This window comes from Rathayibacter sp. Leaf299, assembly GCF_001423055.1.
GTDB classification, from domain to species: Bacteria; Actinomycetota; Actinomycetes; order Actinomycetales; family Microbacteriaceae; genus Rathayibacter; species Rathayibacter caricis.
Genome location: NZ_LMNT01000002.1, coordinates 511,140 through 623,464, shown reverse-complemented (window position 1 = coordinate 623,464; position 112,325 = coordinate 511,140). Strand labels below are relative to the sequence as shown.

Genomic DNA, 112,325 nt, shown 5'->3' with positions numbered 1-112,325 from the left:
GCGCTGGTGCGCATCCTCATCGGCCCCTCGGTGCTCGACCGCGTGGTCGCGGCCGACGTGCTGGTCGCCACGATCATCTGCGGGATCGGAGCCGAGATGGCGGTCAACCGGCACGCCACCACCCTCCCCGTCGCCCTCGGCCTCGCGCTCTTCGCCGTCTTCGGCTCGATCAGCGTCGCCAAGTTCATGGCCAACCGCGAGGAGGACTGACATGGACCTCGTGCTCGACGTCCTCACCGCCGTGCTGCTCCTCGCCGGCGGGCTGCTCTCGCTGGTCGCGGCGATCGGATTGATGCGCTTCGACGACCTGCTCTCGCGGATGCACGCGGGGACCAAGCCGCAGGTGCTCGGCCTGATCTGCGTGATGCTGGCCGTAGCGATCCGGAACCCCGGCTTCGCCGCCGCCGGCACGATCATCCTGGTGATCGGGTTCCAGCTGCTGACCGTGCCGGTCTCGGCGCACATGGTCGGCCGCGCCGCCTACCGCGCCGAGGCGGTCTCGACCGGGTACCTCGTCGCCGACGAGCTCGCCGAGGCCGTGTCGCGGGCCGACGAGCAGGCGCGCACGACCACGGGGCCGGAGTCGGGTCACACGTCGGAGGAGGCGGCGCGGACCTCTCGGGCGCCGCAGCCGGAGGACGAGGACGGGCCCGCGGCGACGGCGTAGGCCGGGTCTTCGGCGGCTCGAGCCCGGAGCGGGGCCGCGAGCAGGCGCCGAGGCGTTCAGCGCAGGAGCACCGCTCCGGCGGTCGGTGCTCCCGCAGCGCCCGTCATCGAGCGTGCCGCGAAGCCGCCGATCGCGAGGGTCGCGGCGAGCAGGCCGCCGAGCAGGAGCACCAGCAGCGGCACCACCCAGAGCAGGGCGCGGCGGCGGCGGGCTCTGGCCTCGTCGGGAGTCTCGTCGGTCACCCGTCGACCCTACGACGTCGTGCACCCCCTGCCCGCGAGGGGTGCTCTATCCTGGCCGCATGCCCCTCGAATCCCCTGTTTCCGGCGCGCCCGCGAACGAGCCGGTCGTGTTCCCCGCCGACTCGCCGAGCACTCCGGGCTCCGAGTGGTGGCGCTCCGCCGTCATCTACCAGATCTACCCGCGGTCCTTCGCGGACGCGGACGGCGACGGCATCGGCGACCTCCCCGGCATCACCGGCCGCCTCGACAGCCTGGCCGAGCTGGGCGTCGACGCCATCTGGCTCTCGCCCTTCATGACCTCCCCGCAGAACGATGCGGGCTACGACGTCGCCGACTACTGCGACGTCGATCCGCTCTTCGGCACCCTCGCCGACTTCGACGCGATGCTCGCCCGCGCGCACGCGCTGGGCATCCGCATCATCGTCGACCTCGTGCCCAACCACTCGTCCAGCGCGCACCGCTGGTTCCAGGAGGCGCTGGCGGCGCCCGCGGGCAGCGCCGAGCGCGCGCGCTACCTGTTCCGCGACGGCCGGGGCGAGACCGGCGAACTGCCGCCGAACAACTGGGAGTCCGTCTTCGGCGGTCCGGCGTGGACGCGGATCACGGAGCCCGACGGCGCGGCCGGCCAGTGGTACCTGCACCTCTTCGACACGTCGCAGCCCGACTTCGACTGGACGAACGAGTGGGTGCGCGAGCGCTTCCGCGAGGTGCTGCGCTTCTGGCTCGACCGCGGAGTCGACGGCTTCAGGGTCGATGTGGCGCACGGCATGATCAAGGCCGACGGCCTGCCCGACTACACGCCGCCCGCCGACAGCGGCTCCATGGGCGGAGTGGCACCGGCCGACGACCCCGACCCCGAGACGGCCCCCTACTGGGCCCAGGACGGTGTGCACGAGATCTACCGCGACTGGCACGCGCTGCTCGCCGAGTACCCGGCCGACCGCGTGCTCTGCGCCGAGGCCTGGGTCCAGCCGCTGCCGAAGCTCGCCCGCTGGGTCCGGCCCGACGAGATGCACCAGGCGTTCAACTTCGCCTACCTCGAGACGCCGTGGGCCGGTCCCGCCCTGCGCGACATCATCGACTCCTCGCTCACGGCGTTCGCCGCGGTGGGCGCCCCGTCGACCTGGGTGCTCTCGAACCACGACGTCGTGCGCCACGCGAGCCGCCTCGCGCTCACGGCCGACAACCCGCAGGGCTACGGCATCGGCCCGAAGTCCGCCGGACTCCCCGACCCGGTGCTGGGTCTGCGCCGCGCCCGCGCCGCCACGGCGCTGATGCTCGCGCTGCCCGGCTCCGCCTACGTGTACCAGGGCGAGGAGCTCGGCCTGCCGGAGGCGATCGATCTGCCGGACGAGTCGCGGCAGGATCCGACCTGGTTCCGCACGAAGGGCGAGCGCTACGGCCGCGACGGCTGCCGCGTCCCCCTGCCCTGGGAGGCCCACGCTCCCGCCTACGGCTTCAGCGCGTCGGGCGACTCCTGGCTGCCGCAGCCCGGCGACTGGGCGCCCTTCGCCCGCGACGCGCAGCGCGGAGTCGAGGGGTCGACCCTCGAGCTCTACCGGGCGCTGCTCGCCGAGCGCCGCGCGTCGCGGCTGGGCGAGGGGTCGATCGAGTGGCTCGACGGGTACCCGGAGGAGGTCGTGGCGTTCCGGAACGGAGGCGTCACGGTCGTCGCGAACACCGGCTCCGAGCCGGTGGAGCTGCCGGTCGGCACGGTCGTGCTCTCCTCCGAGGAGCTGCACGAGCCGGCGCTGCCGGGCGACACGACGGTCTGGCTGCGCACGAGCTGACGGGTCGGGCAGGTCCGGCGCCTGCACGCTCTGCAGGCGTCCGTGCGATCTGCAGGCGTCCGTGCGATCTGCAGGCATCGGTGCGGTGTGCAGGGCTTCCGCGGTCGAGCGGAGGAGTCTTCGCGGCTGAGCGCGCTCTCACGCTGCGAAGGCCTGCAGATCGAACGAATACCTGCAGATCGCGCACGCGTCCGGTCACGGTACCGGCCCAGCAGCCGGGCCCGACTGCGCCGGCGGTCAGCGTCCGGCGTTGGCCTTCAGCCAGAGGTACGAGTCGACCTTCGTGACCCCGTCGATCCGGATCTCGAAGTGCAGGTGCGGTCCGGTCGACATGCCCGTGCTGCCGACGAGTCCGAGGAGCTGACCGACCTTCACCGGGTCGCCCTCCTTCACCGCGGCGGTGCCGTGCTGCATGTGGGCGTAGACGCTCGAGACCAGCTCGCCGTCGATCTCGTGGTCGACGATCACGTGCACGCCCAGGGAGCCCTCGCCATCGATCACGGTGTGCACGACTCCGTCGGCGATCGCCTGGATCGGCGAGCCGTTGCCGGGGTTGAAGTCCGTGCCGCCGTGGTTCACCGAGCAGCCCGCGCAGTTGCGGTAGCCGAAGCGGTCGCCCACCGGCACTCCGACGGCGAAGGGCCACTGGATCGACGCGTTCTGGTCGTTCGTGAAGCCGGCGTCCGAGGTGCGGACGATGGCCGCGACGTCGGTCTGCGTCTTGCGCTCCTGGACCCCGAAGCCGTCGCGCGCGACGGTCTCGGCGCCGACGGCCCCGGCGACGAAGGACTGCGAGCCCTCGCGCAGGTCGACCCCCGGAGCGAGCACACCGGTCAGGTTCTGCGCCTGGACGTCCTCGGCGGTGAGGAGGGAGGTCGCCGGCAGCGAGGTCGCGGCGACGATGGCGGCGACGAAGGACAGGGCGACGAGCCCGCCGACGCGGGTGCGCGGCGCGGGTCGGAGGGGGGTCACCCGGGGAGCCGGCACAGGAGCGGGGGCGCGGGTCGCAGCGGCACGCGCCCGGGCGACCCGGCGCTCGGCGTCGAGCAGGTCGGTGGCGACCGGAGCGGCGGTGTCGGTCTCGGCGGCCACCTCGGCCGCGAGGGCCTGAGCCCGCTCGCGCTCGCGCAGCGCGCGTCGGGAGACCGGTGGGGTCGATTCGCCGGGGGTCGATGCGGACGCAGCGGGGGAGGGCGAATCGGGGCTCACGAAATCGGGATCTTCCGTCGGGGACAGGCGGACGAGGCGCACTCCGTCAGGGGCCGGACGGCGTCTCGGGTCTTCGCGAGGGCATCCTGTGCGAATGTCACGAATTCATAAAGGATACCCACGGACTGCGGAATCCGACCAGAGCGGTCGATGCAGAGGCACGATCCGGGCGTCGGACGCCGCTTCGACCACTGCTCCGTTGCGTGCCCATTCGCACGCATGCATCGACTCCGCGCTCCGACCGGTCTCGGAGAGCGCTCACACCTCGTCGGCGCGCAAGCGGCGGAGCAGGGGCTCGAGCTCGCCGAACAACGGGTCCGGCGCCGCGATCAGCAGGTCGGAACTCGCCGGACGGCCCTCGAAGCCCTCCACGCGCACCCCCGCCTCCTGGGCGATCAGCACGCCCGCCGCCTGGTCCCACGGGTTCAGCCCCCGCTCGAAGTAGGCGTTCAGCTGACCCGACGCGACGGCGCACAGATCCAGCGCCGCCGAGCCGATCCGGCGGATGTCGCGCACCGAGCCCAGCAGCTCCTGCACCACCGCGCCCTGGCGCATCCTCCGCGCGGAGTCGTAGCCGAAGCCCGTGCCGACCAGCGCCAGCGAGAGCGAGGCCGGCGCGACGGCGCGCAGCACGGCTCCGTCCCGCGAGGCGCCGCCGCCCAGGGAGGCCGCGTACACCTCCCCGGTCGACCCGTTCACCACGGCGCCGGCGAGCGCCGTCCAGGTCCGCGGATCCGGCTCACCCTCGACGACCGCGATGCTGACCGCGTAGGACGGGATGCCGTAGAGGTAGTTGACGGTGCCGTCGATCGGATCGACGACCCAGGTCAGCCCGCTGGTCCCGCCTCCGCCGCCCGACTCCTCCCCCAGGAAGCCGTCGTCGGGACGCGCCTCCTCGAGACGTCGCCGGATCAGCTGCTCGACCTCGCGGTCGGCTGCCGTGACCACGTCCTCGGCCGACGACTTGGACGCCGCGATCTCGACGCCGTCCTCCCGCCGCTGTCGGGCGAGGTGCGCCGCCTCGACGGCGATCGAGCGGGCGATGGCGAGGAGGGAGGCGTGGGCACTCATGGTCCCAGCCTAGGGACCGCGCCATCATGGAGGCATGAGCATCCCGATCGCGATCACTGGAGCCACCGGAGCCGTGGGCGGGCGCGTCGCACGCGAGCTCGCCGCGGCCGGCCTCCCCCTCCGCCTGCTGGTCCGCGATCCCTCCCGCGCCCCCGAGCTGCCGGGCGCCGAGGTGGTGCGCGCGACCTTCACCGAGCCCGGCGCCTCGCTCGAGGGCGTGAGCCTGCTGCTGATGGTCTCGGCGTCCGAGAACGAGCACCGCCTGGCGGAGCACCGCTCGCTCGTCGCTGCGGCCGCGGAAGCGGGCGTCGAGCACGTGGTCTACACCTCGTTCGCCGGAGCGGCGCACGACGCCGCGTTCACCCTCGCGCGGGATCACGCCGCGACGGAGGACGCGCTCCGCGACTCCGGCACAGGCTGGACCTTCCTGCGCGACAACCTGTACCTCGACTTCCTGCCGGACATGCTCGGCGCGGACGGCGCGATCCGCGGGCCGGCCGGCACGGGACGTGCGGCGGTGGTCGCCCGCGAGGACGTGGCTCGCACGGCCGCGGCGATCCTCCGCTCCCCCGACGAGCACCGGGGTGCGGTCTACGAGCTCACGGGGCCCGAGGCGCTGACCCTCGACGAGGTGGCCTCGACGCTCAGCGCCGCCGGGCGTCCGGCCGTGTTCGTCGACGAGACGCTCGAGGAGGCCTACGCCTCCCGGCGGCGCTGGAACGCCCCCGACTGGCAGGTCGACGCCTGGGTGAGCACCTACACCGCGATCGCCGCGGGGCAGCTCGAGCACGTCTCGGACGATGTGGAGCGCCTCACCGGGCGCCCGCCGCTGTCGCTGGCCGGGTTCCTGGCCCGCGAGCAGCGATGAAGCGGGGCACCAACCTCCCGGCGCTCGGCGGCTACAACCAGGCGCTGGTGCTCGAGCTCATCCGCCGGGCGCCCGCCGGGATCAGCCGGATCGAGCTCGCCGCGCAGACCGGCCTCTCGGCGCAGACGCTCTCGAACGTCGCCCGCCGACTCCTCCAGGACGGGCTGGTGCGCGAGGCGGGCAAGTCCGGCTCCGGCCCCGGCAAGCCGCGCACGATCCTGCAGCTGGAGCCCGACGCGCGTTTCGCGATCGGGCTGCACATCGACCCCACCGTCACCACCTGCGTGGTGCTGGACCTCGAGGGCCGCACCGTCGCCCACGCCCGCACGCGCACGCCGCGCGGCATCCGCCCCGAGGAGACGATCGCTCGCCTCAGCGCCTCCGTCGCTGCGATCATCGAGACCTCGGGCGTCGATCGCGAGAGGGTCCTCGGAGTCGGCATCGCCTTCCCGGGACCGCTCGACGCCCAGCAGGGCCGCATCTTCGACCCGCCGCTGCTCGAGGAGTGGCACGACGTGCCGCTGGGCGACTCGCTGTCGGCCTCGACGGGCCTCACCGTGCACGTCGAGAAGGACGTGACGGCGGCCATGGTCGCCGAGACCTGGATCTCGACGCACGACGTGGGCGCGAACGGCCTGCTCTTCTACTACGGCACCGGAGTCGGTGCCGGCCTGGTCGTCGAGGGCGCCGTGGTCCGCGGGGCGAGCAGCAACGCGGGCGACATCGGGCACCTCATCGTCGATCCGGACGGGCCGCTCTGCCGCTGCGGGCGGCGCGGCTGCCTCGGCGACTCCATCGCCCCGAGCGCGCTCGTCGCCGAGGCGGTCGAGCGGGGGATCCTGCCTCCGCCGCGCGACGGCCTGGACCCGAGCTCGGTCGACGCGGGATTCAGCCGCCTGCTCGAGCAGGCGAACGCCGGCCACGAGGACGCCGCCGCGATCGTCCGTGTCGCGGCGCAGCGCATCGCGCGCGGGGTGCTGAACATCGCGGGCCTGCTCGACCTCGACCACGTGATCTTCGGCGGACCCTTCTGGGAGCGGGCGGCCGGCGCGGTCCTGCCCGTCGTCGCGACAGCCCTCGCCGAGGACCCGGCGTCGATGCTCACGCACCGGGTCCAGCTGCGCAGCTCGCGGCTGGGCGAGGACATCGCGGCGATCGGCGCCGCCTGCGTGGTGCTGGACCGCGCGATGACGCCCGCGACGGCGTCGCTCCTCATCGAGACCTGATCGTCATCATCGCCCGGCTCTCCACCCGGCCGTCGCTCTTGACAGAGTTATTCAAGACGTTTTATAAATAGCCCGGAGGCCGGTGGGACACCCCGACCGGTCCCCGGAGCAGACCCGCGTGCGCGGACGCTCCGACCCTCGCCCCTCCCCCGGGGGCGGGGGTCGTCCGGTCGCTGTCGCGACCCTGAAGCAAAGGAGCTTTCATGTCCCGTCGAGTCGCGGTCGCCGCCGCTGCACTCACCGTCGTGATGGGCCTCACGGCCTGCTCGGCGTCGTCCCCCTCCGCCGGAGGCGAGGAGCCGAAGTCGATCAAGGTGGCCTACCAGACCACCGCCACCTTCGCCCAGATGCAGACGCTGATGGAGGACGCGAAGGAGCAGTACGAAGCCGCCCACGAGGGCGTCACGATCGAGCTGGTCCCGATCCAGGGCGAGGGTCCCGACTACTACACGAAGCTCGCTCTGATGAACAAGTCGGCGGCCACCGCCCCCGACGTGCAGTACGAGGACACCTTCAAGATCCAGTCCGACGCCGCCGCCGGCTACCTCCTCCCGCTGGACGACCGCCTCGCCGAGTGGGAGGACTGGTCGCAGTTCGCCGACGGAGCTAAGCAGGCCGGCCTGGGCCCGGACGGCAAGACCTACGGCGTCTCGCTCGGCACCGACACCCGCGGCCTCTGGTACAACACCGAGCTCTTCGAGCAGGCCGGCATCGCGACCCCCTGGGCGCCCGCTACCTGGCAGGACGTGCTCGACGCGGCCGAGACCATCAAGAGCGAGCTGCCCGACGTGATCCCGCTGAACGTCTACTCCGGCAAGGCCGCCGGCGAGGCCGCCTCGATGCAGGGCCTCGAGATGCTGCTCTACGGCACCGAGGACACCCTCTACGACACCGACGCGAAGAAGTGGATCGTGGGCAGCCAGGGCTTCCGCGACTCCCTCTCCTTCATCGGCGACGTGTACCAGGACGGCCTCGGCCCGACCCCGCAGCAGGCGCTCGACCCCAACATCTTCACCAACGTGACGGCGGAGTGGCTGCCCTCCAGCACCCTCGCGATCGCGCTCGACGGCTCCTGGCAGTCCGGCGCCTGGATCGACGGCGGCTCGAGCCCCTGGCCCGAGTGGGACTCGACCCTCGCCCTCGCACCCATGCCGACGCAGTTCGGCGACGCCCCGGGATCCACCAGCATGTCCGGCGGCTGGACCCTGGCCATCGGAGCGAACACGAAGGCGCCCGACCTGGCCTTCGACTTCCTCACCACGGCCCTGAACAAGGACAACTCGCAGTCGTACGCGATCTCGAACTCGCAGATCGCGGTCCGCGCCGACGTCGCCGAGGACCCCGAGTACACCGCCGCGAACCCGTCGTTCGAGTTCTTCTCGAGCCTGGTGCCGAACACGCACTTCCGCCCGGCCACCGAGGACTACGGCCAGATCTCGAACGCGATCACCGTGGCGATGGAGTCCGTGATGACCGGGCAGCAGAGCGTCGAGGAGGCCGCGGCCGCCTACGACGAGGCCGTCGAGGGCATCGTCGGAGCCGACGGCGTGACGGAAGCCGAGTAGCGTGACCCCCTCCCTCCGCGCGCCCGTGCGGCCGGTCGACGGCCAGGAGCTCCCGGGCTCCCGGCCGCCGGCCGGCGAGGGAGCGAGGACGGCGGCGCTGCACCGCCGCCGCTCGCTCCTGCGCACCCTGCCCCTGGGTCCCGCCACGCTGATCCTCGCGATCTTCCTGCTCGGGCCGATCCTCGTCTCGTTCTGGGGATCCTTCACCGACTCCTCCCTCTCGGGCAGCACCGCCGCGGCGAACTCGTTCGTCGGCTTCGACAACTACGTCGCCCTCTTCCAGGACCCGGACTTCCCCAACGCCGTGATCCTCACGGTCGTGTTCGTGCTCGGCTCGGCCGTGATCGGGCAGAACGTGCTCGGCCTGGGTCTCGCCCTGCTGATGCGGGCCTCCGGGCCGATCGTCCGCAGCATCGTCGGCACGATCGTCGTGACCGCGTGGGTCCTGCCCGAGATCGTGGCGGCGTTCGCCTCCTACGCGTTCTTCCGCGACGAGGGCACCGCCAACTCGATCCTCGCCCTGCTCGGGATCAGCGGCCCGAGCTGGCTCTACGTGTTCCCGATGGTCACGGTGATCGTGGCGAACATCTGGCGCGGCACCGCGTTCTCGATGCTCGTCTACTCCGCCGCCCTGGCCGACGTGCCGCCGGAGATCACCGAGGCGGCCGAGATGGACGGAGCGAGCGGAGCGAAGCGCCTGTTCTTCGTCACGGTCCCGATGATCCGCCGCACCATCGCCACCAACGCCATGATCACGACGCTCCAGACCCTCTCGGTCTTCACGCTCGTCTACGTCATGACCGGCGGCGGACCCGGCACCTCGGCGACGACCCTGCCGCTGCTCGCCTACCAGGAGGCGTTCAAGTTCGGCCAGATCGGGTTCGGCACCGCGATCGCCACCATCATGCTGCTCGTCGGCGGCATCTTCTCCGTGTTCTACGTGCGCGCGCTGCGCTCGGAAGTGGACTGACCATGTCGATCTCGATGTCCGCCCCCTCGCACCGCGTGATGCGCACGCTCTCGAACAGCGTGCTGCTGGTCATCGGCGCATGCTTCGCCCTGCCGCTGCTGTGGCTGGTGCTCGCCTCCGTCGACGCGAATCCGACCCTCTCGGTCCGGCTGCCCACGGTCTTCACCCTCGAGAACTTCCGCAGCGTCCTCACCCCCGAGCTGACCTTCGGACCGCTGGGCAACAGCGTGCTGCTCTCGGGCGGCGCGGCGCTGCTCACCGTCGTGCTGGGCCTGCTCGCCGCCTACCCGCTCTCGCGGTACCGGATGCGGATCACGAAGCCGTTCCTCTACGGGATCCTCTTCGGCACCTGCCTCCCGATCACCGCGATGATGGTGCCCGTCTACAGCCTCTTCGTGCAGCTCAACCTGATCGACTCGCTGATGGGGACCGTGTTCTTCCTCACCGCCTCGTCGTTGCCGATCGCGATCTGGATGCTGAAGAACTTCATGGACTCGGTGCCGATCAGCCTCGAGGAGGCCGCCTGGATGGACGGGGCGTCGTCCATGACGACGCTCGTCCGCATCGTCATCCCGCTGATGCGCCCCGGGATCGCGGTGGTCTTCATCTTCACCTTCGTCCAGGCCTGGGGGAACTTCTTCGTCCCCTTCGTGCTGCTGCTCAGCCCCGGCAAGCAGCCCGCCGCGGTCAGCATCTTCAACTTCTTCGGCGCGAACGGAGCGGTCGCCTACGGCCAGCTCGCCGCCTACTCCCTCGTCTACTCGCTGCCGGTCCTGGCGCTCTACGTGCTCGTCCAGCGCGGTCTCGGCGGCGCCTCGGCGCTAGCCGGCGCCGTCAAGGGCTGAGTCCGCGCCCGACCGCTCCCTCCGGAAGGAATCCTCCTCATGCACGACCGCCGCCTGCTCGTCGAAGAGCGCGTCGACCGCTTCGTCCGCGAGCGCCTGTTGCCCGCCGTCCACCGCGCCACCGCTCCGCTGGACCTCCTCGCCTGGCAGGTGCCCGGCGAACCGGTGCCCTTCGCCGAGGCCGCCTCGGCCGAGTACGCTCCGTTCTCGGCCGGAACCGCCTGGGGCCGACCCTGGTCGACGCTCTGGCTCAAGGTATCGGGCTCCGTGCCCGCCGAGTGGCTCGTCGACGGAGCACTGCCCGAGGGCGTGCGACCCGAGCTGGTCGTGGACCTCGGCTTCGACGGCGGCCAGTCGGGCTTCCAATCCGAAGCGCTCGTCTGGCGCCCGGACGGCGTGATCGTGAAGGCGATCTCGCCCTACAACAGCGCCGCGGCCGGAGCGGTCGACGCGGACGGCCGCGTCGACGTGCTGATCGAGGCCGCGGCGAACCCGGACGTCGGCAGCGACTGGAGCTTCCGCCCCACTGCGGTGGGCGACCTCGCCACGGCCGGCGACGCTCCGCAGTACGTCCTGCGCCGCGTCGACATCGCCCTGCTCGACGTGACCGTCTGGGAGCTGCTGCAGGACGTGCGCGTGCTGCGCGGCCTCGTGGGCGAGCTGGCGGTCGGCTCGCCCCGCCGCGCCGAGGTGCTCGCCGCGCTCGAGCGGATGACCGACGCCGTCGACCCGTCGGACGTCGCCGGCAGCGCCGCAGCCGGCCGCCGCGCCCTCGAGGACGTGCTCGCGAGCCCCGCCGTCCCCAGCGCCCACCACCTGCACGCCGTCGGCCACGCGCACATCGACTCCGCCTGGCTCTGGCCCGTGCGCGAGACGATCCGCAAGTGCGCGCGCACCTTCTCGAACGTGATCGCCCTGATGGACGAGCACCCCGACTTCGTCTTCGCCTGCTCGTCGGCGCAGCAGTTCGCCTGGATGAAGCAGCACTACCCGGAGCTGTTCGCGCGGATCCGCGAGAAGGTCGCCGCCGGTCAGTTCGTGCCGGTGGGCGGGATGTGGGTCGAGTCCGACACGAACCTGCCGGGCGGCGAGGCGATGGCCCGGCAGTTCGTCGCGGGCAAGCAGTTCTTCCTCGAGGAGTTCGGCGTGGAGTGCGAGGAGGTCTGGCTGCCGGACTCGTTCGGCTACTCCGGCGCCCTCCCCCAGATCGCGCGCGCCGCAGGAGCCCGCTGGTTCCTCACGCAGAAGATCTCGTGGAACGAGACCAACACGATGCCGCACCACACCTTCGACTGGGAGGGCATCGACGGCACGCGGATCTTCACCCACTTCCCGCCGGTCGACAAGTACAACTCCGACCTCGTGGCGTCCGACCTCGCCCACGCCGAGCGGAACTTCGCCGACCACGGCCGCAGCACCGCCTCCCTCCTCCCCTACGGCTACGGCGACGGCGGGGGCGGGCCGACCCGCGAGATGGTCGCGACGGTCGCGCGCACGACCTCTCTCGAGGGCTCGCCGCGCGTCGAGCACTCCTCGCCCCGGGCCTTCTTCGAGGCCGCCGAGGCCGAGTACCCGCAGCCCGAGGTCTGGAGCGGCGAGCTCTACCTGGAGTCGCACCGCGGCGTCTACACGAGTCAGCTGCGCACCAAGCAGGGCAACCGCCGCAGCGAGCACCTCCTCCGCGAGGCCGAGCTGTGGGCGAGCACCGCGACTGTGCGCACGGGAGCCGAGTACCCCGCCGCCGAGCTGCGCGAGCTCTGGCAGCTCGTGCTGCTGCAGCAGTTCCACGACATCCTCCCGGGCTCGTCCATCGCGTGGGTGCACCAGGACGCCGAACGCAACTACGCGGCGATCGCGATGCGGCTGGAGGGCGTGATCGCCGAGGCGCTCCGGGCACTGGCGGGGACGGGTGAGCACCTGCTCCGCGTCAACGCCGCTCCGCATGCGCGTGCCGGCGTCGAGGCGCTCGGTGCGTCGTCCTCCGCCATGGCGCCCTCGTTCCTCCGGGTGCAGGAGCTGGACGGAGGGTTCGTGCTCGAGAACGAGCGGATCCGCGTCCGCGTCGACTCCGACGGCCTGCTGGCCGAGCTGGTCGACCTCGCGTCGGGCCGTGACGCGGTGCCCCCGGGCGAGCGCGCCGGCGTCTTCCAGCTGCACCGCGACACCCCGAACAAGTGGGACGCCTGGGACATCGACCACCACTACCGCCACCACGTCACCGACCTGATCGCCGCCGACAGCGTGCGCCTGGGCGACGACGGGGTCTCGGTGATCGTCGAGCGCTCCTTCTCGTCCTCCCGCCTTGTCGAGACGATCACCCTCGAGGCCGGCTCGGCCGAGCTCGGGCTCACGGTCGACATCGACTGGCAGGAGAGCCAGAAGCTCCTCAAGCTCGCGTTCCCGGTCGACGTGCACGCGGACCGGTTCGCCTCCGAGATCCAGTTCGGGCACATCGAGCGGCCGACGCACGCCAACACCTCGTGGGACGCGGCCCGCTACGAGACCAGCGCGCACCGCTGGATCCGCGTGGGCGAGGGCGCGTACGGCGTCGCGATCACGAACGACTCGACGTACGGCTACGACGTCACCCGGCAGCCCCGCCACGGTGGCGGCAGCACCACCGTCGCGCGGCTCTCGCTGCTGCGCTCGGCGGTGTTCCCGGACCCGCAGCAGGACCGCGGGCAGCACCGCCTCCGCGTCGGCGTCGTCGTCGGGGCCACGACCCAGGACGCGGTGACCGCCGGCTACCGGATCAACCTGCCCGAGCGCCGCGTCGAAGGCGCGGCGGAGTCGGAACTGGCGCCGCTCGTCGCGCTCTCGTCCCCTGCTGCGGTCGTCGAGGCGGTCAAACTCGCCGAGGACGGCAGCGGTGACGTGATCGTGCGGCTCTACGAGGCGCTGGGCCTGCGGTCGACGACCGAGCTGACCGCCGACTTCGCTGTGTCGGCGGTGGTGGCGACCGACCTGCTCGAGCGCCCGCTCGAGGACGACGCGACGATCTCCTCCGTCACCGAATCCGGCGCGACCCTGTCGCTCCGCCCGTTCCAGCTGGTGACGCTGCGCCTGCGGCGCTGAACGAGCGGGCTCCGGAGAAGGGGCCCGCGACGCGGGAACGCCCCGGTCACCTGCTGGTGACCGGGGCGTTCTGCGGAGTGCGTGGCGAGTGAGGGATTCGAACCCCCGAAGGCTACGCCGTCTGATTTACAGTCAGATCCCTTTGGCCGCTAGGGTAACTCGCCGTGGCGCACCCGACCGGGAATCGTGCTCTCGACCGAAGGCGCTGGACAAATATACCCGCGGGGCCCGACGATCGGAAATCGGCGCCTCACTCCGCCGCCGCGGCGTAGCGGGACGCCGCCTCGGCCACCTTGCCCGCGTAGCTCGTCGCCGGGTTGTAGGCCGCGATCGCCGCGCGCCAGCCCGACTCCGTCGACAGGTCCCCGCCGGCCTCGCAGAGGTAGCGGGCCGCGGTCACGGCCTGCTGGTCGACGTTCTGCGGATCCCAGCCGCTGGAGGCCCACCGCATCCACGTCGCCGGGATGATCTGGAGCGGACCCATCGCGCGGTCCACCTCCGGATCGCCGTCCAGCGCCCCTCCGTCGTTGTCCTCGACCCGGTCGAACTCGGTGCCGTCGAGGCGCGGGCCGTAGATCGGCTCCGCGGCACGGCCGTCCTCGCCGAGCGCGCTGCCGAAGATGGTGCCGTGCCGGCTCTCGACGTAGCCGATGCCGGCGAGCGTCGCCCAGTCGAGGCGGCAGTCCGGATCGACGGAGGAGGTGAGGAGCGCGGCTCCCGCATACGCGGTCAGCGCCCGCTCCGGGATCCCGCTCCCCTCGGCGGTGCCGGACAGCCACTCCGGGCTGGTCAGGAAGCGCACGGGAGTCGCGGCCGTCGCGTCCGAGTCCTCGAGCAGAGCGGGATCGAGTGCCGCGGGAGTCGGCGCGGTGGGCGGGACCGTCACCACTCCCCCCTCGTACTCGATCGTCGACGTGGTGGCGGCGCTGCATCCCGCGAGCAGCGCGCCGACGAGCGGCAGCAGGAGCAGGGCGGGGAGACGGCGCATCCTCCAGTGGTACCAGGACAGCCTCCGCGGACGCCCCGCACCGCCCGGGAGTCCGCGACGCCCGGAAGCTAAACTCGGAGCCATGGCAGATTCAACGTTCGACGTCGTCAGCAAGGTCGACAAGATGGAGGCGGACAACGCCCTGAACCAGGCCCACAAGGAGGTCGAGCAGCGCTACGACTTCAAGAACGTCGGCGCCTCGATCGCGTGGAGCGGCGAGAAGATCCTGATCAAGGCCAACACGGAGGAGCGCGCGAACGCGATCCTCGACGTCTTCCAGTCGAAGCTGATCAAGCGCGGCATCAGCCTCAAGAGCCTCGACGCCGGCGAGCCCTTCGCCTCGGGCAAGGAGTACCGGATCGAGGCCACCCTGAAGGACGGCATCGACCAGGAGCACGCGAAGAAGATCAACAAGCTGATCCGCGACGAGGCCCCCAAGTCGGTGAAGTCGCAGATCCAGGGCGACGAGCTGCGCGTCTCGTCCAAGAGCCGCGACGACCTCCAGGCGACGATGTCGCTGCTGCGGGGTGCCGACCTCGATCTCGATCTCCAGTTCGTCAACTTCCGCTGAGGCGTGCTGAGCACAGGAGCACGCGCATGAGTGTCGGCATCGACGAGCCCGACCGCCGGGGCCGCACCGGCCTCGACCAGGAGGGCTACGACCTCACCGGCAACCCGGACGTGGTGGTGAAGCGGGTCACCCTGCTCTCGAGCCACTGGTACGTGCTGCGCACGACCGAGTTCGAGTACCGCCACCGCGACGGCCGGGTGACCACCGAGCACCGCGAGACGTACGACCGCGGCAACGGGGCGGCCGTGCTGCTCTACGACCTCGAGGCGCGGTCGGTCGTCCTCGTGCGGCAGTTCCGCTACCCCACCTACGTCAACGGCAACCTCGACGGCATGCTGCTCGAGGTGCCCGCCGGGCTGCTCGACGAGGACGGACCCGAGGAGGGCGCGCGCCGCGAGGCCTCGGAGGAGACCGGACTCGAGGTCGGCCGCCTCGAGCACGTCTTCGACTCCTACATGAGCCCCGGCTCGATCACCGAGATGCTGCACTTCTACGCGGGGCGGTACCGCGCAGGCTCCCGCGAGGGCGCCTTCGCGGGCCTCGCCGACGAGGGCGAGGACACCGAGGTCGTCGAGCTGTCGTTCGACGAGGCCCTGACGCAGATCGGCGTGCAGATCGTCGACGCGAAGACGATCATGCTGCTCCAGTGGGCGGCGCTGCGCGGCCCGTTCGCCCGCTGATCGGGCGGTCGGCCGGGAGGTAGCCTCGCGCCCACCGCTCGATCTCGGCGTACGCCCGGGCTCGGATGCGCGGGGCCGACAGCACGACGTCGTGCACCGCGCCGTCGATCCGGGCGATCGTGATCGTCGTTCCGAGCGTGGCGGCCCGCTCGCCGATCGAGCGCACGTCGAGCGCCACGTCGGCCGAGCGCATCTCGTCGCTCCACCACGGCAGCAGCACGCTGCGGGAGGAGAGCAGGGTGAGCACCGGCATCCGCAGGTTCAGGCCCCGCTCGACGCGGCGGTGCCCCGCGAGCACGGCCGTCAACCAGGCCGGGCTGACGGGGAAGCCGCGCTCCGGACGCCAGGCCGGGTCGTACTCCCACTCGCCCTCGAGCGTCGCCGACACCGTGCGCGAGTAGAAGCCCTGGTCGATCACCGGCAGCGTGCCGTGCGGAGCGACGCGGGCGCGCAGCATCATCCACGGCGCGAGCATCTGCCTCCCGACCGCCCGCGCCTGGAACTCGAGCCAGGGGCTGTTGAGCACGAGTGCGGTGAGCTCCTCGGGGTGCCGCGCGGCCCAGAGGCTGAGGGTGAGGCCGCCGGTCGAGTGGCCCATCAGCACGAGTCGCCGGCCGCGGTGACCGTGCTCCCCCATCACCGACCGCGCTGCCGCGATGTCCTCGTCGTAGACCGCGAGATCGGAGGCGAACCCGGGGGTCTGGTGCGGGCGCAGGCTGCGGCCGTACTTGCGCAGATCGAGCGCGAAGAAGCGGGCCCCGAGCCCGTGCCAGAACTCGGCCAGCCCCGTCTGGAAGAAGTAGTCGCTCCAGCCGTGGACGTAGAGCACGTCGATGCCGGACGCCGGCCCCCGCCAGCGCGGCGCGACCGGACGATGGCGCACGAGCGTGGCGACGACCTCTCCCTCGTCGTCCTCGCCCAGCGGGAGCGTCCGCTGCTCGAAGCCGGCGCCGAGGACGTCCGGCCGCCACTCGCCGCTCAGGACGCGTACGCCTTCAGGGCGCGGGCGGTCAGGGTCGACCCGTCGGCGACGAGGGCGCTCGGTGGGCCCTCGAAGACGATCGATCCGCCCTCGTGGCCGGCTCCCGGGCCGACGTCGATGATCCAGTCGGCGTGGGCCATCACCGCCTGGTGGTGCTCGATCACGATCACCGAGCTCCCGGAGTCGACCAGCCGGTCGAGCAGGCCCAGCAGGTTGTCGACGTCGGCGAGGTGGAGCCCGGTGGTCGGCTCGTCGAGGAGGTAGACCGCGCCCTTCGAGGCCATGTTGATCGCGAGCTTCAGCCGCTGCCGCTCCCCGCCCGACAGGGTGTTGAGCGGCTGGCCGAGCGTGAGGTAGCCCAGGCCCACGTCGACCAGTCGGGCGAGGATCGTGTGGGCCGGACCGGAGCCGAAGAACTCCGCCGCCTCGACGATCGGCAGCGACAGCACCTCGTGGATGTTCAGGCCCCGGAGCCGGTACTCGAGCACCTCCGCGGTGAACCGCTTGCCCTCGCACTCCTCGCAGACCGACGAGACCGTGGCGGCCGGGCCCAGCTCGGTGAAGATCAGGCCGGCCCCCTTGCAGACGGGACAGGCTCCGGCGGAGTTGGCGCTGAACAGCGCGGGCTTCACGCCGTTCTCCTTCGCGAACGCGGTGCGGATGGCGTCGAGCACGCCGGTGTAGGTGGCCGGGTTGCTCCTGCGGGAGCCGCGGATCGGCGACTGGTCGGCCACGACCACTCCGGGGCGCTTCGCCAGACTGCCGTGCAGGAGGGACGATTTGCCCGAGCCCGCGACTCCGGTCACGACGGTGAGCACCCCGAGCGGCACGTCGACATCGACCCCGCGGAGGTTGTGGGTCGCGGCACCGCGGATCTCGGCGAACGCCGTCGGGCGGCGCACCGACTCCTTGAGCGGGACGCGGTGGTCGAGGTGCTCGCCGGTGAGGGTGTCGGAGGCGCGCAGACCTTCCACGGAGCCCTCGTAGCGGATCTCGCCGCCGTGCGCGCCGGCCCGCGGCCCGAGATCGACCACGTGGTCAGCGATCAGGATGATCTCGGGCTTGTGCTCGACGACCAGAACGGTGTTGCCCTTGTCGCGGAGGCGCCGGAGCAGCTCGATCATGCGCGAGACGTCGTGCGGGTGCAGGCCCGCGGTCGGCTCGTCGAAGACGTAGGTGATGTCGGTGAGGCTCGAGCCCAGGTGCCGGACCATCTTGACGCGCTGCGCCTCGCCGCCCGAGAGGGTGCCCGACTCGCGGTCGAGCGAGAGGTACCCGAGCCCGACCTGGACGAGCGAGTCGAGCGTGCCGAGCAGGGTCTCGACGATCGGAGCGACCGAGGGGTCGTCGACCCCGCGCAGCCACTCGGCCAGGTCGGTCGCCTGCATCGACGAGCACTCGGCGATGTTCCGGCCGCCGATGCGGGAGGAGAGGGCGGCTCCGGTGAGCCGCGCTCCCCCGCACTCGGGGCAGGCGGCGAAGGTGGCCACCCGCTCGGCGAACGCGCGGATGTGCGCCTGCGGCGACTCCTTCGCGAGGTAGAGCCGGGTGACCTTGACCACGAGGCCCTCGTAGGTCATGTTCATGCCCGCGATCGCCATCTTGGTGGCGGGGCGGTAGAGGAACGCGTCGAGCTGCTCCGGAGTGAACTCGGCGATCGGGACGTCGGCGGGGTACAGGCCCGACTCGGCGAGCCCCTTCCAGTACCAGCCGCCGACGACGAAATTGGGGATCGCATCGAGCGCGCCGCCCTCGAGGGACTTCGAGCGGTCGAAGAGGGCGTCGAGGTCGATGTCGGAGGCGCGGCCCGTGCCCTCGCAGCGCGGGCACATGCCCTCGGGCAGGTTGAAGGAGAACGCGCCGCTCGTGCCGACGTGCGGGTCGCCGATCCGGCTGAAGAGGATCCGCAGCATCGTGTAGGCGTCGGTCGCGGTGCCGACCGTGGAGCGGCCGTTGGCCCCCATCCGCTCCTGGTCGACCACGATCGTGGCCGAGAGCCCGTCGAGCGACTCGACGTCGGGCCGGGCGGGCGAGCCCATGAACTGCTGCAGGAAGGCGGAGTACGTCTCGTTGATCAGCCGCTGCGACTCCGCGGCGATCGTGCCGAAGACGAGCGAGGACTTGCCCGAGCCGGAGACGCCCGTGAAGACCGTGATGCGGCGTTTGGGGATGTCGACGTCGACGCCGCGCAGGTTGTTCTGCCGGGCGCCCCGCACCAGGATCACGTCGTGAGGCCCCGGCTGCGTCGTGCTCGTCATCGTGTCCCCGTCCGTCCCGCCCTCGTGGCTGCCCGCAGTGTACGGGAGCCCTCCGACATGCACGAGGACCCCCCGGCATGCACCGGAGGGTCCTCGTCGGAGCCGGCGGATCGGCCCCGCGACGGGCTCAGTCCGAGACGAGCTCTGCGCGCGAGATCGCGATCATGTCCTCGCGGGGGACGACCTTGACGCGGGCGCGTCCCTCCGGAGCCCCGAGCGCCTGCTCGTGCTCGTCGAGGCGGTGCCAGCCCTCGAGGTCCGTGTACGCGATGCCGCGCTCGTCGAGCAGCCCGACGATGGCCGACTCCTCGGGGTGCGCGGGGGTCCACCACGACGCCTGGTCGCGCAGCACGTGGCCCACGGTCTCCATCGCGTCGGACTTGGTGTGGCCGATCAGGCCGACCGGGCCGCGCTTGATCCAGCCGGTCGCGTAGACGCCGTGGACCTGCTGGTCCTCGTCGTCCAGGACCTGGCCCTCGCGGTTCGGGATCACTCCGCGCATCTCGTCGAACGGCAGGCCGTCGAGCGGGGAGCCGAAGTAGCCGACCGCGCGGTAGACGGCCTGCACCGCGACCTCGCGGATCTCGCCGGTGCCGCGCACGCCGCCCTCGCCGTCGGGCTCCGTGCGCTCGTAGCGGATCGCGGCGACGCGGCCCTGCCCGTCGTCGACGAACTCGAGCGGCTTCGCCCAGAAGTGCAGGTGGAGGCGACGGGAGGCGCTGCCGGTCTCGCGGGTGCGCCACTGGTTCAGGACACGGTTGATGACCATGACCTGCTTGTTGGTCTCGATCGCGGCCTGCGAGGCGGGGTCGAGCACGAAGTCCTCGTCGTGGACGATCATGTCGACGTCGCGCAGCTCGCCGAGCTCGCGCAGCTCGAGCGGAGTGAACTTGACCTGCGCGGGTCCGCGGCGGCCAAAGACGTGCACGTCGGTGACGGGAGAGGCCTTCAGACCCTCGTAGACGTTCGGCGGGACCTCGGTGGGCAGCAGGTCGTCGGCGTGCTTCGCGAGCATCCTCGAGACGTCGAGCGCCACGTTGCCGTTGCCGATCACCGCGACGGAGGAGGCCTCGAGCGGCCAGGTACGCGGCACGTCGGGGTGTCCGTCGAACCAGCTGACGAAGTCGGCCGCTCCGTACGAGCCCTCGAGGTCGACGCCGGGGACGTCGAGCGGGGCGTCGCGGATCGCTCCCGTCGAGAAGATCACGGCGTGGTAGTGACGCTTGAGGTCCTCGAGGGTGAGGTCGGTGCCGAAGTGCACGTTGCCGAAGATCCGGATGTCGCCGCGGTCGAGGACCTCGCGCAGGGCCGTGATGATGCCCTTGATGCGCGGGTGATCGGGCGCGACTCCGTAGCGGACGAGACCGTAGGGAGCCGGCAGCTGCTCGAACAGGTCGATCGAGACGTCGTACTTCTTCTCGGCCTTGATCATGAGGTCGGCGGCGTAGATGCCCGCGGGCCCCGCGCCGACGATGGCCAGCCTGAGCTTGGTCATTGCGTTCCTCCTGCCGGGGCGCCGTGGCGCACGTCCGGTCTCATTTCCTGCGGCGCAGGGCGCGCCGCGACGATCGGGGTCAGCCGTTGCGGTCGACGACCGTGTCCGCGAAGCGCGTGAGCGCCTTGCGGACCGAGCCGTCGGGCAGCGGGGCGAGAGCGGCGACGGCCTCGTCGGCCCAGCGGTGGGCCTCGGCGAGGGTCTGCGCCGTCACATCGTGGTCGCGCAGCTGCGCGATGGCGTCGGAGATGTCGGCGTGCTGCTCGTCGGTGTGCGCGATCTCGTCGTTCGAGCGGCTGACGTAGCTCTCGATCCGGGCGAGGAGCTCGGCGGCACCGCGGTCGGAGGCGGCGCGCTCGCGCAGGCGGAGGATCGGCAGGGTCGAGACGCCGGCGCGGATGTCGGTGCCCGGGTTCTTGCCGGTCTCCTCGGGCTGCGGGGAGAGGTCGATCACGTCGTCGACGATCTGGAACGCGACTCCGATCTTCTCGCCGAAGACGCGCATCGCCTCCTCGTACTCGGCGGGACCCTCGGCGAAGACGACTCCGGTGCGCCCGGCCGCGGCGATCAGCGAGCCGGTCTTGTCGGCGAGCACCGAGAGGTAGTGCTCGACCGGGTCCTCCCCCTCGGTCGGCCCGACGGTCTCGTGCAGCTGACCGAGGACGAGGCGCTCGAACGTGTCGGCCTGGAGGCGGATCGCGCGGTCGCCGAGCTCGATCATGAGCTGGTTGGCGCGGGCGAAGAGCAGATCGCCGGTGAGGATCGCGACGTTGTTGCCCCAGACGGTCTGAGCGGAGGGGACGCCGCGGCGCTTCTCCGCCTCGTCCATGACGTCGTCGTGGTACAGCGACGCGAGATGCGTGATCTCGATGGCCTGGGCGCCCAGCAGCACCTGCGGGGTGTTGCCGCGGCCCAGTTGCGCGGCGAGGAGCGTGAGCATGGGGCGCACGCGCTTGCCCCCGGCCTCGAGGAGGTAGCGCGTCGACACGTCGGCGACCTGGTCGGCGAAGGACAGCTGGTGGACCAGCCCCGTCTCGACCTGCTCGAGCCCCTCGTCGATCGCACGCGCGAGCGAGCGGTCGGATGCGGTCGAGAAGATGCGCTCGGAGAGGCCGAGCTGCGCCGTCAGGGACGGGCTGCGGCGGGCGACGGGCGCAGTGGCGTTCACACTGAAACCCTAACGTCTCGGCCTTCGAGGCCCCCGGGTGTCATGAGGTGGCGACGATCGGCTTGATCCCGCGGTGCAGCGCGACGATGCCGAAGGTGAGGTCCTTGTAGGCGACCCGCTCGAAGCCGGCGGCGCGGAGCCAGGACGCCACGACCTTCTGCTCGGGCCACGCACGGATGGAGTCGCCGAGGTAGTCGTAGGCCGGGTCGTTCGAGGACGCGAGTCCGACGATCGCGGGCATGACCTTCGCGAGGTAGAGGTCGTACGCCGCGGCGAGAGGCTTCAGCGGAGGAGTCGAGAACTCGCAGATCACGACGCGGCCGCCCGGCTTCACGACACGGAAGAACTCGGCGAGCGCGGTGCGCGGCTCGGCGACGTTGCGGAGGCCGAAGGAGATCGTGACGGCGTCGAACGACTCGTCCTCGAAGGGCAGGTCCATGGCGTCGGCCTGCACGAACTCGATCCGGTCGTCGCCCGCCTGACGGGTGCGGCCGACCGCGATCATCCCCGGCGAGAAGTCGGCGGCGACGACGTGCGCGCCCGAGCGGGCGAGCGAGGCGGAGGAGGTGCCGGTACCCGCCGCGACATCGAGGATCCGCTCGCCCGGCGCCGGATTCACGGCGCGGGTCGTGGCGATGCGCCACAGGTGGTCGTTGCCCGCCGAGAGGACCGTGTTGGTCAGGTCGTAGGCGGGTGCCACCGTGTCGAACATGGCGGCGACCTCGTCGGGGCGCTTGGTGAGGTCTGCCTTAGTCACGATCATCGAGTCTAGAGCGGGCGGCGGGGCGGCGGCTGTGCATCCGCCCCCGCCGGAGCGTTCCGGGAGGACGTGCGGGACACCGGAACCGCCCAGCTCCGCCTAGCGGGCGGCTCCGGCGCGGATCACAGTACCGGCGCGGATCCGGCGGGCGAGGGCGAGGCGTGGGACGTCCGCTCCTCTGGCGCTCCTCGCGCTGCCTGCACACCCTCCCGCTCCGAGCGGCCCCGTCCTGCCGCGGGCGTACCCTGGGGGCGTGACGCTCATCGGCGCCGGGGCTCCCCCTCTCCATGTGGAGACGACCCCGCTGGACTCCCCCGCAGCGCTCCCCTCTCTCGCGGACCCGCGGCGTCCCCTCCTCTGGCAGCGCAACGGTGCCGGGCTGGTGGGACTCGGTGAAGCGCTGCGCCTCGAGTTCTCCGGGCCGGACCGTCTGCGCGAGGCGGCCGACGCGTGGAGGGTGCTGTCCGCCTCCGCCGAGGTGGACGACCCGATCGGGCTGCCGGGGACGGGGCTCGTCGCCTTCGGGGCGTTCGCGTTCTCGGGGCGGTCGTCGGCCACCAGCGTGCTGATCGTGCCGCGGACGGTCGTCGGGTCGCGCGGGGGACGCTCCTGGGTCACGACGATCTCCTCGGAGGGCGCTATCGGCTCAGAGCCGACTGCCGCGCGGCCGTTCGGGGACGAGTACCGCGTCTCGCTCGTGCCGGGCGCGATGACACCCGACGGCTACCGCTCGGCGGTGGCATCGGCGGTCGGCAGCATCCGCGCGGGGGCGCTCGAGAAGGTCGTGCTCGCCCGGGACCTCCACGGGCGCCTGCCCCGCGGGGCCGACCTGCGACGGATCCTGGTGGACTTCGCGAGCACCTACCCCGACTGCTGGACCTTCGCCGTCGACGGCTTCGTCGGCGCGAGCCCGGAGACCCTCGTCGGGGTCGATCACGGAGCGATCACTGCGCGGGTCCTCGCCGGGACGAGTGCGCGCGGAACGGATGCGGCAACTGACGCGGCGATCGCGCAGGCGCTCCTGGAGAGCACGAAGGACCGCTCCGAGCACGCCTTCGCGATCGCGAGCTTGCTCAGGGAGCTGCGGCCGCACACGACGTCGCTCAGCACGAGTGGCGAGCCGTTCACGCTAGAACTGCCGAACCTGTGGCACCTGGCCACCGACGTGCGCGGCACGCTCGGCGACGCCTCCACCGCGCTCGACCTGGTCGACGCCCTGCACCCGACGGCCGCCGTCGCCGGCACCCCCACCGGCACCGCGCTCGAGCTGATCGACGCGCTCGAGCCGTTCGACCGTGGCCGCTACGCCGGCCCCGTGGGCTGGATCGACGGTCGCGGCGACGGGGAGTGGGCCGTGGGTCTCCGCAGCGCCCAGATCACCACGGACGGCGAGGTCACAGCGTGGGCCGGCGCCGGCATCGTCGCCGACAGCGACCCCGACGCCGAACTCGCGGAGACGCGGATCAAGTTCCGTCCGGTGCAGGACGCTCTGAGCTGAGCGTCACCGGGTCTCCTCGTCCCGGCACGCGCAGCGGTCACTACTCGCGGAGTGGTGACGGCGGATGGTCCGATCCGAGTCGTGGAACGAGTGCCGCAGCTGTCGCCGACGGCCGCGTCGTGATGCGACGGCCTGTCGGCGTCGTCCAGTCCGCGACCCCGTCGGGATGCAGGACGTACGTCCAGCGGTCCCCGTGTCGGACGTGGTGGTGCGCGACGCAGAGCGAGGCGAGGTTCGAGGGTGTCGTCTCGCCGCCGTTCCGCCACTCAATGGTGTGATCGGCTTCCGCGGCGGTCGCCGACCGGGTGCAGCCCGGGAATCGGCAGGTCCGGTCCCGCAGTCGGACGAGCAGGCGCATCGGCGGAGGCGGCGTGCGGTGCGCTCGCCCGACCGAGACGATCACGCCCGTCCTCGGGTCGGTCCGAACCGGCGTGAATGTCGCGTCCGCTCCGACGAGATCGCGCGCGGCGTCGGCGGGGACGAGCCCGTAGCCGTCCAGATCGACCGCGGCGTCGTCGGTTCCGGAAGCGGTGGCGTCCGACATCATCAGCCTCACCTCGGCGCGGATGCCGGGCGCGAAGGTCGTGGAGAGCTCGTCGGACGGAACCGTACCGGCCACCTCGCCGTGGCACAGCAGGTCGCCGAGAGCATCGGCTCGCAGCTGCGCGAGAGTGCGCAGGTCCTCGTCGCAGCGGAGCTCGCGGGCGATCCTGTCGAGGCGTGTCAGGGCGCCGACCGCGATCGGCGCCGGCAGGCGGGCGCAGACCGTCGCCATCCCGTCATCGTCGGTCGTGATCCACACCGACCTGTCCGCTCGAGCGCGTGCGTGCCGCTCGGCGAGAGGCTGTTCGTGCAGCTCCTCCCGCAGCAGCGCGAGCGCGCGCCTCAGCTGCGTCGGGGTCATCGCGACGGCGAGCTCGGCCGCCCGGACGTCGAACTCGGCCCGCGAGGAAACCGGGAGGGTCGCCGCGACGGAGCAGACGATCCCGCCCGCTTCCCATCGCATCCGCGCCTCGGCCAGAGCAGCACGGGTCCGCGGAAGCTCTTCGACCAGCAGCCGCGCGTGCTCGATCTCTCGAGCGGCGACCCTCTCGGACACCTGCAGCACCACGGCGAACTCGGCTCGGATGGATCGCTCCACCAGGCCGTGCGACTCGCTCCGCCCGCGTGCGAACCATTCCGGGCAGGCGAGAGCCGCCACGTAGCCGGCGTGCAGCGCTTCGGCGGCCGCGAGCAGGACCGGCGCGGCACTGAGCGCCAGCTCGGCCGCACGGTCGCCGTGCGCCCGAACCTCCCGCAGCGCCGCCTCCGCTGCTCCTGTTCCTGCCATGCGCCGAGTCAAGCCGGGTCCGCCGCGACCCGTTCCGCCCGGTCACGGATCAGTGGAAGCACGCCGTACCGTCCCCTTGGGGAGGAGCGACGCCATCGTCCCGATCGACCGCGCTCTCAGCGCCCCAGCGGGATCTCCACGATCCCCGGCCCGTCGCCCGGCGCCGTCAGCGCCTGCTCCAGCTCACCGCGGGTCGAGACCCGCGAGTACGCCCATCCGTACGCCCGCGCCAGCGCTTCGAGATCGACGGACTGCGGAGTGAACTGCACCCGGTCGAACGCGTCGGGCGCCGAGCTCGACGCGACCTCCAGGCCGTCGAAGATCGTGCCTCCCCCGTCGTTCACCACGACGAGCTGCACGCGCGGCCGCCGCTCGCCGGGGGCGAGCATCAGCCCGCCCGCCTCGTGCAGCAGCGTGAGATCGCCGAGGACGACTCGCGTCACTCCGGCGGCTCCCCGCTCGCCCGCCTGCGAGGCGACGGCGATGCCGAGTGCGGTCGAGACGGTCCCGTCGATCCCCGCGAGGCCGCGGTTGGAGTGCACGGTGATCTTCTTCCCCGGCAGCGACCCGTCGGCCACGCGGATGAGGCGCGAAGCCCCGAAGAGCAGGCGGTCGTGCGGCCAGGTCACGCGCCAGACCGCTGACACCACGAATTCGCGGGTCAGCGGCGCGCGCACGGCGGCGAGGGCGTTGCGGGCGAAGCCGCGGCGGTCCTCCAGCGACATCGTGCCACCGTCGGCGACCTCGGGCAGGGCGTCGGGGTCGACGACGAGCGCGCGGCTGCGGAACACCCACGACCCGGCCCAGGCCCGCTCGGCGCGATCGGGGCGCGGCGAGTCGGAGGGGCGCACCACCTCGATCCCGGCGACCCGGCGCGCACGGCGACCCGGGTTGTAGAACTGCGGGCGGCGGCGGTCGACGACGATCACCTCGACGTCGTCCCGGCGCAGGAGCTCCGGCATCTCGCGCGAGAGCGTCGGGTGGCCGAACACGATTGCGCGGCGCACGCGTCCGCCGAAGTCGGCCTCGCCCAGCAGCCGGCGCCAGGCGACGACGAGCTGCGGTCCGAAACGGGCGCCGGAGGAGACCTCGGCGAGCAGCGGCCAGTCGCCCGCGCGCGCGACGGCCTCCGCGACGTCGCCCGCCTTGTCCCCGGCGATGACGACGGTCAGCGGCTCGCCGGGTCCTGCGGCGACCCGCTCGACCTCCTCCGAGGGTCCGGCGGCGAGCGGCTCGGCGGCCTGCAGGATCTCGAACTCCGGAAGGCTCGAGGACAGCGGATCGCGGAACGCGAGGTTGAGGTGCACGGGCCCGCCCGGATGCAGCGCCGCCGAGAAGGCGCGGTCGGCGAGCGCCGCGGTCTCCTCCGGAGCCGAGTCGGGCCCGGGCGCGGCGACGTCCTCGAACAGCCGCACGGCGCGGCCGTACAGCTCGCGCTGCTCCGTCGTCTGATTCGAGCGGATGCCGCGCAGTTCGTCCGGCCGGTCGGCGGTGAGCACGATCAGCGGCACGTCCGAGGCGTCGGCCTCGAGCACGGCGGGGTGAAGGTTCGCGGTCGCGGTCCCGGAGGTGGTGATCACCACGGCGGGCAGCCCCGTCTCGAGCGCGAGCCCGAGGGCGAGGAATCCGGCCGAGCGCTCGTCGATGCGCACGTGCAGGCGGATCGCTCCGCGGGTCTCGAGCTCGGCCGCGACGAGTGCCAGGGCCTGCGACCGCGATCCGGGAGCGACGACGACGTCGCGGACGCCGAGCGCGACGAAGCGGGTGAGGAGGTCGACCGCGGAACGGGTGGAGGGCGCGACCGGAGAGTGCTCAGGCATCCCGTCGGCCGGGGCCGTCGGACTTGTCGGGGTCGTCGAGATCGGCCAGGTCTCGCTCGAGCTGGGCGATGCGCTCGGCCTGCTCGCGCTCCTTCTCGGGATCGCGCTCCTGGCGGATCGTGCCGAGGAAGTCGGGGTCATCGTCGGGAGCCGTGAAGCGCCGGCCCGCCGAGCGGTCCTTGCGCGGTCGGCCGATCCAGAACCACAGGCCCGCGCCGATCAGCGGCAGCAGGAGGACGACCAGGACCCAGGACCACTTCGGGATCGCGCGCACCGCGTGCCGGTTGCTCATCGCGACGTCGATCACGGTGTAGACCGTGAAGACGGCGAGGGCCACGAGCAGGCCGATGAAGAGGCGGATCACGGAATTCAGTCTACGTCCGCACGCTGTTCGCCGACCGGGCGCTCGGAGGCTGGACAGGAGCCTCCCGGGGTGCTCACGGACGGGTGTGCAGCGGTCCTCGCGCAGGGGCCCGACGTACACTGTCCCGGTGAAACTCAGCCGCGCCGTCGTCGTCTACTCGCTCCTGCGTCTGGCGATGTTCGCCGGTGTCTTCGTGCTGGTGTACCTGCCGGCGCGCACGTTCCTCGACTCCGATCTCACCGCCGCGGTGACGGCGGGAGTGATCGCCGCCGTCGCGAGCATGTCGCTGTCGTACATCGTGCTGCGCAAGCCCCGCGAGACCATCGCGCAGGCGATCTACGAGCGTCGCAAGGACGTGCCGCGCGCGCCGACCGACGACGACATCGAGGACGCCGCCGTCGACCGCTCGCGCGAGGAGCGCTAGAAGCGACGAACGCCGGCGCAGCGCCTCAGAACGCGAGCGCCGCCGCCAGGATCGCCGCGTACGCGAGCCCGCCCAGGCTCGTCAGCTGCAGCGCCAGGATCAGCTCCTTCGCCGTGCGCGCCGTCAGGGTGATGAGGATCGCCGGCAGGATCGCGAGCAGCACGAACAGCGTGAGCCACGCGAGCGGGTAGAACAGCGCCAGGATCACCGAGATGCCGAACGGCACCAGCACGAACGCGCTGTAGAGCGCGCGGGCCACGGTCGGTCCGACGATCACGGCGAGCGTGCGCTTGCCCGAGGCGCGGTCGGTGGGGATGTCGCGGATGTTGTTGACCATCAGGACCGCGCAGGCGAAGAGGCCGGCGGCGACCGCTCCGAGCCACGACTCCTGGTTGGTGCGGCCGATCTGCACGAAGGTGGTGCCGACGGTGGCCACCAGGCCGAAGAAGACGAAGACGAAGACGTCGCCGAGTCCGAGGTAGCCGTAGGGGCGGCGTCCGCCGGTGTAGAACCAGCCGGCGGCGATCGCGGCGGCGCCGACGAGCAGGAACCACCAGTGGCCCGAGAGCACGGTCAGCACGAGGCCCGCGAGGGCGGCGAGGCCGAAGAAGACGAGTGCGACCGTCAGCACGTGCTTCGGCTTCGCGGCTCCGGACCCGGTGAGGCGCGAGGGGCCGACGCGGTTCGCATCGGTGCCGCGCACGCCGTCGGAGTAGTCGTTCGCGTAGTTCACGCCGATCTGCAGGGCGAGCGAGACGGCGAGGCAGAGCAGGGCGCGCACCCAGTGCCAGCCCTCGTCGGTGACCTGCGTGGCTCCGGTGCCGATGAGCACGGGAGCGATCGCGAGCGGCAGGGTGCGCAGGCGCGCTCCGGAGATCCACTCGCGCGCGCCGGCCGGCGCCACCTGCACCTTCTGCGGGTTGCCGCCCGGACGGCCGCTCCGGGGCTTCGCCTGCGGCTTCTTCTTGCGACTCGTACTCGACACGGAGGGAATCCTACCGAGACGCCTCAGTCCGCGGTCGCGGCGAGGCCCTCCAGCGCACGGCGGTCCGGCTTGCCGGAGGCGAGCAGCGGCACGGCCTCCACGCGCACGATCGCGACGGGCCGAGCGACCCGGCCGAGAGCCTCCTGCACGACCGCCCTGACCTCGGCGAGCACGGGGACGGGAGCCGCGGCGGTCACGACGACCGGCACCTCGCCCCACTCGGCGTCGGCCCGACGCACGACGACCGCGTCGGGGACGGGGCCGTCGCGCAGCACCTTCTCGACCGCGTCGAGCGAGACCTTCTCGCCGCCCGAGACGATCACGCGGTCGAGACGGCCGGTGACGTGGAGTCGACCGTCGACCAGCTCGCCCGCGTCGCCCGTCCGGTACCAGCGCTCCCCCGCGACGCTGCTGAAGGCGGAGGTGGTGCGGTCGACGTCGAACCCGCCGTCGGCGTCGAGGTAGCCCTCGGCGAGGGTCGGGCCGCCGAGCAGCACCTGGCCGTCGTCGATCCGGACGCGCACGTCGCGCAGCGGTGCTCCGTCGTAGACGCAGCCGCCCGCGGTCTCGCTCGATCCGTAGGTCAGGCGGACCTGCACGCCCAGCGCGGCGGCACGCTCGCGCAGAGGTCGCGGCGCCGCCTGTCCGCCGATCAGCAGCGCGTCGAAGGAGCGGAGGGTCGCGGCCTCGGCCGGATCCGCCTCCGCTGCGTCGAGCAGCCGCGCGAGCTGCACGGGCACGAGGGAGGAGTACCGGCGCTCACCCGCCGGCATCGTCCGGGCGAGCGCCAGGAACGCGAGCGGATCGAAGTGCCCGTCCGGCAGCACGACGGGATCGGCGTCGGCGGTGATCGAGCGCACGAGCACCTGCACGCCGGCGATGTAGTGCGTGGGCAGGCACAGCAGCCAGCGGCCCGGGCCGCCGAACTCGGCGAGGGTGGCGGCGGCGCTGGTCAGCAGCGCCCCGGTCGCGAGGGCGACGCGCTTGGGCGGACCGGAGGAGCCGGAGGTCTCGACCACGACGGCCACGCGCTGCGGGACCACCGCGGCGACAGCTCCGGACGCTCCGGGCGCGGCGACGCGGATCGCCGGGCCGCTGCCGTCGAGGGCGGCGCGCAGGGCGATCAGCACCCGCTCCGGAGCGGAGTCGACCGCGATCAGCTCCCGGGTCATGCGCTCAGAACTGCCACGGGAACGGCGACCAGTCGGGATCGCGCTTCTCGAGGAAGGAGTCGCGGCCCTCGACGGCCTCATCGGTGCCGTAGGCGAGACGCGTGGTCTCGCCGGCGAACAGCTGCTGGCCGACGAGTCCGTCGTCGACCGCGTTGAAGGCGTACTTGAGCATGCGGATGGCGGTGGGCGACTTGGTCAGGATCGTCTCGGCCCACTCCAGCGCCGTCGTCTCGAGCTCGGCGTGCGGCACGACCGCGTTCACCGCGCCCATCTCGTAGGCGCGCTGCGCCGAGTACTCGCGGGCGAGGAAGAACACCTCTCGAGCGGCCTTCTGCCCGATCTGGCGGGCGAAGTACGCCGAGCCGTAGCCGGCGTCGAACGACCCGACGTCGGCGTCCGTCTGCTTGAAGCGGCCGTGCTCAGCCGACGCGATCGTGAGGTCGCAGACCACGTGCAAGGAGTGGCCGCCGCCCGCCGCCCAGCCGGGGACCGCCGCGAGGACGACTTTGGGCATGAAACGGATGAGGCGCTGCACCTCGAGGATGTGCAGGCGGCCCGAGCGCGCCGCGTCGATCCCCTCGGCCGTCTCGCCGTCGGAGTAGCGGTAGCCGTCGCGCCCCCGGATGCGCTGGTCGCCGCCGGAGCAGAACGCCCAGCCGCCGTCCTTCGGGCTCGGGCCGTTGCCGGTGAGGATCACGACGCCGATGCGCGGATTGATCCGCGCATCCTCGAGGGCGTTGTAGAGCTCGTCGACCGTGCGCGGCCGGAACGCGTTGCGCACCTCCGGGCGGTCGAAGGCGACGCGGGCGATGCGCCCGGTGCGGTCGTGGTGGTAGGTGACGTCCTCGAGAGCGTCGAAGCCGCGCACCGGCTCCCACCGGCTCGCGTCGAACAGCTCGGAAACCTGCGTGCTCATGCCCTCGACCCTACTGTCGCGGGCGGGGCGGACGCCCGGGGCCCGGAGGACGCGGATCCTGAGACGCGCGCTCCTCGATCAGCACCCTTGCTGGTCGAGTAGCCGCCGCAGGCGGCGTATCGAGACCCGCCAGCCCGGCCGCACGTGAAGAGGGACCCCGCGATGCGCGGGGTCCCTCTGTCGTCAGTGCTGCGGAGTGCTACTTCGCGGTGGAGGTGCGGCGGTTCTCGGCCGACACCATCCAGGCGAACTGCTCCAGGCTCTGGATGATCGCGTGCAGGAGGTCCGCGCTGGTCGGGTCCTCCTCGTCCACCTGGTCGTGCACCTCGCGCATGGTGGCGGCGGTGTTCTCGAGGCGGATGGTGACGAGGTCGACCGTCTCGGCGGTGTCGATCTCGCCGTGCGGGTACTCGGGCAGCGTGGTGGTCGCCGCGACGGTGTCGCTGCGGCCGTCCGGGATCCCGTGCAGCGCGCGCATGCGCTCGGCGATGTCGTCGCTGAACTCGCGCGCGGCCTCGATGATCTCGTCGAGCTGCAGGTGCAGGTCGCGGAAGTTCTTGCCGACGACGTTCCAGTGCGCCTGCTTGCCCTGCACGTGGAGCTCGATCAGGTCGACGAGGACGATCTGGAGGCTGTCGAGCAGCTCCTTCGAGGCCTTGAAGCCCTTCTCGGCGTTCTGACGACGGCTGGTCTTGGCTCCGGAGCCGGCGGGGGCTTCGACGTGGCGTTCGAGGGTGGTGGTCATGGACCATTCCTTTCTCTTGACGGTGTCGGGGTGATCCCCTCCATCGAGTGTGACTGCTGTGGCTGGACGGTGCCCGGACGGGGGCCGGGAGCGAAGGGGGGTTGACTCCGGGCGCGCAGGACGGCTCAGATCGTGGCGACGGATCCGGAGTCGACGCGGTAGTTCGACCCGTTCACGAACGAGGCGCGGTCGGAGCAGAGGAACGCGATCACGGAGGCGACCTCGTCGGTCTCGCCGCGGCGCTTGAGCTCCATGTACGGCCGCTCCTCCTCGAGGAACGACGAGATCGCCTCGTCGGTCGACGTGCCGCGCTGCTCCGCGCGCTTCTGCATCATGGCGTCGGTCATGGGGCTCCGGATGAACGCAGGCGAGACCGCGTTCACGAGCAGACCCTCGAGGGCGTACGAGCGCGAGAGGCCCTTGGCGAGGGCGAGCACGCCGGCCTTCGCGGCGCAGTACGGCAGCTCGTCGTCGTAGGGCTGCACCGCGTCCTCGGAGGCGACGAGCACGAGGCGCCCCCATCCTCCGTGACGCAGGTCGGGGAGGAACTCGCGCACCAGCCGGACCGGCCCGAGCAGGTCGGTCTCGAGCGTGCTGGTCCAGCCCTCGTCGTCGATCTCGTGGAAGAGACCCTGGGCGCCGGTCACTCCGGCGCTCTGCACGAGGATGTCGATCTCTCCGACGGCCTCGGCGACCTGCGCGTGGAGAGCGGCGAGCTCCTCGACGCTCGTGACGTCGGCGGCGAAGGCGTGCAGGCGTCCCTCCGGTGCGTCGAGCCCTGCGGCTGCGGCGTCGAGCTTCTCCTGGTCGCGGTCCGAGATCACGACGGTCGCCCCCTCCGCGAGGAGGAGCGTCGCGGTGGCGAGTCCGATGCCGGAGTCCGCTCCGGTGACGAGGGCGGTGCGTCCGGTGATTCCTAAGTCCATGCCTCCGGTCTACGCTCCCCCGCCCGAGCCGCTCAACGACTTGCGCCGAACACCTCCACGGGTCTACCGCGCGTGGGGGTGTCGATCGCGAAGACGCCGCCCGAGAGCGGGGAGTCGACGAGCTGCTGCTCCTCGAGCTTCTCGCGCGCGGTGCCGACGAACAGCGTCGAGAGGTCTGCGCCGCCGAAGCCCAGCCCGGTCACGTTCGGCGCGGGGATCGCGATCTCGTCGAGGAGCTCCCCCTCGGGGCTCCAGCGCAGCACGGCGCTCTCGCCGTTCGCGCCGGTCCAGAAGCAGCCGTCGACGTCGAGGGCGAGTCCGTCGAACGAGCGGCCGACGAGGAACGGCTCGGGTTCGCCGAGCTCGTCGCCGTAAGAGCAGCGGAAGACGGTCGAGACGCTCGTGTCGGTGAAGTAGAAGGTCGCGCCGTCGTCGGACCACTCGAACCCGTTCGCCACTCCGAAGCCGCCGAGCAGCGTCTCCAAGCGCCCGGAGGCGTCGATCCGGTAGAGCGCGCCGTCCTGCTCCTCGGTGGTGAGGTTCATCGATCCCGCGACGAAGCGCCCGGAGGGATCGCACTTGCCCTCGTTCATCCGGAGGCCGGCGTGCAGGTGCTCGATCGGAGCGAGCTCGCGCTCGATCGCGAAGGCGTCGTCGAGCAGCACGATCCGGTCGCCCAGGGCCGCGACGAAGCCGCCCCCGCGCGCCGGCTGGAAGGATCCCAGCGGTGCCTCCACGGCCACGACCAGGTCGTCGGAGCCGTCGACCGCCCCGTCGATCGCGCTCGCGTGGATCGTGCCGGTCGAGATGTCGCACCACAGCAGGCGGCCGTCGAGCCAGAACGGGCTCTCGACCAGGATCGCCCTCGTGTCGCGGAACAGACGCGCAGTCAGCTCGCTCATGAACTCCTCCTCTTGCCGCTCCCGGGCTTCCTGGCTCCGGGCTTCCTCGACCCGACCTTCTCGGGCGCGAGCTCCTCGATCGTGATCGCCGCGTTGACGAGCGCCAGGTGGCTGAGTCCCTGCGGGAGGTTGCCCCAGAAGGCCAGGTCGTCGGTCGCGACCATCTCGGACATGATGCCGACGTCGTTGGGCATGGTGGCGACCAGCTCGTCCATCAGCGCGATCGCCTCGTCGTGCCGCCCGACGCAGGCGAGCGCCGAGGCCAGCCAGAACGAGCAGGCGACGAACGGATGCTCCTCGCCCTCCATCCCGGAGTAGCGGAACATCAGCGCGCCGCGGCCGAGCTCGCCCACCAGGGCGTCGATCGTCGAGATCATCCGCTCGCCGCGCTCGTACCCGCTCGGAGCGTGCAGCAGCACCGAGGCGTCGAGCTCCGAGGAGCCCGGGTACATCACGTACGAACCGAGCTCGTCGGACCAGCAGCGCTCCTCGATCCACTCGCGCAGGCGGTCGCGCTCGAAGCGCCAGCGGTCGGGGCTGCCCGGGATCTGGCCGAGCTCGGCGAGGTGGACGGCGGCGTCGAGTGCCTGCCAGCAGCCCATCTTGGAGGACGTGTAGTGCTGCTCCTCCTTGAGCTCCCACATGCCCGCGTCGCGGTTGCGCCAGAGGTCGCAGGTGGTGTCGGCGACGCGCGAGAGCAGGCGGCCGGTCTGGATGTCGAGCACGTTGCCCGAGTCGACGTAGATGCGGCAGATGTCGAAGAGGTCGCCGAAGACGCCGAGCTGCAGCTGGTTCTGCGCGCCGTTGCCCGAGACGACCGGTCCGATGCCGGCCCAGCCGGGCACGTCGTACTCCGTCACTCCGGAGGGCAGGGACCCGTCGAGGCCGTAGAAGATGTGCAGGTCGGGGCCGTGCTCCTTGATCGTGCGCAGGAGCCACGACAGCGCCGCGTGCGTCTCCTCCCGCAGTCCGAAGCGGACGAGCGCGTGCGCGGTGTAGGCGGCGTCGCGCACCCAGGCGAAGCGGTAGTCCCAGTTCTTGCCGCCGTTCGGCGACTCGGGGAGCGAGGTCGTCGCCGCCGCGGCGATGGCACCGGTGGGCGAGTAGATCAGGAGCTTCAGCGCGAGGGCGCTGCGCTGCACGGCGTCGGCCCACGGGCCGTCGTAGGAGAACTCCTCCGACCAGGCGCGCCAGCTGCGGATCGTCCGGTCGATGCCCCGGTCGACGTTGTGCGCGTCGGGGAAGTGCAGCGGCTCGTCATGGGTGGCCGAGACCACGAGGACGTGGCGGCTGGGCTTCTTCCCGCCCGAGACGGTGAAGGACCCGGTGAGCTCGTCGCCCGCTCCGGAGGGGGCGTCGTCGCCGTCCGGTCCGTGCTCCTGACCGGTGACGCCGATCGTGACGTCGCCCGCGCGGATGAGGGAGCGGCCGTCGGCGTTCTGGATCCACGGCGAGACCGTGCCGAGGCCGGTGCCGGGACGGACGGCCCAGTGCATCCGCACCTCGCCCGTCACGCCGTCGACCCGGCGGGCGAGCTCGGCCCACGGGAGGCGGCCCGCGATGCCGGTCACGAGGGCGTCGGTGACCGTGACCGAGCCCTTCTCGGTCGTGAAGGTGGTCTCGAGGACGTTCGTGTCCTGCAGGTAGCGGCGGGTGACCTCCGCGGGATCCTCGGGCCGCAGCTCGACGCAGCCGCCGGACTCCGGGTCGATCAGCGCGGCGAACGCGGGGGTCGAGCCGAGGTCGGGCACCGGCAGCCAGTCGACGCTGCCGTCGCGCGCGATCAGGGCGACCGTCCTCCCGTCACCGATCGCCGCGTAGTCGCGCAGGGGTCTGGTCGCTCGGGGTTCCGCCATGCCCTCACGCTAGGCGGCACGCCTGCGGCGGACCTGGGCTTGCGGGGGCGGGCGGATGCGGATACCGACGCCTCCGATCAGGCCGTCGCGACGCCGCCGAACTCCTCCATGCGGGCGGTGAACTCGTCGCGGTCGCCCTCCTCGAGGAGGCTGTTCGCATAGCCGGCGAGGAACGCCCCCTGCGTCGGCGGCTCGAGGCCGACGTCGTCCAGCATCCGCTCCACGGCGCCGGAGGGGTCGGAGTCGAGGTCGACGAGGCCGAGTTCGACGGCAGGCACGGCCTGCTCGCTCGAGTACGCGGTGACGACCCAGAACGTCGCCCTCGCCTCCTCGGCGCCGAGGCCGTCGTCGATTCCGTAGCCGAGCTGGGCCCACTCCGACGGCGAGTCGGCGATGTCGACGGTGTCGAAGCCGAGCGGCGCGAGCGTCGCGGTGAAGCGGTCGACGACGGCCTGCTTGTCGGCGTCCGTCGAGAGGTCGGCGGCGGCGTAGCCGGTGGCCGAGATGTAGTCGTAGAGGAGGGAGGGACCGCCGTAGAGGTTCTCGGACCGCTCGTAGTACTCGTCGTCGGCCGAGTCCCACTCGCCGATCAGGGCGGCCTCGACCGCGGCGACGGCCTCCCCCGAGAGGGCGAGCGCCTCCTCGGCGGAGGGCTGGTCGAGCACGTCGGCGGCGTCGCCGTCCTCGTAGCCGGGGTAGCCGTAGAGCGGGTCGGACGCGTCGCCGGGGTCCTCGCCGAAGGGGTCCTCGAACGGGTCCTCGCCGAACGGGCCCTCGGAGCCGCCCGGGGCGGGAGCGCTCGTGGTCGCCGACTCCGCGGTGTCGAGCGCCGCGCCGATGCCGAGCGCGAGCAGCGTTCCGAGCACGCCGGTGTAGACCAGGCCGACCACCGCGCTGACCGCCAGCGCGGTCCAGGCGCCGGCGCCCAGCGGCGCGCGCTGGGGCGGTGCGGCGGGAGGGAACGGCGGCGGGTTCGTCGGGACCGGGCTCATCGGGACCTGGCTCATCGGGTTCCTCCGGGTGTCGAGCGGCAGACCCCGCCAGTTTTGCACGCCCTGAAGATCGCACGGGAGCCGCGCGGTCCGGGCGTCCGCGCGTCCGGCCCGGAGGATGATGGCGGCATGGACGACGTCGTGCCCCCCTCCGCTCACCCCTCCCTCGACGAGGTCGACGCGGGCCTGCGCGTCGTCGCGCTGCCCCTGCTGACGCGGTTCCGCGGAGTCGACCACCGCGAGATCGCGCTGGTGCGCGGCCCGGAGGGCTGGACGGAGTTCTCGCCGTTCCTCGAGTACGGACCGGAGGAGTCGGCCGCCTGGCTCCGCGCAGCACTCGACTACGGCTGGAACCCGCTGCCGACGCCGCTGCGCGACCGCATCCCGGTGAACGCGACCGTGCCCGCCGTCCGGGTGGACGAGGTCGCGGCGATCCTCGCGAGCTACCACGGCTGCCGGACGGCCAAGGTGAAGGTCGCCGAGCGCGGGCAGACGCTCGCCGACGACGTCGCGCGCGTCGCCGAGGTGCGCCGGGTCCTCGGGCCGGAGGGGCGGATCCGCGTGGACGCGAACGGCGGCTGGAACGTGGACGAGGCCGAGCACGCGGTGCACGCACTCGCCGAGTACGACCTCGAGTACGTCGAGCAGCCGTGCGCGAGCGTCGACGAGCTCGCGCAGCTGCGGAAGCGGGTGAAGTACATGGGCATCCCGATCGCGGCCGACGAGAGCGTGCGCAAGGCCGCCGATCCGCTCGCCGTCGCCCGGGCGGGAGCCGCGGACCTGCTCGTGGTGAAGGCGCAGCCGCTCGGCGGCGTGCACCGGGCCCTGGCGATCACGGCCGAGGCGGGGCTGCCGGCCGTCGTCTCGAGCGCCCTCGACAGCTCCGTCGGCCTCGCGATGGGCGCTGCCCTGGCCGCCGCGCTGCCCGAGCTGCCCTACGACTGCGGTCTCGGCACCGCCTCCCTCCTCGCCGCCGACGTCACCGAGCGGCCGCTACGACCGGTCGACGGCTGGATCCCGGTCGAGCGGGTCGAGGTGTCGGAAGCCCTGCTCGAGCGCCGTGCCGTCGCTCCCGAGCGCCTCGCCTGGTGGCGCGACCGCCTCCGCTCGGCGCACGCCCTGCTCTGAGACCTGGGCCGGGCGCCGGCCCGGCGCTACCCTCCCCGCATGGGCACGGACAGCGGGATCGAGCGCCGGCGGGCGCTCCTCGAGGACCTGATCGAGGCGAGCGGGATCGACGGCGTCGACATCGCGACCATGTTCGGCGCCCCCGCGATCCGCTTCCAGGGCACGATCGTGTGCTTCCTCGGCCACGACGAGCACCTGATCGTCAAGCTGACCCGGCAGGAGATGCTCGACCTGGTCGAGGCGGGCGCGGCCGAGCCGGTCGTGATGGGGCGGCGGACGCTGAAGGAGTGGGTCTCCGTCCCTCCGCTCGCCGAGGATCCCGCCTCGCTCCGGCGCTGGTCCGGGCACGTCGTCCGCGCGCTGGCCCTCGCGCGCGAGCGGATCGCGGCGCCCCCGGTATGAACCGAGTGGTGCACTGCGGCATGATGGACCCCGCCCGGTCGCCGATGCCCGCGGCGCACCCCTCCCCCTCGAGCATCGGAGTCCCGTGACCGCACCGACCGTTCCCGTCTTCCTCGACTGCGACACCGGCATCGACGACTCCCTCGCCCTCGCCTACCTGCTCCGCTCTCCGCGCGCCGACCTCGTCGGCGTCAGCACCGTCAGCGGCAACACGGATGCGCGCCAGGCCGCCGTGAACACGCTCGGACTGCTCGCCCTCGCCGGCCGCACCGGCGTCCCGGTCGCGGTCGGCGCGCACGACTTCCTCGAGGAGCCCTACGCCGGCGGCGCCCCGCACGTGCACGGGGACAACGGCATCGGAGGCGTGCGGCTGCCCGACGGCGGCAGCCCGGTCGACGAGGACCCGGCCGACCTTCTTCTCCGCCTCGCCCGGGAGCACGAGGGCGAACTGCGGCTGATCGCTGTCGGACCCCTCACCAACATCGCCCTCGCGCTGCGCAAGCACCCGGAGCTGCCGGGGCTGCTGAACTCCGTCACCGTCATGGGCGGAGCCGCACTCGTGCCCGGCAACATCAGCGCCGTCTCCGAGGCGAACATCTGGCACGACCCGGCCGCCGCGGCCGAGGTGGTCGCCGCCGACTGGGACCTCACCCTCGTGCCGCTCGACGTCACGATGAAGCACCTGATGAGCCAGGAGCACCGCGCGATCCTGCTCGACTCCGGCGACCCGCTCGCCGAGGCGATCGGCGAGGCCCTCGACTACTACTTCGACTTCTACGTGGGCCACTTCGGCGAGCGCACCGCCGCGATGCACGACCCGATGGCCGCCGCCATCGCCCTCGACGCGATCGGCATCGCCTCCGCCCCGACCGTGCCGGTCGAGGTCGACGCCACCTGGGGCCCGGGTCGCGGGCAGACCCTCCCGGACCTCCGCGGCATCTACCGCGACGTGCACCCCGAGGGCTCCCGCACCCGCTTCGTGCTCGCCCTCGACGAGCCGTTCGCTCCGCACCTGATCGACGTCATCGTCTCGAACGCCTGACGCCCGCACAGAGAAGGCCGAGAGCCCCGGGCAGCCGCACTTCGGCGGATCCGGGGCTCTCGGCCTTCGTTCTGCTGCCCGCTCGTCGGCGGGTGCCGGTGGGGTCGATCGCAAGGCGGAGGAGGGGCGCGTAGCGGCGCTACGAGCCCCGACGACAACGCCGCGAGCGGCCCCGCCGGCGCCCGCCGACTACATGCCGGTGTCGAGGCCGGAGTACGCGTGGAGCCCCTTGAAGAACACGTTCACCACGCCGAAGTTGAACATCACGGCCGCGAAGCCGATGATCGCGAGCCACGCCGAGGGAGTGCCGCGCCAGCCTCGCGTCGCGCGGGCGTGGATGTAGCCGGCGTAGATGGTCCAGATGATGAACGTCCAGACCTCCTTGGTGTCCCAGCCCCAGTAGCGGCCCCACGCCTTCTCGGCCCAGACGGCGCCGGCGATCAGCGTGAAGGTCCAGAGGATGAAGCCGATGATCGTGACGCGGTAGGCGAGGTTCTCGAGCGTGAGCGCGCTGGGCAGGGTCTTCAGGAACCGCAGGACGGAGCGCGGGTTCTCCTCCGCCCCCTCGCGGCGGGCCTGCAGCAGCTGGGTGACCGACAGCGCGAAGCCGAGCGCGAAGAACGCTGTGCCGAGGATCGCCACGAGCACGTGGATGACGAGCCAGTACGACTGCAGGGCCGGCGGGAGCGGCACGACGGCCACGTAGTAGTTGACCGTCGCGATGCCCAGCAGCACCAGCACGAGACCGGTGATGAACGCTCCGAGGAAGCGGAGATCCCAGCGCAGCTGCACAACGAGGAACACGCCGATGATGATGAGCGTGCCCGTGAGCGAGAACTCGTACATGTTGGCCCACGGCACCCGACCGGCGGCTACTCCGCGCAGGACCGCGGCGGCGGCGTGCAGCACGAAGGCCAGGAGCGTGAGCGAGAACCCGATGCGCATCGTCTTCGAGCGGGCGGGGGCGTTGTAGACCTCGTCCTCGACGCGGCTGCCGAGCCGCGAGAGCGTCGCGGTGGGGCGACCCGTGCCGGCGGCGACGGTGGCCTTGCCGCTGGCGGCCTTGTCGGCGGCGGCGACGGACGCGACCCGCTCGGCCTCCTGCACGACTCCGAGCGCCTCACCGTCGGCCAGCGAGGACCGGCGCGCCAGGTCGATCGCGAAGAAGATGAAGGCGAGGGCGTAGACGCCCATCGCGGAGGACAGGGTCAGCACCGAGTACTGGGAGAGGGTCTCGATCACCGGACAAGGATAGGCGACGCTGCTCGGAACCACCCCTGCACGGATGCACAGGTTCGGCGGATCCGCGGGGTTCAGTCCAGCGGTGCGTGCCGGTCGGCGACGGTGCGGACCGCCCGCACGAGCTGCGGATCCTCACCGCGCGCGAGCCCCGCGTACTCGAGGCGCAGCGAGCCGTCCTCGGCGGGCGTCGCCTTGATCCAGACCCGTCGTCGGGGCACGAACAGGGAGGTCAGCAGCCCGGCGAGCACGAGGATCGCGAACAGGAGGACCCAGCCCTGGGTCGCGTCGTGGTGGATGTCGAACGAGGCGAACCGGCGCACGCTGTCGGTGCCGACGACCTCCGGGTCGGCTCCGACGTTGTCGAAGGTCACCGAGCCCAGGCCGTTCGGCAGCTGCGCGGTCTCGCCCGGCTTGAGCGTCAGCGGGGCGACACCGGTGTCACCGCCGGTGAGGCGGGTGAGCGAGTCGGTGTTCAGCACGTAGACCGAGGTGGGCACCCCGGCGTCCAGGCCCAGGTCGCCCGAGAAGACGTTGAGCGAGAGCACGGGGTACTGCAGGTCCGGGAAGATCGACGTCGAGGCGCCGGTCTGGAGCTCGTCCTGCGTGGGGTAGAAGAAGCCGGTCATGCCGATCTGCTCGGCGAGGCCGTCCGGGACCTTGACGACGCCGACCGACGTCAGGTTCGCGTCCTGCGGCAGGAACGGCACCGAGTCGGTGAAGATCGCGGTGCCGGAGGGGTCGCGCACCGTGATCGTCGGCGCGTAGCCGTTGCCGAGCAGGTAGACGTTGGTGCCGCCGACCGCGAGCGGCTCGTTGACCTTCACGGTCCGCTCCTCGGTGCCGCCGCCGCGCTGCGTCGTCGTGACGTTCGCGGTGAAGTCGATCGGCTGACCGAACGCCTCGCCCCGCTCGGTCACGTACTCCACGTCGAGGCCGTCGAGCGTCAGCTGGTACGGGTCGAGCTGCGAGCTGTCGAAGAAGCGCCCCGGGTTGAACGAGTCGTAGGCCGCCAGGTTGTTCGCGAAGCCCTGACCGCCCTCGACGAGCACGCGCTGCCCGCTGTAGCCGAAGCCGCCGCCGATGCCGACGGCGACGAGGATCCCGACGAGCGCGGAGTGGAACACCAGGTTGCCGGTCTCGCGGAGGTAGCCGCGCTCGGCCGACACGCTGCTCCAGCGCCCGCGCGGGTCGTCGTAGCGCTCGACGCGGTAGCCCGCGCGGCGCAGCACGGCGTGCCCGGAGGCGATCGCCTCCTCCGTCGTCGCTCCCTCGACGTCGCGCACCGTGTAGCCCGCGAGGCGCTGCAGGCGCACCGGCGTCTTCGGCGGACGCGAGCGCATCGCCTCGAAGTGGTGCTTCGTGCGCGGGATGATGCAGCCGATGAGCGAGACGAACAGAAGCAGGTAGATGCTCGAGAACCAGGCCGACGTGTAGGTGTCGAAGGCCTGCACGCTGTCGAGCAGCGGCGCCAGATCGGGGTTGTCGATGAAGTACTGGGTGACGCCGTTGGGGTCGGACGAGCGCTGCGGCACGAGCGAGCCGGGCACCGCCGCGATGGCCAGCAGCAGGAGGAGGAACAGCGCGGTGCGCATGCTCGTCAGCTGACGCCACATCCAGCGCAGCCACCCGACCAAGCCGAGCTTGGGCTGAGTGATCGTGTCGGCGTCGGAGTCGAAGTGGTCGGAGGGGCGGAAGTTCGCGTCGGCGCGCTTCTGCGCGTCGACGTCGCTGCGATCAGATCGCGGGCTGGAAGCCATAGATCACCTCGCCGAGGGCTCCGTAGACGAGGGCGTTCCAGACGCCGGTGACCATCAGCAGGCCGATGACCACGAGGGCGACCCCGCCGATGATGTTGATCGCGCGGATGTGGCGCTTCACGAAGGCGAGGGTCGACGTGACCCAGCTGAAGCCGAACGCGACCAGGAGGAACGGGAGGCCGAGGCCCAGGCAGTACATCAGCGCGAGCAGCGCTCCCCGCCAGGGCGAGCCGGCGCCGAGTCCGAGCGCCAGGATCGAGCTCAGCGTCGGGCCCAGGCACGGCGTCCAGCCGATGCCGAACACGATGCCCAGCAGCGGCGCCCCGATCAGGCCCGTCGCGGGGCGGATGCTCGGGCGGAGGGTCCGCTGGAGGAACGAGAACTGGCCGACGAAGACGAGGCCCATCGCGATGACGACCACGCCGAGGACGCGGGTGATGACATCGCTGTAGCGGCTCATCCAGAACCCGATCGACCCGGCGGCCGCTCCGTAGAGCACGAACACGAGCGAGAAGCCCAGCACGAAGAGCAGCACGCCCAGCAGCACCCGGCTGCGTCCGCGAGCGCGGCGCTCGTCGGCGTCCGTGAAGCCGCCGACGTACGCGAGATAGCCCGGCACGAGCGGCAGCACGCACGGCGACGCGAACGACACCAGGCCGGCCAGCAGCGCGATCGGGACCGCGAGGAGCAGCTGACCGCTGATGACGATCTCGCCCACCGAGCTACTCCTCTTCCGCGAGCGTGTCGCCGACGAGGGTCGACAGGATCGACGCCTCCTGCAGCTGACCCAGGATCCGGGAGGCGACGCGGCCCTCGCGGTCGAGCACGAGGGTGGTGGGCACCGCGTTCGGCGGGACCTTGCCGCTGAAGGCGAGCTGCGCGGATCCGTCGACGTCGACGATGGAGGGGTAGGTGATGCCGTAGGTCTTCGCGAAGGCGGCGGCCTGGGGCGCCTGGTCGCGCACGTTCACGCCGACGAACGAGACGTCCTGGCCGTCGAACTCGGCGTTCACCGACTCGAGGTCGGCGGCCTCGGCACGGCACGGAGCGCAGCTGGCGTACCAGAAGTTGACGACGACGACGCGGCCCGCGAGGTCGTCGGAGTCGATCGCCTCGCCGTTCTCGTCGGTGCCTGAGAAGACGATCGGATCGCTTCGGTCGGCTGCCGCGATCTCGGTGACGGTCCCGTCGCCCGAGATGTAGCCCTTGTTGCTGCCGCTGCGGTACTGGTCGGCGAGCGGATCCTGGGTGCAGCCCGCGAGGACGGCTCCGGCCACGAGCGCGAGGGCCGTGGCGGCGACGACGCGACGCCGCATCAGACGGCGCCCACGTCGGTCGCGAGCCCCTGGAGGCCCGCGGCGGGGTCGGAGTAGCCGACCTCGACGAAGCCGTCGCCCCGACGCTCGATCGTGGTGATGCTCGAGAGCGCGCACCGGCGCTTGCGCGGATCGTGGAAGAGCCGCTCCCCCGCGAGGGCGCGGTGCACGGTCCAGATCGGCAGCTGGTGGCTGACGATGACCGCGTCGCCCTCGACGGTGCTCTGCCACGCCGCCTCGATCGCCGCGTACATCCGCGCCGAGATGGAGAGGTAGGGCTCGCCCCAGCTGGGCTCGAACGGATTGCGCAGCCACGGCCAGTGCTTCGGGTTCTTCAGCGCCGAGCTGCGGGCGGCGAGGGACTTGCCCTCGAAGCGGTTGCTCGGCTCGATCACGCGCGGATCGCTCGTGATCTCGAGCTCGAAGGCCTGCGAGATCGGCTGGGCCGACTCCTGCGTGCGCTGGAGCGGAGAGGCGACGAGCGTCGTCACGTGGCGGCGCCGCTCGAGCAGGTCGTCGGCCGCGGCGCGGGCCATGCGGTGGCCCAGCTCCGAGAGCCGGAAGTTCGCAAGTCGCCCGTAGAGGACCCGGTCGGGGTTGAACACCTCGCCGTGCCGCACGAGATGGATCTGATCGGCAACCACGAGCGTCAAGTGTACGGAACGCCGCGTGGGGGAACGCCGGGAACAGCGGGTCTGGGCGGGGGCTGAACGGGTGCTCAGCGCCGTGCTCTCACCGCCTGGCCAGCACTGCCGCCGAGATCCGTCGGACCAGCGCGTCCGGCAGGTGCTTCACCACGGCGACCGGCACTCCGAAGCGCCACGACGGCACCGAGACGACCTGCCCGCGCGCCACGTCGCGGAGGAACTCCTCGACCACCGCATCGGCGTCGAGCCAGAGGAACGAGGGGATGGAGGAGGTGTCCATCGCCGCCCGCTCGTGGAACTCGGTCCGCACCCAGCCGGGGCAGAGGGCCGCCGCCCGCACGCCCGTGCCGCGGAGCTCCACCGCGAGCGACTGCGTGAACGCGGTCGCCCACGCCTTGACCGCGGAGTAGGGGCCCAGGTGCACGAACCCCGCGACGCTCGCGACCGTCAGGATCGCTCCGCGGCCCCGGGCGCGCATGACCTCGGCGGCCGCCCCCGAGAGCACGGCCACCGAGCGGACCATCACCTCGAACGCCGCGTCCTGCGCGGCGACGTCCGGCTCCGAGAAGCCGCCGTCGATCCCGAATCCGGAGTTGTTGACCAGCACGCGCACGGGCCGCTCCGGATCGACGAGCCGGGCCCGCACCCGCTCCACCTGCTCCCGATCGGTCAGGTCGGCCGGCAGCACCTCGACGTGCGGGGCGCCGACCCCGCGGAACGCGGTCGCCGCCTCCTCGAGCCGCGCCTCGTCGCGCGAGACGAGCACGAGGCTCCAGCCGCGGCGCGCGAACGCCCGCGCGAAGGCGGCTCCGATGCCGGTGGACGCTCCGGTGATCAGTGCGGTGCTCATGCTCCGACGCTACCCGGCGCCCTCGGCCCCGCGCCGCCCCGCGGGTAGACTCCCCTACCGTGACCGACGAGACCCGCCTCCCCCGAACCACCGTCAAGAAGCTCGCCGCGCTCGAGGACGGACCCGTCCGCGTGTCCGGCTGGGTCGAGACCGTGCGCGACCAGAAGAAGGTGCAGTTCGTGGTCCTCCGCGACGAGTCCGGCGCCGTGCAGCTGGTGAACCCCGCCGTCCGCGAGGCGGAGGAGGGCGACGAGGTCGCCGCCGCGAAGCTCGCGATCACCGAGGAGATCTCGGGCCTCGCCCAGGGCTCCTTCGTCACGGTGACGGGTCAGCTCAAGCACGACGAGCGCGTGAAGCTCGGCGGCATCGAGGTGAAGCTCGAGTCGCTCGAGATCGTCGCCGCGTCGATCCCCGAGGCGCCCATCGCGCCCGACTCCGGCATCGACAAGCGCATGGACTGGCGCTTCCTCGACCTCCGCCGCCCGGAGCAGAACCTCATCGCCCGCGTGCAGACCACCTTCGAGCACGCGCTGCGCACCTACTGGATCGACAACGACTTCATCGAGATCCACACCCCGAAGCTCATGGCGAGCGCCTCGGAGTCTCGCGCCGAGTTGTTCGAGGTCGAGTACTTCGAGACCAAGGCGTACCTCGCGCAGAGCCCGCAGTTCTTCAAGCAGATGGCGCAGCCCGCGGGCTTCGGCAAGGTGTTCGAGGTCGGGCCGGCCTTCCGCGCCGACCCGAGCTTCACCTCCCGTCACGCGACCGAGTTCACGAGCGTCGACTCCGAGGTCTCGTGGATCGAGTCGCACGAGGACGTCATGGAGCTGCACGAGCAGCTGATGGTCGCCGGCCTCACCGCCGTCGTCGAGAAGCACGGCGCCGAGGTGAAGGCGCTCTTCGACATCGACCTCGAGGTGCCCACCACCCCGTTCCCGCGCATCCCGCTCGCCGAGGCCAAGCGCATCGTCGCCGAGCGCGGCTACGAGGTGCCCCGCGCCGACGACGACATGGACCCCGAGGGCGAGCGCCGCATCGCGGCCTACGTGAAGGAGGAGTTCGGGCACGACTTCGTGTTCCTGACCGACTACGCCTCGAGCATCCGGCCGTTCTACCACATGCGCCGCGAGGGCGACGGGGCCATCACCAACAGCTACGACCTCATCTACAACGGCGTCGAGATCTCGACCGGGGCGCAGCGCGAGCACCGCGTCGACGTGCTGGTCGAGCAGGCCCGCGAGAAGGGCCTCGACCCCGAGGAGCTCGGCTTCTACCTCGACTTCTTCCGCTACGGCGTCCCGCCGCACGGAGGATTCGGCATGGGCCTCTCGCGCGTGATCATGCTGATGCTGCACCAGGCGAACCTGCGCGAGGTCACCTACCTCTTCCGCGGCCCGTCGCGCCTGCTGCCGTAGGCCGGGCCACGCACGAGACGGCCCGGTACCGTCGAGACAGCCCGTTCCAGCGGGACGTCTCGACGGCACCGGGCCGTCTCGTCGTCGGGGCTCGAGTGCGGGAGCCGGGGTCAGCGCGGGAGGCGCTCGAACGGCACGCGCCGGCTGAGCCAGGCCAGCAGACCCGCGATCACCGCCGCGAGCGCCGCCGGGACGAGCAGGAGCCACAGGCTTGACGTCGCCGCCAGGATCAGCAGGGCGACGGCCGCGACCCCCGCTCCGATCGCGAAGTTCCAGCGGACGTCCGTGACCACTCCCGGCTCGGGCCTCGCCCAGATCACGACCAGCGCCAGCGCGAGCGGCCCGAGCAGCAGGCCCAGCACGAACCAGCGCCAGCGCGAGCGCCCCTTCTGCTCCGCGAGCCCCGCGGTCACGAGCGCGAAGCCGATCCAGATCCAGCCGGTGTCGTTCCAGGTCGTCCCCATGCCCGGAGCCTAGGGCCTGGTCACCGGGGCGGCAGGACCATCAGGTCGAGGTAGTCCGTCAGGCACGCGACCATGTCGACCGCGTCGCGCTCGAGGAGCCACTGCAGCTGGATGCCGTCCCACAGCGCGATGATCGACGCCGCGACCCGGTCGGGGTCGGCGCCCTCGCGCAGGCGCCCCTCGGCCTGCAGGGCGCGCAGGTCGTCGGCGTAGCCCTGGCGGAGCGACCGGAAGCGGCGGGCGAAGAACTCGCGGCCCGGATGATCGGCCGTCGTCGAGTCGCCGCACAGCACCGCGTAGAGCTCGATCACTCCGGGGGCCGTCTCGTTGTAGCGGGTCTGGCGCAGGATCCCCTCGACCATGCTCTCGTCGGGGTCCGGCGGAGCCGAGCCGTCGCCGGTGATGGCGTCGCGGTGCTCGAGCACCGCGAGCAGCAGGTCGGTCTTGGTCGGGAAGTAGTGCAGGAGGCTGGTCTGGCTGAGGCCCACCCGGTCGGCGACCTCCTGCAGCGAGCCGCGCGCGTAGCCGCGGGAGGCGAAGACCGCGTGGGCCGCCTCGATGATCGCGCGGCGCCGCTGAGCCGACTTCGCGTAGGGCCCACGGCGGGTGCGGACGGGCTCGGTGGTCTCGGACACGACGCCTTCCTCCGCTGGTCACGAGAGCGGGAACCGCTCTCAGGCGGCCAGCGTAGCGCGCGCTCCGGCCGCGTCCCCACCAATTTCGAGCGGCTACTCGAATTTGTGATAGCGTCCGATCCACCGGGCCGGGAGACCTCCACGGCACCCATCCACGACGAAGTGAGGGACAGTGAAGCCGTTCACACGGAGACAGCTCATGGCCGCCGGACTCGGCACGGCCGCACTCGGGACCCTGGCGGCCTGCGCCACCCCGGGGACCACCTCGGTCAACACCGCGCCGGCGATCCCGGCCGCGAGCGGACCGATCCGTCTGCAGTACTGGGCCTGGCTGAAGGACCTGCAGAAGGTCTGCGACGTCTGGAACGCCTCGCACCCGGACGTCCAGGTCGACGCGGTCTGGATCCCCGGCGGCAACGCGGGCGGCTACCAGAAGCTGTACTCGGCCCTCGCGGCCGGCGGCGGACCGGACCTGGGCCAGGTCGAGATGCGCTCGCTGCCCGAGTTCATGCTCGTGAACGGGCTGGTCGACCTCAACCGCTACGGCGCGGCCGACTACGCCGACCTCTACGACCCCACTCTCTGGGGGCAGGTGAGCTACACCGGCGGCGTCTACGGGATCCCCCAGGACAGCGGTCCGATGGCCTTCTTCTACCAGCCCGAGGTGCTCGGGCGCGTGGGAGCCGAGCCGCCGCGCACCTGGGACGACTGGGCGGCGGTCGCGACCGAGCTGCGCGGCGCCGACTCCTACATCGACTGCTTCCCGCTCGCCGACGCCTCCGTCTTCGCGGCCTTCGCCACGCAGGCCGGCGCGCAGTGGCTGACGGCGGAGGAGGACGGCTGGGTCATCGACATGACCGACGAGGCCACGACGCAGGTCGCCTCCTTCTTCGACACCGCGATCGATCAGGACCTCGTCGAGACCGGCTACGGCGCCTACTCCCCCGCGTGGTTCGCGGCGGCGGCGACGGGCGGCATCGCCTCCTGCACCACGGGCAGCTGGGGCGACGCGCTCATTCAGGGCGTGAGCGGCGGCTCAGGCAAGTGGCGGGTGGCGCCCATGCCGGTCTGGGGCGACACGGGCTTCGGCTCGAGCTTCCTCGGCGGATCCACGGCGGCCGTCTTCGCCAGCAGCGCGCACCCGAAGGAGGCGCTCGAGTTCGCGGTGTGGATGACGACCTCGCAGGAGGGCATCGACGCGATGATCGCGAACAGCGGCATCGGCTGGTCGCCCGCCGTCGGCGAGATCGGCACCGCGCGCAAGGGACCGAGCGAGTTCTTCTCGGGCCAGAACTACAACGAGGAGATCCTCGTGCCCGCGGCGAAGGAGCAGAACCCCGACTGGTCCTGGTGGCCGGTCACCCAGCAGTCCTTCAACATCCTCAGCGACGGCTTCCGAAGGAAGGCGTCGGGCACCACTCTCGTCGACGCGGTCGCCGAAGCGGAGCAGCAGATCATCACGGTCTTCCAGAACAAGGGCCTCAGCATCAGGAAGGCCTCGGCATGACCACGACGACCTCCCCCGCCGCCGCCGCCATCGCGGCCACCGGCGGCACCCGGAACCGCAAGCGCGGCGGAGCCCAGGGGCGCGCCCCGTGGATCCTGCTCGCCCCGTTCCTCGTACTGTTCGTCCTCACCTTCATCATCCCGATCGTCGTGGCCATCGGCTCGAGCTTCACGAAGGTGACCCGCTCGGGCCTCTTCGGCGAGGCCGGAGTGACGACCGAGTTCGCCGGGTTCGGGAACTACGCGCAGGCCCTCGCCGACGGCAACTTCCTCGCCTCGATCGGGCGCATGTTCCTCTTCGGCGTCGTCCAGGTGCCGGTGATGATCGCGCTCTGCACCGTGCTCGCGCTGATGCTCGAGTCGGCCTCGGCCCGGTTCCCCGGGTTCTTCCGCGCGGCCTACTTCCTCCCCTACGGGGTGCCCGGAGTGATCGCGACGATCCTCTGGTCGTTCCTCTACGTGCCGGGGCTCAGCCCGATCATCGACGCGGCGAACGTGGTCGGCCTCGAGCCCGACTTCCTCGGCGCGGACTCGGTGCTGTGGTCGATCGCGAACATCTCACTGTGGAGCTACACCGGCTACAACATGCTGATCATCGTCGCCCAGTTGAAGGCGATCCCGGTCGAGCTGTACGAGGCGGCGAAGGTCGACGGAGCGTCCACGTTCCGCGTCGCGCGCAGCATCCAGCTGCCGCTCATCCGCCCGGCGCTCGTGCTGACCACGATCTTCTCGATCATCGGCACCCTGCAGCTCTTCGCCGAGGCGCAGGTCCTCAAGACCGTGGCGCCCGCGATCGACAGCCAGTACACGCCGAACCTCAGCGCGTACACGACCGCCTTCGCCTACAACGACTACAACGTCGCCGCCGCGCAGGCCGTGCTGATCGCCCTCGTCGCGTTCGTCCTCTCCTTCACGTTCCTCTCGATCTCGAACAGGAAGTCCTCATGAGCCAGGCGACGCGTACCGAAGCGCAGCCCACGACGACCGGAGTCGTCACCGCGAACCGGCCCGCCAAGGCGGGTCGTGGCCCCGACCGCTCGGCCGGCCGCAACCGCGCCTCCACGATCATCGTCACGGCGATCCTCGTGATCGTCGCGGTCTACTTCCTCGTCCCCGTCTACTGGGTCGTGGTCGCGGCGACGAAGACCACCGAGGACCTCTTCGCCACCTACGGCTTCTGGTTCGCGCCGACGTTCGCGCTCTGGGACAACCTCGGCCAGGTGCTGTCGTACGACGGCGGCATCTTCGTCCGCTGGTTCTTGAACTCGGTGCTCTACGCCGGAGTCGGCGCCCTGCTCGCGACGTACCTCGCGGCGGCCGGCGGCTACGCGCTCGCGAAGTACGAGTTCCGGGGCAACCGGCTCGTGTTCGGCACGATCCTCGCGGGAGTGCTCGTGCCCGGCACCGCGACGGCCCTGCCGCTGTTCCTCCTCTTCAGCCAGATGGGCATCGCGAACACGTACTGGAGCGTGCTGATCCCCTCGCTGGTCTCGCCGTTCGGGCTCTTCCTCTGCCGCATCTACGCGCAGGCGACGGTCGACACCGCGGTCATCGAGGCGGCGCGGATCGACGGGGCGAGCGAGCTGCGGATCTTCCACACGCTGGGGCTGCGCATCCTGACTCCGGCGCTGGTCACCGTGTTCCTCTTCCAGCTCGTCGGCATCTGGAACAACTACTTCCTGCCGCTCGTGATGCTGTCGGACACGGAGCTGTTCCCGATCACGCTGGGGCTCAACAACTGGCTCAGCCAGGTCGACCGCCTGCCCGAGTTCTACGAGCTGACGACCGGAGGCGTGCTGCTGTCGATCATCCCGCTGGCGATCGCGATGATCGTGCTGCAGCGCTTCTGGCGGGGCGGGCTCACCGAGGGCTCCGTGAAGTAGCTCTGCCGAGCAGGAGGGGCGGAGGTCCCGGGGAGGAAGTGGAGGAGCCCCCCGAGGTCTCACGCCAGGGGGCTCCCGTGTGGCGGTGGAACGGTCTCGCTCTCCCGCTCGCCGACGTGAACGCCGGCGGACCGCGGGGTCTCCCGCACGCGGCCGCCGCGAGTATGCGCCGTCAAGCCGGGAATGCGCCGTGTCCGGCGGCGTGGCGTGCAGGATGGAGCGCATGCCCTCCTCCGCCGCCCTCGTCGTGATCGCGGCCGTCGTCGCCTTCGCCGCGGGCGCCCTGATCGACGCGGCGCTCCGCCGCCTCGCCCGCGTCGAGCGGGGGCTGCCGCCGGGACGCTCGTCGGCGGCCGTGGCGATCGCGACGGGAGTGGTGAGCGCCCTGGGCGCGGCGGCCCTCACCTCCGCGAACCGGCCGAGCGCCGTGCTGGCCGTGCTCGTGCTGCTCACCGTCGTGGGCGTGCACCTCTCGGTGATCGACCTGCGGCACCGTCTGCTGCCGAACGTGCTGGTCGTGCCCGCGATCGCCCTCGGAGGGCTGCTCGTCCTGGTCGCGAGCCTCGTCGACGGGCGGCCCGGGGACGGGCTCCGCGCGCTGCTGGGCGGGCTGGCGCTGTTCGCGGTCTACCTCGTGCTCGCCCTCGTCTCACCGGGCGGCCTCGGGATGGGCGACGTCAAGTTCGCGGCGGTCATCGGCACGATGCTCGCGTCGCGCGGCTGGACGGAGCTGCTCCTGGGCGCCGCCGCCGGATTCGTCCTCGCCGCGCTGGCCGCGGCGGTGCTCCTGCTGACCGGCCGAGCACGGCGGGGGACGCCGCTGCCCTTCGGGCCGATGATGCTCGCCGGGGCCGTGCTGGTGCTCGCTCTCCCGGTCTGACGCGGAGGGACGTATCGTCAGTCGGTTTGTCCCCCGGAAGGGTACGAGACGGACCGGGCGTTCTCTCTATCATCAGTGATGTCGCAGAAGTGAATGCAGCCGAATGAATATCGGCGGGCTCTCGATCACCCCCGTGATCCGACTGCTCCTCTTTCTCCGCGACAGCACCACCGGCTATCGCACGATCGGTCTCACACTGGGTCGTCGACTGCCTGCTCCCCTTGTAAACCGGTCTCGCTCACCCCATCTCGGAGGTTCACCATGCTCTCTCTCCTCATCACTCTCCAGACTCTCGTCACCACCGCGAAGGACCGCCTCCGCGAGGAGCAGAAGGGTGCGACCGCCGTCGAGTACGGCCTGCTGGTCGGCCTGATCGCCGTCGTGATCATCGGCGTCGTCGTCTTCCTCGGCCCGCAACTGGGCAGCATCTTCGCCACCGTCAGCAACGACCTGCCGAAGGCGACCGCCACCCCGACCAACACCCCGTAAGGCGGATCCGGTCCGACGGAGGAAGGGTGCCGCGCCGTCCGCGGCGCCCTTCCTCTTCCGCTTCTGCCCGGAGTGAGGTCATGTCTTCCCGATTGCACGAGGACTCAGGCGCAGTCGCCCTGGAATTCGCTTTACTCCTCCCCATACTCATGGTCATCCTCGTCGGAATAGTGGAGTTCTCCCTCCTTTTCACCGCGCAGACGACCATCACGAATGCGGCCCGAGAAGGCGCCAGAAGCATGGCGCTGCACAACAATCCGGCGACGGCGAGAACTGCCGTCAAGAATGCGGCCTTCAACCTGTCCCCCGGTCTCACGGACGCTCAGATCACCGTCTCGCCGACCGCCTGCACCGTGGGCACCCTCGGGACGACCACCATCCGCTACCAGTACCACTTGATGACCGGCCTCTTCGGCGACGGCATCACCCTGACCGGGAAGGCGGCGATGCGATGCGGCGGCTGACTGCGCGCCTCTCGGACGAGCGCGGAGCGGTCTCGATCATCGTGGCCGTCGCGATGGTCGTCGTGCTCGGCTGCGCCGCCCTCGCGATCGACCTCGCCCGACTCAACCTCGAGCGCGCCGAGCTGCAGAACGGCGCCGACGCCGCCGCCCTCGCCGTGGCTCAGAGCTGCGCGGCGAACCCCTGCACCACCGCCGCTGTGAAGGCCGCGGCCGTCGCCCTCGCCGCGACCTACGCCGACGCCAATGCCGGCGACGGAGCGTCCGGCGCCGTCACGACCTTCCCCACCGCGAACTCGGTGCGCGTCACCACCTCCGCCGAGGACGGCACGACCGGCGCCGGATCCCTGGCGACGGTGTTCGCTCCCGTCTTCGGGATCGACTCCCTCGAGGTCGGGCAGTCGGCCACCTCGTCCTGGGGCAGTCCCGCGGCGGGCGAGGCCGCGCTGGCGCTCGCCTTCGCTCCGTGCGTCTTCCGACTCGACGGAGCCGTGCAGGTCATCAGCATGCACGGCGACTCCGGCGGCACCGCCTGCCAGACCACGAGCCCCTCCGGGCAGCTGCTCCCGGGCGGCTTCGGCTGGCTCAACGATCCCCTCGGCACCTGCCGCGCCAAGGTCGACGTCGCGAAGCCCGCTCCCGTCTCCGGCAGCACCGGAGTCAGCCTGCCTCCGGGCTGCTCCACCCAGTTGGCAAAGCTCGGCGGCACCACGGTGCTGCTCCCCGTCTACTCCGACAAGGGCGGGACCGGATCGAGCGGCTGGTACACGATCAAGGGGTTCGCCGCCTTCCAGGTGCTCGGCTGGAACTTTCCCGGCATGAGCTGGAACAACCAGACCTATGCGGGCGCGGGGTGCAAGGGCACCTGCAAGGGGCTCATCGGCAAGTTCGTCCGCTTCGTCTCCCTCGACGACGCGTTCACCTACGGCGGCGCGGATCTCGGCGCCTCCATCATCACCCTGTCGGACTAGGACCCCCTGCCCCGTGAAGCTCCGCATCCTCTTCGCGATCCTCGGATTCGTGCTCGCCGTCGTCGGCGTGATGGCCGTGACCCTCTACGCACGGGACGCCGATCAGCGCGCCCTCGAGGATCAGCGGCCGATCGACGTCCTCGTGCTCGCCCGTGACGCCCCCGCCGGCACCCCCGCCGACCAGCTCTCGCAGTACGTCGAGGTGAAGGCCCTCCCTCAGGCAGCCGTCGCCGTCGGCGCCGCGACCACCCTCGACGGCCTCGGCGGCCTGGTCACGTCGGTCGACCTGGTGACCGGTGAGCAGCTGCTCGCGACGCGGATGGTCTCGCCGGACGCTCTCGATGTGCCCGGCCGCGTCGACGTCCCCGCCGGACTGCAGGAGGTGACCGTCCCGCTGAGCCCCGAGCGGGTCGTCGGAGGCGCCCTCGCTCCCGGCGACACCGTCGGAGTGGTCATCACAGTCGGCGACAAGACGCACATGCGTCTGCAGAACGTCCTCATCACGACGCTCCAGGGGCTCGGCTCCCCGGTCGAGGGCGACGCGAGCGGAGTCACTCCGCTCCCCGGAGGATCCGTCTTCGTCACCTTCGCCGTGAACGGCCCCGACGCCGAGCTGATCGTCAGCGCGGCCCAGTCCGCCACGATCTGGCTCACCAAGCAGCCCGAGGGTACCGACCCGAGCGGCATCCGCGTGATCACTCCCGCCGAGATCCTCCCGTGACCCGCTTCCTCGCGGTGACCGACTCCGCCGCCTTCCTCGACCGCGTCTCGGCGGCCCTCGTCGGCGACGACGGCTCCGGCGTCACCGCGGTCCCCGCCGAGGCGACCGGCCTGCGCCCGGAGGCGATCCTCCCTCCGCCCGGCGAGGAGCCGGTCGACGTGGTCCTGATCGGCCCCGGGATCGAGCGCACCGCCGCGCTGCGCTTCGCGGCCGCGCTCGACTCCTCCTTCCCGCGGATCACGCTCGTCCTCGTCGACGACCCCGATCCCGAGCTCGCCGTCGCCGCGATGCGCGCCGGTGTCCGCGACGTGATCGCCCCCGATGCGGACGCTGACGCCCTCGGCGAGGTGCTGCGCCGCTCGAGCCGCGCGGCCCAGGCACGGATCGGCGATCGCCCGGCGGCCCGGAGCGGCCCGCAGCGCAAGATCGTGGTCGTCCTGTCCCCCAAGGGCGGAGTGGGCAAGACCACGCTCTCGGTCAACCTCGCCGTCGCCCTCGGCCGCGTCGCTCCGCTCTCGACCGTCCTGGTCGACCTCGACGCGCAGTTCGGCGACGTCGCGAGCGCTCTGGGCCTGGATCCGGTGCACACGCTCCGCGACGCCGTCGGTGCCGCGGCCGCCTCCGACCTCCTCGTCCTCAAGGCCTACCTCGCCGTGCACGAGGCCGGCTTCTACTCCCTGAGCGCGCCGAAGGACCCCGCCGACGCCGACCGCATCTCCTCGGACGCCGTCACGCACCTGCTCCGCCAGCTGTCCTCCGACTTCGCCTACGTCGTCGTCGACACGTCCGCCGGCCTCACCGACCACACCCTCGCCGCACTCGAGGTCGCGACCGACGCCCTCTTCGTCACGGCGATGGACGTCCCCGGCGTCCGGGGACTCCGCCGCGAGCTCACCGTGCTCGAGGAGCTGGGCCTGCTGCCCGAGAACCGCCACCTGGTCGTGAACCTCGCCGAGAAGAAGTCGGGCATCACGGTCAAGGACATCGAGGCCACCGTGCGGATGTCCGTCACCGCCGTCGTGCCGCGATCGGCCGACCTCGCGCTCTCGGTCAACATGGGGCAGCCGCTGCTGCTCTCGAAGCGCCGCTCCCGAGCCGCCGTGCTGCTCGGCAGGCTCGCGGGCTCGTTCACCGGCGCGGTCGGCACGGCCCCGCGCAGAAGGGTCAGGATCCAGTGAGCCTCGCCGAACGCCTCGCCTCCAAGCACGCCGAGCGCGACGCGCCCTACGTGCCGGTCGCCGCGCCACTCCCCCCTGTCGCGCCCGAACCGGATCCCGAGCCGCAGGAGGACGAGCGCGCGCGGGAGGACGGACTGCTCGCCCTCAAGAGCCGGGTCGGCGACGAGCTCTTCCGCCGGATGGGGTCGAGGCTCAACGACCCCACGCTCGCCGAGGCCGACCTGCTCGGCCAGGCCCGCGAGATCCTCGGCGAGATCGTCGACGCCGAGTCCGCCCCGCTCACGCCCGAGGAACGGCAGCGGCTCGTCGCACAGATCGCCGACGACGTGCTCGGCTTCGGTCCCCTGCAGCCGCTGCTCGACGACCCGACCCTCACCGAGATCATGGTGAACGGGCACGAGCAGATCTTCGTCGAGCGCAGTGGCCGCCTGACACTCAGCGGCACGAGGTTCCGCTCGGAGGCGCAGCTGCGCGCCGTGATCGAGAAGATCGTCACCCGCGTGGGGCGCCGCATCGACGAGTCGTCGCCGCTGGTCGACGCCCGGCTCGAGGACGGCTCGCGCGTGAACGCCGTCATCCCGCCGCTCGCGGTGAACGGCTCGTCTCTCACCATCCGCAAGTTCTCCCGCGATCCGCTCACCGTGTCCGACCTCGTCGGCTTCGGCTCGGTGACGCCCGAGATGGCCGAGCTGCTCGACGCCTGCGTGCGCGCGCACCTCAACATCATCGTCTCGGGCGGCACCGGCACGGGCAAGACGACCCTGCTCAACGTGCTCTCCTCCTTCATCCCCCACGGCGAGCGCATCATCACCATCGAGGACGCGGTCGAGCTGCAGCTGCAGCAGTCGCACGTGGTGCGGCTCGAGAGCCGCCCGGCGAACATCGAGGGCCGCGGCGAGGTCTCGATCCGGGAGCTGCTGCGCAACTCCCTCCGGATGCGCCCCGATCGCATCGTGGTCGGGGAGTGCCGCGGCGGTGAGGCGCTCGACATGCTGCAGGCCATGAACACCGGGCACGACGGCTCGCTCTCGACCGTGCACTCCAACTCCCCGCGCGACGCGATCGCCCGCCTCGAGACCCTCGTGCTGATGGCGGGGATGGATCTGCCGCTGCGGGCGATCCGCGAGCAGATCGCGTCGGCCGTCGACGTGATCGTCCAGCTCACCCGCATGCGCGACGGCAGCCGCCGGGTCACGCACGTGACCGAGGTGCAGGGCATGGAGGGGGACGTGGTCGTGCTGCAGGACGCCTTCGTCTTCGACTACGCGGGAGTCGACGCCTCGGGTCGGATCCAGGGCGGCCCGGTCGCGACCGGCGTCCGGCCCCGGTTCCTCGACCGCTTCGCCGAGCTGGGCATCACGGTCTCGCCGCGGGTGTTCGCCCAGCCCGTGCCGGGTGAGCGCCGATGATGGCGGTCCTGGGCGCCGTGCTCTGCTACGCGGCGGTGCTCGTCGTGGTCTTCGGAGTGCTCGCCTCCTCCCGCCCCCGGCTGCCGATCGAGCGTCGGCGCCCGGATGCGGGAGCAGAGGACTCCGGTCTGACCCAGCTCACCCGCTCGACGAGCGAGGTGATCTCGGCGGCGCTGCTGAAGCAGGGCTGGACGGAGCGGCTCACGGGAGCCCTGCGCGACGCGGGCCTGAAGAAGTCCCCCTCCGAGCTGCTGATCCTCGTGGCGGCCGCCGTCGTCGTGGCGTTCCTGCTCGGTCTGCTCGCGGGGTCCGCGATCCTGGGCGTCCTGCTCGTCGTCGTCGTCCTCGGCGGCGCGGTCGTGCTCCTCCGCACGCTCGCGGATCGACGGCGGCGCCGCTTCGCCGATCAGCTCGACGGCACCCTCCAGCTGCTCGCGAGCGGCCTGCGCGCGGGCCACTCCCTGCTGCGCGCGATCGACGCGGCCTCGCGGGAGTCGGAGTCGCCGACCGCCGAGGAGTTCGCGCGCGTCGTCAACGAGACGCGCCTCGGCCGCGACCTGAACGTGTCGCTCGCCCAGATGGCCGAGCGCATGCGGAGCGAGGACCTGAGCTGGGTCGGGCAGGCGATCGGCATCCACCGCGAGGTCGGCGGCGACCTGGCGGAGGTGCTCGACCAGGTCGGCCACACGATCCGCGAGCGCAACCAGATCCGCCGCCAGATCTCGGCGCTGGCCGCCGAGGGCAAGATGTCGGTCTACATCCTCATGGCGATGCCGTTCGCGGTGATCGGCATCCTCTCCCTCACCAGTCCCTCCTACGTGGCGAAGTTCACCGAGCACTGGCTGGGCTTCGTCCTGATGGTGGTCGCCGCGATCATGTTCGTGATCGGCGGTCTCTGGATGCGCCGCGTCATCAGCTTCAAGTTCTGAGGAGCAGTCCCGTGCTGATCGCGTCCCTCTGCCTGCTGGCGGCGCTCCCCCTGCTGTTCGCCGCTCTCGCGCCGGCCGGTGACGAGCGCACCGCGGCCCGGCGCAACCTGACCCAGGGCCTCGTCGAGGAGACGGTCGACGCCCGCTCGACGGCCGAGCGGCTCGAGCGGATCGCCCAGCGGCTCCTGCCGCCCGGGGCCCTCGCACGGCTCGACCGCCTGCATGCGCACGCCGGGCGCCCCGCCGGGTGGCCGCTGGGCCGGGTCGTCCTGGCCAAGCCGCTTCTGCTGCTCGTCGCGGCGGCAGCCGGATCCCTCGTCCTCGTCCGGCAGCCGCCGCCGATCCTCGTCCTGCTGATCCTCGTGGTCGTGGTCGTCGCCTACTTCGTGCCCGACCTCCTCCTGCACAGCCGCGGTCTCGAGCGGCAGGCGGCGATCGGCCTCGAGCTGCCCGACACCCTCGACCAGATGCTGATCGCCGTCGAGGCCGGGCTCGGCTTCGAGGCGGCCATGGCCCGCGCGGGCGAGAACGGCAAGGGGCCGCTCGCCGAGGAGCTGGTGCGCACCCTGCAGGACATGCGCGTGGGCATGACCCGCCGCGACGCGTACCGCGCACTGGAGCTGCGGACGTCGGTCCCGGATCTGCGCACCTTCGTCCGGGCGATCGTGCAGGCCGACGCCTACGGTGTCTCGGTCAGCGCGGTGCTGCGCACGCAGGCGCAGGAGATGCGCCTCAAGCGGCGGATGCGCGCCGAGGAGAAGGCGATGAAGATCCCGGTCAACATCCTCTTCCCGCTCATGCTCTTCATCCTCCCGGTCCTCTTCATCGCGGTGCTGGGGCCGACCATCATCTCGTTCGTGACGATGTGACCCCTCCCCTCCAATTTCGAGTGGCTACTCGACATTGTGGTAGCGTCCAGAACGGCGCAGCCGCCCGCGGCGGCGCCCCCCACGACGACGTGACGACTCGACTCCGATCGGAGGCTCCGAGGCGCGCGATGCCGCGGCGTCCCGGCGCGGCGGCCTGACGGAAGGCTCCGCGCAGTGACCCCCACCCCCGAGCACTACCTCACCGACACGGGTCCCGGACGGGGACTGCGCCGCCGCGCCCGCTCCTGGCTGCACACCGACGCCCCGACGATCCCGCTCGACGGGCAGTGGCGGTTCCGCCTGCTGCCGGCCGCTCCGGGCACGCTCGGCGGGATCGACGTGCTGCCCGAGGGAGAGGGCGTCGACGACGTCGCCGCCGAGTCCTTCGACGACTCCGCCTGGGACTCGATCCCCGTGCCCGCGCACTGGGTGCTGCAGGGCGACGGCCGCTACGGCCTCCCCGCCTACACGAACGTCCAGTTCCCGTTCGCCACGGAGCCGCCGTTCGTACCGGATGAGAACCCCACCGGCGACTACCGCCGCACGATCGAGGTCCCGGAGTCGTGGACCGGCGCCGAGGCGGTCGTCCTGCGGTTCGACGGGGTCGAGTCGCGGTACCGCGTCTGGGTCAACGGCGTCGAGATCGGCATCGGATCCGGCAGCCGCCTCGCGCAGGAGTTCGACGTGACCGAGGCGGTGCGCCCGGGCGAGAACCTCGTCGTGGTGCGCGTGCACCAGTGGTCGGCGTCGAGCTACGTCGAGGACCAGGACCAGTGGTGGCTGCCCGGGATCTTCCGCTCCGTGCACCTGATCGCCCGTCCGGTCGGCGGCATCGAGGACGTCTGGGTGCGGACGGCCTTCGCCGACGGCGCGGGCCGGCTCGAGACCGAGCTCGTCGCGTCCCCCGAGGCCTACCCCGTGGTGCTCCGGGTGCCTGAGCTCGACCTCGAGGTCGAGTGGGCGAGCGCCGAGGACGTCGCTCCGATCGCGATCGACGCCGTCGAGCCGTGGTCGGCGGAGTCGCCGCGCCTGTACGACGCCGAGATCGCGTCCGCCGGCGAGACCGTGTCGCTCCGACTGGGCTTCCGCACCGTCGAGATCCGCGGCGACCGCTTCCTGGTGAACGGCGAGCGCGTCGTGTTCCACGGCGTGAACCGGCACGAGACCCACCCGGACCGCGGGCGCGCCTTCGACGAGGACGCCGCGCGCGAGGACCTCGCCCTGATGAAGCGGTTCAACGTCAACGCGATCCGCACCAGCCACTACCCGCCGCACCCGCGCCTGCTCGACCTCGCCGACGAGCTCGGCTTCTGGGTGATCCTCGAGTGCGACCTCGAGACGCACGGCTTCGAGCGCTGGGGCTGGGCCGGCAACCCGAGCGACGACCCCGCCTGGCGCGAGGCGTACCTCGACCGCATCGAGCGCACCGTCGAGCGCGACAAGAACCACCCGAGCATCGTGATCTGGTCGCTCGGCAACGAGGCGGGCACCGGAGCGAACCTCGCCGCGATGTCGGCGTGGGTGCACGGGCGCGACCCCGAGCGCCCAGTGCACTACGAGGGCGACTACACCGGCGCGTACACCGACGTGTACTCGCGGATGTACTCCTCGGTGCCCGAGACCCGGCAGATCGGCGACGACGACTCGCGCACGACGCTCCTGGGCTGCTCCCCCGGCGAGTCCGCGCGCCAGCGCTCCAAGCCGTTCCTGCTCTGCGAGTACGTGCACGCCATGGGCAACGGACCGGGCGCCATCGACCAGTACGAGGACCTCGTCGAGCGCTACCCGCGCCTGCACGGCGGCTTCGTCTGGGAGTGGCGCGACCACGGGCTCCGCGCCCGGACGCCCGACGGCGTCGAGTACTACGCCTACGGCGGCGACTTCGGCGAGGTCGTCCACGACGGCAACTTCGTGATGGACGGCATGGTCCTCTCGGACAGCACGCCGAGCCCCGGCCTGTTCGAGTGGAAGCAGATCGTCGCTCCCGTCCGCGCCCGTATCGGCGAGGACTCCGTGCTGATCGAGAACCGGCGGCACGACGCCTCGACCGCCGACCTCCGCGTGCTCTGGCGCGCCGAGGTCGACGGGCGGAGGATCGCCGACGGCGTCCTCGAGACCGGAGCGATCGCCGCCGGCGACTCCGCGACCGTCGCGCTCCCCGAGGTCGACGTCGCCGCGGAAGGCGAGACCTGGCTGACCGTCGACGTCGTGCTCGCCGCGGCGACCGCCTGGGCCCCGGAGGGTCACCTCGTCTCCACGGCGCAGCGCCGCCTCTCCGCCCCCGCGCCGCAGCCCGCGTGGGCCCGGGCCCGACGCGGCACGCAGGGCGGCGACGCGGTCGGAGCGGCGCGCTTCGCCGGCGGACGGCTCCGGTCGCTCGCGGGGCTGGCGGTCGACGGCCCGCGCGCCGAGCTCTGGCGCGCCCCGACCGACAACGACGAGGGCGCCGGGTTCCCCGCCTACCTCAGCGGCGACCCCAACGCCGGCGACGGACGCGGAGTGCCCGCCCCGTCCTCGGCCGCCCGCTGGCGCGAAGTCGGCCTGGACCGGCTGACATCCCGACTCGAGAGCCTGGACACCTCGGACGGCCTCCGCCGCCGCACCCGCTGGTCCGCCGCCGACCTCGACGCGGCGCTCCTGGTCGACGAGCACTGGACGGCCGACGGCGACGCGGTCGTCCTCCGCGCCGACCTCGCGCCCACCGGCCGCTGGGATCTCGTCTGGCCCCGCCTCGGGCTCACGTTCGAGCTCCCCGGGTCGATCGACGGAGCCGCGTGGTTCGGCACAGGACCGCTCGAGTCGTACCCCGACAGCCTCCGCGCCGCCCGCGTGGGACGCTTCTCGGCGGGGATCGACGCCCTGACGACGCCGTACGCTCGCCCGCAGGAGAGCGGGCACCGCTCCTCGCTGCGCGAGCTCGTGCTGCACGAGAACGGCGCGGCGCGCCTGCGGATCGAGGCCGCCGCCGATCTGCACGGCCGCCTGCCCGGCTTCACCCTCGCCCGGCACACCCCGCAGGAGATCGGGGTCGCGCAGCACCCGCACGAGCTCCCGGAGTCGACGCGCTCGGTGCTGACGATCGACGCGGCCCAGCACGGCCTGGGCTCCCGCGCCTGCGGACCCGACGTCTGGCCCGACTTCCAGCTGCGACCCGAGGCGCGCACGATCCTCCTGCGGTTCAGCCCGATCGACTGAGCACGCAGTCGCCCACGAACCACGGCACGCCCGCGGGACCTCGTCGTCCCGCGGGCGTTCCGCGTCCTGACCGGCGTTCCCGCCGGCGTCGGGTCACTCCTGCGTCTGGTGCGGGAGCGGTCCGCCGATGAAGAGGTCGTCGTACTCGCGGCGGCGGCGGATCACGATGTTCGCGATGACGATCGCCAGGATCACGGCCACCAGCGCGCCCGCGCCGATCGTCAGAGCCACTCCGGCCGTCTGCCCGGAGGCCTCGGTGGAGGGGAGCACCGGCTCGGCGCCGGCGGTCGCGATCGCGATGCCGCAGACCTGCGCCGCGTCGGGCAGATCGGCCGAGACGCCGTCCACGGGGTAGCCGACGGTGACGGCGGCGGTGCGCCCGGAGGCGGTCCCCGTCGCGACGAGGCAGTAGACCGGAGCGGTGGGCGTCGCCACGATCGCGTCGCCCAGCACGAGGTCCGACCAGCCGAGGTCGTCGACCCGGACCGACAGCGCGCCGACCGCGAGGTCCGCCTTCACACCGGTGGGCGTGACCGCGGCGATCGTCACGGCCTCGCCGGAGTCGAAGCCCCAGACCGCGCCGCGGGGAGCGCCGGTCTCGGCGCCGGAGCCGTCGCGAGGCTCGACGAGGACGCCCGGCCCGGTGGAGGCCACGAGCGAGAAGGTGGTCGAGGCGGTGGAGCCGCGGTCGCCGGTGACGGTGATCGAGTACTCGCCCGTCGCCGACAGCGCCGAGGCCGGCACGGTGGCCGAGCCGGTGCTGGTCGTCGCGCCGTCCTGGCGGTCGTCGCCGGTCAGCGGAGTCTCGGTGCCGTCGGGCGCGCGCAGCACGCCCGTCGCGCTCTCGCCGCGCTGGAACCCGGCGTAGGCGGCACCCACACCGTAGAAGCGGGCGAGGTCGACCGTCAGCGCGCCCGGGTCCACTCCCGCGTCGCGGGTGAGGTAGACCGAGACGGCGGGAGCCGCGGACTCGGCGACCGGCTGGCCCTCGGCGACGGGAGCGGGCGCCGCGGCCGGGTCGGCGGCGGAGGTCGAGAGCAGGGTGCGTCCGGGAGCGGACGGCCGCGGAGCCGTCGTGCCGGCCTCGGTGGTGGCGGTGCCGCCGGTGGTCCCCCCGGCCGGGGCCTGCGGCTGCGCGGGCTGATTCGGCTGGGCGGGCTGGTTCGGCTGCGCGGGCTGGGCGGGCTGGTTCGGCTGCGAGGGCTGCTCCGGCGCCGGCTGCTCCGGCTGGGTCGGCGTGCTCGGCTGCGGCTGGGGCTGCGTCGGCGTGGTCGGCTCCGGCTCGGACGGAACGCCCGGCACCTCGGGCGCCGGCTCCTCGGAGGGCACGCTCGGCACGGTCGGCGTCTCCGGCTCCGGCTCGGGCTCCGGCTCGACGACCGGGGGCACCTCCTCGACGGGCGGGACGACCGGCGCGACCACCGGAGCGAGGACCGGCTCCGTGACCGCGGGCGCCGAGACTCCGGGCACCAGCTCGGTCGCCTGAGCGGCGGCGGGCAGCGCGAGGCCGGCGACGAGCGCGGCCAGGACGAGCGCGGAGGCCGCGGTGCGGCGTCGCTGACGTGACATGGATGTTCCTCCCCGTCGGAGTGCTGAGTGCACCCCGGATGCGGGGAGCGGCGGTCCCCGCAAAGAGACTATGCGGATCCATGCCCCACTCGTCGGCCAGTCCGTCCCCCGTGTGTGGGGTTCACCGCAACGATCCGGTCACGGACGCGTGTCGGTTCGGGGCGGGTCGCCGTCAGACCCCGCCGCTCAGACCTCGAAGTCGACGCAGGCCCGCTCGCGCACGAGCGGCCGGATGAAGCCCGCGACGCGGCGGTGCTCCGGGTGCTCGACGTAGATGTTGAGCGCGTCGGCGTCGGCGTAGTCCGCGATCAGCACCATGTCGAAGTTGTCCTTCGGGAACAGGGTGTTCTTCCCGATCGTCATCGACTCGATCTCGGGGATGATCGGCAGCAGCCCGCGCAGCGCCTCCGAGATCTGCTCGGTGTGCTCGGCCCGTTGCGCGGGGTCGACGGCGTTCAGCTTCCAGGCGACGACGTGGCGGACGGTCATGGGTGCTCCAGGAGGGCTCGGCGGAGGCGGACGGGGTCGATGCGCCAGTAGTTGTGGACTCGACCGTCGATCAGGAGGACGGGGATCTCCTCGACGAAGCGCTCGTGCAGCTCGGCGTCGTCCAGGATCGAGACCTCCGACAGCGAGACGGCCGGAGCGGCGGGCCCGAGATCGGCGAGGACCCCCTGCACCACCGCGCGGGCGTCGTCGCAGAGATGGCAGCCGGGCTTCCCCACGAGAGTCAGCGCGATGTCCACCATGCTCCCAGTTTAGACGGGAGGCTCGGGCGGCCCGACCCCGCTGGCGCAGGCCGAACCGCGACAGGACCGCATCGCTCCCGAACGCAGACGAGCGCCCGATCCCGGTGGGGAGCGGACGCTCGAAGGGGAAGAGGCCGGGGCCTACTTCTTGTTGCGACGCTGGTGGCGAGTCTTGCGAAGCAGCTTGCGGTGCTTCTTCTTCGCCATACGCTTGCGACGCTTCTTGATAACAGAACCCACGAAGACCTCACAACGCTCAGGGGGGTCGACCGCCCGACGGACGGCCGCTTACGAGAAAATGCCTCACGCGAGCTTACACGACCGAGCGGGCGCCCGGGTCACGGCCTAGCAGACCCCCGACGCGGCGAGCGCCCCGACACGCGTCACTTCCGGATGCGCAGCGCCTCGGCGACCTTCGTCGCCCCCTCGCTCACCCCGCGCTGGATGTCCTGCACGACCGTGCTGACCTGGTGGGTCCGCTCCGCGATCGCCCGGCCCAGCGACTCCGCCCGGGCCGCGGCCGCCGCGTCGAGCAGCGCGGGCTCGTCCTCGGTCTCGAGGAACGGCATCAGCCAGTCCTCGACCTCCTCCAGGGGCGAGTACTGCAGCGCGTAGAAGCGGTGCTGCCCGCTCTCGCGCACGGTGACGAGTCCCGCGTCGCGCAGCACCTTGAGGTGCTTCGACACGGTGGGCTGGCTGAGCTCGAGGCGGGCGACGAGCTGCGAGACGCTGATGCCCCCGGCGCCCGACGGTCCCGCCTCCCTCTGCGCGCGCAGGAGGGAGAGGATGTCGCGGCGGGTGCCGTCGGCGATCACCGCGAAGATGTCCGGCATGCGCCCAGAGTAGCCAGGCCGCCCTCTGCGGCGCCCGGGAGAGCGGCCGGCCGGCGGGCCCGGGAGCCGTACAGCGACCGGGTAGCATGGCCGCGATCGAGTGGAGGATCCGCCGTGGTGGTTCGCCAGCAGTTCCGCAGCCCCGTCGGGGTCTCGCCCGTCTCCCCGTGGTCGGGCTTCGAGCGGGCTCGCGACCTCATCGACGACTTCGCCGGCCGCTCCCCCTCGCGCTTCGCGATCCTGATCTTCTCGGCGCTGATCCTGGTCTTCACGCTCCTCTTCTCCCTGCCGGTCTCGACGACCGCCGGCGAGGTCACTCCGCTGCACGACGCGTTCTTCACCGCCATGTCCGTCATCTGCGTCACGGGCCTGGCCACGGTCGACATGGCGACGCACTGGTCGGCGTTCGGCCACTCCGTCATCTTCGTCGGCGTCAACATCGGCGCCCTGGGCGTGCTGACCCTCGCGTCGATCATGGGCATGGCCGTCTCGCGCCGCCTCGGCCTCCGCGCCAAGCTCATGGTCGCGAGCGACTCGAACCCGCTGCGGATCCACTCCGGCCCCGTCGCCGAGGGCCAGGCGGTGCGGCTCGGCGAGATCGGCGGACTGCTGACCACCGTCGCTGTGAGCGCGGCCGTCATCGAGATCGTCGTCGCCCTCCTGCTGTTCCCGCGGATGCTGATCGACGGGATCCCGATCGGCGAGGCGGTGTGGCACTCCTTCTACTACTCGGCGATGGCGTTCACCAACACCGGGTTCTCGCCGAACGCCGCCGGGCTCACCCCGTTCCAGGACGACTACTGGTTCCTCGGGATCCTGATGATCGGCGTCTTCCTCGGCTCGATCGGCTTCCCCGTCATCTACGCCTTCTCGCGCGGCTGGCGCCGCCCGCGAAAGTGGTCGGTGCACGTCAAGCTCACGCTCGTCACGTCGCTGATCCTGCTGGTCGCCGGGGCGGCGCTCTACATCGTGCTCGAGTTCGACAATCCGAAGACGTTCGGCGTGCTCGACGCGGGAGACACCGTCTTCCAGTCGTTCTTCCTCTCCACGATGACCCGGTCGGGCGGCTTCTCGACGATCTCCGTCCCCGACCTGAACGGCTCCAGCCTGCTCGTCACCGACATGCTGATGTTCATCGGCGGAGGCTCGGCCTCGACCGCGGGCGGGATCAAGGTCACGACGCTGGCGATCCTGTTCCTCGCCGCGTTCGCGGAGGCCCGCGGCACCAACGACATGGAGGCGTTCGGCCGCCGGATCCCCAACGACGTGCTGCGCCTGGGGGTCTCTGTCGTGCTGTGGGGAGCGACGACCGTCGCCGTCTCGTCGGTGATCATCCTGCACATCACCAAGGCCTCCCTCGACTACGTGCTGTTCGACGTGATCTCGGCCTTCGCGACGTCGGGGCTGTCGACGGGGCTCACGGCCGAGCTCCCGCCGTCCGGCGTCTACGTTCTGGCGCTGACGATGTTCATGGGCCGCGTTGGTACCGTGACTCTCGCCGCCGCGCTCGCCGCGAGTCAGCGGAGGCAGTTGTTCAGACGACCGGAAGAGAGGCCCATCGTTGGTTGACCGCATCAGGTACGACGCCCCGGTGCTGGTGATCGGCCTCGGGCGCTTCGGTGCCGCCACGGCCGGCCAGCTCGACCGACTCGACCGCGAGGTGCTCGCCGTCGACGCCGACGCCGGGCTCGTGCAGAAGTGGTCCGAGCGGGTCACCCACGCGGTCCAGGCGGATGCGCGCTCGCTCGACGCCCTCGCGCAGATCGGCGCGCAGGACTTCCAGGTGGCCGTCGTCGCCGTCGGCTCCTCGATCGAGGCGTCCGTGCTCATCACCGCGAACCTCGTCGACCTCAAGATCCCGCAGATCTGGGCCAAGGCCATCTCGCGCTCGCACGGCAAGATCCTCGAGCGCATCGGCGCGAACCACGTCATCTACCCCGAGGCCGAGGCCGGCGAGCGCGTCGCGCACCTGGTCTCGGGCCGCATGCTCGACTTCATCGAGTTCGACGACGACTTCGTGCTCGCCAAGATGTACCCGCCCAAGCCCATCCGCGGGCTCACGCTCACGGAGTCGGGGGTCCGGCGCAAGCACCGGGTCACGGTGGTGGGCGTCAAGAGCCCCGGCAAGCCGTTCACTTACGCGACCGAGCAGACCGTGGTCTCGAACCACGACCTCATCGTCGTCAGCGGAACACCCAGCGACATCGAGCGCTTCGCGGCTCTGGGCTCCTAGGCCGTGTTGACCAAGAGGTCGCCGTCGCGAGCACGGCCTGATCGTGCGAGCTGCAAGGAGGAAGCCGAAGGTCGATGCGGGCATCGACCGAGGTTTCCGACGCCGCAGATCGTGCGATCAGGACGAGCGGAGCACGCGAGATCTTGATCAACACGGCCTAGGCCCGGGCGTTCAGGACGCGGCGAGCTCCCGTGCGCGGGCGAGCGCCGCGTCCGTCGCCCGGGTGAAGAGCGACGCCAGGTCCGCCTCCTGCAGCACGGCGATCGCCCGCTCGGTCGTGCCGTTCGGGCTCGTGACCCGGCGGCGCAGCTCGGCGGGCTCCTCGCCCGAGTGCACGAGCAGCTCGGCGGCGCCGAGGAACGTGCCGGTCACCATCGTCGACGCCTGCTCGCGCGTGAACCCCTTGGCGATCGCAGCCGTGATCAGCTCCTCGATCAGCAGGAACACGTAGGCGGGTCCCGAGCCCGAGATCGTCGAGAGCGCGTCCAGCTGCGACTCCGGGACCTCGATGACCTCGCCGACGGTCTCGAACAGGCGGCGGACGAGCGCGAGGTCCTCGCCGCTCGAGCGGGTCCCCGCGCTCAGCCCCGTGACGGCGCGGCCGACGACGGCCGGCGTGTTCGGCATCGAGCGCAGCACCGGCACCGAGTCGGGCAGTCGGCTCTCGAACGCGGCGACGGTGACTCCGGCCGCGACGCTCACGACGACGGTCCCCGGAGCGAGCGCGTCGGCGATCTCCTCGAGCAGCGCGGCCACCATGTGCGGCTTCACCGCGACGAGCACGACGGAGGCGCCCGCGACGGCCCGGCGGTTCGCCTCGGCGTCCTCCTCGGTCGCGAACGCGGTGACGACCGGGTGGTCCTTCCACGCGGCGGCCTTGACGGCGTCGCGGTTCGTCACCCGGACACCGCCGTCGATGCGGACGCCGGGGGCGAGCAGTCCGCTGAGGATCGCACCGCCCATCGAGCCCAGGCCGAGCACGGCGATGGAGGGGAGCAGCACGGTGTCGTCGGTCACCCGCTCATCCTACGAACCGCGAGCGACCGCGGACCTGAAGGGGGTCCTCCCCCGATCCGCAGGACCCTAGGATGATCCGACCACCGACCGGCACCACCAGGATCCACGAGGAGACCACGTGAGCGCATCCGGAGGCGGCAGGGCGAGAAGCGCCGACAGCGGGAACCCTCCCGCGGCGGCCGAGAGCGTCGGCTGAGGTGCGGCGCGCACTGGCGATCGTCAACGAGCGCGGAGCGGGCCTGGGCGTCCTCGAGCCGATGCTGCGGGAGCACGGCTGGACGGTGGACGCCGTGGCCGGCACCGATCTCGGCTCCGTCGACCTCGACGAGCCCGAGCTCGTCGTCACGCTCGGCTCCAGCGCCGGCGTCTACGAGACCGCGCGGCACCCGTTCATCTCGCCCGAGATCGCCCTGCTGCAGGAGCGGCTGCACCACCGACGGCCGACCCTCGGCATCTGCTTCGGCGCCCAGCTGATCGCCGCCGCGCTCGGACGCGAGGTGCGTCCCGGTCCGACCCGCGAGGTCGGCTTCCGCCGCGTCGACCCCACGGACGCCGGGATGCGCTCACCGCTGCGCCACCTGGCGGGAGTGCCGGTGATGCAGTGGCACGGCGACACCTTCGACCTCCCCGCGGGCACGACGCTGCTCGCCTCCTCGGACGCCTACGCCGTCGAGGCGTTCGGCATCGACGAGTGGCTGCTGGGCGTGCAGTTCCACCCCGAGCTGAGCGGCGCGATGGCCGCGGGCTGGCTCGAGGGCGACGCCGAGTACGCGGCCGGAGCCGGCTACACGGCCGAGCAGCTCCGCGACGACGTGCAGGAGGGCCGCTTCGACCGGATGCGGGAGGCGACGGAGCTGATGCTGGCCGAGTGGCTCGGCGGCCACTCCCGCGACTGAGGCCGCCCGCTCAGCGCCGCGCGCGGAAGAAGTCGAGCAGCAGCCGCGTGCTCTCCTCGGCGCGGAGCCCCGGGTAGACCTCGGTCGTCCAGGTGTGCCGCCGATCGCGGAGGAGGTCGTGCAGCGAACCCACCGCCCCCGCCTTCTCGTCCCACGCCCCGAACACGACGCGCTCGACGCGAGCGGCCAGGATCGCTCCCGCGCACATCACGCACGGCTCGAGCGTCACGACGAGCGTGCAGCCCGTGAGCTGCCAGTCGCCCAGGGCGGCCGCCGCGTCCCGCAGCGCCACCACCTCGGCGTGCGCGGTCGGATCGGTGCGCAGCTCGCGCTCGTTGCGTCCCCGCCCGACGACGCGGCCGTCGGAGTCGACCACCACGGCACCGACCGGCACATCGCCCCAGCCCGCGGCGCGCCGGGCCTCGTCGAGCGCGAGACCCATCCACTCGTCGGCGGCGGAGGGGAGGCGCAGGTCGCTGTCGCGCATCGCGCCCCCTCGTGCCCGCGTCCGGTCCGGCCGTGCTCGGACCGGGAAGTAGATTGAGCTTATGCGCGTCCACGTAGCCGACCACCCGCTGATCACGCACAAGCTCACCGTGCTGCGCGACAAGCGCACCCCCTCCCCCACCTTCCGGCAGCTCGCCGAGGAGCTGATGACCCTGCTCGCCTACGAGGCGACGCGCGGCGTCCGCACCAGGACCGTGACGATCGAGACCCCCGTCACGCAGACCACCGGTCTCGCGCTCAGCGACCCGCAGCCGCTCGTGGTCCCGATCCTCCGCGCGGGCCTCGGCATGCTCGAGGGCATGGTCAAGCTGATCCCGACCGCCGAGGTCGGCTTCCTCGGCATGGCGCGCAACGAGGAGACGCTCGAGCCCACCACCTACGCCGAGCGCCTGCCCGACGACCTCTCGAACCGCCAGTGCTTCGTCCTGGACCCGATGCTCGCGACCGGAGGGTCGCTCATCGCGGCGATCAGGTTCCTCTTCGACCGCGGAGCCGTCGACGTCACGGCCGTCTGCCTGCTCGCCGCGCCCGAGGGCCTCGCCGCCGTCGAGAAGGCGTTCGAGGGTCGCGAGGTGACCATCGTCCTGGGCGCGCTCGACGACCACCTGAACGAGCTCGGCTACATCGTGCCCGGCCTGGGCGACGCCGGCGACCGCCTCTACGGCCTCGCCGGCTGACCGTCCCCCCTCCGGGTGCCGCGACGCGCCCGGAGGAGCCGATCCCGCGCCGGATCCTGGACGCCGACCCGAAATCTGTTGACTCGGTCCGTCACAGTCCGCTTTACTTTCCCCCATGACTGACAACGCGCTCGCCCTGACCTCCCTTGAGGCCATCGGGGATGCCGGCATGATGATGGCCGGCGGCCTCGTCATGTGTTGTCGAATGTGTGCGTGAGGCACTGACCTCGCCGGGTTCCCGCACAGCCTCCGCCCTCCGATCCTCCTGACCGGGCTCCACGCCCCGTCCGATCGGCTCGGCGTCGCAGGCGCGGTGAACCCCTCGGATGCACTTCATCCGCCCCAGCCGGACCGCACCACGCGGCCGCCGGCACCGCAGCGCACACCCGGATCCGCTCTCCCGGACACTCGTCCCGGATCCGACCAGCCCCAAGGATTCGCCATGTCCCTCCTCCACGCTCGCACCGTCCCCGCTCCCGCCGCCCTCGAGACCCCCCGCCTCCAGGCCGCTCCCGAGAGCACCCCGACCACCCCCCGCCTCCGCGCCGTGCCCCAGGGCACCGAGGCCCGCGGCTTCGCCCTCTACGTCGGCATCGACGAGGCCAAGGCCCGTGCCGCCGGAGTCGACCTCGGCCGCCTCGTCGAGGAGCTCAAGCGCGTCACCGCCCTCCTCGCCCCCGACGCCGAGACCTACGCCTCCGTCGCCCTCGCCCCCCAGGGCGCCGGCGGCCGCGACGTGGACGTCGTCCGCCTCGCCCTCCAGGACCCGGCCGCCGTCGCCAAGCGCCGCGCCGACGCCGAGCCCGACCTCGACCGCGCACCCGGCGGAGTCGTCGTCGACATCTCCCGCAAGCGCGTCATCCTCGACGACGAGACCACCGCCCTCACCTACAAGGAGTTCGAGCTGCTGCAGTACCTCGTCCTCCGCGAGGGCCGCACCATCGAGCGCGCCGAGCTCATCGCCTCCCTCTGGGGAGCCGCCGACGACGACGCCCCCAACGAGCGCACCATCGACGTCCACGTCCGCCGCCTCCGCGCCAAGCTCGGCCGCTACGAGGACATCGTCCGAACCGTCCGCGGCGTCGGCTACCGCTTCGACCGCCACGCCGACGTCGCCATCCGGTACGCGTCCACCCCGAGTCCTGATCTGTTCTGATCGAGGAGCGCAAGCGCTCCTCGATCCGCGGTCGGGCTGTGCTTGTTCGTTGAGGGAGCGCGAGCGCCGCTCCCTCAACCGCGGTCGGCTTCGCGACGAGGCGCGTTCCAGGGAGCGGGGTGCCTACGGCTCGCTCGAAACGCTCGCACGCGTTTCTCGCCCATCGCCTTCGAGACGGGCGGCTGGTCGAGGCGCGACGCCTGAGGTGCGGCTTCGCCGGCACGGTCTGGACGAGGTGCGGCTTCGCCGGCACCGTGCGACGGACGTGCGGTCGCACCGGCGGCCTCCTCGGACGGGAGGCTGGTGGGCGGCCCGCTCCCGCAGGCCGAGAACGCTCTCTTCGTGGGAACTCCAGCGCGCCTCGGTGCCGGAAGCAGGCGCGCCGTCAGAAGCCGTCCCCAGGAGCGGCGCGGGGGTGGTCGGCGGCTCCGGACGGAGGAGTTCGGGCGCGCGTTCCGGTAGGGGTCGGCGGGCGGATGCGGGGCTCAGGGAAGTGTCAGGAAATGGGCTCTTGCGGCGTTATCGATCCGTTATATAGTTCAAGAGCGTTAGTCGTTTGCTGTGGCGGCGAAGCGCGAATGTGATTGCAGGACACTCTTGGTGCAAGGGAATGAAGGCCGGCCGCTCGCCTCAGCGGCCGGCCTTCTGTCGTTCCGGAGCGGTGCCTCCGAGACGACGGCACGGGCGCCGTACCGATCGCGCAGTCGCGCTCGCCGTGGACCGGCGACCCCGTATCCTGGGCACGACGGAGGAGGTCCGGTGGGTTCGAGACGCGCTGTCGCCGCCTGGGAGGCGCTGTTCCGCGCTCAGGTGCACGTGATGCGGGCGCTCAGCAGCGAGTTCCCGTCCAAGGAGATCTCGCTCAACGAGTACGACGTCCTCTTCAACCTCACGCGTCAGCCCGAGCGCCGTGCCCGGCTGCGCGACCTCAACAAGCACGTGCTGCTCACCCAGCCCAGCGTCAGTCGCCTGATCGACCGGCTCGTGAGCCGCGGCTACGTCAGCAAGAGCGAGGATCCGAACGACGCCCGGGGCACGGTCATCGCGATCACCGACGAGGGCTACGACCTGTTCCGCGCCGTCGCGCTCCGCCACATGACGACGATCTCGCAGCACGTCGGCGACGCACTCGACGACGACGAGCTCGCGCAGCTGACGGCACTCTGCGACAAGCTCCGCGCCGGCGTCGCCTCCGCCTGACCCCCGCACCGGGAAGAGAGCGGGGGCCGCTCCTCCCCAGGCGCGCTCGCCGCTAGCACTCCACGGACGGCGCGGCCAGCACTTCGCGGTGCGGGCGGCCTCGCGGATCATGGAGGGACCATGAGCACCTCCTCCCCGACCCTCGTCTGGCTCCGCGACGACCTCCGCCTGGCCGACAACCCCGCGCTGCGTGCGGCGATTGATCGCGGCGCCCCGATCGCGGTCTGCTACGTGCTCGATGACGAGTCGCCGGGCATCCGACCGCTGGGCGGCGCTGCCCGCTGGTGGCTGCACGGCAGCCTCAGCGCGCTGCGCGACGACCTCTCCGCGATCGGCGGAACGCTGATCCTGCGCCGCGGACCCGCGGAGGCCGTGATCCTGCAGCTCGCCGAGGAGCTCGGTGCCGGCGCCGTGCACTGGAACCGGCGGTACGGCGGTGCGGAGCGCGCGGTGGACACCGCGGTGAAGGAGGGGCTCCGCTCGCTCGGCACCGAGGCCGAGAGCCACCAGGGATCGCTCCTGTTCGAGCCGTGGACCGTGCAGACCGGCGGCGGCGGCCCCTACTCCGTCTACACGCCGTTCGCCCGCGCCTGCAAGAAGAAGGAGGCGCCCCGCGCGCCGCTCCCCCGGCCGCGCTCGATCGAGGGAGTCGCCTCGGCTGTCGAGTCCGACCGGCTCGACGACTGGGGCCTGCTGCCGACCCGACCCGACTGGGCGGGCGGGCTCCGCGAGCGCTGGGTGCCGGGCGAGAAGGCGGCGGCCGAGCGGTTGCGGGCCTTCATCGCCGAGCAGCTCGACGACTACTCCGACGGCCGCGACCGACCCGCCGACGATGCCACCTCGAACCTCTCGGCGCACCTGCGCTGGGGCGAGATCAGCCCGTTCCAGGTGTGGCAGGCCGTCGTGGAGTCGCGCGGCGAGGGACCGCACCACGAGCAGGGGCGCGAGCGCTTCGCCTCGGAGGTGCTGTGGCGCGAGTTCTGCTACCACCTGCTGTTCCACTGGCCCGATCTCGCGACGGCCAACTTCGACACCCGCTTCGACCGCTTCCCCTGGGCGCACGCGACGCAGCACGACATCGACGCCTGGCATCGGGGCCGCACCGGCTATCCGCTCGTGGACGCCGGCATGCGCGAGCTCTGGCGGACGGGCTACATGCACAACCGCGTCCGGATGGTCACGGCCTCGTTCCTGATCAAGAACATGCTCGTCGACTGGCGCGTGGGCGAGGAGTGGTTCTGGGACACGCTCGTCGACGCGGATCCCGCGAGCAACGCGGCCAACTGGCAGTGGGTCGCCGGGTCCGGCGCCGACGCGTCTCCGTTCTTCCGCGTCTTCAATCCGGTGACGCAGTCGCACAAGTTCGATCCCGCCGGCGACTACCTGCGGAAGAACGTGCCCGAGCTGGCCTCCGTGGAGGGCTCCGCGATCCACGAGCCGTGGACGCTCGCCGAGACCCTCACTCCGGAGGGCGAGGACTACCCGGCGCCGATCCTCGACCTCAAGGAGACGCGGGCGCACGCGCTCGACGCCTTCGCCCGGATCAAGAGCTCGCCGCGGAGCATCGCGCACCCCTCGGACGACTGAGCGGCGGCCCCGGGACGGGTCAGATGTACATCGCGGGATCGATGAAGAACGCCGGGTCGGCCACCGACTCCTCGGCGCGGCCGAGTGCGCGGAGGTCGCGGGCCGGGATCCCGACCAGCACCGCTCCGTCGCCCGCATCCTTCACGACGACCGCGTTGGCGCCGACGCTCACGTCGGAGCCGAGGACGATCGGCCCGAGCACGACCGATCCCGCGCCCAGCACGACCCGGTCGCCGATCGACGGGTGCCGGCGCTCACGCCGGGTCGAGCGCCCGCCGAGCGTGACCCCGTGGTACAGCAGGCAGTCGTCGCCGATGCGCGCCGTCTCGCCGATCACGACCCCCATGCCGTGATCGATGAAGAGGCGGCGGCCGATCACCGCGCCCGGATGGATCTCGACCCCCGTCAGTGCCCGCGCCAGCTGCGACAGCAGTCGCGCCGGCAGGCGGAAGCCGCGCCGCCACCAGCGGTGCGCGACGCGGTGCGCCCAGACGGCGTGGAGACCCGGGTACGAGAGCAGCACCTCGAGCGAGCTGCGCGCGGCGGGATCGCGCACTCGGGCGCTGCGCACGTCCTCCCGGAGCCGGGTCAGCACTCCGGGGCGGGTTGCCGAGGGGCTCAGCTGCGGAGGTCCTCGTACAGAACGGTCGAGATGTACCGCTCGCCGAAGTCGCACACGATGGCGACGATCGTCTTCCCCGCGTTCTCGGGCCGCTTCGCGACCTCGAGCGCCGCCCACATGATCGAGCCCGAGGAGATGCCGCCGAGGACACCCTCCTGCGCCGCCATCTCGCGGGCGACGCGGACCGAGTCGTCGAGGGTGACGTCGATGATCTCGTCGTAGACGTCGCGGTCGAGGTTCGCCGGGACGAAGTTCGCCCCGATGCCCTGGATCTTGTGCGGACCGGCGGTGCCCTGCGTCAGCAGCGGCGAGTCGATCGGCTCGACGCCGATGATCTGCACGTCGGGCTTGCGCTCCTTGAGGACCTGGCCGACGCCGGTGATGGTGCCGCCCGTGCCGATGCCGGCGACGAACACGTCGACCTCGCCGTCGGTGTCGTTCCAGATCTCCTCGGCGGTGGTGCGGCGGTGCACCTCGGGGTTCGCGGCGTTCTCGAACTGGCGCGCGAGGATCGCCCCGGGCGTCTCGGCCACGATCGCCTGAGCGCGCTCGACCGCGCCGCGCATGCCCTCGCCGCCCGGGGTGAGCACGATCTCCGCCCCGTAGGCGCGCAGCAGGACCCGGCGCTCGACCGACATGGTCTCGGGCATCGTCAGGATCACCCTGTAGCCGCGCGCCGCGCCGACGAGCGCCAGGGCGATGCCCGTGTTGCCGCTCGTCCCCTCGACGATGGTGCCGCCCGGCGGCAGCTCTCCCGAGGCCTCGGCCGCGTCGACGATCGCGACTCCGATGCGGTCCTTCACGCTGTTCGCCGGGTTGTAGAACTCGAGCTTCGCGAGCACCGTGGCGCTCTCGGCGCCCGAGAGGCGGTTGATGCGGACGAGCGGGGTGTTGCCGACGAGCTGCGTCACGTCGTCGTGGATGCGTGCCATGGTGTGTGCTTCCTGGGGGGAGGGGCCGTCCCGGGGCCCCGGGGCCGGCGCTGGTGCCGAGTGGTGCTGGGTCGAGGTGCTGGTGCGGTGCTCACGAGGGCCCGCACCCCCACGATACGGATGCATCGGCTCGGAGGAAGCCCTGTGACGCCGCGCCGCTCCACGGCGATCCGCACCTGCCGCTATCAGCTCGGAGCGTCCGCTGTACATCCCCCGCCAGAGCGGATGTCGTCCTGTCGGGGGACCCCTGCGCGAGGGGCCGGTCACGTACCATTCTCACGGGGGACATCGCGCGACGGCCGCGAGGCTCTGCGCCGCCCGTCCCCCTCCGAAGACCGCGGTCCGCCGCGCCGAAAGGACCTCCGCTCCATGGCTCTCCCCACCGCGTCCCGCCGCTCCGACAGGCCGCTCGGGATGTCGTTGAGGGCCGTCATGGGGTTCATCGGCATGAGCGCGGTCGCCGGGGTCCTGATCACGGTCGGGGTGACCCCCGCGCTCGCGCTGACGGGCCTCGCGACGACGAACACGATCGGGTTGTTCCAGAACCTGCCCGGCTACCTCGACGTCGGCCAGACCATGCAGCGCACCAACATCTTCGCGGGCGACGGCACCACGCTCCTCGCCTCCGTCTACGACCAGAACCGCGTCGAGGTCGGTTGGGACGAGGTGGCGCAGACCGCCAAGGACGCCGCCGTCGCCGGTGAGGACCCGCGCTTCTACGAGCACGGCGGGATCGACGTCCAGGGCACCCTGCGCGCCCTTGCCGTGACCCTCTCGGGCGACGACCTCCAGGGCGGCTCCTCGATCACCCAGCAGTACGTCAAGAACGTGCTGGTGCAGAAGGCGGAGTCGATCGCCGACGAGGCCGAGCGCGCCGCGGCGTACAAGGTCGCCACCGCGCCGACGCCGGAGCGCAAGCTCAAGGAGATGCGCCTCGCGATCGGCCTCGAGAAGGAGTACTCGAAGGACGACATCCTCCTCGGCTACCTCAACATCGCCCTCTTCGGCGGCACCGTCTACGGGATCGAGGCCGCTGCGAACTACTACTACGGCATCCCGGCGAGCCAGCTCTCGACCTCCCAGGCGGCGGCGCTGCTCGCGATCGTCAACAATCCCGAGAAGTTCCGGTTCGACGACCCCTCGAGCGAGGTGAACGGCGCCGCCAACGGCTACGCCGTGACCAAGGAGCGCCGCGACTACATCCTCGGCGAGGAGCTGAAGTACGGGAAGATCGACCAGGCGACCTACGACGCCGCGATCGCGGAGCCGATCACCCCGAACATCACGCAGCCCTCGACGGGCTGCGCGACCGCGGGCGACGCCGCGTACTTCTGCGACTACGTGCTCAACGTGCTCCGCAACGACGAGGTCTTCGGAGCCACCGACGACGAGCGCTACCAGCGCATCCGCCAGGGCGGCTTCGATGTCGTGACCACGCTCGACCTCGACATCCAGAGCGCCTCCCAGGAGTCGCTCAGCGCCTACGTCCCCGCGACCGACCCGCGCTTCGCCGTCGGCGCGACCGCCGCCTCGGTGCAGGCCGGCACCGGACGCGTCCTCTCGATGGTGCAGAACACCCGTTACAGCCAGGACCCCGAGGTCATCGCGACGAGCCCCGAGTACTCGGCGATCAACCTCAACGTCGACGCGGACATGGGCGGCGGCACGGGAGTCCAGACCGGGTCGACGTTCAAGGTGTTCACCCTCGCGGAGTGGCTGCGCGCCGGCCACACCGTCAACGAGTCGTTCCCGTCGCCGACCGGCGGCTTCTCCGGCTACTCGCAGAAGTGCAACATCGCGAACGACGGTTTCTACGCCGGCTCCCGCTTCGCACCCCGCAACGACGTCGCCTCCGAGAACGCCTCGTCGATGACCGCGCTGACCGCGACGGCGAACTCGATCAACACGGGCTTCATGGGCATGGCCCACGAGCTCGATCTGTGCGACATCCGCACCACCGCGGAGTCGTTCGGCGTGCACCGCGCCGATGGCACGGAGCTGCGCAACGGACCGGCGTTCGTGCTCGGCACCAACGAGATCGCGCCGCTGACGATGGCGGTCGCGTACGCGGGGATCGCCAACGACGGCGTCGCCTGCTCGGCCGTCGTGATCGACCGGATCACCGACGCGAACGGCGCGGCGGTGGCCGTCCCCTCGGCTGACTGCTCCGCGGCCGTCTCGGCGGACGTGGCGCACGGCATGCAGTACGCGATGCAGCGCGTGATGACCTCGGGCACCGGTCAGGCGTCGAACCCGTACAACGGCATCGAGCACATCGGCAAGACCGGCACTACGGACGACGCCGCGGACGTGTGGACGGCCGGGGCGAGCCGTGCCGTCTCGCTCGCGGTGTGGGTCGGCAGCACCAAGGGTCGTGCGAACGGCTCGAAGGTCAGCCTGCGCCAGCTGAGCCTCACCGGGACCGAGGGCACGGTCCGCGCCTCGAACGCCCGCCACGTGATCTTCCGGCCGATCATGGCCGCGATCGACGCGAAGTACGGCGGGGACGACTTCACCGACCCGCCCACGTCGATGCTCGCCTCCTCGCCCCGCCGCGGCACCGTCTCGTCCGTCCCCGACGTGACCGGCCAGACCGTCGAGGCGGCCACCGCGACGCTGACCGCCGCCGGCTTCACCGTCGGCCGCAACGAGGTCGTGCAGTCGTCCTCCGTGCCCGCGGGCTCGGTCGTCTCGACCACCCCCAGCGCCGAGGAGGACGTCCTCACCGGGACCGTGATCCCCCTGCAGGTCAGCTCGGGCGAGCCCCCCGCGAACTCGAGCGACATCTCGGATCTGAACGGCGATCTGATCGGACAGTGACGTGGGACGGTGACCTCGGGCCGATGACCTCGCGACGACGGCTCCTCCGCACCGCGACCGACGCGCAGCGCGCCTCCGCGATGCGACCGGGAACCTCGCCTACAGTGCTGGTGCAGCGAGAGGATCAATCCTGAAGCGACCGAACGTCCCCGTCTTCCAGCCCCGTCGAACCGTCCACGGAGCCCTCGGCGCGCTGTTCGGATTCGTCATCGTCAGCGTCCTCGCCGGCCTGCTGGCGACCCTCGCGGTCGCCCCTGCCGTCGCCCTGACCGGGGCGGCGACCTCCGGGACGATCTCGGCGTTCCAGTCGCTGCCGAGCTACCTCGAGGTCGGGGCGCTCATGCAGAAGACCGACGTCTACGCCGGCGACCCGGAGGATCCGACACTCCTCGCCTCCTTCTACGACCAGAACCGCATCGAGGTCTCGTCGGACCGCATCGCCGATTCCGTCAAGGACGCGCTCGTCGCCAGCGAGGATCCGCGGTTCTTCGACCACGGCGGCATCGACCTCCAGGGCACCCTGCGCGCGATCGCGAGCACCTACGTCCTGAACAGCGAGACGCAGGGCGGGTCGTCGATCACCCAGCAGTACGTCAAGAACGTGCTGGTGCAGAAGGCCGAGACGATCAGCGATGAGGCGGATCGCGAGAAGGCCTACGCCGACGCCACGGCGACGACACCGGAGCGCAAGCTCCGGGAGATGCGCCTCGCGATCGGACTCGAGAAGGAGTACTCGAAGGACGACATCCTGCTCGGCTATCTCAACATCGCCCTGTTCGGAGGGACGGTCTACGGCATCGAGGCTGCGGCCGAGTACTACTACGGCGTCCCGGCCGCCGACCTCACGGTGGGGCAGTCCGCCGCGCTCCTGGCCATCGTGAACAATCCCGAGAAGTTCCGCTTCGACCGTCCGGACGATGCGGACAACGGCGAGGCGAACGGCTACGCACTGACCACCGCCCGCCGCGACTACATCCTCGATCGCATGCTCGAGTACGGGAGGATCGACGCCGCTGTGCACGACGCCGCCGTCGAGGAGGTGCTCCAGCCACGTATCACCCCGCCGTCGACCGGCTGCCAGACCGCGGGGGACGCGGCGTACTTCTGCGACTACGTCTCGCACGTGCTGCGGAACGACCGCGCGCTCGGCGACACCGACGACGAGCGGTATGCGGCGGTGAAGCGCGGCGGACTCAAGGTCTACACGACGATCGACCTCGCGATGCAGGAGCGCTCGGCCGATGTCATGTCCGAGCAGGTCCCCGCGACGGATCCCCGCTTCGACGTCGGTGCCGCAGCGGTCGGGGTCGAGACCGGGACCGGGCGCATCCTCTCGATGGTGCAGAACAAGCGCTACAGCCAGGATCCCGAGCAGATCGCGTCGGAGGACGGCGGCGAGTACTCCGCGATCAATCTGAACGTCGATGCGGCCTACGGGGGCGGAAACGGCTTCCAGACGGGTTCGACCTACAAGGTCTTCACCCTCATCGAGTGGCTGGAGAACGACCACACGCTGCTCGAGCAGTTCGACGCGCGGAACCAGAACTGGACCGGCTTCCGCGACAGCTGCGACGGGACGCAGAACTACGCCTCCTTCAATCCGCAGAACAACGGCGGGCAGATCTTCCCCGACTCGCTGAACGCGCTCGAGTCGACGATCCAGTCCATCAACACCGGATTCATCGGGATGGCGCACCTGCTCGATCTCTGCGCGATCCGCGAGACGGCCGAGGCGTTCGGCGTGCACCGGGCCGACGCCACGGCGCTCCTCAAGTCGCCGGCGACCGTGCTCGGCACGAACGAGATCGCCCCGCTCACGATGGCCGTCGCCTACGCCGGCATCGCGAACGACGGAGTCACCTGCTCGGCCGTCGCGATCGACTCGATCGTGGGCCCCGACGGACAGGACATCGCCGCACCCGAATCCAGCTGCACTCGCTCGATGGGCTCCGACGTCGCCCACGCGACTCAGTACGCCCTCCTCCAGGTCACGTCGCAGGGGACCGGCGCGGCCGCGAGCCCGGGGGACGGCACCGAGCACATCACCAAGACCGGGACGACCGATGCGGCGGCGGACGGGTGGACTCTCGGCGCCTCCACCGAGGTCGCGCTGGCCGTGTGGGTCGGCAGCATCTCGCCGTTGAACCCCGCGGGCGACCGGATGGCGCTGGACTCGATCGACTTCGACAGCGGGTCCGCGATCCTCGCGCGCCATCGGATCTGGAATCCGGTGATGGCGGCGTACGACGACGCCTACGGCGGCCGCGCTTTCACCCGCGCGGACGAGTCCTTCCTGACCGCACCGCGGGTGACCGTCCCCGACGTGTCCGGTCGCAGCGTCGACGCGGCGACGAGCGCGCTCCGAGCGGCCGGCCTGATGGTCGGCGACACCGCCCAGATCGACTCGGAGGTGCCGACGGGACAGGTCGCGCTGACGGAACCCGCAGCGGGGACGTCGGTCGTCAAGGGCTCCGAAGTCGGACTGCGCCTGAGCACGGGGGCCACCGCCACCGCTCCGCCCCAGCCGTCCGTCTGACCGTCGAGGAGACGTCTCGCGGGAAGAGGTGCGGGCGGGCCCGGTCAGCGCCCGAGCGCTCTTACGCGACGGCGGCCGGGCACGGCCAGCAGGAGCACCGCGGCGACGAGCACCGCCACTCCGAGGACGGCGTCGGGCGTGAGGAGCTCGCCGAGCAGCGCGACGCCCAGGAGGGTCGCCGTCGCGGGCTCGACGAGGGTCAGGGTCGACACGGTCGCGGCGGGCAGGACCCGGAGGCCCCGCGCGAAGAAGGTGTAGGCGATCGCCACCGTCACGACGCCGAGCCAGAGGACGGCGGGGAGTGCCGGGCCCAGCCTGCTCGCATCGCCCGCGAGCAGCACCGGCAGCGAGAGCAGCGCGGCGACCCCGAACTGCGACCCCATCGCCGCCGCGGGCGTGAACCTGCGCTCGAGCAGCAGCTTGCCGCAGACGGCGTAGAGGGCGTAGGAGGCGCCCGCGCCCGCGGAGCCGAGCAGCCCCGGCACCGAGACGCCCGCGGATCCGCCGCCCGTGACGAGCCCCGCGAGCAGCACCACGCCGACGGCCGCCAGCGCGGTCGACGCGAACCAGCGCCGGCTGGGCGCGGTGCGCAGCACGAGCCATTCGAGCAGCCCGGTGAACGCCGGCGCGGAGCCCAGCGCCACGATCGTGCCGACGGCCACTCCGTTCTCGGCCGTGCCGGTGAAGAACGCGGGCTGGTACGCCGCGACTCCCGCGGCCCCGAGCAGCACGAGGACGAGCACCGCAGCGGAGGGCCGCGCGACCCGACGCGACCGGGCGGTCTCGACGCCGAGGAGCAGCGCCAGCAGCGCACCGCCGAGGACGATGCGCGCGGCCCCGAGCAGGAGCGGATCGAGTCCCTCGGCTCCCAGCGCCTGAGCGGTTCCGGTGGTGCCGAAGCAGACGGCGGCGAGGACCACGGCGCCGATCGCCGGCAGGCGCGCGTTCATCCGGTCCCCGATCCCGCACCGGTCGGCGCGCCGCACCAGTCTTCCAGGACGCGCGCCCGCGACCCGACTCGCGCCCGGCGCCGCGCGTTCCGTCGTTTCCCAGGATCCCGTCGAGCGGGCGGCGGAGGATGAGGGGTAGCGTCGACGCCGTCGGCAGGAGAGGCGGGGTCATGGGCATCGCGGAGCCGTTCGACGTCGAGAGCTACAGCAGGAGCGCCCACGGCAGCCTCCGGGAGGACTTCTCGATCCGGGAGTTCGAGGACGTGCCGCTCGACCGCGAGGCGATCGTCGCCACCGCCTACCTCCGCGCTCTCGAGCACGCGGTGATCGCGCGCGTCCTGCCCGTCGCACGGACGCACCCGGACGCCCGGGTCCGCGGCTTCGCGAGCGCCTGGGCCGCCGAGCGGCACCGCATCGCCGACGCGCTCGGCGACGTGCTGACCGCCTCGCCGCGCATCCGCGGCGTCGAGACGGCGCCGCCGGAGCCGGTCGCCGCTCCGTCGGCCCTGCGCGCCCGCGTCGCGCGGCTCCTGCCCGGGCCGGTCGCGCTCGTACTCGCGGTCGACTCCCACATCGCGCTGCACGCCTACCGCCGCCTCGCACGGCTCTCGCTGCACCCCGAGATGGAGCGCCTCGCGGAGGCCGTCAGCGGGATCCTCGAGCGCCACGCCGACTTCTTCGGCGAGCTCGCCGCCTCGCATCTGGGGCGTCCGCTGCCCGGCCGGATCGCGGCCGCGACGCTGCTCTGGGCGCTCCACCTCCCGATCGGCGAGGCCGACCTGCCCGAGGCGCTCGCCCGCGAGGCCCGCGAGCTGGTCTTCGGGAGGGACGACGGCGGCCTCGAGGGCATCGACGCGGGAGTCGCCGGCGCGTTCTGCCTGCCCTGCACCGCCGCTCAGCGCCTCGTGCACCCGCACCGAGCGCCGTCGCTCCGCGCCGCCACCGCGGTCGGTCGCCGCGCGGCCGACGTCGTGCACGCGGTCCGCACCGCGCGCGAGGCCGCGGAGCAGGCCTCGCGCTGACACGAGCGCGCGGGTCAGCGCTGACGAGCGCGCGGGTCAGCCCAGCAGCTCCCGCACGTCCTCGGCCGTGATGCCGCCGGCTGACGCCGCTCCGTCGTCCGACATGACCGCGGCGAACAGGGCGGCCTTCGCCTCCTTGAGCGCCATGACCTTCTCCTCGATCGTGTCCTTCGCCACGAGGCGGTAGACCATCACCGAGCGGGTCTGGCCGATGCGGTGCGCGCGGTCGACGGCCTGCGACTCCGTCGCCGGGTTCCACCACGGGTCGAGCAGGATGCAGTAGTCGGCCTCGGTGAGGTTGAGGCCGAAGCCGCCCGCCTTCAGCGAGATGAGGAACACGCCCGCCTCGCCCGAGCGAAAGCGGTCGATGACCTCGTCGCGCTTCTTCGTCGCGCCGTCGAGGTAGGCGTACTCGATCCCCGCCCCGTCGAGGCGGTCGCGCACGCGGCCGAGGAAGCGGGTGAACTGGCTGAAGACCAGCACGCGGTGGCCCTCGGAGAGCGCATCCGCGAGCAGCTCGTCGAGCAGGTCGAGCTTGGTCGAGGGCACGGTGGCGTGCGCCTCGTCGACGAGCGCGGCGTCCAGCGCGACCTGGCGGAGCACCGTGAGCGCCCGGAAGATCGCGAAGCGGTTCTTCTCGAAGTCGCCGATCAGGCCGAGCACGCGCTGCCGCTCCCGGGCGAGGTAGGTGTCGTAGACCTTCCGCTGGCGCGCACCGAGCTCGACCTCGATGGTCTGCTCCTGCTTGGGCGGCAGCTCCGTGGCGACGAGCTCCTTCGTGCGGCGCAGCATCAGCGGGCGGATGCGGCGGCGCAGCTGCGTGAGGCGCTCGGTGTCGGCCTCCCGCTCGATCGGCTTCTGGTAGTACTCGGCGAAGCCGGCCGGCGAGGGGAAGAGGCCCGGAGCCACGATGGAGAGCAGCGACCACAGCTCCATCACGTTGTTCTCCATCGGCGTGCCCGTGATGGCGAGCTTGAACGGCACATCGAGGCGGCGGGCGAGCTGGTGCGTCGCCGACTGCCGGTTCTTGACGAACTGCGCCTCGTCCAGCATGAGACCGGCCCACTGGATGCCCGCGTAGGACTCGTAGTCGAGGCGGAAGAGGGCGTAGGAGGTGACGACGAGCTCGGCCTCGCCGATCGTGCTCGTGAGGGCGCGGCGCTTCTTCTTCGACGTCTCGTCGATGCCGACGACCGTGAGCCCCGGTGCGAACCGCTTCGCCTCGCCGACCCAGTTGGGCACGACGCTCGTCGGCGCGACGACCAGGAAGGGGCGCGGGGAGGTGCCCGCGTCGCCCGCAGCGGCCCGCTGCTCCTGCATCGCGCGGGCGATGAGGGCGAGGGACTGCACGGTCTTGCCGAGGCCCATGTCGTCGGCGAGCACGCCGCCGAGCTGGTTGTCGTAGAGGAACGACAGCCAGTCGTAGCCGAGCTGCTGGTAGGGCCGGAGCTCGACCTGGAAACCGTCGGGCAGGGGGCGCGACTCGAGCGCACCGGTGGCGGTGAAGCCCGAGAGGCCCTCGACGGCGCGGCGCCACGCGGCGGCCTGCGCCTCGACGACACCGAGCTCGACGAGCTCGTCCCACAGGGAGGACTGGAATCGGCTGATGCGCAGCGTCTCGCCCGGGTCGTCCGAGAGCTCGCGCGCCTCGGCGATGAGCTCGCGCAGCCGCCCGAAGCGCTCGTCGTCGAGGGCGAAGTAGACGCCGCTGGGCAGCACCATGTACTCGTCGCCGCGGGCCAGGGCGAGGAAGATCTCGGCGAGCGGCACGGCCTCGTCATTGACGGTGACCGAGATCTCGAGGTTGAACCAGTCGCGGCTGTCGGGCTGGGCCACGGTCTGCACGGCGACGACGGGCGCGGTCTCGGCCTCGCGGTACTCGACGCGCTCGCCGATCTCCTCGATCTCGACCGTGCCGAGCTCGCGCAGGCGCTCCACCTCGCCGGTGAGGAAGCCCACGGTGGCCATGCCGCGCAGGTCGAAGGTCGGGCGCAGCCGCCTGCTCGAGGGCGAGACGAGGGCGGGAGTCGCCTCGGGGTCGATGCCGGCCGCACCGAGCGAGTCGAGGATCCGCTGCTCCGCCTCGGGATCGCGGTAGCCGGTCTCGTCGTCCAGCCGCAGCGGCAGGCGCTCGGCGTCGCCGCCGCGGGCGCCCTCGACGCCGTAGCGCCACCACCACGAGCCGCGGAGTCCCGCACCGTCGGTGTGCTCGAGCGTCAGGCCGAGGCGCGGCTCGGGCACCGCGGGGGCCTCGAAGGAGTCGTCGCGCGAGACGACCGCGAACAGGCGGTGCAGGCGCTGGTAGTGCTCGGTGAGGAACGCCGCCTCCTCCTGCGCCGGGATGCGGATGGGCTCGCGGCTCCAGAGGAACGTGCGGGCGGAGGAGAGCAGCGGAGCCGCGAACGGCACGAGGGTGACGGGGCGCGCTCGCAGCTCGTCGCCGGGCTCCCAGAGGTAGAGGCCGACCGCGGGGTCGCCGATGAAGCCGAACTCCTCGGGTGCGGGGCTGTCGCCGATCGCGATGAGCGAGCGCAGCTCGAGGCCGGTCGATGTGCGGGTGACGTCGATGGAGGCGGTCGCCGTGGTGTCGAGGATCCGCAGCGGGGTCTGGTCGCGGTCGCCCATGACCAGGCCGATGCCCGCGCGGACCGCGCCGTGCAGAGCGGCCCAGATGGCCTCGCTCCGGCAGCCGTCGAGGTAGAGCCAGGTGTCGGGCGAGTAGTAGCTCGAGGCGCTGTGCCCCGAGAGAAGCCCCTGAATCTCGCGGACGACGTCGATCTGGCGCTCGTCGTAGTCGTGGCTGTAGTGCAGGTAGCCGAGGTCGCGCCAGCTGGTGCCGGTGCGGACCCAGCGGTCGCGGTCGCCCATCCGCACCGGGCGCACGCCCAGTCGCGGGCGCGGCTCGGGCGGCGGCCGGTAGCTGTTGTAACGGCCGGGCGGGCGCCGCACGGGCTCGCCGGGGAGGAGCTCGAACTGCAGGCCGAGCGGGATGCCGGAGCGCGCCCGCTCCATGCCCGCGAGCAGCGGTGCCAGCGCGCTGCGCCACTCCGGGACCGCGTCGGCGCCGGTCTCGCCCGCGAACGGGCCGGCGAGGCCGCCCTCGCGCTCGCGGCGCAGGGCCTCGACGAGCACCGCCGCCACGTGCTTGCACTCGTGCTTGACCGGGCAGCTGCAGGCGCCGCCGAGGAGGATCGAGCGGCCGGCGTCCTCGCGCAGCTGCACGCTGACGGCGTAGGGCGAGCGCGCGGATCCGCGGACCTGGCCGAAGAGGCGAGTTCGGCCGCCGAACCACTGCAGCTCGCCGACCCGGCCCTCGTCGGCGTAGACGGTGCCCTTCTCGAACGCGGCGGTGCCGACGAGCGCACGGATGTCCTGCTCGGAGAACGGCTCCTGCGCGGCGGTCTCCGCGGCCTCGGCGGTCTCCTGCGGGGCGGGCGCGGCCGAGGGCTGCGCGTCGCTCGAGGGACTCCGGCGGGCCATGGACCTCACGCTCTCCGCGCTCCGATCGAAGCGCATCCGTCCATTCAACCCGATTCCGGAGCCGCTGCGAGCCGCGGGCCGGGATCCGTGGAGGCGCGGAGCCTGCCTACGATGGTCGGATGCCCCGTCTGGCCGTCGTCTCGGCGCACACCTCCCCCCTCGAGCAGCCGTCGACGGGGGACGCGGGCGGGATGAACGTGTACCTCGCCGCGGTGCTGCCGGAGCTCGCCCTCCGGGGCTGGGACGTGGTGGTGCTGACGCGCGGCGAGGAGTCCGGCCCGCTCGCTCCGGGCGTCGAGGTCGTGGGCGTGCCGGTCGGGGCGGGCGACAAGTACGCCCTGGCGGAGGCCGCTCCCGTGTTCGCGCGAGCCGCGGCGGGTGCGGACGTGGTGCACTCGCACTACTGGGTCTCGGGACTGGCGGGAGCGCTGACCGGGCTGCCGCACGTGCACTCGATGCACTCGAGCTCGCTGGCGAAGAACGCGCGCCTCGCTCCGGGCGACTCCCCCGAGCCGCCCGAGCGGATCGAGGCCGAGCGCTCGGTGCTCGCCTCGGCCGACGCCGTGGTGGTCGCGGGTGCGGCCGAGCGGGCGGACGTCGAGGGCGGCTACGGCGTGCATCCGTCGCGCGTCGTCGTCGTGCCGCCGGGGGTCGATCCTCGGTTCCGGCCAGGGAAGGGCGAGCGCGCCGACGAGATCGTGCTCGTCGGTCGGGTGCAGCCGCTCAAGGGGCAGCTGCTCGCGGTGCAGGCGCTGGCGCGGATCCCGGTCGCCGAGCGGCCCCTCCTCCGGATCGTCGGCGGGCCCGCGCCCGGCCGCGAGGGCTACCTGACGCAGGTGCAGGAGGCGGCGCGCGAGCTGGGCGTCGCCGCGAGCGTCCGCTTCGACGGAGTGGCCGACCGCGACGGGGTGGCGGAGCGGCTCCGGCGCGCCCGCCTGGCCCTGGTGCCCTCGGCGGCCGAGACGTTCGGGCTCATCGCACTCGAGGCCGCGGCGTCGGGGACGCCCGTGGTCGCCCGCCGGACGACCGGGCTGGTCGACGCGGTGCGCGACGCGGGGAGCGGCGTGCTGATCGACTCCGCCGACCCGGGCGAGTGGGCCGAGCGGATCCGCGAGCTGCTGGCCGACCCCGACGAGCGGAAGCGGCTCGGCCGCGGCGGCGTCGCCTGGGCGGCGGCGCACAGCTGGGGCGCGGCGGCCGGGCAGCTCGACGCGCTGTACCGCGGGCTGATCCGCTAGGTCCGGCTAGTCGACGACCGGCACCGTGCCCGGATCGAGGCGGGCGCCGCTCGTCGAGTGGTACCAGGGGGCGAGCCGGCCGGGCGAGACCGCGACCATGGCGGCGCCGGTGAAGCCCGCGTCGTTGCCGAAGCGGGCCGGGACGATCTCGGTGCCGATGTCGAGGAATCCGGCGAACTCGTCGAAGACGTGCGCGGCGGCGCCTCCGATCACGAACAGCTGCGGCGAGAGCAGCATCTCGAGGTGGCGGTAGTAGACGCTGAGGCGGCCCGCCCACTCCTCGAGGGTGATGCCCTCGCGGCGGACGGCCGAGAAGCCCACGCGAGGCTCGAAGTCGGGACCGTCGATGTGCACGTGGCCGAGCTCGGAGTTGGGGATCACGACGCCCTCGTGCACGAGCGCCGTGCCGATGCCCGTGCCGAGGGTGGTGAGCAGGAGCAGGCCCTCGCGGTCGCGCATCGCGCCGAACTCGCGCTCGGCGACTCCGGCCGCGTCGGCGTCGTTCACGACGACCACGTCGACCCCGGTCGCCTCGGACAGCAGGGCCTGGGCGTCGAGGCCGACCCAGCGCTGCGAGACGTGGGTGGTCTGCCGGACGACGCCGCCGCGGACGATGCCGGGGAAGCCGACTCCGACGGGCGTCCCCGCGATCGGCGAGACGTCGCGGACGATGCCGGCGATCGCCGCGGCGAAGTCCTCGGGCTCCTTGCCCAGCGGGTTCGCGACGGCGAAGCGGCGGGCGGCCCTCTCTCCGGTGGTCACGTCGACGAGGGACGCCTTGATCGACGTTCCGCCGATGTCGACGCCGACGGCGAAGCGCGGGAGGACGCCGTCCTGGGGCTGGGTCACGGATGCTCCGACTGCAGAAGAGGTGGGGAAGGTGACGAGTCTACGAGTCGGAACCGTGACGGGGCTCGGAGAGGGCTGCCAGGACGTAGCGGAGGACGGGCTCGTAGAGGTGGACGGCGAGCCCGTCGTCGATCGGGACGACGACCTCGATCGAGCCCTGCGCCTCGGCCACGAACACCGCGGGGTCGTTGCAGTCGGCGATCGCGATCGTCGGCAGGCCCCGGCGGCCGGCGGCGCCCGCCCAGCCGTGATCGGCGACGACGAGGTCGGGGCGGATGCCGAGGGCGTCGAGCCGGTCGAGCAGCGCGTTCATCGGCTCGGGCGAGTGCGTGTGCATCAGGCTGCCGCCGCGGTAGACGCAGGTGACGCCGCCGGTGCACCAGAGGAACTGGTGCTCGTCGGCGAGCGGCACGCGGATGCGGTCGGCCGCCGCGAACGGGAGGGTGTTGACGTCGAGGACGCGCGCGCCCGCCTCGGTCGCGGCCGACGCCAGCCGCCGGTAGAGGTCCATCAGGGTCGCCGGGTGGGCGGTGGCGAAGAGGATCAGGTCACCGCGGCGGACGGACTCGGCGAAGCGGCGGCGGTACGCGTCGAGGCGGGCGACGGTGAGGGTCGCGTCGATGCGGTCCTGCCCGCTCTCGAACGCGGGGTCCGTGCTGATGCCGACGCGCTCGCCCATCAGCGCGAGCAGCTGCGGCAGGTCCCAGTGCTCGGCGACGTCGACGCCGTACAGGTGGGCGGGATCGCGCGCGGCGAGCTTGCGCAGGTTGCCGAGGTTGCTCGAGCGGTCGGTGAGCACGGCCCCGGTCAGGAGGGTGGAGTCGAGGACGGCGGCGAGGTCGGGATCGTCGGTGCGCATCGTCGCCAGGATATCGGGTGTTGACTTACCGAACAGTAGCGATATATCTTTACTGCATCGCCGACAGATCGAAGAGCACTCGCTCCGAGACGGGCGATCGGATTCCGGAAGGCGTCCACACGACCGAGAGCAGAGCAGACATGCACCCCAGGAACTTCTTCCCCGACCACGACTCCCCGCGCCACGACGGCGCGCAGCACGACTCCGGCCGCTCCGGCCACGACCACCCCGGCCGCCGTGAGCGCCGCGGCCCCGGCGGCCACGGACGCGGCTTCGGTCCCGGCTTCGGCTTCGGCCCCGGCTTCGGCGGCCCCTTCGGCGGCCCCGGCCGCGGCGGAGGACGCGCCCGCCGCGGCGACGTCCGCGCGGCCCTCCTCTCCCTCCTCGCCGAGACGACCTCGAACGGCTACGGCCTGATCAAGGCGATCGCCGAGAAGACCGGCGACGCCTGGCGCCCCAGCCCCGGCTCCGTCTACCCCACCCTCCAGCAGCTCGTCGACGAGGGCCTGATCACGGCCGTCGGCGAGGGCCGCGGCACGGAGTACCAGCTCACCGACGCGGGCGGCACCTACGTGCGCGAGCACGCCGACGAGCTCGCCGCCGCGTGGGAGGCGACTCCCGGTGCAAGCGACAGCGCCCGCGCGTTCATGGAGAACGTCGGCAAGCTGATGGAAGTGATCCAGCAGTTCCGCGGGGCGAGCGACGCCCAGCGCGCCGCGGCCTCCGAGAAGCTGGACGAGGCGCGCCGAGCGCTGTACCTCATCCTCGCGGACTGACCGGACTCGGCGTCAGAGGGCCGCGTCCGCCAGCCGGGCGAGGCCCTCGTCGAGCGTCACGGCCGGCGCCCACCGCAGATCGGCGCGGGTGCGGCGCTGGTCGAACCAGTGCGCGGTCGAGAGCTGCTCGGCGAGGAACCGGGTCATCGGAGGCTCGTCCTCGCCCGGGCGCACCGCCCAGATCCGCTCGACGAGCGAGCCGGCGACGCGCGCGACGGAGGCGGGCACCGACCAGCGCGGCGGCTCGACTCCGGAGGCGCGGCAGATGCCCGCGAGCAGCTCGGCGACCGGGCGCGGCTCGCCGTTCGTGACCACGTAGGCCTGCCCGTGCACCTCGGGGGCCCGGTCGAAGGCGGCGACGATCGCCGAGGCGGCGTTGTCGAGGTAGGTCGAGTCGATCAGGGCCTGCCCGTCGCCCAGGAGCGGCAGGCGCCCGGCGCGCGCCCGCTCGACGATGCGGGCCACGAGCTGCGTGTCACCGGGACCCCACACCAGGTGCGGCCGCACCGCGACCACGGCGAATCCGGGGGCGTCGGCGGCGAGGGCGAGCAGCTCGCCTCGCGCCTTGGTTCGGGCGTAGTCGCCGCGCGCGTGCTCGGGGTCGGCCGGCTCCGCGTCGTCCCCCGTGATGGAGGATCCCGCGTGGGCCACCGACGGCGACGACACCTGCACGAAGCGCTCCACTCCGGCCCGTCGGGCGGCGGCGAGGAGGCGGCGCACGCCGTCGACGTTCACGCGGTCGAAGTCCCCCGGGTCGCCGGCGAGCGACACCTTGGCGGCCAGGTGGACGACGCCGTCGACGCCCTCGAGCGCCTCCGCCACCGCACGGGGGTCGGTCAGCGAGCCGCGCGCGTCCTCGACCCCGGCGACTCCGGAGGGGCGGCGCTGGAAGGTGCGGACCTCGTGGCCCTGCGCGGCGAGGAGGGCGGCGACCGCTCCTCCGAGCAGCCCGCTCGCTCCCGTGACCAGGACCGTCACGGTGCCGTCATCCGTCCGCCGGCGAGGATCGCACCCGCCCAGCGCGAGAGCGCCGCACGGTCGATCTTGGAGTTGTGCCGGATGTCCGTGGGCAGCGCCGGCACGACCAGCACGGCGGCGACGGGAGCGTCGACCGCGGCCCGGATGTCGGCCGCGAGCTGCGGGTCGGCGAGGCGCGTGCGCGCGACGGCGTCCCTCCGCTCGACGACGGCGACGAGCTGCGCGGTGCCGCGCGGGCCGACGCCGACGATCGCGGCGCGGGCGACCGCGGCGACGCGCGCCTCGATCCGCTGCTCGGGGCCGACGGGAGTGACGACGCCCTCGGCGGTCACGACGACGTGCGGCAGTCGGCCCTCGACCCACAGCCGGCCGTCGGAGTCGACGCGCCCGACGTCGCCGGTGCGGTGCCAGCGCTCACCGGGCACGGCGCCGATGCGCGCGGCCCGGTCGGTCAGCCAGAGCCGCTCGTAGTGGTCCTCGACGTGTCCGGCCGAGACCACGATCTCGCCGGTCGCGCCGACCAGCTCGTCGAAGGAGTCGGCGGCGCGGCCGTCGGCGTCGAGCGGAGCGATGCGCACGCGCACGCCCGCCGCGGGCACGCCCACGCAGACGCCGCCGCGGGGGTCGTCGTCGGTGGCGGCCTCGCGGATGCCCTCGAGCGACGCGTCGGTGAGGAGCAGCCCCTCGGTCATGCCGTAGGGGGTGCGCGCCGACGCGTTCGGCATCAGCGCCTGCGCCTGCGCGAGCAGGCCCTCGGATACGGGTGCTCCGGCCGAGAGGAAGGTCCGCACCTCCGCGAGGACCCGGCGATCGTCGGAGGTGAGCTCCTCCGCGGTGGCGACCACGTTCGCGAGCGCCGCGGGCGAGAGGAACACGACGGTCGCCTCGACCTGCGCGGCGGCCGACGCGACCGCGGTGGCCGTCAGCGTGCGCGGTGCCGTGACCTCCATGTCAGGAGTTGCGGAGCGGGCGCCGAGCGCGGGGCCCAGCAGGGCGAACGGGGCGAACCCGGCGACGAGCCCGGTCCCGGGGCCGATGCCGTACTGCCGAGCCAGGGCGTCGCGGACGCCGGCGAGCTGGCGGTGCGTGTAGACGACGCCCTTCGCCGGCCCTGTCGAGCCCGAGGTGAAGAGGATCGCGGCGACGTCGTCCGCCGCGGGCGCCTCGGCGAGCAGCTCGGGATCGGCGGCGAGCTCGGCGCGGCCCAGCTCGATCAGCTGGCCGATCGAGGAGTCGACGCCGAGGGCCGCCGCGGACGCGCGCGGGAGCGTCTGCGTCGAGACGCGTCCGCCCGGCCAGCCGAGGGCGCGCGCGACCGTCAGGCCCGGGAGAGCGCCGACCACGAGATCCGGCCAGGCACCGCGGACGGCGCGGGTGAGGCCCTTCAGGCCCAGCCCGGCGTCGGCGACGACCACGACGGCTCCGATGCGCAGGCACGCGTAGAGCAGCGCGGTGAGATCCGCACCCGGCGGCACCAGGAGCGAGACGCGGTCGCCCGGGCGCACGCCCGAGGCGCGGAGCCCCGCGGCCAGCTCGTGCACCCGGCGTGAGAGCAGTCGCCAGGAGACGCGGCGCGGGCCGTCGCCGCTCGGCGGGGCCATCTCGACGAGCGCGAGACCGTCGTCGTCGGCGTGCGTCTCGAGGTGACGCCAGAGCGGCTCGATCGGCGCCGTCGGACGACGGACGTCCGGAGCGGCTCCCGTCTCGGAGAAGGCGTCGCCGAGCCAGGTCAGCACGGCCGGGGCGTAGTCGACGTCCTCGGCGACGAGGTGGCCGGCGCCCTCGAAGCGGTGCACCTGCGCGTGCGGCAGGCGGGTGACGAGGTCGTCGAGGTAGCGGTCCGAGAAGATCGGGTCGAGCGGGCCCCAGAGCAACAGCGCGGGGACGGCGAGCTCCGCGACGCCGCCCGCGATGCGGGTCAGCTCGCCGTGGCTCGGGTGCGCGGCGTCCACCGGGATGTCGGCGACGAATCCGCCGACCCCGCCCCGTCGCTCCGCTCCTCGATAGGGGGCGCGGTACCCCTCCTTGACGGCGGCGGGCAGCGCCGGATGCGCGATCGCGAGCGTGGTCTCGAGGAACGCCGGGGTGCCGACCGTGGAGGCGCCGAGGATCCCCGAGGCGAGCGCCAGGCGCAGCGGCGCGGGGATCGGCTCGCCGTCGGGCTGGTGCACGGCGGTGTTGAGCAGCATCACGGCCGAGAGCGCGTCGGGGTGGTCGACGGCCCAGCCGAGCGAGACGACTCCTCCCCAGTCGTGTCCGAGGGTGACGACCTCGCGATCGAGGCCCAGGACGTCGGTGAGGTTCGACAGCTCGCGGACCCTGTCGGCGAGGGTGTGCAGCGCGCCGGAGCGCTCCGAGAAGCCCATCTCGAGCTGGTCGACGGCGACGACGCGCCAGGCGGGCCCGCCGCTCCGTGCGGTCTCGAGGGTGGCGGCGGCGAGGCGGCGCCAGAGGTAGGACCAGGTCGGGTTGCCGTGCACGCAGAGGATCGTGCCGACGGGCTCGGTGCCGAGGGCGTCGAGCGTGTCGAGCAGGTGCCAGCGCCGGGTCGCGCCGTGCGCGTCCGGAGCGTCGACGAGCCGCGACCACGACGGGTCGAGCCCCTCCAGCCCGGGCGGCGGCAGCTGCGCCGGCGCGGTGGAGCCGAGCGCGGAGCGGATCCGCGCGGCCGGATGGGTGCCGGCGGTCGGGGTCACCAGGCGATCTCGAGCATCGCGGTGTTGATGCCCGAGCCCACGCCCATCAGCAGCACGCGGTGGCCGGGCTGCAGGGTCTTCGACTCCTGCGCGAGGGTGATCGGGATGGAGGCGGGGCCGACGTTGCCGAGCGTCGCGTAGGTCGTGGGGACGCGATCGCGGTCCAGGCCCACGGCCTTCACCAGCGCGCTCGTGTGCACCTCGGACACCTGATGCATGATGTAGCGGTCCATGCCGCTCCACTTCCAGTCGCGCTTCGCCTCCTTCCAGGCGGAGACGACGAGCTCCATGCCGCCCTTGAGCAGGGCCTTCGCGTCGGTGAACATGCCGTCGACGCTGCCGACGCAGAGCTCGTTGAACTGGGTCGCGGCGCGGGTGATGCCGCCGAGGAGGCGGTGCCCCTTGGGATGCGCGTCGGCGGGGCCGAGGATGGCGGCCGCCGCGCCCGACCCGAGGGTGAGGCTGGCGAACTCGCTCATGAAGTCCTTGCGCGAGACGCCGTCGCGGCTCAAGCGCTCGATGGTGTTGACCTGGATCTCGTCGGCGTCCTCGCCGTCGATGATCATCGCGTAGCGGATCTGGCCGGAGTCGATCAGCTGCGCCGCGAGCGTCATGCCGCTGACGAAGCCCAGGCAGGCGTTGGCGATGTCGAAGTTGATCGCCGACGACGGCAGGCCGAGGCCGTGGTGCAGGCGCACGGCGACGGAGGGCTCGAGGTGCTTGCGGGTGACGGAGGTGTTGATGATGAGGCCGATCTGATCCGGCCGCACCCCCGCCTCCTCGAGCGCGCGACGGCCGGCGTCGATCGCCGCGGCGTCGAAGGTCTGACCGGCGCCCCAGTTGCGGCGCTCGTGCACTCCGGCGACCCGCTGGAGGAGACCGGTGGGCAGCCGCAGCCGCTTCAGGGCCGGCGCCAGGCGCGCGTCGATCTCCTCGGAGGTCGTGACGTTCGGAGCGATCGTGGTCGCGACGGACAGCAACGCGACGTTGCGGTGCGTGGTCGTTGCGTTTCCGTCCAACGGAACTCCCTGTCGAGTTGTCGATCGTGGCAGGTGCCGCGATGATTTTACGCTTTCGTTCACTCCGTGAATCCTGGACGGCGGCTGGGTGCGAGGGGAACCCCCTCCGACCCGCCTCTCCCCCGTCCCCGCGCGGATCGCGGCCGACGGCCACACCGGGAGCCCGCTGTCAACCTCCCCGGACGCGACGGCTCAGGTGCCCATCGCCCACGGCTCGCGGTCGCCCCGCAGCCGTGCGGCGAGCGCCATCGCCTGCTCGTCGGTCAGCGTGGCGACGTAGTCGACGATGCCACGAGCGCGGCCCAGCCGCTGCAGCGACTCCGGATCCACGCGCGGCCTCCCGCGCTCCCCCGCGGGCAGCCACTCGGGCCGGTCGGCGCGCAGGCGGAAGTACCCGTCGGTGGCGAGCTCGATGAGGTCGAGCAGCTTCTGCGGCGCGCGCGAGCCGTCGCGCGGGTCGTCGAGCCAGTCGTCGAGGTGGGTGACGAGCGTCTCGAGCACGCGGGACTGACCGCGCTGGTAGGTCGCGAAGTCGGGGCGGTCGATGACGAAGCGGGTGTGCACGAACTTCAGCACGGCCACGTCGTGCCAGGCGTCCGGGAGCAGCGACACGTGCCCCGATCGGACGTTCGGCTCGGCGAGCACCAGCACCGAGCGCTGCAGTCGGCCGATCCAGGACGACACGAACGCCTCGATCGCCCGCTCCGTGCGGGTGGAGCCGTCGAACGGCACCGCGAGCAGTCCCTCCACGAGCTCGGTCGACACCCGCTCGACGGAGGAGCGGAAGTGCTCGTCGCTCGCGATCCACGGGTCGCGGGCGACGAGCCGGCGCCGCAGCATCTCGAGCGAGTGCCCGGGCGCGCGGGCCCAGAGCTCGCCCGCGTCGAGAGCGGCGAGCGCGTTCTGCTCGCGGAGGAACGCGCGGAACTCGACGGCGACCGCGGCCTGCTGGAGCACTCCGGCCCGGTAGAAGTCGTCGAGGTCGTGCAGGGAGTAGGCGATGTCGTCGGCGACGTCCATCACCGAGCACTCGAGCGTCTGCTGCCACGGGGCGATGGCCTCGAAGACGCCCCGCGCATCGAGCAGGTCGTCGAGATCGAGGGTGTAGGCCGAGAACTTGGGCGGCGCGGTCTCCCACCGGCTCGCGGTCGAGCCGCGCGGCAGCTCGGTGGGGTCGGCCGACTCGATGTCCGGCCGGCAGACGGTCCTGCCCCAGGGGTACTTCAGGACCGCGGCGCGGGAGGCGGCGGTCAGATTGAGCCCGGCCTCGACGGTCTCGCAGACGTCGAGCTCCGACAGGATCCGGAAGGACTGCGCGTTGCCCTCGAAGCCCTCCTCGAGCCCGAGCCGCTCGCGCGCGAGGCGGTCGAGCGCCTGCTCGCCGAGGTGGCCGAACGGAGGGTGCCCCAGATCGTGCGCGCTCGCCGCGGCCTGCACGACCACCGGGTCGCAGCCGCCGAGCCGCTCGACGAGGTCGCGCTGGCCCGGGTCGGTGGTGGTCAGCTGCATGGCGATCGCCCGCGCGACGGCGGTGACCTTGATGGAGTGGGTCAGCCGGTTGTGCACGACCTGCCCGACCCCCGAGGGCGAGATGACCTGGGTGACGGCGGAGAGCCGCGCGAAGTAGGGCGAGAAGCGGATCCGCTCGAGGTCGACCCGGTACTCGGGGAAGTCCTCGCCCGTGGCGAAGCGGTCGACGGGCTCGGGGATGCGGCGGTCGGTGCGGCGATCGCGGTGGTGCCGGTCGCGGCCGCTCTGCTCGCCTGTGCCGCTCTGCTCGACGGCGCCGCCCCGCTCGACGGTGCCGCTGTTCTCGACGGTGCTCTGCTGGGCCTCCATCCCGCTCACCCTAGACGAGGGTCGGGTCGACGTCGGGACGCCCCCGGGGGCCGAGCGCCGTGAAGACCGCCGCCGCGAGCACGGCGCCGAGCACGTAGGCGACGAGGTCGAGCCAGGCGAAGGTCGTGCCGAGGACCAGGCGCAGCGGCGGCCACTGCTCGACGAGCCGCGCGGCGACTCCGATCGCCTGCAGCTGCTCCATCGCGATCGACCAGGCGAGCGCGATGCCCGCGGCGGGCACGCCCGCGAGTCGCGGGAGGCACGCCGCCACCAGGAGCGCGACCAGGACGACGTAGAGGACGCCGCCCGCCAGATCGGCCGGCAGCCCGACGAGGAGGAAGCGGAGGGCGAGGCCGAGCGCCAGGGCCGCCACGGCGGCGAGCAGGTACGGCGCCCGGGCCCTCACCGGCCGCTCCCGGGCCGGGCCGCGAGCAGCCGGTCGTGAGCGCGGAGAAAGGAGCGGTCGTCGGCGACGGTCCAGCCGAGCGGACCGGGCGAGGCGACGACGAGGGGCACGAGCACGGTGCGTCGGCGACGGCGGCCCGGGGCGAGCACTCCCAGGGCGAGGGCGCGCACCCGCCGGGCGCCGAGGGCGACCGTCGCGACCTGCACCGAGACCACGTCCTCCCAGAGCGCGATGCGGAGCGAGTCGGAGCGCTCGGCGGCGAGCGCCGGCCCGTCGGAGCCCAGCACGACGACCGAGACCGGGTCGGGGCGCCTCGCGGCGGCGGGGGCGGCGGCCCGGCGCAGCGAGCGCTCGAGCTCGCGGGCGCCCAGGATCGTGAAGCCCTCGCCCACGTCGGCCAGCTCGGCGAGTCGGCGCTGCCGGGCGGGAGCGGCGTGGTGGATGCGTGCCCGGACGCTCTCGCGCATGCGCAGCAGCTCGCCGGGCGAGGTGAGCAGCCCGGTGGGCTCGAACCGCGTGCGCGGCGGGAGCGGCGCGGCCCGCACGGGACCCCGGGTCGACTCCCGGGTCGGAGCGCCCCACGGCGGCGGTGCACCTGCGTCCACGTCCCCTCCTCCGGTTGCGCTGTCCCTTCCGATTCTCCCCCGCCGTCCCGCGTCTTGCCCGGGAGCCCGCTCCGACCTACGATGGGAGTACCCCCCTGGGGTATCCCATCACCACGGCGCCGACCCCGCCGTCACCACGAGGAGCACAGGCATGACCACTCGACTCGACCTCGGCCTGACCGCGAAGACGACCGCGGAGGCGCCGTCCGGCGGCTCCTGCGGCTGCGGCGCGACCGGCGGCTGCGCCTGCGGCGGCCACGGCGGATCGCACGGCGCCTCGACCTCGATGGCCGCCCCCTCCGTGCAGACCTTCGGCGTCGCCGGCATGACCTGCGAGCACTGCGTCCGCAGCGTCACGGAGGAGCTCGCCGCGTACCCCGAGGTCACCGGCGTCGACGTCTCGCTCTCCCCCGAGGGCGTCTCGGCCGTCACCGTCGGCTCGCTCCGCCCGCTCGGCCGCGAGGAGATCGCGGCCGCCGTCGCGGACGCCGGCTACCGCCTCGCACCCCTCTCCTGACGTGCCCTCGCCCGACGCGCCCGGATCGTCCGGCACGACCGCTCCCGGTGCGCTGGAGCTCGCGATCGGCGGCATGACCTGCGCGTCGTGCGTCGCCCGGGTCGAGAAGCGCCTCGTCGCACTGCCCGGAGTCACGGCCACCGTGAACCTCGCGCTCGAGCGCGCCACGGTCGTGCTGCCCGAGGGCACGACGGCCGCGGACGCGATCGCCGCGGTGGAGGCGGCGGGCTACACGGCCACGGTACCCACCCGCGAGAGCGCCGAGCCGGCCGCCTCGGACCCCGCCGATCTCGAGCGCCGCACCCTCCGCACCCGCCTGGGCGTCTCGGCCCTGCTCGCCGCGCCCGTCGTCCTGCTGTCGATGATCCCTCCGCTGCAGTTCGCGAACTGGCAGTGGCTGTGCCTGGCGCTCGCGGCCCCGGTGGCCGTCTGGGGCGCCTGGCCGTTCCACCGGAACGCGGTGAAGGCGCTGCGGCACGGCTCCACGACGATGGACACGCTGATCAGCCTCGGCGTGCTCGCCGCGTTCGGCTGGTCGCTGTACGCCCTCTTCCTCGGCGACGCGGGTCGAGCCGGGATGAGCATGCCGTTCGAGCTGCTCGGCTCGCGCTCGGGCCACGACGAGATCTACCTCGAGGTCGCGGCGGCGGTGCCGGTCTTCGTCCTCGCGGGCCGCTCCCTCGAGGCCCGCTCGAAGCGCGACGCCGGAGCGGCGCTGCGCGCCCTGCTCGACCTCGGCGCGAAGGACGCGGTGCGCCTGGCCGCAGACGGCTCCGAGGAGCGCGTCCCCGCCGCGTCGCTCGCGGTCGGCGACAGGATCCGCGTCCGCCCCGGCGAGGTCGTGGCCGCCGACGGCAGCGTGCTCGAGGGGTCGAGCGCGATCGACGCGAGCATGCTCACGGGCGAGAGCGTGCCGGTCGAGGTGGGCCCGGGCTCCGCCGTCGCGGGCGGCGTGCTCAACGCCCACGGCGTGCTCACCGTGCGGGTCGACCGCGTCGGCTCCGACACCGTCCTCGCCCGGATGGGCCGCCTCGTCTCGGAGGCCCAGGCCGGCAAGGCGCGGGTGCAGCGGCTCGCCGACCGCGTCTCCTCGGTCTTCGTGCCCGTCGTCGTCGTGCTGGCGCTCGCCACCCTCGTCGGCTGGCTGCTCACCGGCGCCGACCTCGCGGCGGCCGTCTCGCCCGCCGTCGCCGTGCTGGTCGTCGCCTGCCCGTGCGCGCTGGGCCTCGCCACTCCGACCGCGGTGCTCGTCGGCACCGGCCGCGGCGCGCAGCTGGGCATCCTGATCCGCGGACCCGAGGTCCTCGAGGCCGGCCGCCGGATCGACACGGTCGTGTTCGACAAGACCGGCACCCTGACCACCGGCGCCTTCGAGGTCGTCGAGTCCAGCGGCGACGAAGCGCTGCGGATGCTCGCCGCCGTCGAGCGCGGCTCGGAGCACCCGCTCGCGGCGGCACTGGTCCGGGGCGCCGAGCAGCGCGGCCTGGACGTGCCCGAGGCGAGCGGGTTCCGCGCCAGCGCCGGCTTCGGCGTCCGCGCCCGCGTCGAGGGCCGACTCGTGGTCGCCGGCCGCCTCCGCTGGCTCGAGGAGCAGTGGGGCTTCGCGCCCGGAGCGCTCGCCGAGCAGGCCGAGCGGGCCGGAGGCAGCGGAGGGACCGTGGTCGGCGTGGGCTGGGACGGCGAGCTCCGCGGTCTGGCGGTGCTGCGCGACGAGCCGCGACCCGAGGCCGCCCGCGCCGTGGCGTCGCTCCGCTCCCGCGGGCTCCGCGTGCTGCTGCTCACCGGCGACAACCCCCGCGCGGCCGCCGCGGCCGCCTCGGCCGTCGGCATCGACGAGGTGATCGCAGAGGTGCTCCCGGAGGAGAAGCTCGCGGTCGTGGAGCGCCTGCGCTCCGAGGGCCGCAGCGTCGCGCTCGTGGGCGACGGAGTGAACGACGCGGCAGCCCTCGCCGCGGCCGATCTGGGCATCGCGATGGGCGCCGGGACCGACGCCGCGATCGAGGCGAGCGACGTCACGCTCGTCGGCGACGACCTCGCCCGGGTGCCCGACGCGCTCCGGCTGGGCAGGAGGACCCTCGGGATCATCCGCGGCAACCTCTTCTGGGCCTTCGCGTACAACGTCGCGGCGATCCCGCTCGCGATGGCCGGAGTGCTCGGCCCGCTCGTCGCCGGCGCGGCGATGGCGTTCTCGAGCATGTTCGTGGTGCTCAACAGCCTGCGCCTGCGCGGCTTCCGGGCGCAGGGCTGAGCACAGGGGCCGGGTGCCCGCCGGCGGACCCTGGCGCTCCCGACTCCGCCGTGATCGACTGGGACGATGCGCACCGAGACCCGTCAGGGCGTCCCCCTCCTCCTCGTCGACGACGACGGTCCCGCCCTCTCCACCCCCGAGGACGCGCTCGCGCTCGTCGGCGGCAGCTACGAGGTCGAGGTCGAGACGGTCGTCGTGCCGGTCGGGCGTCTGGATCCCGAGTTCTTCCACCTGCGCTCGGGGATCGCGGGCGGCTTCGTGCAGACACTCGTCGACTACCGCAAGCGCCTCGTGGTCGTCGGAGACATCACGGCGGCGGTCTCGGAGTCGAGCGCCTTCCACGACTTCGTCGTCGAGTCCAACGGCGGCGACCACCTCTGGTTCGTGCCGGCGCTGGACGCTCTGGACGAGCGCCTGGACCGCACCATCAGTCCCGACCAGCCGGGCGCCGAGGGCGGGGTCGAGCCGACCCCGGGGCGCTGATGGCCCTCCTCGTCCCGGACGCCACCGGCGCTCCCCCGCGCCTCGACGGACCGGTCCGCCTCCTGCTGCTCGCCGACACGCACCTGCCCAAGCGGGCGAAGGAGCTGCCCGAGGAGGTCTGGCGCGCCGTCGACGAGTCCGATCTGGTGGTGCACGCGGGCGACTGGGTCGACGAGGCGAGCCTCGACGCTCTCGAGGCCCGCGCGCCGCGGCTGCTCGCCGTCTGGGGCAACAACGATCCGGAGGCGCTGCGCGCCCGCCTGCCCGAGGTCGCCCACGCGGTCGTCGGCGGTCTGCGCGTCGCGGTGATCCACGAGACGGGTGCCGCGAGCGGTCGGGAGGCGCGGGCCGACGCCGCGCACCCCGATGTCGACCTGCTCGTCTTCGGCCACAGCCACATCCCCTGGGACTCGATGAGTCCGGGCGGCCTGCGCCTGCTCAATCCGGGCTCGCCGACGGATCGACGCCGCCAACCGGCCTGCACCTACCTCACCGCGGTCGCCGAGGCCGGCGCACTGCACGACGTCCGGCTCGTGGAGCTGCCGCCGCGGGCGCCGGCCGTGCCGCGAACCGCGGCGTCCCCCTAGTCCCGCCTCCTCGACAGCTCGCGCAGCAGGCTCCGCGGGGCGGGGCTGCCCGGTGTGCCCAGCAGCTCGCTCAGCCCGCGCGTGCCCCCCTCCGCGAAGGCCCGGCGCTGCCGAGCGGCGCCCGTGCCGAGACGGGCCAGCCGCTCCAGTCCGTCGTCCACCGCCTCCGCGTCGCCGAGGTCGTGCAGAGCCCCGTCGATCCACTCGCGCAGCTCGGCCACGACCTCGGCGGCCGGCAGGGCGCGGCCCTCGCCGGGCGAGAGCAGGGTGCCGTCGAGACCGAACCGGCCCGCGTGCCAGAGGGCCGCGTCCAGCAGCTCGGGGGCGATCGGCGAGCACGGCTCCCCGCCCTCGGCCCGGTCGAGCGCCGAGCGCACGAGAGCGCGGCAGATCCCCGCGATCAGCACGGCGTCGGCCGCGTCGAGCTGCGCATCCGCGACCCGGATCTCGAGCGTCGGGTAGCGCGACGAGAGCCGCGCCTGCCAGGCGATCGCTCCGCGGTCGACCGTCGCCCCGAGGCCGATCAGCGCGCGCTCGCGGCGGTCGTAGTCGTCGGCGCTCGCGAACCGCGGCGGGCATCCGGCGGTCGACCACCGGCGCAGCGCCACGCTCCGCCAGCTGCCGAAGCCGGTGTCGGCCTCCGAGCGGAACGGCGAGTTGACCGACAGCGCGAGCACCGTCGGCAGCCAGATCCGGAGCCGGTTGAGCGCCGCCACTCCCGCGTCGCGGCCGGGGACCTCGACGTGCACGTGCAGCGCCTGCACCCGGTGCTCGTCGATCAGCGCGCCCATCCGCTCCCCTACTGCTCGGTAGCGCGGCTCCGGAGAGAGCGCCGGCTGCCCCGACGACGCGAACGGCACCCCCACGCCGGCCGCGAGAGCGTCGAACGCCGCGGCCGTCGCGGTCAGCCGGGAGCGGAACCTCGACAGGCAGGAGTGCGCCTCGGCGAGACTCCGCAGCACCGGCGAGGTGAACTCGAGCTGGCAGGCGAGGAACTCGCGGCCGAGGCACCCGCCGAAGTTCGGGTCGCCGAAGAACTCGGAGTAGACCGCGTTCCCCAGGTCCAGCGGATGCAGGCCGGTGGCGTCCAGCAGGACGAACTCCTCCTCGATTCCGAAGCCGAGCACGGTGCCTCCCGATCGCCGGACCCCGCGACCACGTCGTCGCTCGGGGGGCCCGATGACGCGACGCTAAGCGACGCCCGTCGGGTTCGGGGAGGGCCTTGACGAACCCCCGCGCGCTCGCTCCGGGACGTTTCGCGAGCCCGGCGCAAGGGGGTGGCAGCGAAGTATGGTCCGCCTAAGCTCACTGAGATGACCGGTTCGCACGACAACCCCGACACCGCGCACCTCCGCCCGGCCGGGCTCGACGACGCCACCGTCGCCGCACTGGGCAAGCTCTCGGAGGCGCTCGAGACCGTCGAGCACGCCCGCGGCCTCCTCTACGGTTTCCACCGCCTGACCGGAGCCGCCGACCTCGCGCTCGGCGAGGCCGTCGACGCGTTCCGCGAGGCGGGGCACGACGACGTCGCCCAACGCCTCGAGTCGCAGCTGGTCGGCCGCAACGTCATCGAGGGCCGCTGGACCTTCCAGATCGTCGAGGACTACGACGACACCTACTACAGCGCGTTCCGCGAGCAGGAGCGCGCCGCCCGCGACGAGCTCGCCGAGGGCCGCCGCCACCTCTTCGAGTCCGAGATGAAGGAGGACCGCCGCACGACGGGCCGCCGTCACCACGAGTCCCGACCGGAGAGCACATGAACGCCGTCATCCGGATGCACGCCGCCTCGCTGCGCGTCAAGGCGGTCACCCCCGGTCGCTCCTCGCGCGGTGGCGGCCCGGAGCAGGAGGACACGATGAGACGCACGGTCCTCAGCATCGACGGACGCCGCTTCCTGCTGAGCCTGGAGCTCGACACGGAGGCCCTCGAGAAGCGCCTCGTCCAAGCGGTCCGCGATCACGGCGACATGGTGAGCTTCACCGTTGCCGGCGAGCGCGAGGTCTGCGTCCTGGTCTCCCCCGGAGTCGCCGTGATCCTCGAGCACGAGGACGTGCCGGCCGAGGACCCGGACGCCGAGGACGCGCCGTTCCACTACGACGACGTCGAGTACCTGAGCTAGAGGACGCCGGGGGCGCCGCCCTCAGATCGCCCCGGTCGAGGCCCACAGGTGGAACGCGGCGTGCGCGCGATGCGGCCGCCACTGCTCCGACAGCGCGTCGGCGACCGCGGTCGTCACCCCGCCCAGGGCGCGCCGCAGCACGAGGTCGCCCGCGGGGAACGCATCGGGGTCGCCGAGGAACCGCAGCGCGAGGTAGTCGGCCGTCCACGGGCCGATCCCCGGGATCGCGAGCAGCGCCCGCCGCTGCTGCGGCAGGTCGGCGTCGGGGTCGAGCACCAGCCCGTCCGCGAACGCGCTCGCGACGGCCCGCACGGTGCGCGCCCGGGCGTTCGTGACTCCGACGGCCGAGCGCAGCTCCTCGAGCGGCACCGCCAGGAGGGCGTCCGGAGTCGGGAACGACCGCAGCCCCGCCTCGCCGGCACCGCCGAAGGCCGCGACCACCCGGCCGCCGAAGGTCCGCGCCGCCGCGACCGACACCTGCTGGCCGAGCACCGCGACGACCGCGGCCTCGAGCGCCTCGGGATACCGGACGGCGCGCAGCCCCGGCCGCGCGGCGACGGAGGGCGCGAGCAGCGGATCGACGGACAGCGAGTGGCCGATCGCCTCGACGTCGGAGTCGAGATCGAGCCAGGCCCGCACGAGCGCCGCCGCAGCGTCGAGGGCGTCGGCCTCGGCGGTGACGCGGGCGCCCCAGCCCGTCGGCTCGAGCCCGACGAGCCGCGGGCGACCGCCGATGCTCAGCAGCCGCTCGAGCCGGCGGCCGCCGTCGGCGACCCGCTCGGCTCCGGGCAGCGCGTGGTTCCGGAGGAGGTTCGCGGTCGCCGGGAGGTCGACCGGCCCGTTCGCCCGCAGCTCGAGGGTGCGCACCTCGCTCAGGGGACCAGCACCACCTTGCCGCGAGCGCGGCCGGAGGCGACGAGCTCGAGGGCTGCGGCCGCCTCGGCGAGCGGGAACGAGGGTGCGAGGACGACCTCGAGCTCCCCCCGGCCCGCCGCGTCGAGGAGGGAGGCGCGGGCGGAGTCGCGGAGCGCGGTGCCGGGATCGGCGCCGGCTCCCCCGCCCAGCCGCAGCACGCCGCCGAGGCGCTCGGCGCGCTCGAAGCCCGCGATGGTGGCGATGCGGGAGCGGTCGGCGATCAGGGCGACCGAGACGTCGAGGGCCTCGTCGGTCCCCGCGGTGTCGAGGGCGGCGTCGACGCCGCCGGGAGCCGCTGCCCGCACGCGCTCCTCGAGACCCGGCCCGTAGGCCAGCGGCTCGCCGCCGAAGCGCCGGACGACCGCCTCACCCCCGGCACCCGCCGTGCCCAGCACCCGCGCGCCACGGGCGACCGCGAGCTGCACCAGCAGGCTCCCCACCGCTCCGCTCGCCCCGTGCACGAGCACGGTCTCGCCGGCGGCGACCCGCACCGCCTCGAGCAGGTGCACGGCCGTGGTGCCGGTCAGCAGGAGCCCGGCCGCCGCCTCCCAGCCGAGCCCGGCGGGCTTGGGCAGGACGGAGGACGCCCGCGCGATCAGCTCCTCGCTCCAGCCACCTGCGACGCGGAAGGCCACGACCTCGTCGCCGACGTGCAGCGGACCGAGCGGGCCGACGGCGTCGTCGCCCACCGCGGTCACGACTCCCGACACCTCGGAGCCCGGGCGCACCGGAGTGCGGCCCTGCCCGAAGACGCCCTGCAGCAGCTTGGCGTCGGAGGGGTTCACTCCCGCCGCGCGGACGCGCACGCGCACCGCTCCGGGCCCCGGCTCGCCGAGCTCCACCTCGACCGCGCGCAGCGAGGCGCCCGAGTAGTCGTCCGCCTGCATCGCCAGGACCATGCCGTTCCCCCTCCGGGATCGCGGCCCGGGAAGGCCCGGGCGCGGCCGACGCTAGCACCGGCCGCCGACATCGCGGCAGCCGGTTCCCGTCGGTCCGAGAACGCGCGTTCCCTCGGCGCGTACGATGGGAGGATGCCCGCGCCCACCGCCGATCCCGACGTAGCGACGACCTCGTCGCGCGCCGAGGCCCCGTCCCCGCGCGCAGCGATCCCGTCCCCGCGCGCAGCGATCCCGTCCCCGCGCGCAGCGATCCTGGCCGCGGCCGACCGCCTCTACTACGAGCGCGGGATCCTGTCGGTGGGCATGGACGAGCTGCGCACCGCCGCGGGCGTCTCGCTGAAGCGCCTCTACGCGGAGTTCCCGAGCAAGGAGGCCGTCGTCGTGGCCGTGCTGCACGGCCGGCACGACGCCTGGACCGCCGGTGTCACCGCGCGGGTCGCCGGAGCCGACGGCGCGCGCGAGAAGCTGCTCGCGATCTACGACTTCCTCTTCGACTGGTTCTCGGAGGACACCTTCCGCGGCTGCGGGTTCATCAACGCCTTCGGCGAGCTGGGCTCCTCGAATCCGGCCGTGGCGCAGCTCGCCCGCGAGCACAAGGCGTCGTTCCAGCGCTTCCTCGCCGAGCTCGCCGAGCAGATCGGAGGCGACGCCGAGCTGGCGGCGCAGCTCGCGATCCTCGCGGAGGGCGCGCAGACGACCGCCGCGATCGCCGGGACGCCCGAGGCGGCCCTGCAGGCGCGCCGCGCGGCCGTGGTGCTGATCGACGCCGAAGCGCGTCGAGCCGCCTGACCGCGGGTCCCTACGCCTCGCCGCCCCCGGGCGGACCGACGATCAGCAGCGCCGTGAACACGACGGCCACGGCCGCGAGCACCAGCACTCCCGCGAGCACGGGCCGCACGAGCGCCCAGCGCAGCAGCCTGCTCGTCACCCGCTGATCGCGCGGGTCCTCGCCGGCGACCCGCCGCCAGCCGCCCTCGAGGAGCCCGCGGCGCTCGAAGCCGCGCTCGAGCGGCACGGTGGCGTACGGGATCACCGCGCTGGCGACCGCGAGGACCGTCGCTCCGATCGACCACCGCTGGTTCACCGAGAGCACGAGAGCGGCGGCGCCGTAGGCCAGGAAGGCGAAGCCGTGGATCGGACCGGCGACACTGACGGGCCAGTCGCCGACGCCGACGGCGTACTTCAGCAGCATGCCGACGATCAGGAGGGTCCAGGTCACCGCCTCGACGATCGAGAGGACGCGGAAGAGTCGACGGGGGCTCATGGCCGGGAGACTACGGCACCCCGGCTCCGGAGGACCTGAGCCGGACGACCGATGGCGCACTCAGCCCAGGACGTGCGTCAGCGACAGCGCCGACAGCGCTCCCACCGCGACGGCGGCGACGGTCGCGAGCAGCCCGTGCAGGCGCATCCGCGCCGGGGCGGTGACCTGTCCGCCCTGCAGCCCGGTCCACAGCTGGTCGGCGACGGCCGACGCCGAGGGCCGCTCGGCAGGATCGAGCGCGGTCATCGCGGCCAGCAGCGGGCGCCAGCGCTCGGGGACGTTCGCGGGCACCACCGGTGCGTGGTGCATCCGCTGCAGCGAGATCTCGAGCGTGGTGCCCTCGTAGGCGCGGCGGCCCGAGAGCGCCTCGAGCAGCACGAGACCGAGGGAGTAGACGTCGGAGGCGGGACCGACGGGGCCGGCTCCCACGCTCTCGGGGCTCAGGTAGCCGGCAGTGCCGACGAGCAGGTCGGGGCGGGTCAGCCGGGCGTCGTCGACTGCGCGGGCGATGCCGAAGTCGCTGAGCTTCGCCTCGCGGAGGGAGGCGCCGGCCGGCACGGGCCGCGAGCGCACGAGGACGTTCTCGGGCTTCACATCGCGGTGGAGCACTCCGCGGGCGTGCAGGTGGGCGAGCGCGTCGGCGACCTGAGCGCCGACCTCGGCGATCATCCGCTCGTCGGAGGAGGAGAACCAGGCGGCGGCCGGGTCGGCGGGGTCGAAGTACTCGAGGACGAGGTACGACAGCTCGCCCTCCTCGTGCGCGATCTCGCCCTGGTCGAGGATCTCGACGACGGCCGAGTGGCGGGAGTCGATGAGCAGGCGGATCTCGCGCTCGCGGCGCGAGCGCTCGTTGGGGGTGTCGGCGACGGCGCGGTGCACCTTCACGGCGACGGGACGGGCGAGGCGCTGGTCACGGGCCCGGTAGACGGTGGCGCTGCCGCCCTCGCCGATGCGCTCGAGCACCAGGTAGCGCCCGGCCAGGGTCGCTCCGAGGAGCGGATCCGCGACGGTGCCCGGGGGCAGGAGGTCGACCGTCTCGATCACGTCGCACCGCCCTCCGCCGAAATGGCTAGCTTGTCTAACTAGCTATGAGAGTTCTATCGGTACGGACCGCTCCCGCACAAGCCGGTCGCCCGGGGTTCCCGATCACTAGATGTTCTTGCTACACGACTGTCTAGACTGTCCTGCATGGACGACGTCGCGACCCCTCGACCCGGAGCCTTCTGGTTCCCGGGCGAGACGAGCGAGCCCGGAGCCGTCGAGGTCCTCGCCGCGATGCGAGCCTTCCGGACCGCCGAGACCGCGATGCGCCGCCGCACGCGCGGATCGATGGGCATGGGCGAGAACGACCTGCTCGCGGTGCAGTTCCTGATGCGCCGTCAGCAGACCGGCCAGCACGTGAGCCCGAAGGACCTCGCCGCCTACCTCGGCATCTCCTCCGCGTCGACGACCGTGCTGATCGACCGGCTCGTGAAGAGCGGTCACGTCGTGCGACAGCCCCACCCCAGCGATCGCCGCGCGATCCGCATCGTCGCGACCCCCACCTCCCACCGCGAGGTGCGCGAGACGCTCGACGAGATGCACCGCCGGATGCTCGAAGCGGCCGAGAGGCTCGACGCGACCGAGGCGGGGACGATCATCCGCTTCCTCCAGACGATGCGGGACATCGTCGAGAACCCGACCGAGACGGCCGACATCGCCTTCGCCGACCAGGCCTTCGCCGACGAGCTCGTGGACAGCACGCAGGAGCGCCGACGCGCCTGAGGTCGCCCGCGACCCCGCTCCGCCGACTCGGAGTTCTCGATCTCCGTTCACCTCCGGGCGATACCGTCGATCCGTCGTGCGCACAAGGCCTGGCGCATTCTCTTCGACACGGGGCGGGGCATTATCGGCGGAGCGGCATCCGGTCAATCCCCCTGGTGCTGTTAGCTAGCTTGACTAGTAGGAAGCCTGTCTAGCGATATGCTGATCGGACCGCACCCACTCGTCTGATCGGAGAAGATCATGGGCAACATCCTGTACGGAACGCCTCCCGCCGCCATCGAGGTCGAGGACCGGGCTCTCGCCCACCTCCAGATCGTGATCATCAACAAGTTCCGCCGTGACGAGCGCTTCCTGCTGACCCTGGACGCCTCCCCCCAGGCCGGCACCGGCCGCCGCGGGGTCTGGATGCACCCGACCATCCCGATCCAGTTCGAGTTCAAGGGCAGCCGCCAGCCCACGATCAACCCGGAGTGGGTCGAGTCGCTGATGGAGCGGGCGAACAGCGGAGCGGGCCTGCGCATCGTGCCCGAGCCCGCTACGCAGGCCGCCGTGCCGCTGCGCCGCGCCGAGCCCGCCGCCTAGCCCCACCGGCCACCACTCCCCCGGATCCGACGACTCCCGATCGACGAGCCGATCCGGCAGCAGCACCCACGAAGGTCCGCTCCTCTCTGGAGCGGGCCTTCGTCGCGTCCGGGTACAGCACGGATCGCTCTTCCTCGCAATTCGCTCGAAGGTGGTTGACATTTCCCGCCACCGGGTGATGACGAGCCCTACACTTCGAGGGCGGTGCAGGGGACGTTCCGGCGGGCTCGTCCTCGCACCGCACGCATGGCCGGTCGCCGGCCCGGGTCCCCCTGCCCGAGGCCGGCGCCCGGATTCGAGGCGCATCCGACGCGCCGTGATCAGGTCCGCCACCCCTCAGGAGCCCGGCGACATGACCCTCGACACCACCTCCCGCACGAGCGGCAGCACCGACGACACGGACACCGACGACACGGACAGCACCGACGGCACCGACGGCGGTGCCGTCGACCAGACCGCCGCGGCGCCCGCGCAGGACCTCGCGCACCCCGGAGCGGTGTTCACCGCCGTCACCTCGGGCGGCCTCGAGCAGTGGCGGATCGTCGCCGTCCTCGGCATCCGCGTGCTCGCCGAACGCCTCGAGGGCACCGCGAGTCCCGCCGGGACCGAGCGCCGCAGCTTCACGCTCCGCTTCGTGCGCTACCGGCTCTCGCTGCCGTCCGAGATCGCGCCGGAGTCGCAGGAGGCGCTGGAGCGACGCGACCGGCGCTGACCTCGGCGCCGCTAGAGCGCCGGCTCCGGTCGCACCGACAGCGGCAGCCGCGCGAACAGCCGGTCGAACACGGCCCGGCGGTCGAAGCGCAACGCGTACTCGCGCGCAGCCACCGCGAGGCGTGCCCGCTCGGCGTCATCGAGCTCGAGGATCGCGTGGTCCAGCAGAGCGGCGATCGCATCCGGGTCCTCGACGGGAGTGATGAACGCGTGCTCGCCGATCGCCTCGCCGATCCCGCCGGTGAGTGTCGTGATCACGGGGCCGCCTCCGGCGAGCATCTTCTCGGCGAGCGCGATGCCGAAGGTCTCGACGAACTCCGGGCGCGGCTTGCTGGGCAGCACGAAGGCCGAGCATCCGGCCATCAGGTAGGGCTTCTCGGCGTCGCCCACGTCGTCGAGGAAGCGGATGCGGTGCGCCAGCGGTGACGCCGCCGCGATCCGGCGCAGCTCCGCCTCCTGGGGACCGCGTCCCGCGATGACGAGCTCGTGCTGCTCGTGCACGCGGCTGCGCTCGTAGCCGGCGATGAGGTCCTCGACTCCCTTGGCCTCGGTGAGGCGGGAGAGGAACAGCACGTAGCCGTCCTTGCGCAGTCCGCGGGCGCGCACGAGGTCCTCGAGGGCGACCGGGTCGAGGTCGGAGTAGGCGTCGGAGTCGATCGCCGGGTACGAGATCTCGATGCGGGCGCGGCACTGCTCGGCGAAGCGGGTGCCGTGCGCGGCGTCGATCCGCTCGGCCTCCTCGACGATGAGGTCGCGGGTGTACTCCGACACCGCGACGCAGTGGTCCTGCGAGAGGTAGGAGGCGAAGATGTGGGCGGCGGCGCCCAGGCGCCCCTCCTCCACGGCCCGGCGGACGACGTTGGTGACGTCCGAGCCGACCGCCTCCGCGACCGTGGTGACGTCGACGGGGAGCCCGGTGCTCCAGGCCGCGCGCAGCGCATCCGCCACCGCGATCGTGTGGGGGCTGAGGTAGAGCGAGAGGCAGACGGTGGGCACGCCGTCGGTGAAGAGCTCGACCAGGCGGCCGATCATGCCGGCGAGGTAGCGGCCGTCCGGCACCTTGTAGTCGCCCACCGGGGCCGGTCGCTCGACGATGATGCCGTCGCTGTAGGGCAGCACCGCGTCCAGCGGCTTCAGCGGCAGGCCCGCCGCCTCGAGGCGCTCGATCGGCCAGGTGACGATGCGGACCTCGTCGAAGCCGCGCTCGCGAGCCGTCTCGGCCAGGTTGCGCGCCTCGACCGAGTGGCCGCAGATCACCGGATCCGCCCGGACGACGATCACGAGCCGGTTCTGCACGGTGCTCGCGTGAGTGCTCTGGTCCATGGTCTCCTCCTAGGGCTGGATGATGCTGGGCTGGATGGTGCTGGTGGTCATGGCGGCGAGCCGCGCGGGATGCGACGGCGGCCGGTGCTCCGGGGCGGTCGCCCACTCCGACGGCTCGGGCCCGAGGTGCAGGGTGAGCTCGCCGCCGCGGTGCAGCTCGGCGGCGCTCAGGACGCTCGCCTCGAGCGGCGCTCCGTTCAGCTCGGCCGACTGCACGTACTGCACCTGCCCCCCGGGCACGGGCTCGACGAAACCGGTCGTGCGGATCTCGAAGTCGGCGCCGCCGACGGCCACGGACACGCGGGAGTACGCGGGGGCGTTCACGAGGAGCAGCCCCTGCCCCGCGACGGGGAACAGGCCCAGACCCGCCCAGACGTACCAGGAGCTCAGGCCTCCGGAGTCGTCGTTGCCGGGCAGTCCGCCGCGGCCGGTGCCGAAGCGCTGGTGCAGCACGCCGTGCACGATCTCGGCCGTGCGGTCGGGCCGGCCGGCGTAGTGGTAGGCCCACGGCGACTCCATGTCGGGCTCGTTGTTGAGCCCCTCGAAGCGCCCGAGCGCTGCACCCGCGAGCATCTCGGCGCGGTCGGGCCGGAGTCCGGGCTGGCGCACCGGCTCGGCGCCGTAGCCGAAGAACTCGTCGAGCTGCGCGACGAAGGAGTCGTCCCCTCCGCTCAGCGCGATGCGCCCCGCCATGTCGTGCAGCAGGCGGAAGGAGTAGTTGTGCCGCGTGCCCTCGTAGTAGGTCGAGTCCTTCAGCAGGCCCGTCCGCAGGTCGAAGGCGTTCACCCACTGCGCCGCGCGCTCCTCGAGCTGCTCGGCGAGCACCCGGTCTCCGACGTGACGCGCGACGACCGCGGTGCACCAGTAGCCGTGGGCGAGGTCGAGGGTGTGGCTGATCGGATGCGCCTCGCCGGCCGCGAGGAACTCCTCGCCGTAGGTGCGCTTGAGGTCCTCCGCCATGTGCACGAGGGCCGCCTCCCAGTCGATGCCGGGCAGACCCAGTCGGCAGAGGTCGGCGAGGAAGGTGTGCGCGAGGGCGCTGCCCTGCCGCGAGAAACGGTCGCTGCCCTTCGCCATCCGGTAGCCGATCGGGAAGTTGCCCTCCTCCTCGCA

General features: G+C 72.5%; 106 protein-coding genes and 1 tRNA gene (2 of these 107 cut by a window edge). 52 read left to right on the top strand and 55 right to left on the bottom strand.

Annotated elements, in window-relative coordinates:
• Together ASF48_RS10125 and mnhG are read left to right on the top strand one after the other, a co-directional pair.
• Positions 1–210, top strand: the 3' portion of a protein-coding gene (locus ASF48_RS10125; RefSeq protein WP_055790560.1) for a monovalent cation/H+ antiporter complex subunit F. It extends 57 nt beyond the left edge of the window; the window shows 210 of its 267 coding nt (coding positions 58–267); its start codon lies beyond the left edge, outside the window; the stop codon is at positions 208–210.
• Position 211: 1 nt separating this feature from the next.
• Positions 212–667 (top strand): monovalent cation/H(+) antiporter subunit G, encoded by a 456-nt coding sequence (gene mnhG / locus ASF48_RS10120; protein WP_082481217.1) that lies wholly within the window; start codon positions 212–214, stop codon positions 665–667.
• A gap of 56 nt (positions 668–723) precedes the next feature.
• Here the strand turns inward: mnhG and ASF48_RS10115 are convergent, their stop codons facing one another.
• A complete protein-coding gene (locus tag ASF48_RS10115; protein WP_055790558.1) occupies positions 724–909 on the bottom strand; it encodes a hypothetical protein in 186 nt (61 codons plus the stop codon).
• 59 nt (positions 910–968) lie between these two features.
• On the opposite strand from ASF48_RS10115, the gene ASF48_RS10110 reads away from it, so the two are divergent.
• Entirely contained in the window at positions 969–2,699 is a 1,731-nt protein-coding gene (locus ASF48_RS10110) for a glycoside hydrolase family 13 protein (protein WP_082481214.1), read from the top strand.
• 237 nt (positions 2,700–2,936) lie between these two features.
• Here ASF48_RS10110 and ASF48_RS20075 read toward each other — a convergent pair whose 3' ends face one another.
• The gene (locus ASF48_RS20075) at positions 2,937–3,908 is read right to left on the bottom strand and encodes a M23 family metallopeptidase (RefSeq protein ID WP_157603135.1); all 972 of its coding nucleotides are present in this window, start codon (positions 3,906–3,908) and stop codon (positions 2,937–2,939) included.
• A 258-nt stretch (positions 3,909–4,166) separates the two neighbouring features.
• On the bottom strand, positions 4,167–4,979 hold the full coding sequence (locus tag ASF48_RS10100) for an inositol monophosphatase family protein (protein ID WP_055790548.1): 813 nt from the start codon (positions 4,977–4,979) through the stop codon (positions 4,167–4,169).
• Between the two features lie 34 nt (positions 4,980–5,013).
• Here ASF48_RS10100 and ASF48_RS10095 point away from each other — a divergent pair, with 34 nt between their 5' ends.
• The 6 genes from ASF48_RS10095 to ASF48_RS10070 all read left to right on the top strand — a co-directional run bounded on the left by ASF48_RS10095 (position 5,014) and on the right by ASF48_RS10070 (position 13,528).
• Entirely contained in the window at positions 5,014–5,847 is an 834-nt protein-coding gene (locus ASF48_RS10095; protein ID WP_055790545.1) for an SDR family oxidoreductase, read from the top strand.
• Positions 5,844–7,073, top strand: coding sequence for an ROK family transcriptional regulator (locus tag ASF48_RS10090; RefSeq protein ID WP_055790542.1), 1,230 nt, complete (start codon positions 5,844–5,846; stop codon positions 7,071–7,073). The genes ASF48_RS10095 and ASF48_RS10090 overlap by 4 nt, the downstream gene beginning before the upstream one ends.
• 203 nt (positions 7,074–7,276) lie before the next feature.
• On the top strand, positions 7,277–8,638 hold the full coding sequence (locus ASF48_RS10085; protein WP_055790539.1) for an extracellular solute-binding protein: 1,362 nt from the start codon (positions 7,277–7,279) through the stop codon (positions 8,636–8,638).
• Between the two features lies 1 nt (position 8,639).
• A complete protein-coding gene (locus ASF48_RS10080) occupies positions 8,640–9,608 on the top strand; it encodes a carbohydrate ABC transporter permease (protein WP_442965569.1) in 969 nt (322 codons plus the stop codon).
• 2 nt (positions 9,609–9,610) lie between these two features.
• A complete protein-coding gene (locus ASF48_RS10075) occupies positions 9,611–10,453 on the top strand; it encodes a carbohydrate ABC transporter permease (RefSeq protein WP_235577227.1) in 843 nt (280 codons plus the stop codon).
• A gap of 39 nt (positions 10,454–10,492) precedes the next feature.
• Positions 10,493–13,528, top strand: coding sequence for an alpha-mannosidase (locus tag ASF48_RS10070; RefSeq protein WP_055790536.1), 3,036 nt, complete (start codon positions 10,493–10,495; stop codon positions 13,526–13,528).
• 82 nt (positions 13,529–13,610) lie between these two features.
• Here ASF48_RS10070 and ASF48_RS10065 read toward each other — a convergent pair.
• Together ASF48_RS10065 and ASF48_RS10060 are read right to left on the bottom strand one after the other, a co-directional pair.
• Positions 13,611–13,692, bottom strand: a tRNA-Tyr gene (locus tag ASF48_RS10065).
• 86 nt (positions 13,693–13,778) lie between these two features.
• A complete protein-coding gene (locus ASF48_RS10060; protein ID WP_055790534.1) occupies positions 13,779–14,516 on the bottom strand; it encodes a hypothetical protein in 738 nt (245 codons plus the stop codon).
• Positions 14,517–14,598: 82 nt separating this feature from the next.
• Here ASF48_RS10060 and ASF48_RS10055 point away from each other — a divergent pair, with 82 nt between their 5' ends.
• Complete coding sequence (locus ASF48_RS10055) at positions 14,599–15,087, top strand: YajQ family cyclic di-GMP-binding protein (protein WP_055790527.1); 489 nt, start codon at positions 14,599–14,601, stop codon at positions 15,085–15,087.
• A 26-nt stretch (positions 15,088–15,113) separates the two neighbouring features.
• On the top strand, positions 15,114–15,767 hold the full coding sequence (locus ASF48_RS10050) for an NUDIX domain-containing protein (protein ID WP_055790524.1): 654 nt from the start codon (positions 15,114–15,116) through the stop codon (positions 15,765–15,767).
• Here the strand turns inward: ASF48_RS10050 and ASF48_RS10045 are convergent.
• The 5 genes from ASF48_RS10045 to ubiE all read right to left on the bottom strand — a co-directional run bounded on the left by ASF48_RS10045 (position 15,721) and on the right by ubiE (position 22,427).
• Positions 15,721–16,650, bottom strand: a complete 930-nt coding sequence (locus ASF48_RS10045) for an alpha/beta hydrolase (RefSeq protein ID WP_308197598.1) — start codon at positions 16,648–16,650, stop codon at positions 15,721–15,723. The two genes, ASF48_RS10050 and ASF48_RS10045, sit on opposite strands and share 47 nt — an antisense overlap.
• A gap of 95 nt (positions 16,651–16,745) precedes the next feature.
• On the bottom strand, positions 16,746–19,007 hold the full coding sequence (locus ASF48_RS10040) for an ATP-binding cassette domain-containing protein (protein WP_055790521.1): 2,262 nt from the start codon (positions 19,005–19,007) through the stop codon (positions 16,746–16,748).
• A gap of 127 nt (positions 19,008–19,134) precedes the next feature.
• Positions 19,135–20,502: an FAD-dependent oxidoreductase gene (locus ASF48_RS10035; RefSeq protein ID WP_055790517.1), complete on the bottom strand. Its 1,368-nt coding sequence runs from the start codon at positions 20,500–20,502 to the stop codon at positions 19,135–19,137.
• A 79-nt stretch (positions 20,503–20,581) separates the two neighbouring features.
• Positions 20,582–21,670: a polyprenyl synthetase family protein gene (locus ASF48_RS10030; protein ID WP_055790515.1), complete on the bottom strand. Its 1,089-nt coding sequence runs from the start codon at positions 21,668–21,670 to the stop codon at positions 20,582–20,584.
• 40 nt (positions 21,671–21,710) lie between these two features.
• Positions 21,711–22,427, bottom strand: coding sequence for a bifunctional demethylmenaquinone methyltransferase/2-methoxy-6-polyprenyl-1,4-benzoquinol methylase UbiE (ubiE, locus tag ASF48_RS10025; protein ID WP_372488161.1), 717 nt, complete (start codon positions 22,425–22,427; stop codon positions 21,711–21,713).
• A 256-nt stretch (positions 22,428–22,683) separates the two neighbouring features.
• Here ubiE and ASF48_RS10020 point away from each other — a divergent pair, with 256 nt between their 5' ends.
• Complete coding sequence (locus ASF48_RS10020) at positions 22,684–23,928, top strand: isochorismate synthase (protein ID WP_230673410.1); 1,245 nt, start codon at positions 22,684–22,686, stop codon at positions 23,926–23,928.
• Positions 23,929–23,968: 40 nt separating this feature from the next.
• Here ASF48_RS10020 and ASF48_RS10015 read toward each other — a convergent pair whose 3' ends face one another.
• The 3 genes from ASF48_RS10015 to ASF48_RS10005 all read right to left on the bottom strand — a co-directional run bounded on the left by ASF48_RS10015 (position 23,969) and on the right by ASF48_RS10005 (position 27,442).
• Positions 23,969–25,258: an HNH endonuclease signature motif containing protein gene (locus ASF48_RS10015; RefSeq protein ID WP_055790509.1), complete on the bottom strand. Its 1,290-nt coding sequence runs from the start codon at positions 25,256–25,258 to the stop codon at positions 23,969–23,971.
• Between the two features lie 116 nt (positions 25,259–25,374).
• Positions 25,375–27,078, bottom strand: a complete 1,704-nt coding sequence (menD, locus tag ASF48_RS10010; protein ID WP_055790506.1) for a 2-succinyl-5-enolpyruvyl-6-hydroxy-3-cyclohexene-1-carboxylic-acid synthase — start codon at positions 27,076–27,078, stop codon at positions 25,375–25,377.
• Positions 27,071–27,442 carry a PLDc N-terminal domain-containing protein gene (locus ASF48_RS10005; RefSeq protein ID WP_055790503.1) on the bottom strand — a complete coding sequence of 124 codons (372 nt, stop codon included), beginning with the start codon at positions 27,440–27,442 and terminating at the stop codon, positions 27,071–27,073. The genes menD and ASF48_RS10005 overlap by 8 nt, the downstream gene beginning before the upstream one ends.
• Positions 27,443–27,569: 127 nt before the next feature.
• On the opposite strand from ASF48_RS10005, the gene ASF48_RS10000 reads away from it, so the two are divergent.
• On the top strand, positions 27,570–27,866 hold the full coding sequence (locus ASF48_RS10000) for a DUF4229 domain-containing protein (RefSeq protein WP_055790499.1): 297 nt from the start codon (positions 27,570–27,572) through the stop codon (positions 27,864–27,866).
• A gap of 25 nt (positions 27,867–27,891) precedes the next feature.
• Here ASF48_RS10000 and ASF48_RS09995 read toward each other — a convergent pair whose 3' ends face one another.
• The 8 genes from ASF48_RS09995 to ASF48_RS09960 form a co-directional block, all read right to left on the bottom strand.
• The gene (locus ASF48_RS09995; RefSeq protein ID WP_055790495.1) at positions 27,892–28,851 is read right to left on the bottom strand and encodes a 1,4-dihydroxy-2-naphthoate polyprenyltransferase; all 960 of its coding nucleotides are present in this window, start codon (positions 28,849–28,851) and stop codon (positions 27,892–27,894) included.
• 23 nt (positions 28,852–28,874) lie between these two features.
• On the bottom strand, positions 28,875–30,023 hold the full coding sequence (locus ASF48_RS09990) for an AMP-binding protein (RefSeq protein WP_055790493.1): 1,149 nt from the start codon (positions 30,021–30,023) through the stop codon (positions 28,875–28,877).
• A 4-nt stretch (positions 30,024–30,027) separates the two neighbouring features.
• Positions 30,028–30,939, bottom strand: a complete 912-nt coding sequence (locus ASF48_RS09985) for a 1,4-dihydroxy-2-naphthoyl-CoA synthase (RefSeq protein WP_055790490.1) — start codon at positions 30,937–30,939, stop codon at positions 30,028–30,030.
• Positions 30,940–31,138: 199 nt separating this feature from the next.
• Positions 31,139–31,684: a Dps family protein gene (locus ASF48_RS09980; RefSeq protein WP_055790487.1), complete on the bottom strand. Its 546-nt coding sequence runs from the start codon at positions 31,682–31,684 to the stop codon at positions 31,139–31,141.
• Positions 31,685–31,809: 125 nt separating this feature from the next.
• Positions 31,810–32,610 carry an SDR family NAD(P)-dependent oxidoreductase gene (locus ASF48_RS09975; protein ID WP_055790485.1) on the bottom strand — a complete coding sequence of 267 codons (801 nt, stop codon included), beginning with the start codon at positions 32,608–32,610 and terminating at the stop codon, positions 31,810–31,812.
• Positions 32,611–32,642: 32 nt separating this feature from the next.
• Positions 32,643–33,512, bottom strand: a complete 870-nt coding sequence (locus ASF48_RS09970; protein ID WP_055790482.1) for an SMP-30/gluconolactonase/LRE family protein — start codon at positions 33,510–33,512, stop codon at positions 32,643–32,645.
• The gene (locus ASF48_RS09965) at positions 33,509–35,368 is read right to left on the bottom strand and encodes a glycoside hydrolase family 15 protein (RefSeq protein ID WP_055790479.1); all 1,860 of its coding nucleotides are present in this window, start codon (positions 35,366–35,368) and stop codon (positions 33,509–33,511) included. The genes ASF48_RS09970 and ASF48_RS09965 overlap by 4 nt, the downstream gene beginning before the upstream one ends.
• Positions 35,369–35,445: 77 nt before the next feature.
• Positions 35,446–36,375 (bottom strand): hypothetical protein, encoded by a 930-nt coding sequence (locus tag ASF48_RS09960; protein WP_157603134.1) that lies wholly within the window; start codon positions 36,373–36,375, stop codon positions 35,446–35,448.
• A gap of 114 nt (positions 36,376–36,489) precedes the next feature.
• On the opposite strand from ASF48_RS09960, the gene ASF48_RS09955 reads away from it, so the two are divergent.
• From ASF48_RS09955 to ASF48_RS09945, 3 genes are all read left to right on the top strand, one after another.
• Positions 36,490–37,488, top strand: coding sequence for an o-succinylbenzoate synthase (locus tag ASF48_RS09955; protein WP_055790474.1), 999 nt, complete (start codon positions 36,490–36,492; stop codon positions 37,486–37,488).
• A gap of 39 nt (positions 37,489–37,527) precedes the next feature.
• Positions 37,528–37,890: a TfoX/Sxy family protein gene (locus ASF48_RS09950; protein ID WP_055790471.1), complete on the top strand. Its 363-nt coding sequence runs from the start codon at positions 37,528–37,530 to the stop codon at positions 37,888–37,890.
• An 85-nt stretch (positions 37,891–37,975) separates the two neighbouring features.
• Positions 37,976–38,932: a nucleoside hydrolase gene (locus ASF48_RS09945; RefSeq protein ID WP_055790469.1), complete on the top strand. Its 957-nt coding sequence runs from the start codon at positions 37,976–37,978 to the stop codon at positions 38,930–38,932.
• A gap of 189 nt (positions 38,933–39,121) precedes the next feature.
• Here ASF48_RS09945 and ccsB read toward each other — a convergent pair whose 3' ends face one another.
• The 6 genes from ccsB to ASF48_RS09915 form a co-directional block, all read right to left on the bottom strand.
• Complete coding sequence (gene ccsB / locus ASF48_RS09940) at positions 39,122–40,174, bottom strand: c-type cytochrome biogenesis protein CcsB (RefSeq protein ID WP_372488162.1); 1,053 nt, start codon at positions 40,172–40,174, stop codon at positions 39,122–39,124.
• Between the two features lie 71 nt (positions 40,175–40,245).
• Positions 40,246–41,931: a cytochrome c biogenesis protein ResB gene (resB, locus tag ASF48_RS09935; protein WP_082481207.1), complete on the bottom strand. Its 1,686-nt coding sequence runs from the start codon at positions 41,929–41,931 to the stop codon at positions 40,246–40,248.
• Positions 41,909–42,649 carry a cytochrome c biogenesis CcdA family protein gene (locus ASF48_RS09930; RefSeq protein WP_055790466.1) on the bottom strand — a complete coding sequence of 247 codons (741 nt, stop codon included), beginning with the start codon at positions 42,647–42,649 and terminating at the stop codon, positions 41,909–41,911. The genes resB and ASF48_RS09930 overlap by 23 nt, the downstream gene beginning before the upstream one ends.
• Positions 42,650–42,653: 4 nt before the next feature.
• Positions 42,654–43,247, bottom strand: coding sequence for a TlpA family protein disulfide reductase (locus ASF48_RS09925; RefSeq protein WP_055790463.1), 594 nt, complete (start codon positions 43,245–43,247; stop codon positions 42,654–42,656).
• Positions 43,247–43,891, bottom strand: a complete 645-nt coding sequence (locus ASF48_RS09920; RefSeq protein WP_055790459.1) for a histidine phosphatase family protein — start codon at positions 43,889–43,891, stop codon at positions 43,247–43,249. The genes ASF48_RS09925 and ASF48_RS09920 overlap by 1 nt, the downstream gene beginning before the upstream one ends.
• Before the next feature lie 88 nt (positions 43,892–43,979).
• Entirely contained in the window at positions 43,980–44,744 is a 765-nt protein-coding gene (locus ASF48_RS09915) for an SDR family NAD(P)-dependent oxidoreductase (protein ID WP_055790456.1), read from the bottom strand.
• Between the two features lie 59 nt (positions 44,745–44,803).
• Between ASF48_RS09915 and aspS the strand changes: the two genes are divergently transcribed.
• The gene (gene aspS, locus ASF48_RS09910; protein ID WP_055790453.1) at positions 44,804–46,159 is read left to right on the top strand and encodes an aspartate--tRNA(Asn) ligase; all 1,356 of its coding nucleotides are present in this window, start codon (positions 44,804–44,806) and stop codon (positions 46,157–46,159) included.
• A 110-nt stretch (positions 46,160–46,269) separates the two neighbouring features.
• On the opposite strand, the gene ASF48_RS09905 is transcribed toward aspS, so the two are convergent.
• Positions 46,270–46,623, bottom strand: a complete 354-nt coding sequence (locus ASF48_RS09905; RefSeq protein ID WP_055790450.1) for a hypothetical protein — start codon at positions 46,621–46,623, stop codon at positions 46,270–46,272.
• A gap of 20 nt (positions 46,624–46,643) precedes the next feature.
• The gene (locus ASF48_RS09900) at positions 46,644–47,258 is read right to left on the bottom strand and encodes a TetR/AcrR family transcriptional regulator (RefSeq protein ID WP_055790447.1); all 615 of its coding nucleotides are present in this window, start codon (positions 47,256–47,258) and stop codon (positions 46,644–46,646) included.
• A gap of 172 nt (positions 47,259–47,430) precedes the next feature.
• Between ASF48_RS09900 and ASF48_RS09895 the strand changes: the two genes are divergently transcribed.
• The 13 genes from ASF48_RS09895 (at position 47,431) to ASF48_RS09835 (ending at position 61,749) form a co-directional block, all read left to right on the top strand.
• Entirely contained in the window at positions 47,431–48,765 is a 1,335-nt protein-coding gene (locus ASF48_RS09895; RefSeq protein WP_055790444.1) for an ABC transporter substrate-binding protein, read from the top strand.
• On the top strand, positions 48,762–49,712 hold the full coding sequence (locus ASF48_RS09890) for a carbohydrate ABC transporter permease (protein ID WP_055790442.1): 951 nt from the start codon (positions 48,762–48,764) through the stop codon (positions 49,710–49,712). The genes ASF48_RS09895 and ASF48_RS09890 overlap by 4 nt, the downstream gene beginning before the upstream one ends.
• Positions 49,709–50,647 carry a carbohydrate ABC transporter permease gene (locus ASF48_RS09885; protein ID WP_055790439.1) on the top strand — a complete coding sequence of 313 codons (939 nt, stop codon included), beginning with the start codon at positions 49,709–49,711 and terminating at the stop codon, positions 50,645–50,647. The genes ASF48_RS09890 and ASF48_RS09885 overlap by 4 nt, the downstream gene beginning before the upstream one ends.
• A 223-nt stretch (positions 50,648–50,870) precedes the next feature.
• Positions 50,871–51,527 carry a prepilin peptidase gene (locus ASF48_RS09880; RefSeq protein ID WP_055790436.1) on the top strand — a complete coding sequence of 219 codons (657 nt, stop codon included), beginning with the start codon at positions 50,871–50,873 and terminating at the stop codon, positions 51,525–51,527.
• A 261-nt stretch (positions 51,528–51,788) separates the two neighbouring features.
• Entirely contained in the window at positions 51,789–52,016 is a 228-nt protein-coding gene (locus ASF48_RS09875) for a Flp family type IVb pilin (protein WP_055790433.1), read from the top strand.
• Positions 52,017–52,096: 80 nt separating this feature from the next.
• Positions 52,097–52,480, top strand: a complete 384-nt coding sequence (locus ASF48_RS09870) for a TadE/TadG family type IV pilus assembly protein (RefSeq protein ID WP_055790430.1) — start codon at positions 52,097–52,099, stop codon at positions 52,478–52,480.
• Entirely contained in the window at positions 52,468–53,448 is a 981-nt protein-coding gene (locus ASF48_RS09865; RefSeq protein WP_055790427.1) for a pilus assembly protein TadG-related protein, read from the top strand. Before ASF48_RS09870 ends, ASF48_RS09865 begins: the two co-directional genes overlap by 13 nt.
• Positions 53,449–53,461: 13 nt before the next feature.
• Positions 53,462–54,169 (top strand): Flp pilus assembly protein CpaB, encoded by a 708-nt coding sequence (gene cpaB, locus ASF48_RS09860; RefSeq protein ID WP_055790425.1) that lies wholly within the window; start codon positions 53,462–53,464, stop codon positions 54,167–54,169.
• Positions 54,166–55,347 (top strand): AAA family ATPase, encoded by a 1,182-nt coding sequence (locus tag ASF48_RS09855; RefSeq protein WP_055790422.1) that lies wholly within the window; start codon positions 54,166–54,168, stop codon positions 55,345–55,347. The genes cpaB and ASF48_RS09855 overlap by 4 nt, the downstream gene beginning before the upstream one ends.
• Entirely contained in the window at positions 55,344–56,756 is a 1,413-nt protein-coding gene (locus tag ASF48_RS09850; RefSeq protein ID WP_055790419.1) for a CpaF family protein, read from the top strand. The genes ASF48_RS09855 and ASF48_RS09850 overlap by 4 nt, the downstream gene beginning before the upstream one ends.
• The gene (locus ASF48_RS09845; protein ID WP_055790415.1) at positions 56,753–57,685 is read left to right on the top strand and encodes a type II secretion system F family protein; all 933 of its coding nucleotides are present in this window, start codon (positions 56,753–56,755) and stop codon (positions 57,683–57,685) included. Before ASF48_RS09850 ends, ASF48_RS09845 begins: the two co-directional genes overlap by 4 nt.
• 11 nt (positions 57,686–57,696) lie before the next feature.
• Positions 57,697–58,554: a type II secretion system F family protein gene (locus ASF48_RS09840; protein ID WP_082481206.1), complete on the top strand. Its 858-nt coding sequence runs from the start codon at positions 57,697–57,699 to the stop codon at positions 58,552–58,554.
• A gap of 174 nt (positions 58,555–58,728) precedes the next feature.
• Positions 58,729–61,749 (top strand): glycoside hydrolase family 2 TIM barrel-domain containing protein, encoded by a 3,021-nt coding sequence (locus ASF48_RS09835; RefSeq protein ID WP_055790412.1) that lies wholly within the window; start codon positions 58,729–58,731, stop codon positions 61,747–61,749.
• Positions 61,750–61,842: 93 nt separating this feature from the next.
• Here ASF48_RS09835 and ASF48_RS09830 read toward each other — a convergent pair whose 3' ends face one another.
• From ASF48_RS09830 to ASF48_RS09815, 5 genes are all read right to left on the bottom strand, one after another.
• Positions 61,843–63,318, bottom strand: coding sequence for a hypothetical protein (locus tag ASF48_RS09830; protein ID WP_055790409.1), 1,476 nt, complete (start codon positions 63,316–63,318; stop codon positions 61,843–61,845).
• A 186-nt stretch (positions 63,319–63,504) separates the two neighbouring features.
• Positions 63,505–63,807: a Dabb family protein gene (locus tag ASF48_RS09825; protein WP_055790406.1), complete on the bottom strand. Its 303-nt coding sequence runs from the start codon at positions 63,805–63,807 to the stop codon at positions 63,505–63,507.
• Complete coding sequence (locus ASF48_RS09820) at positions 63,804–64,067, bottom strand: glutaredoxin family protein (protein WP_055790402.1); 264 nt, start codon at positions 64,065–64,067, stop codon at positions 63,804–63,806. Before ASF48_RS09820 ends, ASF48_RS09825 begins: the two co-directional genes overlap by 4 nt.
• 141 nt (positions 64,068–64,208) lie before the next feature.
• Entirely contained in the window at positions 64,209–64,307 is a 99-nt protein-coding gene (locus ASF48_RS19015) for a 30S ribosomal protein bS22 (RefSeq protein WP_003792170.1), read from the bottom strand.
• A gap of 143 nt (positions 64,308–64,450) precedes the next feature.
• Complete coding sequence (locus ASF48_RS09815) at positions 64,451–64,900, bottom strand: ArsR/SmtB family transcription factor (protein WP_055790400.1); 450 nt, start codon at positions 64,898–64,900, stop codon at positions 64,451–64,453.
• 198 nt (positions 64,901–65,098) lie between these two features.
• On the opposite strand from ASF48_RS09815, the gene ASF48_RS09810 reads away from it, so the two are divergent.
• Positions 65,099–66,469: a TrkH family potassium uptake protein gene (locus tag ASF48_RS09810; RefSeq protein ID WP_055791516.1), complete on the top strand. Its 1,371-nt coding sequence runs from the start codon at positions 65,099–65,101 to the stop codon at positions 66,467–66,469.
• On the top strand, positions 66,462–67,133 hold the full coding sequence (locus ASF48_RS09805) for a potassium channel family protein (RefSeq protein WP_055790397.1): 672 nt from the start codon (positions 66,462–66,464) through the stop codon (positions 67,131–67,133). Before ASF48_RS09810 ends, ASF48_RS09805 begins: the two co-directional genes overlap by 8 nt.
• A gap of 171 nt (positions 67,134–67,304) precedes the next feature.
• On the opposite strand, the gene proC is transcribed toward ASF48_RS09805, so the two are convergent.
• Positions 67,305–68,150: a pyrroline-5-carboxylate reductase gene (proC, locus tag ASF48_RS09800; protein WP_082481204.1), complete on the bottom strand. Its 846-nt coding sequence runs from the start codon at positions 68,148–68,150 to the stop codon at positions 67,305–67,307.
• 197 nt (positions 68,151–68,347) lie between these two features.
• Between proC and ASF48_RS09795 the strand changes: the two genes are divergently transcribed.
• Positions 68,348–69,046 (top strand): glutamine amidotransferase-related protein, encoded by a 699-nt coding sequence (locus ASF48_RS09795; protein WP_055790391.1) that lies wholly within the window; start codon positions 68,348–68,350, stop codon positions 69,044–69,046.
• A gap of 10 nt (positions 69,047–69,056) precedes the next feature.
• Here ASF48_RS09795 and ASF48_RS09790 read toward each other — a convergent pair whose 3' ends face one another.
• Positions 69,057–69,533: a nucleoside deaminase gene (locus tag ASF48_RS09790; RefSeq protein WP_055790389.1), complete on the bottom strand. Its 477-nt coding sequence runs from the start codon at positions 69,531–69,533 to the stop codon at positions 69,057–69,059.
• 61 nt (positions 69,534–69,594) lie between these two features.
• Between ASF48_RS09790 and upp the strand changes: the two genes are divergently transcribed.
• The 4 genes from upp to ASF48_RS09770 all read left to right on the top strand — a co-directional run bounded on the left by upp (position 69,595) and on the right by ASF48_RS09770 (position 74,173).
• Positions 69,595–70,230: a uracil phosphoribosyltransferase gene (gene upp / locus ASF48_RS09785; protein WP_055790386.1), complete on the top strand. Its 636-nt coding sequence runs from the start codon at positions 69,595–69,597 to the stop codon at positions 70,228–70,230.
• 442 nt (positions 70,231–70,672) lie between these two features.
• Positions 70,673–71,386 carry a winged helix-turn-helix domain-containing protein gene (locus ASF48_RS09780; RefSeq protein ID WP_055790383.1) on the top strand — a complete coding sequence of 238 codons (714 nt, stop codon included), beginning with the start codon at positions 70,673–70,675 and terminating at the stop codon, positions 71,384–71,386.
• A gap of 819 nt (positions 71,387–72,205) precedes the next feature.
• Entirely contained in the window at positions 72,206–72,586 is a 381-nt protein-coding gene (locus tag ASF48_RS09775) for a MarR family winged helix-turn-helix transcriptional regulator (protein ID WP_082481348.1), read from the top strand.
• 120 nt (positions 72,587–72,706) lie between these two features.
• Entirely contained in the window at positions 72,707–74,173 is a 1,467-nt protein-coding gene (locus ASF48_RS09770; RefSeq protein WP_055790377.1) for a cryptochrome/photolyase family protein, read from the top strand.
• A 19-nt stretch (positions 74,174–74,192) separates the two neighbouring features.
• On the opposite strand, the gene epsC is transcribed toward ASF48_RS09770, so the two are convergent.
• Positions 74,193–74,744 (bottom strand): serine O-acetyltransferase EpsC, encoded by a 552-nt coding sequence (gene epsC / locus ASF48_RS09765; protein ID WP_235577226.1) that lies wholly within the window; start codon positions 74,742–74,744, stop codon positions 74,193–74,195.
• A 47-nt stretch (positions 74,745–74,791) separates the two neighbouring features.
• Positions 74,792–75,727, bottom strand: a complete 936-nt coding sequence (cysK, locus tag ASF48_RS09760; RefSeq protein ID WP_055790372.1) for a cysteine synthase A — start codon at positions 75,725–75,727, stop codon at positions 74,792–74,794.
• Positions 75,728–76,096: 369 nt separating this feature from the next.
• On the opposite strand from cysK, the gene ASF48_RS09755 reads away from it, so the two are divergent.
• Together ASF48_RS09755 and ASF48_RS09750 are read left to right on the top strand one after the other, a co-directional pair.
• Positions 76,097–78,547 carry a transglycosylase domain-containing protein gene (locus ASF48_RS09755; RefSeq protein ID WP_162238033.1) on the top strand — a complete coding sequence of 817 codons (2,451 nt, stop codon included), beginning with the start codon at positions 76,097–76,099 and terminating at the stop codon, positions 78,545–78,547.
• 340 nt (positions 78,548–78,887) lie between these two features.
• Positions 78,888–81,083, top strand: coding sequence for a transglycosylase domain-containing protein (locus tag ASF48_RS09750; RefSeq protein ID WP_055790367.1), 2,196 nt, complete (start codon positions 78,888–78,890; stop codon positions 81,081–81,083).
• 44 nt (positions 81,084–81,127) lie between these two features.
• Here ASF48_RS09750 and ASF48_RS09745 read toward each other — a convergent pair whose 3' ends face one another.
• Positions 81,128–82,033 carry a DMT family transporter gene (locus ASF48_RS09745; RefSeq protein WP_055791508.1) on the bottom strand — a complete coding sequence of 302 codons (906 nt, stop codon included), beginning with the start codon at positions 82,031–82,033 and terminating at the stop codon, positions 81,128–81,130.
• A 170-nt stretch (positions 82,034–82,203) separates the two neighbouring features.
• Here ASF48_RS09745 and ASF48_RS09740 point away from each other — a divergent pair, with 170 nt between their 5' ends.
• Positions 82,204–83,055 carry a hypothetical protein gene (locus ASF48_RS09740; protein WP_055790364.1) on the top strand — a complete coding sequence of 284 codons (852 nt, stop codon included), beginning with the start codon at positions 82,204–82,206 and terminating at the stop codon, positions 83,053–83,055.
• Positions 83,056–83,091: 36 nt separating this feature from the next.
• Here ASF48_RS09740 and ASF48_RS09735 read toward each other — a convergent pair whose 3' ends face one another.
• Positions 83,092–86,535, bottom strand: coding sequence for a DEAD/DEAH box helicase (locus ASF48_RS09735; RefSeq protein WP_055790360.1), 3,444 nt, complete (start codon positions 86,533–86,535; stop codon positions 83,092–83,094).
• A 119-nt stretch (positions 86,536–86,654) separates the two neighbouring features.
• Here ASF48_RS09735 and ASF48_RS09730 point away from each other — a divergent pair, with 119 nt between their 5' ends.
• Complete coding sequence (locus ASF48_RS09730) at positions 86,655–87,773, top strand: glycosyltransferase (protein ID WP_082481201.1); 1,119 nt, start codon at positions 86,655–86,657, stop codon at positions 87,771–87,773.
• Positions 87,774–87,779: 6 nt separating this feature from the next.
• Here ASF48_RS09730 and ASF48_RS09725 read toward each other — a convergent pair whose 3' ends face one another.
• Positions 87,780–88,622: an ROK family protein gene (locus ASF48_RS09725; protein WP_055790358.1), complete on the bottom strand. Its 843-nt coding sequence runs from the start codon at positions 88,620–88,622 to the stop codon at positions 87,780–87,782.
• A gap of 40 nt (positions 88,623–88,662) precedes the next feature.
• The gene (locus ASF48_RS09720; RefSeq protein ID WP_055790356.1) at positions 88,663–89,481 is read right to left on the bottom strand and encodes a phosphatase; all 819 of its coding nucleotides are present in this window, start codon (positions 89,479–89,481) and stop codon (positions 88,663–88,665) included.
• 140 nt (positions 89,482–89,621) lie between these two features.
• On the opposite strand from ASF48_RS09720, the gene ASF48_RS09715 reads away from it, so the two are divergent.
• Positions 89,622–90,257: a PadR family transcriptional regulator gene (locus ASF48_RS09715; RefSeq protein ID WP_055790353.1), complete on the top strand. Its 636-nt coding sequence runs from the start codon at positions 89,622–89,624 to the stop codon at positions 90,255–90,257.
• A gap of 12 nt (positions 90,258–90,269) precedes the next feature.
• Here the strand turns inward: ASF48_RS09715 and ASF48_RS09710 are convergent, their stop codons facing one another.
• The 6 genes from ASF48_RS09710 to ASF48_RS19655 all read right to left on the bottom strand — a co-directional run bounded on the left by ASF48_RS09710 (position 90,270) and on the right by ASF48_RS19655 (position 97,800).
• The gene (locus ASF48_RS09710; RefSeq protein WP_055790350.1) at positions 90,270–91,235 is read right to left on the bottom strand and encodes an NAD-dependent epimerase/dehydratase family protein; all 966 of its coding nucleotides are present in this window, start codon (positions 91,233–91,235) and stop codon (positions 90,270–90,272) included.
• A complete protein-coding gene (locus ASF48_RS09705) occupies positions 91,232–93,931 on the bottom strand; it encodes an alpha/beta fold hydrolase (RefSeq protein WP_442965568.1) in 2,700 nt (899 codons plus the stop codon). The genes ASF48_RS09710 and ASF48_RS09705 overlap by 4 nt, the downstream gene beginning before the upstream one ends.
• Positions 93,928–94,950 carry a 3-oxoacyl-ACP synthase III gene (locus tag ASF48_RS09700; RefSeq protein WP_055790347.1) on the bottom strand — a complete coding sequence of 341 codons (1,023 nt, stop codon included), beginning with the start codon at positions 94,948–94,950 and terminating at the stop codon, positions 93,928–93,930. Before ASF48_RS09700 ends, ASF48_RS09705 begins: the two co-directional genes overlap by 4 nt.
• Before the next feature lie 192 nt (positions 94,951–95,142).
• Positions 95,143–96,789 (bottom strand): deoxyguanosinetriphosphate triphosphohydrolase family protein, encoded by a 1,647-nt coding sequence (locus ASF48_RS09695; protein ID WP_082481200.1) that lies wholly within the window; start codon positions 96,787–96,789, stop codon positions 95,143–95,145.
• 10 nt (positions 96,790–96,799) lie between these two features.
• Complete coding sequence (locus ASF48_RS19660; RefSeq protein WP_055790344.1) at positions 96,800–97,195, bottom strand: DUF2809 domain-containing protein; 396 nt, start codon at positions 97,193–97,195, stop codon at positions 96,800–96,802.
• Positions 97,192–97,800 (bottom strand): hypothetical protein, encoded by a 609-nt coding sequence (locus ASF48_RS19655; protein ID WP_055790341.1) that lies wholly within the window; start codon positions 97,798–97,800, stop codon positions 97,192–97,194. The genes ASF48_RS19660 and ASF48_RS19655 overlap by 4 nt, the downstream gene beginning before the upstream one ends.
• Before the next feature lie 151 nt (positions 97,801–97,951).
• Here ASF48_RS19655 and ASF48_RS19915 point away from each other — a divergent pair, with 151 nt between their 5' ends.
• From ASF48_RS19915 to ASF48_RS09665, 4 genes are all read left to right on the top strand, one after another.
• Positions 97,952–98,317 (top strand): heavy-metal-associated domain-containing protein, encoded by a 366-nt coding sequence (locus ASF48_RS19915; RefSeq protein WP_235577225.1) that lies wholly within the window; start codon positions 97,952–97,954, stop codon positions 98,315–98,317.
• A 73-nt stretch (positions 98,318–98,390) separates the two neighbouring features.
• A complete protein-coding gene (locus tag ASF48_RS09675; RefSeq protein WP_055791495.1) occupies positions 98,391–100,565 on the top strand; it encodes a heavy metal translocating P-type ATPase in 2,175 nt (724 codons plus the stop codon).
• Between the two features lie 66 nt (positions 100,566–100,631).
• Positions 100,632–101,048 (top strand): DUF4180 domain-containing protein, encoded by a 417-nt coding sequence (locus ASF48_RS09670; RefSeq protein WP_055790338.1) that lies wholly within the window; start codon positions 100,632–100,634, stop codon positions 101,046–101,048.
• On the top strand, positions 101,048–101,635 hold the full coding sequence (locus ASF48_RS09665; protein WP_055790335.1) for a metallophosphoesterase family protein: 588 nt from the start codon (positions 101,048–101,050) through the stop codon (positions 101,633–101,635). Before ASF48_RS09670 ends, ASF48_RS09665 begins: the two co-directional genes overlap by 1 nt.
• Here ASF48_RS09665 and ASF48_RS09660 read toward each other — a convergent pair.
• A complete protein-coding gene (locus ASF48_RS09660) occupies positions 101,632–102,762 on the bottom strand; it encodes a carboxylate-amine ligase (RefSeq protein WP_055790332.1) in 1,131 nt (376 codons plus the stop codon). The genes ASF48_RS09665 and ASF48_RS09660 overlap by 4 nt on opposite strands.
• 186 nt (positions 102,763–102,948) lie before the next feature.
• Between ASF48_RS09660 and ASF48_RS09655 the strand changes: the two genes are divergently transcribed.
• Together ASF48_RS09655 and ASF48_RS09650 are read left to right on the top strand one after the other, a co-directional pair.
• Positions 102,949–103,395 (top strand): hypothetical protein, encoded by a 447-nt coding sequence (locus ASF48_RS09655; RefSeq protein WP_055790329.1) that lies wholly within the window; start codon positions 102,949–102,951, stop codon positions 103,393–103,395.
• On the top strand, positions 103,392–103,754 hold the full coding sequence (locus ASF48_RS09650) for a hypothetical protein (protein WP_055790326.1): 363 nt from the start codon (positions 103,392–103,394) through the stop codon (positions 103,752–103,754). Before ASF48_RS09655 ends, ASF48_RS09650 begins: the two co-directional genes overlap by 4 nt.
• Before the next feature lie 21 nt (positions 103,755–103,775).
• Here the strand turns inward: ASF48_RS09650 and ASF48_RS09645 are convergent, their stop codons facing one another.
• The gene (locus tag ASF48_RS09645) at positions 103,776–104,621 is read right to left on the bottom strand and encodes a DNA-3-methyladenine glycosylase family protein (RefSeq protein ID WP_157603130.1); all 846 of its coding nucleotides are present in this window, start codon (positions 104,619–104,621) and stop codon (positions 103,776–103,778) included.
• A 5-nt stretch (positions 104,622–104,626) separates the two neighbouring features.
• The gene (locus tag ASF48_RS09640; RefSeq protein WP_082481199.1) at positions 104,627–105,568 is read right to left on the bottom strand and encodes an NADP-dependent oxidoreductase; all 942 of its coding nucleotides are present in this window, start codon (positions 105,566–105,568) and stop codon (positions 104,627–104,629) included.
• A gap of 132 nt (positions 105,569–105,700) precedes the next feature.
• Here ASF48_RS09640 and ASF48_RS09635 point away from each other — a divergent pair, with 132 nt between their 5' ends.
• Positions 105,701–106,357 (top strand): TetR/AcrR family transcriptional regulator, encoded by a 657-nt coding sequence (locus tag ASF48_RS09635; RefSeq protein ID WP_082481198.1) that lies wholly within the window; start codon positions 105,701–105,703, stop codon positions 106,355–106,357.
• Between the two features lie 10 nt (positions 106,358–106,367).
• On the opposite strand, the gene ASF48_RS09630 is transcribed toward ASF48_RS09635, so the two are convergent.
• Together ASF48_RS09630 and ASF48_RS09625 are read right to left on the bottom strand one after the other, a co-directional pair.
• Positions 106,368–106,832, bottom strand: a complete 465-nt coding sequence (locus ASF48_RS09630) for a DUF3817 domain-containing protein (RefSeq protein ID WP_055790323.1) — start codon at positions 106,830–106,832, stop codon at positions 106,368–106,370.
• A gap of 60 nt (positions 106,833–106,892) precedes the next feature.
• On the bottom strand, positions 106,893–107,876 hold the full coding sequence (locus ASF48_RS09625) for a serine/threonine-protein kinase (RefSeq protein WP_055790321.1): 984 nt from the start codon (positions 107,874–107,876) through the stop codon (positions 106,893–106,895).
• A 144-nt stretch (positions 107,877–108,020) separates the two neighbouring features.
• Between ASF48_RS09625 and ASF48_RS09620 the strand changes: the two genes are divergently transcribed.
• The 3 genes from ASF48_RS09620 (at position 108,021) to ASF48_RS09610 (ending at position 109,890) form a co-directional block, all read left to right on the top strand.
• Positions 108,021–108,596 carry a MarR family winged helix-turn-helix transcriptional regulator gene (locus ASF48_RS09620; RefSeq protein ID WP_082481196.1) on the top strand — a complete coding sequence of 192 codons (576 nt, stop codon included), beginning with the start codon at positions 108,021–108,023 and terminating at the stop codon, positions 108,594–108,596.
• A 240-nt stretch (positions 108,597–108,836) separates the two neighbouring features.
• A complete protein-coding gene (locus tag ASF48_RS09615; protein WP_055790318.1) occupies positions 108,837–109,178 on the top strand; it encodes a DUF7882 family protein in 342 nt (113 codons plus the stop codon).
• 352 nt (positions 109,179–109,530) lie between these two features.
• Positions 109,531–109,890: a hypothetical protein gene (locus ASF48_RS09610; RefSeq protein WP_055790315.1), complete on the top strand. Its 360-nt coding sequence runs from the start codon at positions 109,531–109,533 to the stop codon at positions 109,888–109,890.
• An 11-nt stretch (positions 109,891–109,901) separates the two neighbouring features.
• Here ASF48_RS09610 and ASF48_RS09605 read toward each other — a convergent pair whose 3' ends face one another.
• Together ASF48_RS09605 and ASF48_RS09600 are read right to left on the bottom strand one after the other, a co-directional pair.
• Positions 109,902–111,212, bottom strand: a complete 1,311-nt coding sequence (locus ASF48_RS09605) for a glycosyltransferase (protein WP_055790311.1) — start codon at positions 111,210–111,212, stop codon at positions 109,902–109,904.
• A gap of 9 nt (positions 111,213–111,221) precedes the next feature.
• On the bottom strand, positions 111,222–112,325 hold the end of the coding sequence (locus ASF48_RS09600) for a glycoside hydrolase domain-containing protein (protein ID WP_055790308.1). It continues 1,146 nt past the right edge of the window; the window shows 1,104 of its 2,250 coding nt (coding positions 1,147–2,250); the start codon falls outside the window, past its right edge; it ends in the stop codon at positions 111,222–111,224.

What these genes read in the sequence shown, in the direction of transcription:
- mnhG (WP_082481217.1), top strand. Translation starts at nt 212, where the DNA reads ATGGACCTCGTGCTCGACGTCCTCACCGCCGTGCTGCTCCTCGCCGGC.
- ASF48_RS10110 (WP_082481214.1), top strand. Translation starts at nt 969, where the DNA reads ATGCCCCTCGAATCCCCTGTTTCCGGCGCGCCCGCGAACGAGCCGGTC.
- ASF48_RS10100 (WP_055790548.1), bottom strand. Translation starts at nt 4,979, where the DNA reads ATGAGTGCCCACGCCTCCCTCCTCGCCATCGCCCGCTCGATCGCCGTC.
- ASF48_RS10095 (WP_055790545.1), top strand. Translation starts at nt 5,014, where the DNA reads ATGAGCATCCCGATCGCGATCACTGGAGCCACCGGAGCCGTGGGCGGG.
- ASF48_RS10090 (WP_055790542.1), top strand. Translation starts at nt 5,844, where the DNA reads ATGAAGCGGGGCACCAACCTCCCGGCGCTCGGCGGCTACAACCAGGCG.
- ASF48_RS10085 (WP_055790539.1), top strand. Translation starts at nt 7,277, where the DNA reads ATGTCCCGTCGAGTCGCGGTCGCCGCCGCTGCACTCACCGTCGTGATG.
- ASF48_RS10075 (WP_235577227.1), top strand. Translation starts at nt 9,611, where the DNA reads ATGTCGATCTCGATGTCCGCCCCCTCGCACCGCGTGATGCGCACGCTC.
- ASF48_RS10070 (WP_055790536.1), top strand. Translation starts at nt 10,493, where the DNA reads ATGCACGACCGCCGCCTGCTCGTCGAAGAGCGCGTCGACCGCTTCGTC.
- ASF48_RS10060 (WP_055790534.1), bottom strand. Translation starts at nt 14,516, where the DNA reads ATGCGCCGTCTCCCCGCCCTGCTCCTGCTGCCGCTCGTCGGCGCGCTG.
- ASF48_RS10055 (WP_055790527.1), top strand. Translation starts at nt 14,599, where the DNA reads ATGGCAGATTCAACGTTCGACGTCGTCAGCAAGGTCGACAAGATGGAG.
- ASF48_RS10050 (WP_055790524.1), top strand. Translation starts at nt 15,114, where the DNA reads ATGAGTGTCGGCATCGACGAGCCCGACCGCCGGGGCCGCACCGGCCTC.
- ASF48_RS10040 (WP_055790521.1), bottom strand. Translation starts at nt 19,007, where the DNA reads ATGACGAGCACGACGCAGCCGGGGCCTCACGACGTGATCCTGGTGCGG.
- ASF48_RS10035 (WP_055790517.1), bottom strand. Translation starts at nt 20,502, where the DNA reads ATGACCAAGCTCAGGCTGGCCATCGTCGGCGCGGGGCCCGCGGGCATC.
- ASF48_RS10015 (WP_055790509.1), bottom strand. Translation starts at nt 25,258, where the DNA reads ATGGCAGGAACAGGAGCAGCGGAGGCGGCGCTGCGGGAGGTTCGGGCG.
- menD (WP_055790506.1), bottom strand. Translation starts at nt 27,078, where the DNA reads ATGCCTGAGCACTCTCCGGTCGCGCCCTCCACCCGTTCCGCGGTCGAC.
- ASF48_RS09990 (WP_055790493.1), bottom strand. Translation starts at nt 30,023, where the DNA reads ATGACCCGGGAGCTGATCGCGGTCGACTCCGCTCCGGAGCGGGTGCTG.
- ASF48_RS09985 (WP_055790490.1), bottom strand. Translation starts at nt 30,939, where the DNA reads ATGAGCACGCAGGTTTCCGAGCTGTTCGACGCGAGCCGGTGGGAGCCG.
- ASF48_RS09980 (WP_055790487.1), bottom strand. Translation starts at nt 31,684, where the DNA reads ATGACCACCACCCTCGAACGCCACGTCGAAGCCCCCGCCGGCTCCGGA.
- ASF48_RS09975 (WP_055790485.1), bottom strand. Translation starts at nt 32,610, where the DNA reads ATGGACTTAGGAATCACCGGACGCACCGCCCTCGTCACCGGAGCGGAC.
- ASF48_RS09970 (WP_055790482.1), bottom strand. Translation starts at nt 33,512, where the DNA reads ATGAGCGAGCTGACTGCGCGTCTGTTCCGCGACACGAGGGCGATCCTG.
- ASF48_RS09965 (WP_055790479.1), bottom strand. Translation starts at nt 35,368, where the DNA reads ATGGCGGAACCCCGAGCGACCAGACCCCTGCGCGACTACGCGGCGATC.
- ASF48_RS09960 (WP_157603134.1), bottom strand. Translation starts at nt 36,375, where the DNA reads ATGAGCCAGGTCCCGATGAGCCCGGTCCCGACGAACCCGCCGCCGTTC.
- ASF48_RS09955 (WP_055790474.1), top strand. Translation starts at nt 36,490, where the DNA reads ATGGACGACGTCGTGCCCCCCTCCGCTCACCCCTCCCTCGACGAGGTC.
- ASF48_RS09950 (WP_055790471.1), top strand. Translation starts at nt 37,528, where the DNA reads ATGGGCACGGACAGCGGGATCGAGCGCCGGCGGGCGCTCCTCGAGGAC.
- resB (WP_082481207.1), bottom strand. Translation starts at nt 41,931, where the DNA reads ATGGCTTCCAGCCCGCGATCTGATCGCAGCGACGTCGACGCGCAGAAG.
- ASF48_RS09925 (WP_055790463.1), bottom strand. Translation starts at nt 43,247, where the DNA reads ATGCGGCGTCGCGTCGTCGCCGCCACGGCCCTCGCGCTCGTGGCCGGA.
- ASF48_RS09915 (WP_055790456.1), bottom strand. Translation starts at nt 44,744, where the DNA reads ATGAGCACCGCACTGATCACCGGAGCGTCCACCGGCATCGGAGCCGCC.
- ASF48_RS09905 (WP_055790450.1), bottom strand. Translation starts at nt 46,623, where the DNA reads ATGGGGACGACCTGGAACGACACCGGCTGGATCTGGATCGGCTTCGCG.
- ASF48_RS09890 (WP_055790442.1), top strand. Translation starts at nt 48,762, where the DNA reads ATGACCACGACGACCTCCCCCGCCGCCGCCGCCATCGCGGCCACCGGC.
- ASF48_RS09885 (WP_055790439.1), top strand. Translation starts at nt 49,709, where the DNA reads ATGAGCCAGGCGACGCGTACCGAAGCGCAGCCCACGACGACCGGAGTC.
- ASF48_RS09880 (WP_055790436.1), top strand. Translation starts at nt 50,871, where the DNA reads ATGCCCTCCTCCGCCGCCCTCGTCGTGATCGCGGCCGTCGTCGCCTTC.
- ASF48_RS09875 (WP_055790433.1), top strand. Translation starts at nt 51,789, where the DNA reads ATGCTCTCTCTCCTCATCACTCTCCAGACTCTCGTCACCACCGCGAAG.
- ASF48_RS09870 (WP_055790430.1), top strand. Translation starts at nt 52,097, where the DNA reads ATGTCTTCCCGATTGCACGAGGACTCAGGCGCAGTCGCCCTGGAATTC.
- ASF48_RS09865 (WP_055790427.1), top strand. Translation starts at nt 52,468, where the DNA reads ATGCGGCGGCTGACTGCGCGCCTCTCGGACGAGCGCGGAGCGGTCTCG.
- ASF48_RS09845 (WP_055790415.1), top strand. Translation starts at nt 56,753, where the DNA reads ATGATGGCGGTCCTGGGCGCCGTGCTCTGCTACGCGGCGGTGCTCGTC.
- ASF48_RS09830 (WP_055790409.1), bottom strand. Translation starts at nt 63,318, where the DNA reads ATGTCACGTCAGCGACGCCGCACCGCGGCCTCCGCGCTCGTCCTGGCC.
- ASF48_RS09825 (WP_055790406.1), bottom strand. Translation starts at nt 63,807, where the DNA reads ATGACCGTCCGCCACGTCGTCGCCTGGAAGCTGAACGCCGTCGACCCC.
- ASF48_RS09820 (WP_055790402.1), bottom strand. Translation starts at nt 64,067, where the DNA reads ATGGTGGACATCGCGCTGACTCTCGTGGGGAAGCCCGGCTGCCATCTC.
- ASF48_RS09815 (WP_055790400.1), bottom strand. Translation starts at nt 64,900, where the DNA reads ATGCCGGACATCTTCGCGGTGATCGCCGACGGCACCCGCCGCGACATC.
- ASF48_RS09790 (WP_055790389.1), bottom strand. Translation starts at nt 69,533, where the DNA reads ATGCGCGACAGCGACCTGCGCCTCCCCTCCGCCGCCGACGAGTGGATG.
- upp (WP_055790386.1), top strand. Translation starts at nt 69,595, where the DNA reads ATGCGCGTCCACGTAGCCGACCACCCGCTGATCACGCACAAGCTCACC.
- ASF48_RS09780 (WP_055790383.1), top strand. Translation starts at nt 70,673, where the DNA reads ATGTCCCTCCTCCACGCTCGCACCGTCCCCGCTCCCGCCGCCCTCGAG.
- ASF48_RS09775 (WP_082481348.1), top strand. Translation starts at nt 72,206, where the DNA reads ATGCGGGCGCTCAGCAGCGAGTTCCCGTCCAAGGAGATCTCGCTCAAC.
- ASF48_RS09770 (WP_055790377.1), top strand. Translation starts at nt 72,707, where the DNA reads ATGAGCACCTCCTCCCCGACCCTCGTCTGGCTCCGCGACGACCTCCGC.
- cysK (WP_055790372.1), bottom strand. Translation starts at nt 75,727, where the DNA reads ATGGCACGCATCCACGACGACGTGACGCAGCTCGTCGGCAACACCCCG.
- ASF48_RS09755 (WP_162238033.1), top strand. Translation starts at nt 76,097, where the DNA reads ATGGCTCTCCCCACCGCGTCCCGCCGCTCCGACAGGCCGCTCGGGATG.
- ASF48_RS09750 (WP_055790367.1), top strand. Translation starts at nt 78,888, where the DNA reads ATGCAGAAGACCGACGTCTACGCCGGCGACCCGGAGGATCCGACACTC.
- ASF48_RS09745 (WP_055791508.1), bottom strand. Translation starts at nt 82,033, where the DNA reads ATGAACGCGCGCCTGCCGGCGATCGGCGCCGTGGTCCTCGCCGCCGTC.
- ASF48_RS09740 (WP_055790364.1), top strand. Translation starts at nt 82,204, where the DNA reads ATGGGCATCGCGGAGCCGTTCGACGTCGAGAGCTACAGCAGGAGCGCC.
- ASF48_RS09735 (WP_055790360.1), bottom strand. Translation starts at nt 86,535, where the DNA reads ATGGCCCGCCGGAGTCCCTCGAGCGACGCGCAGCCCTCGGCCGCGCCC.
- ASF48_RS09730 (WP_082481201.1), top strand. Translation starts at nt 86,655, where the DNA reads ATGCCCCGTCTGGCCGTCGTCTCGGCGCACACCTCCCCCCTCGAGCAG.
- ASF48_RS09720 (WP_055790356.1), bottom strand. Translation starts at nt 89,481, where the DNA reads ATGCGCACCGACGATCCCGACCTCGCCGCCGTCCTCGACTCCACCCTC.
- ASF48_RS09715 (WP_055790353.1), top strand. Translation starts at nt 89,622, where the DNA reads ATGCACCCCAGGAACTTCTTCCCCGACCACGACTCCCCGCGCCACGAC.
- ASF48_RS09695 (WP_082481200.1), bottom strand. Translation starts at nt 96,789, where the DNA reads ATGGAGGCCCAGCAGAGCACCGTCGAGAACAGCGGCACCGTCGAGCGG.
- ASF48_RS19915 (WP_235577225.1), top strand. Translation starts at nt 97,952, where the DNA reads ATGACCACTCGACTCGACCTCGGCCTGACCGCGAAGACGACCGCGGAG.
- ASF48_RS09675 (WP_055791495.1), top strand. Translation starts at nt 98,391, where the DNA reads ATGACCTGCGCGTCGTGCGTCGCCCGGGTCGAGAAGCGCCTCGTCGCA.
- ASF48_RS09670 (WP_055790338.1), top strand. Translation starts at nt 100,632, where the DNA reads ATGCGCACCGAGACCCGTCAGGGCGTCCCCCTCCTCCTCGTCGACGAC.
- ASF48_RS09665 (WP_055790335.1), top strand. Translation starts at nt 101,048, where the DNA reads ATGGCCCTCCTCGTCCCGGACGCCACCGGCGCTCCCCCGCGCCTCGAC.
- ASF48_RS09655 (WP_055790329.1), top strand. Translation starts at nt 102,949, where the DNA reads ATGACCGGTTCGCACGACAACCCCGACACCGCGCACCTCCGCCCGGCC.
- ASF48_RS09650 (WP_055790326.1), top strand. Translation starts at nt 103,392, where the DNA reads ATGAACGCCGTCATCCGGATGCACGCCGCCTCGCTGCGCGTCAAGGCG.
- ASF48_RS09640 (WP_082481199.1), bottom strand. Translation starts at nt 105,568, where the DNA reads ATGGTCCTGGCGATGCAGGCGGACGACTACTCGGGCGCCTCGCTGCGC.
- ASF48_RS09635 (WP_082481198.1), top strand. Translation starts at nt 105,701, where the DNA reads ATGCCCGCGCCCACCGCCGATCCCGACGTAGCGACGACCTCGTCGCGC.
- ASF48_RS09630 (WP_055790323.1), bottom strand. Translation starts at nt 106,832, where the DNA reads ATGAGCCCCCGTCGACTCTTCCGCGTCCTCTCGATCGTCGAGGCGGTG.
- ASF48_RS09620 (WP_082481196.1), top strand. Translation starts at nt 108,021, where the DNA reads ATGGACGACGTCGCGACCCCTCGACCCGGAGCCTTCTGGTTCCCGGGC.
- ASF48_RS09615 (WP_055790318.1), top strand. Translation starts at nt 108,837, where the DNA reads ATGGGCAACATCCTGTACGGAACGCCTCCCGCCGCCATCGAGGTCGAG.
- ASF48_RS09610 (WP_055790315.1), top strand. Translation starts at nt 109,531, where the DNA reads ATGACCCTCGACACCACCTCCCGCACGAGCGGCAGCACCGACGACACG.
- ASF48_RS09605 (WP_055790311.1), bottom strand. Translation starts at nt 111,212, where the DNA reads ATGGACCAGAGCACTCACGCGAGCACCGTGCAGAACCGGCTCGTGATC.